General features: G+C 70.1%; 94 protein-coding genes and 7 pseudogenes (2 of these 101 cut by a window edge). 64 read left to right on the plus strand and 37 right to left on the minus strand.

Annotated elements, in window-relative coordinates:
- Positions 1-269: the 5' portion of a glycoside hydrolase family 53 protein gene (locus OG841_RS43680; protein WP_328636289.1), read on the minus strand. Its footprint begins 850 nt before the window's first position; 269 of the gene's 1,119 nt are visible here — the first part of the coding sequence; its start codon is at positions 267-269; the stop codon falls past the left edge of the window.
- A 153-nt stretch (positions 270-422) separates the two neighbouring features.
- Here OG841_RS43680 and OG841_RS43685 point away from each other — a divergent pair.
- The 3 genes and pseudogenes from OG841_RS43685 to OG841_RS43695 form a co-directional block, all read left to right on the plus strand.
- Positions 423-686, plus strand: a pseudogene (locus tag OG841_RS43685) (helix-turn-helix domain-containing protein); the annotation flags it as partial.
- A 194-nt stretch (positions 687-880) separates the two neighbouring features.
- Positions 881-2,425, plus strand: coding sequence for a helicase associated domain-containing protein (locus OG841_RS43690; RefSeq protein WP_328636288.1), 1,545 nt, complete (start codon positions 881-883; stop codon positions 2,423-2,425).
- Positions 2,426-3,073: 648 nt separating this feature from the next.
- A complete protein-coding gene (locus OG841_RS43695) occupies positions 3,074-4,450 on the plus strand; it encodes an IS1380 family transposase (protein ID WP_266697342.1) in 1,377 nt (458 codons plus the stop codon).
- A gap of 222 nt (positions 4,451-4,672) precedes the next feature.
- Here OG841_RS43695 and OG841_RS43700 read toward each other — a convergent pair whose 3' ends face one another.
- Positions 4,673-5,803 (minus strand): hypothetical protein, encoded by a 1,131-nt coding sequence (locus OG841_RS43700; RefSeq protein ID WP_328636287.1) that lies wholly within the window; start codon positions 5,801-5,803, stop codon positions 4,673-4,675.
- Positions 5,804-6,114: 311 nt separating this feature from the next.
- Here OG841_RS43700 and OG841_RS43705 point away from each other — a divergent pair, with 311 nt between their 5' ends.
- The 25 genes and pseudogenes from OG841_RS43705 (at position 6,115) to OG841_RS43825 (ending at position 32,448) form a co-directional block, all read left to right on the plus strand.
- On the plus strand, positions 6,115-6,939 hold the full coding sequence (locus OG841_RS43705; RefSeq protein ID WP_328636286.1) for a hypothetical protein: 825 nt from the start codon (positions 6,115-6,117) through the stop codon (positions 6,937-6,939).
- Between the two features lie 91 nt (positions 6,940-7,030).
- The gene (locus tag OG841_RS43710; protein WP_328636285.1) at positions 7,031-8,332 is read left to right on the plus strand and encodes a hypothetical protein; all 1,302 of its coding nucleotides are present in this window, start codon (positions 7,031-7,033) and stop codon (positions 8,330-8,332) included.
- Between the two features lie 47 nt (positions 8,333-8,379).
- The gene (locus OG841_RS43715; protein ID WP_328636284.1) at positions 8,380-8,781 is read left to right on the plus strand and encodes a hypothetical protein; all 402 of its coding nucleotides are present in this window, start codon (positions 8,380-8,382) and stop codon (positions 8,779-8,781) included.
- 37 nt (positions 8,782-8,818) lie between these two features.
- Positions 8,819-9,076, plus strand: coding sequence for a hypothetical protein (locus OG841_RS43720; RefSeq protein WP_328636283.1), 258 nt, complete (start codon positions 8,819-8,821; stop codon positions 9,074-9,076).
- Positions 9,077-9,113: 37 nt separating this feature from the next.
- Positions 9,114-10,907 (plus strand): hypothetical protein, encoded by a 1,794-nt coding sequence (locus OG841_RS43725; RefSeq protein ID WP_371569915.1) that lies wholly within the window; start codon positions 9,114-9,116, stop codon positions 10,905-10,907.
- The gene (locus OG841_RS43730) at positions 10,904-14,494 is read left to right on the plus strand and encodes an AHH domain-containing protein (protein ID WP_328636281.1); all 3,591 of its coding nucleotides are present in this window, start codon (positions 10,904-10,906) and stop codon (positions 14,492-14,494) included. Before OG841_RS43725 ends, OG841_RS43730 begins: the two co-directional genes overlap by 4 nt.
- 9 nt (positions 14,495-14,503) lie before the next feature.
- The gene (locus tag OG841_RS43735; RefSeq protein WP_328636280.1) at positions 14,504-15,013 is read left to right on the plus strand and encodes a hypothetical protein; all 510 of its coding nucleotides are present in this window, start codon (positions 14,504-14,506) and stop codon (positions 15,011-15,013) included.
- Positions 15,010-15,414, plus strand: coding sequence for a hypothetical protein (locus tag OG841_RS43740; protein WP_328636279.1), 405 nt, complete (start codon positions 15,010-15,012; stop codon positions 15,412-15,414). The genes OG841_RS43735 and OG841_RS43740 overlap by 4 nt, the downstream gene beginning before the upstream one ends.
- Positions 15,405-17,162 (plus strand): hypothetical protein, encoded by a 1,758-nt coding sequence (locus tag OG841_RS43745; protein ID WP_328636278.1) that lies wholly within the window; start codon positions 15,405-15,407, stop codon positions 17,160-17,162. The genes OG841_RS43740 and OG841_RS43745 overlap by 10 nt, the downstream gene beginning before the upstream one ends.
- A complete protein-coding gene (locus tag OG841_RS43750; RefSeq protein WP_371569918.1) occupies positions 17,162-17,539 on the plus strand; it encodes a hypothetical protein in 378 nt (125 codons plus the stop codon). Before OG841_RS43745 ends, OG841_RS43750 begins: the two co-directional genes overlap by 1 nt.
- Entirely contained in the window at positions 17,539-18,102 is a 564-nt protein-coding gene (locus OG841_RS43755; RefSeq protein ID WP_371569920.1) for a DUF2634 domain-containing protein, read from the plus strand. The genes OG841_RS43750 and OG841_RS43755 overlap by 1 nt, the downstream gene beginning before the upstream one ends.
- Positions 18,095-19,426, plus strand: a complete 1,332-nt coding sequence (locus tag OG841_RS43760) for a baseplate J/gp47 family protein (RefSeq protein WP_371569922.1) — start codon at positions 18,095-18,097, stop codon at positions 19,424-19,426. Before OG841_RS43755 ends, OG841_RS43760 begins: the two co-directional genes overlap by 8 nt.
- Positions 19,423-23,535 (plus strand): LamG-like jellyroll fold domain-containing protein, encoded by a 4,113-nt coding sequence (locus OG841_RS43765; RefSeq protein WP_371569924.1) that lies wholly within the window; start codon positions 19,423-19,425, stop codon positions 23,533-23,535. The genes OG841_RS43760 and OG841_RS43765 overlap by 4 nt, the downstream gene beginning before the upstream one ends.
- The gene (locus OG841_RS43770; protein ID WP_328636273.1) at positions 23,532-24,134 is read left to right on the plus strand and encodes a hypothetical protein; all 603 of its coding nucleotides are present in this window, start codon (positions 23,532-23,534) and stop codon (positions 24,132-24,134) included. Before OG841_RS43765 ends, OG841_RS43770 begins: the two co-directional genes overlap by 4 nt.
- Positions 24,135-24,152: 18 nt before the next feature.
- Entirely contained in the window at positions 24,153-25,412 is a 1,260-nt protein-coding gene (locus OG841_RS43775; RefSeq protein ID WP_328636272.1) for a hypothetical protein, read from the plus strand.
- Positions 25,409-26,938: a hypothetical protein gene (locus OG841_RS43780; protein ID WP_365120938.1), complete on the plus strand. Its 1,530-nt coding sequence runs from the start codon at positions 25,409-25,411 to the stop codon at positions 26,936-26,938. Before OG841_RS43775 ends, OG841_RS43780 begins: the two co-directional genes overlap by 4 nt.
- Positions 26,922-27,158 carry a hypothetical protein gene (locus OG841_RS43785; RefSeq protein WP_328636270.1) on the plus strand — a complete coding sequence of 79 codons (237 nt, stop codon included), beginning with the start codon at positions 26,922-26,924 and terminating at the stop codon, positions 27,156-27,158. The genes OG841_RS43780 and OG841_RS43785 overlap by 17 nt, the downstream gene beginning before the upstream one ends.
- 163 nt (positions 27,159-27,321) lie before the next feature.
- Positions 27,322-28,206 (plus strand): peptidoglycan-binding protein, encoded by an 885-nt coding sequence (locus OG841_RS43790; RefSeq protein WP_328636269.1) that lies wholly within the window; start codon positions 27,322-27,324, stop codon positions 28,204-28,206.
- Between the two features lie 131 nt (positions 28,207-28,337).
- A complete protein-coding gene (locus OG841_RS43795) occupies positions 28,338-28,916 on the plus strand; it encodes a peptidoglycan-binding domain-containing protein (RefSeq protein ID WP_328636268.1) in 579 nt (192 codons plus the stop codon).
- Between the two features lie 126 nt (positions 28,917-29,042).
- Positions 29,043-29,285, plus strand: a pseudogene (locus OG841_RS43800) (peptidoglycan-binding protein); the annotation flags it as partial.
- A 129-nt stretch (positions 29,286-29,414) separates the two neighbouring features.
- Positions 29,415-29,699, plus strand: a pseudogene (locus OG841_RS43805) (M23 family metallopeptidase); the annotation flags it as partial.
- Positions 29,700-29,731: 32 nt separating this feature from the next.
- A complete protein-coding gene (locus OG841_RS43810) occupies positions 29,732-30,487 on the plus strand; it encodes a DUF6424 family protein (protein ID WP_328636267.1) in 756 nt (251 codons plus the stop codon).
- 76 nt (positions 30,488-30,563) lie between these two features.
- Positions 30,564-31,292, plus strand: a complete 729-nt coding sequence (locus OG841_RS43815) for a peptidoglycan-binding protein (RefSeq protein WP_328636266.1) — start codon at positions 30,564-30,566, stop codon at positions 31,290-31,292.
- Between the two features lie 2 nt (positions 31,293-31,294).
- Positions 31,295-31,636: pseudogene (locus OG841_RS43820) on the plus strand (transposase); the annotation flags it as partial.
- A gap of 40 nt (positions 31,637-31,676) precedes the next feature.
- Positions 31,677-32,448 (plus strand): annotated as a pseudogene (locus OG841_RS43825) (transposase family protein).
- A 174-nt stretch (positions 32,449-32,622) separates the two neighbouring features.
- On the opposite strand, the gene OG841_RS43830 reads toward OG841_RS43825, so the two are convergent.
- Entirely contained in the window at positions 32,623-32,967 is a 345-nt protein-coding gene (locus OG841_RS43830; RefSeq protein ID WP_328636265.1) for a cupin domain-containing protein, read from the minus strand.
- 678 nt (positions 32,968-33,645) lie between these two features.
- Between OG841_RS43830 and OG841_RS43835 the strand changes: the two genes are divergently transcribed.
- Positions 33,646-34,347, plus strand: coding sequence for a 2-phosphosulfolactate phosphatase (locus OG841_RS43835; RefSeq protein ID WP_328636264.1), 702 nt, complete (start codon positions 33,646-33,648; stop codon positions 34,345-34,347).
- Positions 34,348-34,610: 263 nt separating this feature from the next.
- Positions 34,611-36,593: a S9 family peptidase gene (locus tag OG841_RS43840; RefSeq protein WP_328636263.1), complete on the plus strand. Its 1,983-nt coding sequence runs from the start codon at positions 34,611-34,613 to the stop codon at positions 36,591-36,593.
- Positions 36,594-36,623: 30 nt separating this feature from the next.
- Here OG841_RS43840 and OG841_RS43845 read toward each other — a convergent pair whose 3' ends face one another.
- Positions 36,624-37,418, minus strand: coding sequence for a S1 family peptidase (locus tag OG841_RS43845; RefSeq protein WP_328636262.1), 795 nt, complete (start codon positions 37,416-37,418; stop codon positions 36,624-36,626).
- A gap of 169 nt (positions 37,419-37,587) precedes the next feature.
- Positions 37,588-38,214 (minus strand): TetR/AcrR family transcriptional regulator, encoded by a 627-nt coding sequence (locus OG841_RS43850; RefSeq protein ID WP_328636261.1) that lies wholly within the window; start codon positions 38,212-38,214, stop codon positions 37,588-37,590.
- Between the two features lie 113 nt (positions 38,215-38,327).
- On the opposite strand from OG841_RS43850, the gene OG841_RS43855 reads away from it, so the two are divergent.
- Positions 38,328-39,014 carry an SDR family oxidoreductase gene (locus tag OG841_RS43855; RefSeq protein WP_328636260.1) on the plus strand — a complete coding sequence of 229 codons (687 nt, stop codon included), beginning with the start codon at positions 38,328-38,330 and terminating at the stop codon, positions 39,012-39,014.
- An 18-nt stretch (positions 39,015-39,032) separates the two neighbouring features.
- Here OG841_RS43855 and OG841_RS43860 read toward each other — a convergent pair whose 3' ends face one another.
- The 4 genes from OG841_RS43860 to OG841_RS43875 are packed head-to-tail and all read right to left on the minus strand — an operon-like array spanning position 39,033 to position 45,363.
- Positions 39,033-42,110, minus strand: a complete 3,078-nt coding sequence (locus tag OG841_RS43860; RefSeq protein ID WP_371569931.1) for an alpha-mannosidase — start codon at positions 42,108-42,110, stop codon at positions 39,033-39,035.
- 51 nt (positions 42,111-42,161) lie between these two features.
- Positions 42,162-43,055 (minus strand): carbohydrate ABC transporter permease, encoded by an 894-nt coding sequence (locus OG841_RS43865; RefSeq protein WP_371569933.1) that lies wholly within the window; start codon positions 43,053-43,055, stop codon positions 42,162-42,164.
- A complete protein-coding gene (locus OG841_RS43870; RefSeq protein WP_371569935.1) occupies positions 43,055-43,987 on the minus strand; it encodes a carbohydrate ABC transporter permease in 933 nt (310 codons plus the stop codon). The genes OG841_RS43865 and OG841_RS43870 overlap by 1 nt, the downstream gene beginning before the upstream one ends.
- Complete coding sequence (locus tag OG841_RS43875) at positions 43,984-45,363, minus strand: extracellular solute-binding protein (protein WP_328636257.1); 1,380 nt, start codon at positions 45,361-45,363, stop codon at positions 43,984-43,986. The genes OG841_RS43870 and OG841_RS43875 overlap by 4 nt, the downstream gene beginning before the upstream one ends.
- A 240-nt stretch (positions 45,364-45,603) precedes the next feature.
- Between OG841_RS43875 and OG841_RS43880 the strand changes: the two genes are divergently transcribed.
- On the plus strand, positions 45,604-46,842 hold the full coding sequence (locus OG841_RS43880; protein WP_328643443.1) for an ROK family transcriptional regulator: 1,239 nt from the start codon (positions 45,604-45,606) through the stop codon (positions 46,840-46,842).
- 60 nt (positions 46,843-46,902) lie between these two features.
- Here the strand turns inward: OG841_RS43880 and OG841_RS43885 are convergent, their stop codons facing one another.
- The gene (locus OG841_RS43885) at positions 46,903-47,355 is read right to left on the minus strand and encodes a cytidine deaminase (protein WP_307072430.1); all 453 of its coding nucleotides are present in this window, start codon (positions 47,353-47,355) and stop codon (positions 46,903-46,905) included.
- A 204-nt stretch (positions 47,356-47,559) separates the two neighbouring features.
- Between OG841_RS43885 and OG841_RS43890 the strand changes: the two genes are divergently transcribed.
- The 4 genes and pseudogenes from OG841_RS43890 to OG841_RS43905 all read left to right on the plus strand — a co-directional run.
- Entirely contained in the window at positions 47,560-49,803 is a 2,244-nt protein-coding gene (locus OG841_RS43890) for an MMPL family transporter (RefSeq protein WP_371569938.1), read from the plus strand.
- A gap of 7 nt (positions 49,804-49,810) precedes the next feature.
- Positions 49,811-51,142, plus strand: a complete 1,332-nt coding sequence (locus OG841_RS43895; protein WP_328636255.1) for a sensor histidine kinase — start codon at positions 49,811-49,813, stop codon at positions 51,140-51,142.
- Positions 51,139-51,831 (plus strand): response regulator transcription factor, encoded by a 693-nt coding sequence (locus OG841_RS43900; RefSeq protein ID WP_365120954.1) that lies wholly within the window; start codon positions 51,139-51,141, stop codon positions 51,829-51,831. Before OG841_RS43895 ends, OG841_RS43900 begins: the two co-directional genes overlap by 4 nt.
- Before the next feature lies 1 nt (position 51,832).
- Positions 51,833-52,385 (plus strand): annotated as a pseudogene (locus OG841_RS43905) (FAD-dependent oxidoreductase); the annotation flags it as partial.
- On the opposite strand, the gene OG841_RS43910 reads toward OG841_RS43905, so the two are convergent.
- The 4 genes from OG841_RS43910 to OG841_RS43925 form a co-directional block, all read right to left on the minus strand.
- Positions 52,351-53,091, minus strand: a complete 741-nt coding sequence (locus OG841_RS43910) for an SDR family NAD(P)-dependent oxidoreductase (RefSeq protein ID WP_328636253.1) — start codon at positions 53,089-53,091, stop codon at positions 52,351-52,353. The pseudogene OG841_RS43905 and the gene OG841_RS43910 sit on opposite strands and share 35 nt — an antisense overlap.
- Before the next feature lie 333 nt (positions 53,092-53,424).
- Positions 53,425-54,243, minus strand: coding sequence for an SAM-dependent methyltransferase (locus tag OG841_RS43915; protein WP_328636252.1), 819 nt, complete (start codon positions 54,241-54,243; stop codon positions 53,425-53,427).
- 75 nt (positions 54,244-54,318) lie between these two features.
- Complete coding sequence (locus OG841_RS43920; protein ID WP_371569942.1) at positions 54,319-54,570, minus strand: DUF397 domain-containing protein; 252 nt, start codon at positions 54,568-54,570, stop codon at positions 54,319-54,321.
- Complete coding sequence (locus OG841_RS43925; protein ID WP_328636250.1) at positions 54,567-55,442, minus strand: helix-turn-helix domain-containing protein; 876 nt, start codon at positions 55,440-55,442, stop codon at positions 54,567-54,569. Before OG841_RS43925 ends, OG841_RS43920 begins: the two co-directional genes overlap by 4 nt.
- Before the next feature lie 304 nt (positions 55,443-55,746).
- Here OG841_RS43925 and OG841_RS43930 point away from each other — a divergent pair, with 304 nt between their 5' ends.
- Positions 55,747-56,145 (plus strand): ATP-binding protein, encoded by a 399-nt coding sequence (locus tag OG841_RS43930; protein WP_328636249.1) that lies wholly within the window; start codon positions 55,747-55,749, stop codon positions 56,143-56,145.
- A 95-nt stretch (positions 56,146-56,240) separates the two neighbouring features.
- Here the strand turns inward: OG841_RS43930 and OG841_RS43935 are convergent, their stop codons facing one another.
- The gene (locus OG841_RS43935; protein WP_328636248.1) at positions 56,241-57,548 is read right to left on the minus strand and encodes a PP2C family protein-serine/threonine phosphatase; all 1,308 of its coding nucleotides are present in this window, start codon (positions 57,546-57,548) and stop codon (positions 56,241-56,243) included.
- A gap of 163 nt (positions 57,549-57,711) precedes the next feature.
- Between OG841_RS43935 and OG841_RS43940 the strand changes: the two genes are divergently transcribed.
- Entirely contained in the window at positions 57,712-58,524 is an 813-nt protein-coding gene (locus OG841_RS43940; RefSeq protein WP_365120380.1) for an SAM-dependent methyltransferase, read from the plus strand.
- A gap of 57 nt (positions 58,525-58,581) precedes the next feature.
- Here the strand turns inward: OG841_RS43940 and OG841_RS43945 are convergent, their stop codons facing one another.
- The 3 genes from OG841_RS43945 to OG841_RS43955 form a co-directional block, all read right to left on the minus strand.
- Entirely contained in the window at positions 58,582-59,847 is a 1,266-nt protein-coding gene (locus tag OG841_RS43945) for an alginate lyase family protein (RefSeq protein ID WP_365120383.1), read from the minus strand.
- Positions 59,844-61,496: a glycosyl hydrolase family 28-related protein gene (locus OG841_RS43950; protein WP_365120518.1), complete on the minus strand. Its 1,653-nt coding sequence runs from the start codon at positions 61,494-61,496 to the stop codon at positions 59,844-59,846. The genes OG841_RS43945 and OG841_RS43950 overlap by 4 nt, the downstream gene beginning before the upstream one ends.
- Before the next feature lie 244 nt (positions 61,497-61,740).
- Entirely contained in the window at positions 61,741-66,942 is a 5,202-nt protein-coding gene (locus tag OG841_RS43955) for a family 43 glycosylhydrolase (RefSeq protein ID WP_365120385.1), read from the minus strand.
- Between the two features lie 229 nt (positions 66,943-67,171).
- On the opposite strand from OG841_RS43955, the gene OG841_RS43960 reads away from it, so the two are divergent.
- Positions 67,172-67,354 carry a hypothetical protein gene (locus tag OG841_RS43960; protein WP_057614055.1) on the plus strand — a complete coding sequence of 61 codons (183 nt, stop codon included), beginning with the start codon at positions 67,172-67,174 and terminating at the stop codon, positions 67,352-67,354.
- A 6-nt stretch (positions 67,355-67,360) separates the two neighbouring features.
- On the opposite strand, the gene OG841_RS43965 is transcribed toward OG841_RS43960, so the two are convergent.
- The 4 genes from OG841_RS43965 to OG841_RS43980 all read right to left on the minus strand — a co-directional run bounded on the left by OG841_RS43965 (position 67,361) and on the right by OG841_RS43980 (position 71,716).
- Positions 67,361-69,697, minus strand: a complete 2,337-nt coding sequence (locus tag OG841_RS43965; RefSeq protein ID WP_328636244.1) for a glycosyl hydrolase family 95 catalytic domain-containing protein — start codon at positions 69,695-69,697, stop codon at positions 67,361-67,363.
- Between the two features lie 108 nt (positions 69,698-69,805).
- On the minus strand, positions 69,806-70,702 hold the full coding sequence (locus OG841_RS43970) for a PfkB family carbohydrate kinase (RefSeq protein WP_365120389.1): 897 nt from the start codon (positions 70,700-70,702) through the stop codon (positions 69,806-69,808).
- A gap of 36 nt (positions 70,703-70,738) precedes the next feature.
- On the minus strand, positions 70,739-71,200 hold the full coding sequence (locus OG841_RS43975; protein ID WP_328636242.1) for an iron chaperone: 462 nt from the start codon (positions 71,198-71,200) through the stop codon (positions 70,739-70,741).
- A gap of 60 nt (positions 71,201-71,260) precedes the next feature.
- Positions 71,261-71,716: a carboxymuconolactone decarboxylase family protein gene (locus tag OG841_RS43980; protein ID WP_328643441.1), complete on the minus strand. Its 456-nt coding sequence runs from the start codon at positions 71,714-71,716 to the stop codon at positions 71,261-71,263.
- A 178-nt stretch (positions 71,717-71,894) separates the two neighbouring features.
- Here OG841_RS43980 and OG841_RS43985 point away from each other — a divergent pair, with 178 nt between their 5' ends.
- Positions 71,895-74,420, plus strand: coding sequence for a tetratricopeptide repeat protein (locus OG841_RS43985; protein WP_371569948.1), 2,526 nt, complete (start codon positions 71,895-71,897; stop codon positions 74,418-74,420).
- Between the two features lie 37 nt (positions 74,421-74,457).
- On the opposite strand, the gene OG841_RS43990 is transcribed toward OG841_RS43985, so the two are convergent.
- From OG841_RS43990 to OG841_RS44000, 3 genes are all read right to left on the minus strand, one after another.
- Positions 74,458-75,177, minus strand: a complete 720-nt coding sequence (locus OG841_RS43990; protein WP_371569950.1) for a helix-turn-helix transcriptional regulator — start codon at positions 75,175-75,177, stop codon at positions 74,458-74,460.
- Positions 75,178-75,187: 10 nt separating this feature from the next.
- The gene (locus OG841_RS43995; protein WP_328643440.1) at positions 75,188-76,123 is read right to left on the minus strand and encodes an alpha/beta hydrolase; all 936 of its coding nucleotides are present in this window, start codon (positions 76,121-76,123) and stop codon (positions 75,188-75,190) included.
- A 189-nt stretch (positions 76,124-76,312) separates the two neighbouring features.
- On the minus strand, positions 76,313-76,891 hold the full coding sequence (locus OG841_RS44000) for a TetR/AcrR family transcriptional regulator (RefSeq protein WP_328636239.1): 579 nt from the start codon (positions 76,889-76,891) through the stop codon (positions 76,313-76,315).
- A gap of 160 nt (positions 76,892-77,051) precedes the next feature.
- Between OG841_RS44000 and OG841_RS44005 the strand changes: the two genes are divergently transcribed.
- A complete protein-coding gene (locus OG841_RS44005; RefSeq protein WP_328636238.1) occupies positions 77,052-78,071 on the plus strand; it encodes an aldo/keto reductase in 1,020 nt (339 codons plus the stop codon).
- 40 nt (positions 78,072-78,111) lie between these two features.
- Positions 78,112-78,987 carry an LLM class flavin-dependent oxidoreductase gene (locus OG841_RS44010; RefSeq protein ID WP_371569952.1) on the plus strand — a complete coding sequence of 292 codons (876 nt, stop codon included), beginning with the start codon at positions 78,112-78,114 and terminating at the stop codon, positions 78,985-78,987.
- 4 nt (positions 78,988-78,991) lie between these two features.
- Here the strand turns inward: OG841_RS44010 and OG841_RS44015 are convergent, their stop codons facing one another.
- Both OG841_RS44015 and OG841_RS44020 read right to left on the minus strand, forming a co-directional pair.
- Positions 78,992-79,900 carry a glycoside hydrolase family 16 protein gene (locus tag OG841_RS44015; RefSeq protein ID WP_371569954.1) on the minus strand — a complete coding sequence of 303 codons (909 nt, stop codon included), beginning with the start codon at positions 79,898-79,900 and terminating at the stop codon, positions 78,992-78,994.
- A 175-nt stretch (positions 79,901-80,075) separates the two neighbouring features.
- Positions 80,076-80,393, minus strand: a complete 318-nt coding sequence (locus OG841_RS44020; protein ID WP_328636235.1) for a hypothetical protein — start codon at positions 80,391-80,393, stop codon at positions 80,076-80,078.
- Between the two features lie 373 nt (positions 80,394-80,766).
- Between OG841_RS44020 and OG841_RS44025 the strand changes: the two genes are divergently transcribed.
- The 6 genes and pseudogenes from OG841_RS44025 to OG841_RS44050 all read left to right on the plus strand — a co-directional run bounded on the left by OG841_RS44025 (position 80,767) and on the right by OG841_RS44050 (position 85,964).
- Positions 80,767-81,987 carry a PP2C family protein-serine/threonine phosphatase gene (locus OG841_RS44025; RefSeq protein WP_371569956.1) on the plus strand — a complete coding sequence of 407 codons (1,221 nt, stop codon included), beginning with the start codon at positions 80,767-80,769 and terminating at the stop codon, positions 81,985-81,987.
- Positions 81,988-82,029: 42 nt separating this feature from the next.
- A complete protein-coding gene (locus OG841_RS44030; RefSeq protein ID WP_371571006.1) occupies positions 82,030-83,640 on the plus strand; it encodes a sensor histidine kinase in 1,611 nt (536 codons plus the stop codon).
- Entirely contained in the window at positions 83,637-84,083 is a 447-nt protein-coding gene (locus OG841_RS44035) for a response regulator (protein WP_371569958.1), read from the plus strand. The genes OG841_RS44030 and OG841_RS44035 overlap by 4 nt, the downstream gene beginning before the upstream one ends.
- Positions 83,977-84,474 (plus strand): annotated as a pseudogene (locus OG841_RS44040) (erythromycin esterase family protein); the annotation flags it as partial. The gene OG841_RS44035 and the pseudogene OG841_RS44040, both read left to right, overlap by 107 nt.
- A 199-nt stretch (positions 84,475-84,673) precedes the next feature.
- Positions 84,674-85,447 carry a chitosanase gene (locus OG841_RS44045; protein ID WP_371571008.1) on the plus strand — a complete coding sequence of 258 codons (774 nt, stop codon included), beginning with the start codon at positions 84,674-84,676 and terminating at the stop codon, positions 85,445-85,447.
- 52 nt (positions 85,448-85,499) lie between these two features.
- Complete coding sequence (locus OG841_RS44050; protein ID WP_328636233.1) at positions 85,500-85,964, plus strand: hypothetical protein; 465 nt, start codon at positions 85,500-85,502, stop codon at positions 85,962-85,964.
- Between the two features lie 57 nt (positions 85,965-86,021).
- Here OG841_RS44050 and OG841_RS44055 read toward each other — a convergent pair whose 3' ends face one another.
- Positions 86,022-86,585 carry a hypothetical protein gene (locus OG841_RS44055; RefSeq protein WP_328636232.1) on the minus strand — a complete coding sequence of 188 codons (564 nt, stop codon included), beginning with the start codon at positions 86,583-86,585 and terminating at the stop codon, positions 86,022-86,024.
- A gap of 507 nt (positions 86,586-87,092) precedes the next feature.
- Here OG841_RS44055 and OG841_RS44060 point away from each other — a divergent pair.
- The 12 genes from OG841_RS44060 (at position 87,093) to OG841_RS44115 (ending at position 101,008) form a co-directional block, all read left to right on the plus strand.
- Positions 87,093-88,811: a SpoIIE family protein phosphatase gene (locus OG841_RS44060; RefSeq protein WP_371569960.1), complete on the plus strand. Its 1,719-nt coding sequence runs from the start codon at positions 87,093-87,095 to the stop codon at positions 88,809-88,811.
- 152 nt (positions 88,812-88,963) lie between these two features.
- On the plus strand, positions 88,964-90,085 hold the full coding sequence (locus OG841_RS44065) for a DUF475 domain-containing protein (RefSeq protein ID WP_328636230.1): 1,122 nt from the start codon (positions 88,964-88,966) through the stop codon (positions 90,083-90,085).
- Positions 90,086-90,154: 69 nt separating this feature from the next.
- On the plus strand, positions 90,155-90,919 hold the full coding sequence (locus OG841_RS44070) for a DUF4097 family beta strand repeat-containing protein (protein ID WP_371569963.1): 765 nt from the start codon (positions 90,155-90,157) through the stop codon (positions 90,917-90,919).
- Positions 90,920-91,200: 281 nt separating this feature from the next.
- Positions 91,201-91,431, plus strand: a complete 231-nt coding sequence (locus OG841_RS44075) for a DUF5133 domain-containing protein (RefSeq protein ID WP_328636228.1) — start codon at positions 91,201-91,203, stop codon at positions 91,429-91,431.
- A gap of 111 nt (positions 91,432-91,542) precedes the next feature.
- Positions 91,543-91,695, plus strand: coding sequence for a hypothetical protein (locus OG841_RS44080; protein WP_328643776.1), 153 nt, complete (start codon positions 91,543-91,545; stop codon positions 91,693-91,695).
- 79 nt (positions 91,696-91,774) lie between these two features.
- Positions 91,775-93,124, plus strand: coding sequence for a diacylglycerol/lipid kinase family protein (locus OG841_RS44085; RefSeq protein WP_328636227.1), 1,350 nt, complete (start codon positions 91,775-91,777; stop codon positions 93,122-93,124).
- Positions 93,117-93,731 carry a phosphatase PAP2 family protein gene (locus OG841_RS44090; protein ID WP_328636226.1) on the plus strand — a complete coding sequence of 205 codons (615 nt, stop codon included), beginning with the start codon at positions 93,117-93,119 and terminating at the stop codon, positions 93,729-93,731. Before OG841_RS44085 ends, OG841_RS44090 begins: the two co-directional genes overlap by 8 nt.
- A gap of 357 nt (positions 93,732-94,088) precedes the next feature.
- Positions 94,089-94,814, plus strand: a complete 726-nt coding sequence (locus OG841_RS44095) for a hypothetical protein (RefSeq protein ID WP_371569965.1) — start codon at positions 94,089-94,091, stop codon at positions 94,812-94,814.
- A 93-nt stretch (positions 94,815-94,907) separates the two neighbouring features.
- Positions 94,908-95,201: a hypothetical protein gene (locus OG841_RS44100; RefSeq protein ID WP_328636224.1), complete on the plus strand. Its 294-nt coding sequence runs from the start codon at positions 94,908-94,910 to the stop codon at positions 95,199-95,201.
- Positions 95,202-95,793: 592 nt separating this feature from the next.
- Complete coding sequence (locus OG841_RS44105) at positions 95,794-96,966, plus strand: carboxylate-amine ligase (RefSeq protein ID WP_328636223.1); 1,173 nt, start codon at positions 95,794-95,796, stop codon at positions 96,964-96,966.
- 170 nt (positions 96,967-97,136) lie between these two features.
- On the plus strand, positions 97,137-98,921 hold the full coding sequence (locus tag OG841_RS44110) for an N-acetylglutaminylglutamine amidotransferase (RefSeq protein WP_371569966.1): 1,785 nt from the start codon (positions 97,137-97,139) through the stop codon (positions 98,919-98,921).
- Positions 98,894-101,008: a S9 family peptidase gene (locus OG841_RS44115; RefSeq protein ID WP_365120416.1), complete on the plus strand. Its 2,115-nt coding sequence runs from the start codon at positions 98,894-98,896 to the stop codon at positions 101,006-101,008. The genes OG841_RS44110 and OG841_RS44115 overlap by 28 nt, the downstream gene beginning before the upstream one ends.
- 103 nt (positions 101,009-101,111) lie before the next feature.
- On the opposite strand, the gene OG841_RS44120 is transcribed toward OG841_RS44115, so the two are convergent.
- The 3 genes from OG841_RS44120 to OG841_RS44130 form a co-directional block, all read right to left on the minus strand.
- Positions 101,112-103,526: a SpoIIE family protein phosphatase gene (locus OG841_RS44120; RefSeq protein WP_365120531.1), complete on the minus strand. Its 2,415-nt coding sequence runs from the start codon at positions 103,524-103,526 to the stop codon at positions 101,112-101,114.
- A 100-nt stretch (positions 103,527-103,626) separates the two neighbouring features.
- Entirely contained in the window at positions 103,627-107,904 is a 4,278-nt protein-coding gene (locus OG841_RS44125) for a HAMP domain-containing protein (protein ID WP_365120418.1), read from the minus strand.
- Positions 107,905-108,148: 244 nt separating this feature from the next.
- Positions 108,149-108,529: an STAS domain-containing protein gene (locus OG841_RS44130; protein ID WP_365120419.1), complete on the minus strand. Its 381-nt coding sequence runs from the start codon at positions 108,527-108,529 to the stop codon at positions 108,149-108,151.
- Positions 108,530-108,748: 219 nt separating this feature from the next.
- On the opposite strand from OG841_RS44130, the gene OG841_RS44135 reads away from it, so the two are divergent.
- A complete protein-coding gene (locus tag OG841_RS44135) occupies positions 108,749-109,183 on the plus strand; it encodes an ATP-binding protein (protein ID WP_328636218.1) in 435 nt (144 codons plus the stop codon).
- Between the two features lie 141 nt (positions 109,184-109,324).
- Here OG841_RS44135 and OG841_RS44140 read toward each other — a convergent pair whose 3' ends face one another.
- From OG841_RS44140 to OG841_RS44155, 4 genes are all read right to left on the minus strand, one after another.
- Positions 109,325-109,783, minus strand: a complete 459-nt coding sequence (locus tag OG841_RS44140) for an SRPBCC family protein (RefSeq protein ID WP_371569970.1) — start codon at positions 109,781-109,783, stop codon at positions 109,325-109,327.
- A 78-nt stretch (positions 109,784-109,861) separates the two neighbouring features.
- Positions 109,862-109,993, minus strand: a complete 132-nt coding sequence (locus OG841_RS44145) for a hypothetical protein (protein WP_365120420.1) — start codon at positions 109,991-109,993, stop codon at positions 109,862-109,864.
- Positions 109,994-110,324: 331 nt separating this feature from the next.
- The gene (locus OG841_RS44150; protein ID WP_365120423.1) at positions 110,325-110,948 is read right to left on the minus strand and encodes an NADPH-dependent F420 reductase; all 624 of its coding nucleotides are present in this window, start codon (positions 110,946-110,948) and stop codon (positions 110,325-110,327) included.
- A 44-nt stretch (positions 110,949-110,992) separates the two neighbouring features.
- Positions 110,993-111,727, minus strand: a complete 735-nt coding sequence (locus tag OG841_RS44155) for an SDR family NAD(P)-dependent oxidoreductase (protein ID WP_365120425.1) — start codon at positions 111,725-111,727, stop codon at positions 110,993-110,995.
- Between the two features lie 155 nt (positions 111,728-111,882).
- Here OG841_RS44155 and OG841_RS44160 point away from each other — a divergent pair, with 155 nt between their 5' ends.
- A complete protein-coding gene (locus OG841_RS44160) occupies positions 111,883-112,794 on the plus strand; it encodes a LysR family transcriptional regulator (protein WP_365120427.1) in 912 nt (303 codons plus the stop codon).
- A 130-nt stretch (positions 112,795-112,924) separates the two neighbouring features.
- On the opposite strand, the gene OG841_RS44165 is transcribed toward OG841_RS44160, so the two are convergent.
- Positions 112,925-113,239 (minus strand): hypothetical protein, encoded by a 315-nt coding sequence (locus OG841_RS44165; RefSeq protein WP_365120429.1) that lies wholly within the window; start codon positions 113,237-113,239, stop codon positions 112,925-112,927.
- Positions 113,240-113,276: 37 nt separating this feature from the next.
- On the opposite strand from OG841_RS44165, the gene OG841_RS44170 reads away from it, so the two are divergent.
- Positions 113,277-113,690, plus strand: coding sequence for a hypothetical protein (locus OG841_RS44170; protein ID WP_365120432.1), 414 nt, complete (start codon positions 113,277-113,279; stop codon positions 113,688-113,690).
- A 33-nt stretch (positions 113,691-113,723) separates the two neighbouring features.
- On the opposite strand, the gene OG841_RS44175 is transcribed toward OG841_RS44170, so the two are convergent.
- Entirely contained in the window at positions 113,724-114,629 is a 906-nt protein-coding gene (locus tag OG841_RS44175; protein WP_371569973.1) for a hypothetical protein, read from the minus strand.
- A gap of 306 nt (positions 114,630-114,935) precedes the next feature.
- Here OG841_RS44175 and denD point away from each other — a divergent pair, with 306 nt between their 5' ends.
- Positions 114,936-115,343, plus strand: partial view of a D-erythronate dehydrogenase gene (gene denD, locus OG841_RS44180; protein ID WP_328636209.1) — the 5' end (the start) only. Its footprint extends 609 nt past the window's final position; 408 of the gene's 1,017 nt are visible here — the first part of the coding sequence; the start codon lies at positions 114,936-114,938; the stop codon falls past the right edge of the window.

Genomic DNA, 115,343 nt, shown 5'->3' on the forward strand with positions numbered 1-115,343 from the left:
CCGCTCGCGGGGTTGTTCCAGACCCGCAGGCGGACGTAGTTGACGCCGAGGCCCTTGAGGATGTCCAGCGGGTCCTTGGCGGTGCCGCTCGCGTCGTAGTACTTGGCACCGAGGTCGAGCGCGCGCTGGGCGGTCGACACATCGGCACCGAGCATGGTGAGCGAACCGGCGGCAGAGGCGCTGGGCGTGGTGAGCAGGGATGCGGGCAGGGCGAGGGCTGCCAGGAGCATGGCGGCTCTCACGAGGCGGCGCGGACCTTTGAGGGTCATCCCGACCTCCTTGTCTGACATGACCATGTGGATGAGTTCTGTGATCGTTCACAGTAGGAGGTGCTGATGACGCTGTAAATACACGTGTCGGCAGCATTTCTACGAGCTTAGAGAGGAGTTAGCTGGTGGACTGAAGTGTGTACGTACACAGTTTTGCGTGAAAGTGCTTCACCCGCTGTGCGATCGGCGGTGGCCGCTTCCCTGTGCGCGACCGGCGAGTCGCAGATGGATCTGGCCGCCGCTCTGGGTGTGCGCCAGGGACAGGTGAGCCGCCGTCAGTCCGGAACCGCCGCCTGGAACCTGGCCGACTGCGACGCGCTGGCCGCGCACTACGGCATCGACCCGCTGGACCTTTTGGCCGGGCCCACCCGGGCCCGGGAGACACTGCCCGCGCAGCGCCGCCGCGTCCCCGGCCGTGGTGTGTGTCCTGCGGCAGCTCGCCTCAGCGTCCGCCCCCACGCCTGGTGGTGCCACTGCGGCTCGCCGCGGAGAGCGCCGAATCCCTTGTTCGGCATCGGCCGGGCTCTGGCCTGCCGGTACCCGGACGGGGTCTACCGTACGGACGCCACGTTCTAGCAGGGCTTGCGCAGGTTAAAGCTGTGGGGGATTACTTGATCACGACGAACGCTGACGGTATTCGTGTCTGCTCGGAGGCCGACGACCACCGCTGGCTGGACGACGGCCGGGGCCGGGGCTGCCCGTTCTGCGCCGGCCACCGTATCTCTTCCACCAACCGTTTCTCGGACCTCTACCCGGACGACGTCCCGAGGTTGGACACCGAGCGCTCAACCATCACCGCAGAGCAACTGCGCGTCGGCAGCAGCCAAGAGGCGTGGTGGACGTGCGACATCAACCCCGACCACCCATCGTTCCGGCGGATCGTGAACGCCTTCACCGGGGGCAGGAAAGGTAACGGCAGCAAGACGTGTCCCGAGTGCCGCCTGGTGGGGACCTCGGTACAGGAGCTTCAGCTGAAGGCTGAGCTCGCCACCGTGCTACGCATCGACCAGGACCGCAAACAGGTGCCGGACGCCGACGGACGCAGCGCGGCCGTGGACATTGTTGCCGTCGATGAGCACGACAACCCTTCTCTTGTATTGGAGTTCGACGGAGTCTGGTGGCATGAGGGCAAGGAGGAGAAGGACGCAGCCAAGGCTGCCCGGCTGCGCGCTGCGGGGTTGGCTGTGGTGCGGATCCGCGAGGCGCCCCTGGCACCACTGGATCCGACATTCGATGTAGTCATTGGGTTCATGGCTGCTGCCGAAGACGCCGCCGTCGACGTGCTGGACCACCTGGCCGGGCTGGGCTTGGTAGGAAAGGCCGAGGCCTATCGCTATCGCGAGGATTCCTTCGCCGGTCCACAGAACCGACCTCTTGCCGCGCGGTGGATCCGCGACCGCCTCGGCGAAGCTGCGCTTCGCGTCGAGCGGAACCTGCACAAGGAACGGTGGGCGCGGATGTATGCCGCACTCGTTGACTACGAGGCCATCGAGGGCCATTGCTACCCGAGCGATCGGGAAGTCACGGTCGGCGGCGTCGATCTGGCCCGTTGGGTCCGAAAACAGCGCGCCTTGGCGGCCAGTGGCGGTCTGGACGACGAGCGTGCCCGACGTCTTTCCACCGTCGAATCGTGGTCGACCGAGAATGCCCATGACGCGTCATTCCGCCGACAGCGCGACCTCTACCGATCCGCTGTCCTGAACGAGAGCCGCGCGATGGAAGGGCGCGAGGCGACCGTGTGGGCGAACAACATTCGTATGACCCGCAAGAGGCTGGCCGACCAGGGCGAGGACCTGCCCGCATGGAAGCTCGAAGCCTTGGCGTCGATACCCGGTTGGAGCTGGGACCCGTTCGAGGAGGGATTCCTGACCAAGGTCGTGATCCTTCAGAACTTCACCGCCCAGACCCAGCGCAGTGTCGGCAGCATCAAGCAGAAGGAAGAGTGGAGTGGCCACAGGCTAGGCGTCTGGGTCAACTCCTTCCGGAGCCGGCGGGCCACCTATGACGCGGAACGCAGAGCCGTTCTGGAAGAGTTGCCGGGCTGGGCGTGGACACCACAGGAAGACACCTGGCTGGAACACTACGTTGGCCGAATTGGGTGTCTGGGCGGCGGAACACGGCCGGGTGCCACGAGCACACGCTTCCGACGCCACTGAACGGCGACTTGGGGTGTGGAAGCGGAACAACAAGAGCAAGCGCCAAGGTCGCACTGACGACGAACAAGCTGTCCGGCTACGGGCTCTGCTGGCCGAGTACGACGAGCACATGCCCTGACAACGGCTGACTGCGCAAGCAGCAAGCGGTCGTGAGCGGTCTCGGTGGCAGCTCCGCCAACTCACCCCAGCTGGACTGCTTCCGGCCGGGCGCGGCCTCTGACGCCCACCGCCCAGCCGTCCGCGCGTTCATCCAGTGGCACCGAGATGCCGCCCGCGACCCGAAGGCGCTGCCTAAGCACTTCGAAGACTGGGAGAACAAGACCATGCATGCCGCTCCGCAGCCCGAAGCCCCGCCCAACCAGCCCATCTGCGCTCGTACCGAGCGGACCGGGATGAGGCCAACCACTTGAACGGCACCTCGGTCAGCCCGCAGAACGGCTCGATCCACTTCGGATCATCCGCTGAAATCACCCCACCCATGCTCACCAACACAACATCCGCCCCACTGGTTACGGGACAACCTCTAGCCTCGCGCTTTCACGTGGCAGGGCGTCCGGTAGGTGATCAGAAACGCGGAGAGTGCTCCTGACCTGCAACGATGGGACTTGTCTAGGGTCCAGGTCGTCGCGTGAAAGAAGCACTCTCCAGGTGAAGAAGCGTATCGGGTCCTACCCGTGTGTCCGTACCGAAGGTGGTGGTCGCGGGGTGGTCTCCCAGGCCGGCGGTGTGCTGCTGGTGGAGACGATCCGCAAGACTGGCCTGGACAGGGCGATATCGGCGGCGTTGGCGCCGTGGCGCAAGTCGCGGGCGGTGCATGATCCGGGCAAGGTCCTGCTGGATGTGGCGCTGGCGGTCGCGCTGGGCGGGGACTGCCTGGCAGATGTGGGCATGCTTCGGGCCGAGCCAGCCGTGTTCGGGCCGGTCGCCTCCGACCCGACAGTCTCCCGCCTGATCGACACCCTTGCCGCCTCGGGCGAGAAGGCACTGACCGCAATCCGCACAGCCCGGTCCGAAGTCCGTTGCCGGGTCTGGAAGTTGGCCCGCGACGGGGCTCCGGACGCTGGTGGGCAGGTGACCGTGGATCTGGACGGAGTGCTGGTCATCGCCCACTCGGACAAGCAGGACGCCGCCCCGACCTGGAAGAAGACCTACGGTCACCACCCGCTGATGGGTTTCGTCGATCACGGCTCCGGTGGCACCGGTGAACCTGTCGCGTCCCTTCTCAGGGCGGGCAACGCGGGCTCGAACACGGCCGCCGACCACATCGAGGCCGCCCGCCTCGCCCTCGCTCAGCTGCCCACGAAGTACCGGCGGGGGCGACAGACCTTGATCCGCTGCGATTCCGCGGGCGGCACCCACGAGTTCGTCGCCTGGATCGCCCAGCGCGGGCGCTGGCTGTCCTACTCGGTCGGCATGGTGATCACCGAAGCCATTCACCAGCACGTCCTGAAGATCCCGGCATCGGCATGGACGCCGGCCGTCGAGACCGGCGGCGAGGTCCGCGACGGGGCCTGGGTCGCCGAGCTCACCGGCGACCTGCTTGAGGGCTGGCCGAAGGGCATGCGGCTGATCGTCCGCAAGGAACGGCCGCATCCCGGGGCCCAGTTGAGGATCACCGATGCGGACGGCATGCGGATCACCTGCTTTGCTACCAACACCGCCGGCCGTCCCATCGCCGAACTCGAGCTCCGTCACCGGCTGCGGGCCCGGGCCGAGGACCGTATCCGAGCTGCCCGCGCGACGGGCCTGCGCAATCTGCCCCTGCACGACACCGCGCAGAACAAGGTGTGGCTGGAGATCGTCCAGATCGCACTCGACCTGCTGGCCTGGATGCCCATGCTCGCCCTGACCGGCCAGACCCGTCTCTGGGAACCCCGCCGCCTCCGCTTCCGCCTGTTCTCCGCAGCCGCCCAGCTCGTCACCACCGGCCGGCGCCGCATCCTCCGCCTCGCGGCCCACTGGCCCTGGACCAACGAGATCACAGACGCCCTCGCACGGCTCACACTCCTGCCGAACCCCGGCTGACCAGCAGCTTCCCTACCCCTGCGAGTAGCACCACCCCACCCGGAGCAGTGGAACCCGGCGCCCACCCGACGCGACACTCGGGCCCACGGCCTGCCCGCAATCAGCCACCGAAAGCGAAACGGTCCACCGACTCCCTCGCGGACCGTCAAGAAAGATCGAGGCTAGGGGCATTACGGGCGAACCGCCAGGTCACTCCAGACCAAACCCACCGAAGAATCGATGTTAAGGCTTTACATCCTCACCTGTATGTGGACTGGTCGGGCCATGGACGGAGTCCAGAAGCGCCTGACCCTGCGAGTCGACGAATTTGGTGAACAGCTGCTGGGAGTAGCCGAAGACAATGGCCCACGCGATGATCTGGGCAGAGGAATCGAGTGAGCTGAGACCCGGTACGAATCCGCCGCGCATGAGCAACAGCCCAAGTGGGGCTGTCAGAGCTCCGGTGGGTAGTTTGAGGGCCGAGATGACCAGCGGCACGTTATAAGGAAGCGCGGTTCCCCGGATCCGGCGTAGCGACGCGGCCGAGGCGATGGCGGCAGACACTGTGCCGACAATCTCGATGACGAGGTAGTCCTGGGCTTGAGCGGTATGTGCGATCTGGTTTGTGTGCGGCTTGCCCAAGGTGCTTACGCCGCTGTGCGTGGGGCAGACCACCATGAACCTTCCGGCGTCTTGCGGGGTGAAGCACAACGGGACCATGCCGGGCCAGTTGAAGGCAGCGATCGCGATCCCGATCGCGATGAGCAACATGGCACCTGTCACAGCGGTGACGATCCTAACGAAGCTGCGGACGTGCAGTGTCTCCTTGTGCAGAAGACGACGCGCAAGGCTTGCAGTCTCGGCAAGAAAGGCGCGTTGGCTCAAGCTGAGCTCGCCGGTGCTTTGGACCAGTTTGGCGATTTCCTTGATGCGGACGCGACGCGGGTCTTTGGTGGGAAAATGCTCCTCGGTCAGGGCGACCAACTGGGGGATCATTGCCTTGATGTCTTCGGGGGAAGCCAACCAGATGATGAGGTTCTGGGTGGCATCGAGATGTGACTGAGCGACACCGAGATGTGCCGCACCTCTGACGGCCGGATGGGCATGGTGCGAGAGGGCTTCGTCGGCCTTTCTCAGTTCGTGGCGGGCCTTTGCCAGGTAGGTCGGTGCGACGTCGGATCGGCCGGGGTCCGCAACCGCACGCATTGCCACGGCGTCAAGGATCGCCTCCAGTTCGGCAATCCTCGCGCGGAGTCCCTCTTTCTGCTCCCACGGGCCCAGTTCAGCGGCAGCCCATCTGCGCCTCTTCCACCATCCGCGTTCGATCTTGTCCTTTTCTTCTGATTGGTCAGGTTCTGGCATGTTCTCGGTCACGTGAACGACTATGGCCTGCAAGGAGGTTCTCTTGCTGTGTGACACGCCTTGATGGGCGCACGCCGTGGTGGGTCTGAAACATCTTGATGAACCGATGTCAGGAACCGCCGACGTGCAGGCTTCGCCCGTCCGGCGTAATCTCAATGGTGAACGATCTGGTCCGGAGCGTCGCCCATTCGTGCCCTCCGGACAACCCCGTTACCTGAGTGATGCGCCCGGTACTGCCGTGCGTATCTGCGGCGCGCGGGCAGACCGAACCCGAGAAAGCCGGACCTGAGGCCCGATCGTGAGAGTTCTGCCGCGTGGGAGGCATGATGAAGGCTTTCGTCGACGAACTGATGCTCCGGTATTCACAACCGGAGCAGGTGGCGGGTCTTCTGGTGCCCCGGGGAGATCCCGACCGGCTCCGGGTGCGGTCCCTGCTGGCAGCCGTCTACGAGCCGAGCCTGCTGGAGGTCCGGTTTGTGGACTCGGTCCAGATCACCGGAACGAGCTTCCAGGTACCGGTCAGATCGCCGGTGACGGTCCGCGGGGGCTGGGAAAAGCTGCTGCCGGACGTCGCGCAGGCCAGGGCAACCTTGGAGATCCCAGCGGTCGCACCGCCGCAGTGGATCGACCTGGCGCTGGACACCGTCGTGACGGCCCGGGTGGTGCTGACCGCCGGCGCGCTCGACGCACTGGGCTCGCAGGAAATTTCGGGGCTGTCCGAGCAGGAGTTCTTGGAGAAATTCGACTTCCTCGACCTCGCGGAGCTGATGCGCCGTGCAGAGGTCGCCGACTTCGAGGAGCTCCAGGCGCAGTTCCCGCGGCTGTACCGCATGCACTACGCGGATCCGCCGCCCTTCGACCCGGGCGCGCCCGGTCGAACCTACCGCTTGCGTGTCTCGGTGCTGTTCCTGCCCGACCTGAACCTGGGCGCCGCGCTGCGCCGACTGGTCCAGTGCCGTAGCGCACTGGACGACATGCACCCGAGAGCTGAGGAGTACGACGGCGGGGCTCTGCTCGCCACCAGTGCGTGGCTGGCAGTCTTCCCCGCCGCCGCGCTCGCATCCGAGGCCGCCCCGGGGACCGAGCAGCAGGTGTCCGACCTGCTGGCAGCAGAGGGCTTCGTGGCCGCGTTCGAGGACGTCGCATGAGACCTGGCAGCGCGACCGGTGGAAACCCGGGGCAGCAGCTCGTCCGACGCGGCGGCCGGCCGATAGTCATGCATCACGTAAGGAGCGGATGATGGCGGTCAAGTACATCGATGTCACCGCCAGCAGCGATCTGTTCGCGCCCGCTGTCCGGGCGTTCGGCGACATCGCCATTATCGGGAAGGGCGGGTTCGGCACCACGCATTCGCAGCCGACGGATTTCACCTCGCCGTCGGCTGCGGCTGATGCGTACCCACCCGGAGCGACCACGCTGGTCGCGGACGTGGCCGCCGGTGCGACCGCTGTCACCGTCCCAGTGAGCGTGCCGGCCTCCACCGAGGTGCGGATCGGTACAGGCGCGGCCTCCGAGACTCACACGGTGTCCAACACGACGGCGGCCGGGACGGACTTCACCCTCACGCTGGACTCGGCGCTGGCGGGCGGTCACGCCGCCGGGGCCGATGTGACGGAGGTGGGCGACAACGACCTCGTCCGGGCCATCGGCGCCGCGTTCCGCCAGGTGCCGCCTCCGACCAGGGTCTGGGGCGTCCAAGTGGACTTCGCCGGCGCCCGCCCATGGGAGGACGCGCTGGCCAAGGCGGGAAAGCTCAACGTGCAGATCGTGGTACTTGCCAACACGCCCCTCAACGAGGCGAACGCGGAGACGGTCGGCAAGCTGGCGGACCACGTGTCAGCCATCCAGGGCGACGGCAAGGAACGCATCGGTGTCGCCATGCTGGACGGCTCGCTGTCCGCCAAGGACGCGGTCACCCTGAACACCGGGGCCGTGAAGAAGGAGCGGATGGTGCTCGTCGCCCACCGGTCCGCCGACGATGTGGCAGCGGCCACGGCCGGGGTCATCGCCGGTTGTCGGCCGCACATCTCCATGCTGCTCAAGCCCATCAGCATCGCGATGACGAAGCCGTTCTCCGACGCGGAGATCGACAGGTACGACAGCGCCCTCATCAACTGGATCACCAGTCCGGTACTTCTCCCCGGCCAAGCGCTTTTCCTGGGCGAGGGCTACACCGCCGACGCGAGTCACAACAAGAAGTACATCGATGTCGTCCGGACCCTCGACGACGTCAACTTCCGGATCAAGGCGTCACTGATCGAGTCCATCGGCAATCTGCGGATCTCCAGGGTCGGCCTGCGCTCCGTCGCCACGCTGGTGCAGTCGGTGCTCTCCCCGCTGGTGTCGCAGGAGGTGATCGAGGATTTCACTATCGTCATCCCGCTGCTGACGCTCTTCGACAAGGACCCGGTGGACCTGTCCGCGGCAGAGGCGAAGGAGATCAAGGACGCCCGCAGCGCCCGTCAGGTCGACATGACGATCGCGGTCGTCTATGCCGGCGCCATCCACCGGCTGAAGATCGACCTCGTCTTCACTGGCTGACCGAGCCCGGGATGCGAGAACGAGGGAAACGAGGGAAGTGAGAGACCATGCCCGACGGCCTGAAATGGGACACCCGGCTGGCGGTGGCGGTGAACGGCAGCCCGGTCACCCCCATCGACTCGTTCAATCCGACCTTCAACGTCCCCGTGCAGCCCCTGCATTCGCTGGAGGCCGACAACGTCGCGCATGTCGTCCAGCCGCAAGCGTTCACCTTCACCATGGCGGTCAAGGCGATCGGTACGGCCGTGGCGACGCTCACAGGGCTGGCGCTGGCCAACACCGCCTTCAGCGTTGTCGTCCAGCAGGGCAAGGGGAAGGACTGGACGTTCAAGAGCATCGCCTTCAACGACTGCTACGTCACGTCCGTCGCCAACACGATCGTGATCGATGGTGTGCCCACCACCACGTTCAACTGCATCTGCCTGCAGGCCGTCCCCACCAACGCCTAGCCGGCGCAAGCCGCCCGACGGGCGGATGGAGGCCCCGATGTCGGACTCGAACCAGGACCCTGTCCCGGACCAGGAATACGCCCAATCCGTCGAAGGCCCCGGACTGATCGAGGTGCACCAGGGCGACAAGGTCGTCCCGGCGCCGGGCTCGGAGGCGGCCGTGTCCGCCCGCTCGGGCGCGGAGGTCCACTACTACTTCCCGGTCCACGTGGTGATGGCGGGAGAAGGCACCGACGAGGCCGCAATCTCCCTTGAGACCAGGATCTACGAAGCGCTCTACCAGGCGCTGAGTTGAGCCCGAGAGGCCGGACGAGAAGCCGGAGGAGCCCGGGATGTCGCAGCTGTCGTTTCACTTCCCGATCACGGTGTCGGTCGCCGCAGAGCCGTCGGCAACGGATCTGGAAGAGCTCGGCCGAGTCGTCGAGGAGGCGCTTGCGATACGGCTCCGGCAGGCTCGCCAGCACCTGCAGACCCTGACGGGCGGCGCGCCGGCCGTGCCGGTCCAGGCCCAGGAAGAGATGGACCAGGCCCGGCTGAATCCGGCCGGGCGGGTCTACCGGGTTCCGTCCTACGACGGCGGAGGCGCCCTCAAGCCCGTCCGGCTGGAAGCCGCCGAACCGCAGCCGCGCGACCCCGCCCCGCTGTCCGACGACGAACTGGAAGCCGAGTACGGACACGTACGGCGCTGGCTGCTCGGCCACCAACGGGTGGAGCCGGCCTATGCCGCGGCCAAGGGATACCTGGACGCCCTGGAGGCGGAGCTGCACCGCCGGACACCCGGGACCACCACCGGGTCGCAGACCACATCGGCCTCCGGACCGAAGGTCACCGGCACCGGGCCGCCGCACGGCACGCCGACGACCGCAGCGATCGTCCTGATGTCGGGCGGCCCGGCCCCGCCGCACGACGAACCGTTCCCGGTGACCGCCTCGCACGCCGGCGGAGCCTACGGCGAGCACGATCTTCCCTTCGCGCTGGGTCCGCGCGGTATCCGCATGGTGATCACCTCGTCCGGGCCGGGCGCGCATCACCTCACCGGCCACGGCCTCGACGCCGTCGGTGTCCATCCCGAGAGCGGCAAGCTCTATCTGTACGACAACAAGAGCTCCGGAACCCTCGGGAAGTCCGAGGGCAAGAAGGCCACCGCACTCGGCAAGAACCTCGGCAGCAGCCTGGAGGAGGCGATCAGCCGGATCCGTCCGATGCCGGACTTCCCGGAGAAGGCAGCCGTGCTTCACCAGCTGGAGGGCGCCCACGCCGCTGTTCTGGCCGGAAAGCCCATCCCACCCGAGCTCAATATCGAACTGAAGCTCACGAACGCCGGCGGTTACGCTTCCGGTGCGAGAAACCTGCCGCCCGGGGTGGAGCCGGACGACGTGGTCGGCCCGCAGGTCCGGGCGGCACGCGAGAAGGACATCGCCGACGCCAGGACGAACAAGGTCAGCCCGAGCCGCCCGCGCTCCCACGCCGAGACCGAGGCAATGCGCCGCCGGGTCGGCGGGGCGATGTCCCGGCAGCCGCTGCGGGTGCAATTCTCCAGCCGGGTACGCGCCGCCGGGCTCGGCGTGGCAAGGATCGGGGCGGCGGTGATCTGGAACGCCCTCATGTCCAAGGTGGACCAGGCCATCGAGAACTGGTTCCTGGACGGATGGGCGCAGCCGAAGCTCAAGGCGTTCGAACCGGAGATCCAGGCCCGGCTGGACAACCGGATCGAGGAGCTGGCGGCCCTTCAGCTGCGGCACCCCGGCAAGCAGTTGTACGCCGTCGTCGGCGTTCTCACCACCATCGAGCGGGGTGGAGACGACGACACAGAACTGGAGAGCTGCGAGATCACGCTGGCGTCGGTCTCGGTCGCCGCCGAGCGGATCGAGCACAACGAGGTCGAGTACATCCGAACCCATCCCTGGCACTTGGTACGCGAGGTGCGCGACCTGATCAGGTCGACCTACTCCGTGGAGCTCGAACCGCTGGCCACGGTGGAACTGGCAGCCGTCGTACGGGCCCGGATCGCCGACGAGGAAGCGGCGGCGGGCTCCCGTTCCGCCACCCCCGAGCAGGTACGGGCTTCGCAGCGGCGGCGCGACGAACTTGCCGCGCAGCTCAGCCGGTTGGAGGCGGCGCCATGAGCCCGGGCGGCGACTCCCTGAGTATTCGGCTGCACTTGCCGGAGTCGGTGACCTTGGACGGCGAACCGGCCCAGGACCGGCAACGGGCGCTGGAACAGGTGCTGCTGCGCGCGGTCTCCAAGGCGGTGGCCGGGCTGCGGGAGACCGGCCTGCGGGCCAACGGTATGCCGCAGCCGGCCGGGGCGGCACCTTTCACACCGTTGGCGACAGCGGTCGCCGTCGAGGGGGCCGTGCAGGCCGAGGCAGCCGCCGGGCCGTCGGCCGGCGGCGGCTTCCACCTGGCCTTCGCGCTGTCGGCGGACGCGGTGGGGAATCTGACAGACCAAGCGGCCGGTACCGGGCAGTCGGCGCCGACGACCGCCGAGCCCGCCGCACCCCCGGCCGCCCCTGCGCCGGCCCCGGCCTCGCCGCCGCCCGCTGCCTCGGCCCCGCAGACGGCCCCGCCGCCCGCCGACGCGCCCGAGCCGCCGCCGGGCGGCCAGGACAAGACGCCGACAGCGGCCAAGGCGGACGACGTGGTCGAGGGCCCCAGCGCCCTGGACGGCCACGTGGTGATGCTGCTCCTGGGCGGCCGTACGGTGACCTTGGGCGGGGCCACGCGCTACGTCCGGGCGAGTAATCTCACCCGGGCCATCCAGCTGGGCCTCAACGTGTTCGGCACCACTTCCTTCGCGCTGCTGGAAGGCCCGCTGGGGGCGCAGGGCAGCGGCCTGTGGGCAGTCGCGACCACCCCCACCGTCTCCGACCAGGCGCTCAAGCGGGGCGCCGAGCGATGGTCCGCGGCGGGTGTGCTGGAGATGACCACCGTCGAGGGCGGTGAGGTCAAGGGAAGCATCGTGGACGAGGACGGGCACCGCTACGCCGTCCTGTCGGTGGTGTCCAAGGAAAAGCACCACTTGGTCCCGAACGCCGAGGCTGGCCGGGAGATCATCGCCCGGATGAAGCACGGTGGCCGCGAGCTGCCGGCGGCCGAGACCCACCGACTGGTCTTCGGCGACCTCGACCAGCTGGTGGACCAGGTGCTCGGTGGTGACGAGTCCCGGCTCCAGGCCGTCGCCGACCGCCTGGCCCAGTTCGACATGGTGGCCTTCTGGACCGTCCCGATGACGACAAAGGCCCGCTACCTCCAGGTGCTGATCAGGGCCTGGACGCTGGACGAGCACGAGCGAGCGATCGTCGAGATCATGCGGTCGCTCAAGAGCGTCGCGGAACTGGACTACGTACGGGGCGAACTGGCCAGGGCCGGGATCGCCGAGCAGCTGTTCAGGGACATCGGCGACAACCTGTGGGACCTGCTGGTCACGGTCGGCTCCCGGTTCGGCAGGCACACCGACTTCACCGTACGCGGGGTGGCGAACCTGGTCGCCGAGGCGTTCGACCTGTCACCGGAGGCACGGGAGGAGATCCGACGCAACGTGCTGACGGGCGGGGCCGTCCAGCTCAGCCTTTGGGTGCTGACCGAGATCGAAACCCTCGCGGTGGCTGCGGTGAACCTGCTGATGGGGTTCATCGAAGGGCTGGCGATGATCGTCACGCGCCCGGCGCAGATCATCGAGGGCCTGGGCCAACTCGTACATCTGGTGCTGACGTTCTATCTGGCCGGAGAGGGCTACAAGCCAGCCGAAGCCGAATGCGCCGTGCTGGTGAAGCACATCGGCCGGCAGCTGGGGGACGGCCTGGAGGGCGCTGCGCTGCTGCACGTCGGCGAGCGGGTTCTCGCCAGAATCAAGTGGGCCGTCGTGCTCGAGGTCGCCTCCTGGTTCGTCGGCATCGGCGAGCTCAAGGCGGTGGCCTCCGCCGTCGGCCTCACGGAGAAACTGGCATCGGTGCTGCGGTTCCTGGCCCTCATCGGCAAGGCCGCCGAGGGCGTCGAGGGAAGCCGGATCGCGGCCGGTCTGCCCCGGGTGGCGCGTGCGATGCGGATCGGCAGCGCGGTGCTGAGCGACCTCCGGACGGACGAAGACGTCCTGCGGCTGCTGTCCCATCTGCCGGTCGAGGACCAGCGCAGACTCGGCGAGGTACTCGAGCACGTCGACGTCGCCGAGAACAGCACCCTGGCGGATCTGCTCGCCCACGAGCAGCTCAAGGTGGTCGAGGGGCCGCTTCGCAAGGCCGAGATCCTGCAGACCCTGGCCGCCAAGTCGGGCGGCCTCAGCGAGGAGCTGGCGTACGCGTTCCGCCGGCTGGCCGGCCCGGGCGGCTTCTCCGAGCAGGAACTCGGCCGGCTCGCCAAGGCGCTCAAGCCCGGCGAGGGCAAGCTGTTCCTGGCAGCCCTGGAGCAGATCGGTCTGGCGCGGATCGGTCCGGGCGCGGAGGTCGGGATGGACTTCCTGACCGTGCTGGCCGCAGACACCCGCCGGATGGACGCCGTTCGTTCGGTCGGCTACCAGGTGGTCCAGGTGGCGTTCGACGTGGCCGGCGGCGAGACGGCGGCCTTCGACGCGATCCTGCTGGAGATCGCCCTCTGGCAGCAGGAGGCCCGCCGGACCGACCGGGCCGCCGCGTTCAGCACGATGCTGGAGCGCCTGGAACGCGCCGACCCCGAAGCCTGGCGTCTGGTCGCCGGCGCCCACGCGGCGGCCGGGCCCGCGGTCGAGCACGCGGCCGTCCTCGGCCGCATCCGGTCGATCCGGGCCCGCTACCGGGGGCGGGCCGTGCACCGCGAGGCCATGCTGCGGCAGCTGGAGGCCTTGCGGAGGCTGTCCAAGAAGAACCCTCGACTGGCGATGGACATCATCGAGGAGTTCGAGGCCCGCCGCCTGGACCGCGTGGGCACCTTCGCCGATGATGCCGACCTCGCCCAAGCCTTCGACGACGCGTCCAAGTGGGCGACCCACGACGAGCAGGTCCTGCTCCACGAGGCCGGGGAGGCGCCGCCGGAGGCCCTCGCGCCGTCCGACACGCCGGACAAGCCGTGGGGCGCGGACCGCCCCACGGCCGCGATGGCACGCAATATGCCCGAGCCGCCCCCGCCCGGCCACGATCTTCACCACATCGTGCCGGAGGGCGACCCGCGTGCCGAGATCGCCCGCCGCATCCTGGAAGACGCCGAGATCGACGTGCGCCAGGGCCCGGAGAACGGGATCTACCTGCCCCGCACCTCGACCGACCCGAGGATCGTCGCGGAGGCGGCGACCCGGCACCCCACACTTCACACCAACGCGTACTACAAGGAGCTGACCCTCCGTCTGATCGAGGCCAGGCGCAGCAACACGGTCCACGAGACGCTGGCGGTACTCAAGGAAGAACTCAAGAACGGTCAGTTCTTCCACCTTGAGGACGGCGCGACCAAGGGGGAGCGGTTCGCGGACTGGCTGATGCGGGAAGGTGGAGACCTCGAATGGCTCGAGTCGGACGAGTTGTTGGAGATCGTGGAGGCCACCCGCCGCCGGCCCCGTCCGAGGATCGCCCCCGCCGCTCCCGCCGCCGCACCCCGGCCCACAGCCCCCGGCGGCCCTCGTATCGCCCCCGACCCACCCGCCCCGGAGCCGCCGCCTGCCCCGCCCTCCGGTGAACTCCTCGACGACCCCGTGGAGTCGGCCGATGCCCGCCGGCTCCGGCTGCCCGGAAACAAACCGGAGAGGTAGGACCGTGCCATGGCCGCAGGTGTGAACGTCCCCGTGCTGATCGGTGCGGTGCCTCTGCTCACGGTCACCAGCCTGACCCTCAACGAGGGCTACCAGGTGGCCCGGATCGCGGGCAGCAGGCTCGCTCAGCTGGTGTCGCCGACCGCCCGGACGATCACGGTCGAGGCGGTACTGGTGGGACGTACCCGGCTGATCATCAAGAAGGGGCTGGAGGCGATGGCGCTGACGTCGCGTGCCCTGGCCCCGGCCATCGCACCCGCGATGAACCTCGCCGGGCTTCCCGTGGTCTGCGGTATGACCGTCAGTCTCGACATGCAGATCACGAGCCTGCGCTTCACCCAGTCCAATCAGAAGCGCGACGCCCTCGACGTCAGTATCACGCTGGAGCAGGTACCGCGCTCCAGCCTCACCGCCGTCCTGGGCGAGGCGCTGGACATGGCGCTGGCCGCCGGAATGGCCGCCGTGCCCACCGTGAGCGACATGGTGCCCGCACGGCGCCAGTTGGGAGCCTCGCTGTGAACATGCTCGACTTCCACCAGCTGCCCGTGGAGCCGGACGAGGGCCTGCCGCAGGCGTTCAGCTGCCTGATCGGCGACACCGCGTACGACTTCGGCCTGTACGCCAATCTCGATGTCGGCGCCGACGACCCGCCGCAGACGCTCTACGACCTCGCCGGGCCGAGCCGGACCGCCGCCCCGGCATCGCCGGCCGGCTATCTCGTGCTGCGCGTGGTGCGTCAGGGGCCGGACGGGCCGCGGGTGGAGTTCTTGCGCAAGCTGGTCGCCGAGCCGGCACTGGTCCACCGCACCCAGCGGCTGGCGATCCGGCTGCTGGAGGCCAAGGTGGCCCGCGGCAACCTCAACGGGCGTGGGCACTACGACAGCCGGATCGTGATCGGGGTGGCGCAGCGATGGGCGTGATCCTCTGGTACAGCGTGAATTTCCCGGACCTGAAGCTGCGGGTGTCCAACGATGTCCCGGGCGGCATGATCCTCAGCGACGCCGACATCACCGTCAACTACGGCTTGGGGCAGCCCGGCACCTTCAGCATCCATCTCGCCGCCCTGCCCATGTCGGCTCACCGAAAGCTGACCGAGGCGCTCACCGGCGAGCGCGAGACCAAGGGCGGTGTCGCGGTGGAGATCACGCTCGGCTACCTGGAGTCGCCCGGTTCGCGCAAGCCCGTCCTGACCGGCCGCGTCGACGGGATCACCGTGTCGGAGCGGTTCCCGCCGTTGGGCGTGCTGCTCACCGGCTACGAGGAGACCGCGTTCAAGCTGATCACGACCCACAACGTCGCCGGGAAGAACGGAAAGCCCGGAGCGGCCCATTACAGCAAAGCGAACACCACGCCCGCCGAAGCTGCCCAGGGGATCGTCGGCTTGGCCAAGGCAAAACTGGCCGAAGGCGCCACCCCGAGCGGGCCGCAGCGGTCCGGCATCAACCTGGACGCGCAGAACGCCTTCGGGCTGCTGGAGGAACTGGCCCGCCAGTACGACGCGGAGGTCCTGGTGCAGGAGGGCGTGGTGCAGTTCGGCACAGCCGTCACCCACCCGCCGGCCACTGGTCCCGCCCTGCAGACCGACCCGACCGCCCTGCTGGCGCTGCTCACCGGCGAGGACTGCCTGATCGTGCCGGAGACCAAGGCCACTGCCCGGCTGGCCGAGTTCGAGCCGGTCCGGGTCAGTACCACCAGCAGGCAGAGGGTGGTTACCGACCTGCCGAACCAGGCGTCGGTGCCGGCCTTCGACTTCACCGTGCTCGGCCTGCCCGAACTGCGGGCCGGCCAATTGGTGGCGGCGAGCGTCGAGGGCTACCAGAACCCGTTCCAGGGCTTCCGCATCGTCCAGCTCACCCACTCCTTCTCGCCGCGCACCGGCTACGTTTGCACCGGACGGGCCGCCGCCTTCAAGAAGAACGACAAGAACAACCGGCGCAACACCGAGACGGCGCGCCTGGGTAGTCCGGCGGCGATCGCCGACGCGATCGCCGGCCGGATCCGGGACGCGCGGACGGTCTCGCCCTCCATCGACGTCGGCCAGGTCCGCTCGACCAAGCCCGGCCGTCGGGTGGCGGACATGGTCTACGGACAGGGCAGTGCCGCCGCCGCGGTCTCGCCGAGCGTCGACCTGCCGGTCGAGGCCGACGGCCCTGTGCTGCGCGACAAGCCGCTGGCCTCACCGTTCGCCTGGCACAAGGTCGGCCTGTCCGTCCCGGTGTACGAGGGCATGCGGGCGCTACTGAACGAGGTCCGGGGCTCTCGGGAGGACTCGGTGGTCACCGGCTTCCTGTGGGCCAACGAGGCGGCGATGGACCGCCCGAAGGCACACGCCGGCGACTGGTGGCTCTGCCTCCCGACCAAGCTTTCGGGCGACAACCCGCCCCGTCCCGAGGGCAAGGGCGTCAACGACCTCACCACGGCCGACGGGCGGCGGGTCGTCGAAGCGGTCGGACTCAAGCTGACGGTCGGCACCTCGGGGTGCTCCGACGTCGGCGAGCGGCCCACCGAGGGCGCGGCGGAGGAGTTCCTGTTGAGCCACAGCTCGGGGACCAAGGTACGGATCGACAAGGACGGCAACGTCACGGTCGCGGCAAGCACCGGGGAGGTCACCCTCAGCGCCGGCGGAGCGACCCTGACGATCGGAAAGGGAAAGGTGGCGATCAGCTGATGCCTCTCGTACTGACCCAGGGCGCGGTCCTCCAGTGCTCCCACGGCGGACAGTTGAAGCCGGACTGCCCCGGCGACTCGAATGTCACGGTGAAACAGCGCGGTGTGCTCACCTCGGGGGCGGAGGCCGATCTCACCTTCGGAGCCGCCGAGGCCCCGGTCCCGGGCATGGTCGTGCCCTGTCCGGCCAAGACACCCACCGGCACGCCCCAACCGTGTGTCACCACGCCCACCACACTGGTCGGCCTGGCGGTGAAGTTCACGGTCGGCGGCAAGCCGGCCCTGCTGGCCACAGCGATCGGAATCACCGCCAGCGGTCTCGGACCGGGCACGTGGAGTGTCGCCGATCCCGGGCAGACCCTCCTGGAGGCGATCTGATGACCAACCCCGGCATCGGCACACCCGACAATCCCGGCCTCCCCGGGCTCGGCTTCTCCGGGCTCCCCGGCCTCGGCCTCCCGGGCTCCGGCGCTCCTGGCAGCGGCGCCCCCAGCCTCGGCCGCAGCCTCGCGGTCGAGGCCGGAGACCTGGTCATCGACGAACGCACCGGTGGCCCGGCGATGGTCGAGGGCCAGGAAGCACTGGCCCAGGCTCTGGTGCTGGCTGTCGAGACCCAGCTGGGCAGTGACCGCGTCAACACCGGCTTCGGCTTCGACCGCCTGGCGGTGGGCCGGTATGCCCTCGGCGTCCACGCGCGCAAGGAGTACATCCGTATGGAACTGGTCCGCTGCCTCGGTGCGGACCCCCGTGTCACCGACGTCCGGGAGGTCACCTTCCAGGACGATCCGCGCTTCTTCGAGCTCCGGCCGGACCTGGACGCGGCGGCCCGCGACCGGATCGGCTGGGCGACCCGGGCCGGCCGCGGCTACACGGCTTTCGCGATCATCGACACCGTCGCCGGCTCCACGCTGACCCTGGAATCGGGAGGACGCCTTGAGTGACCTCGCCCCTAAGGGATTCGACCAGTACGGCGTGACTGCGGAGGGCTTCGTGGTCAAGGGCCTGGACCGTATCGTCGCCGACCAGCAGGCCCGCGCCAGAGCGATGTTCGGCAGCGACGTCGATCTCGGCTCCGGCAGCGCCCTGCGCAAGGTGCTGGACGCCGCCGCCGTCCACACCCACGAGCTGTGGCGCGGCCTGGAGAACCAGTACTACGCCAACTTCGCCACCACCGCCCAGGGGGCCGCCCTCGACCTGCTCGGCACCGACCTCGGCATCGACCGGCAGTTCCTGCGGGCCTCGGGGCAGGTCGAGCTGACCTTGGCCGGCGCCGAACTGGATCGCCGGTTCGTCCTGCCGCAGGGGACCGTTGTCGAGACCGCCGCGACGCCGCACACCAGCCTGCGGACCACTGCCACGGCCACCCTGTCGGCCGGCAGGCTTCCGCTGGCCGTCGGTGTCCAGGCCGTCCACCGCGGCCAGGACGGCGACGTGCCCGCCAACCAGGAGCTGCGGCTGGAACCCCACTGGGCGAGGCTCCACCTCAACCTGGGACCCGCCACCGTCACCGTCGCCAACCCCGCGCCGATCACCGGCGGCGAGCTGCTGGAAGGCGACGACGTCTACCGGGCCCGGCTGCTCGGCGTCCCCCGCACACTGTGGACCAAGGACGCCCTGCTCGTCCGGATCCTGGAGCTGCCCGGTGTACGGGACGCGGCGATCTTCGACCCGCTCGGTGGTGTGGACGCGTCCCGAAGCCGCTTCAACACGTACCTCTTCGGCCGACACCCGTTCTCCGCGCAGCGGCAGACCGGCTCGCCGTACTACTTCGACGTAGTCGTCGCGGTCGAGGCGGGGTGGCCCTGGCACCCGACGGACGGTGACATACCCGCCGTTCACGACGCTGTACTGGACACCGTCGAGCAGTGGCGGCCGGTGTCGGTCTTCCCGAACATCACATCGGCCAACCAGGTCGACGTCGGTATCCGGGCCACTCTGGTCGTCCAGCCCGGCCATGACCCGGATGCCATCAAGGGCGAGATCCTGACCGCCGTGCACACCGGCGTGGAGCGGCTCCGCCTGGGCCGGGGCGTCCTGCACTCCGACATCGTGCTGACCGCGCGATCCACCGCCGGAGTGGTGGACGTCCAGAACCTGCGACTGCGCCGCTGCGCCCCCATGTTCGGTGACATCAGCCTCTCGGGCGCCGTGTTCGGCAACGCGCAGGAGTTTTCCGTCGGCGAGAACCTGCCGCTCGCACCCGACGAGATCGCCCGGTTCGCCATCGACAGTCCGCTGATCGACATTCAGGTTTCGAGCCAATGACCACCGACTTCCTCGACATCCTGCGCGGGGGCCTCACCCCCACCTACGACCGGGGCATGGAACGGCTCACCCTTCGTCTCCTGCCGCATGCCGACGGGACACTCCACGCCCGGTACAGCTTCCAGACCTACCTGGACTGCTACGGGCGGCTGCCCGACTCCCCCCGGTACCTCCTGGCGCCGCGGCTGCGGAGCACCGAACCGCTCCTGGTACGGGTCTGGTTCACCCGAGCGCCGGAACTGGCCGAGGAGCCCGTCGACGTCCAGATCCCCGCCGGGTGGCCAGCCGGTCACAGCATGGCGGTGGAACTGCCCGGCCGTGCCGCCGAACTCGGCAACCGGATCACGCTGACCCGGGTCCAACCGCTCGCCCCGGCCTCACAGTCGGCGGCGGACTGGCAGGTCACCGCGCTGCTCGGCAATCTCGCCAAGCTGCTCTGGGTGATCGGACGCGGTCAGGAGGAACTGACCTGGCAGCTCGGCGAGGTGACCTCCCAGCGCTACGCGCACAGCGCTCATGGCGCCAGTCTGGATCTGCTGGGCCAGGACCTCGGTGCACCTCGCTTCCCGCCGCGGCCGTACACCTGGGACGACCGGACGGTCGCGCTGTATCACCTGGACGACCAACGGCCGCCGGAGTCGCAGGCGGACGTGGTCGACGTCGCCGACGCCGGCGCGCAGTTCGGGGCCCCCGGCCACCCGGGAACCAACGCCGGTGCGCGCAGCGGGCGCACCGGCCGGTTCTCGGCGGCCTTCGAGTTCGCCGGCCCCGCTGGCATCACCGTCGACGACAGCCCGGACTTCGGCTTCGGGCCGGACGCCTCGTTCACCGTCGAGGCAGTCGTGCGGCCGGACCGGACCTCCACCCGGTCCGGGGCCGTCATCGCCAAATGCTCACTGCTGAGCTCCGCCGACGCCCCGGGCTGGTCGCTGACCGTCGGCCGCTTCCGCGAACTCGACCGCAACCTGCGGCTGTCAGTCTCCGACGGTGCCACGGCGGTGCAACTGTTCGCCGACCGCGATCTGGGGGACGGAGTCTTCCACCACGTAGCCGGAGTCGTGGAACGGCTGCCCCTCGCCCTCGCCCCCGGCGAGCCGCCCGGCGCGGGCCCGGTCGTGGTAAGGCTCTACCTCGACGGCGTCGACGTGGCCCGTCGGCGGTTGGACCGATTGGGCGCGCTGTCCAACCACGAGCCGATCGTGCTCGGCACGGGCCGGGAGTCACCGGCCGACGCGAGCGCCGCCGCCCAGTACGCGGGCCTGCTGGAGGAGGTCCGGATCTCGCGGACGGCCCGCACCTCCTTCGAGCCGGTGACCGGGGAGGGCGACGATCACTACCGGTCGCGCCTGAAGCTCTTCCAACGCTGGTTGGTGCCCACGCCGGACGCCCTCGAAAGAGTCCTCAACGAGTCAGGTCCGATCGGAACGCAGCATGCTCCGTTCGAGATCGACGAAGCGGCGGACCGGCCAGCGGTGGGCTCCCTCGCACTGCGGGTGTTGCCGCGCGCGCTCACCCTGGGGCAAAGCATCGCGGCCGATGGCGACCAGCAGTGCGGCGAGGCCGAGTCGGTCGGCACACCGCAGGACGAACCCGACTTCGACCCGGGGTGGCTCTGCCGCCACGATGACCGCGGCGGCCTCGACTTCGGCGCGAGCCAGGACAACCGGTTGATGCAGCTCGCCGTCCGCACGGCGCTGGATGCACTGCTGGACCGGCTCCGCGCGCAGCCCGGGACGCTGAGAGTGCTGCGAGCCCATGACCGGGCTGCCGCCGGGCTGCACCGGGTCGGGCGGGCGCTGCTCCTCCGCCACGACACCCTGGGAGCAGCCGAGCTCGCCGTGCACGCCCACGCCGCAGGGTTCGGCTGGGTCCAGCACACCCGCGACGGCCTGGTCCATGCCGCCCAGCCTCCCGGTCCGGCCTTCCGCATCATCGCCAACGCCGCGGTCCATCCGATACGGGCGGGCGACGACCTGACCCTTGACCTGGAGCCGGACCCGGCCCGGCTCGCCGGGGCCGAGGTCCACTGGTCGGTCACCCGCTGCGGGCCGGGCGACGCCGAGGTAAGCCAGGGCGTCCCCGCGGTTCTGCACACCAAGGCCGCCGGGGAGGTGACCGTCCAGGTCGAGGTCACCCGCGCCGGCCACTCCCGGGGCGGCAGCCGTGCGTTCCGGATCGGCCTGGCCGGCGGCGGGCTCGGCGCCGGCGAGTCGATCAGCCGCGCCGGCGTGCCCGCCGTCACCGAGGAACAGGCAGCAGGACCGCGCACCGAGGACTTCGACGACACCTACCTGGAGGTGCGCACCGACGATCTGCTGGGCGCACGCGGAACCATCGACTACGGCGCAGCCGAGGGCAACCGGCGGATGCAGCGTGTCACCGCCCTCGCCCTGGACCGGCTGCTGGACAGGCTCGCCGGCCAGGGCGGCACGGTGTCGGTGGCCGGGGCCTACGATCCGGCCGACACCGGCCTGCGTGGCCAGGGCCGGGCGCTGATGCTGAGGCACTCCGAGCTGGCCGCCGGCGAACTGGCCGCGCTTGCCTTCGACGCCGGGTTCGACTTCGTCAAGGTCGCCCCCGACGGCCCGGTGGCAGCCGAAACCCACGTCCACGTTGCCGTGGCCCCGGGCGAGCAGATCGGGGTCATCGGCCCCTCCGAGATCGCCGTCGACGAGGCCGCGACGTTCACCGCCGTGCCGCACCCCGCGCCTGCCGACGCCTGCTTCGCACCGGACGGCGCTCACGTCTACTTCACCGAGCTCGGCAGCCACCGGGTCACCTCCTTCGCCGTGGCGGCTCCCGCGCACGAGGACTTCCCCCGCCTCACCCTGGCCGCCTCCACCCCGGTGGCCCCGTTCCCCGGCCCGCTCGTTGTGGCCGGCGGCAGGCTCTACGTGGCGCACCGGCTCTCGGACTCGGTCTCTGTACTGGATCCGCACACCCTCGCCCCCGCCGCCCCCGCCGTCACGGGTCCGCAACCCGTCGCCCTGGGCACCGACGGCAGCCGGCTCTTCGTCGCCCATGCGGGCGACCGCACCCTGCGCGCGTACGACCCACTGACACAGCAGCAGACCGGCAGCGTGGCACTGCCCGACGTACCGCGCGCCATCGCGGTGAGCCCCGGCAGTCCCGTGCTGGTCGTGCTGCTCGACGGCGGCCGGTTCTGCTCGGTCACCCGGGACGGTCTCCGGCTCCAGGCCACGGCCATCAGCACCGGCCCCGCCACCCAGGCCCTGTCCGCCGCCATCACGCCGGACGGGACGAAGCTGTACATGGCCCTGCTGTCCGGGGGGCCGGACGGTGGCAACGCGTCGGTCCAGGTCTACCCGACCGGTGCAGCAACGCCGATCGCCACCATCGAGGGCTTCCCGGCCGGGACATCGCCGCAGGCATTGCGCACCGCCCCGGACGGCGTGCACCTGTACGTCGCGACTAGCGGATCCGAGGAGGCGGCCGGGCGCGTGCACGTGATCGACACGACCTCCGACATCATGCTGCCCCTGACGTTCAACCCCGGTGGCGACTGCCGGGCCGTGGCGGTCAGCCCGGCCGCCGCGCCCTACCACCCCTGTGTGCTCGCCGCCCCGCAGAACGGCGCGAGCGTGCTGCTCGCCGACCCGGCACCGCTGGGCCGGACCCCGCCCCTGCCACCGCGGCTCGCCTCCCGCCACCCGCTGAGCCCCGGCGGTGGCCAGGAACTCTCCTGGTCGGTGACCCCCTCCGGGCGCGGCCTGGTGACACCCGCCTCGCTGGACAGCCCCGTCACCCGGATCGAGGGCCGCGCGCCCGGCGTCGTCCCGGTGCGGGCCGTCTACCTCCCCAGCGGCGGGCTGCGGCCCTACCAGTGCGAGGTCCGGCTCCGCGGGGAACTCGACGGCACCGAAGCCAGGATCAGCAAGGATCGCTACGACCTGGTGCTGAACATCCTCAACTGGTTCCACCCCATCGGTGTGGAATTCCGAACGGAACGGCTTCGCCGTCATGTAAAGGAGCTGCTCGACACCTTGGCCGACGCCGACCTGCTCCCGGCGTACACCTTCCCTAACTTCCACACGTCGGACCAGCCTCCCTCCCGATTCATCCGACCGGACAAGGATGACGAACGATGATCCCCATCTACGTTCCCAAGTTTTCCCACAGCGACTGGATCGACAACGAGGACCGCGTCCAGGCCGGTGGGGAGAACGGCTTCAACATCAGGTTCCACAAGCTGGAGGCCGAGTTCGCGGCCCTGGCCATGAACCACCTCAATCCACTGATCGTCTCGCTGTCCAACAGCGAGACGTGTCTTTCCCTGATCCCGATCCTCGCCCCGAGCGATCCCGTGCAGCCCGGGACCCCGGCCCCGCCCCCCAAGCACTGGGAACTGGTCAACGACGTCGCGCAGAAGCCGGCGACGGCCACGGAGGCGCACGGCATCATGAACATCTCGCTCCCGGACGGCGTCGAGATCAAGTCGCTCCTGATGACCGGCAGCCGGCAGCCGGCCGGCCCGATGCCGACGGCTTTCCTGCGCCGCCGCGTGGTCTCGGGCAGGGAGGGCGCGGAAGAGATCGTCAAGGTCAACGCATTCGACACACCGGCGGCCCCCGAGCTAGGGGCGAAGGTCAACAACCGGACCCACCGGCACTTCCTGCAGGTGGACCTCCCGACGGTGGGGGTCGCGGACTCGGTCAAGTTGTTCTGCTTTCAGATCACCTACCAGTGACGAGGAAAGGAGAGAGCGATGTCACCGATCGGACCTCCTCAAGCACAGGACGGCCCCAGTGGCTTCGACCCGGGGCAGGAGACCCCGCCGCTCGGATTCGGCGTCTGGGGGGACAGCGCGGGCGGATCAGGTGTCGTCGGCAGCAGCGGTCGGCCGGGCACCACCGGGCCGGGCGGTACACAGTCCGGCGGTGCGGGCGTCCTCGGCATCAACAACGAAAGCCACGGCATCGGCGTGCTGGGCACCGCCGACGCGGACGGCGGGACGGCCGTCCTGGGCACCAGCAGCCAGGGCACCGGCGTCTGCGGACGCGCCACCGGCCTGAACCCCGCGGTCGCCGGCACGGGAACCCAGGGTCCCGGCGTTTCGGGCACCAGCGAGCAGGGCACCGGTGTCACGGGCACCAGCACGGGCGGTGCCGGCCTGACGGGTGCCAGCACGGCCGGCGCCGGCGTGACGGCCTCCAGCGACGGGGGTAACGGACTCCTGGCCACCAGCGCGACAGGAACGGCGGTTGCCGCCTTCAGCAACGACGGCATCGCCGTCCTCGGCAGGTGCGGCCACAGTGACACGTCGGGATTCGGTTTTGGCTTCGCCCCCAACCAGGCCCCCGGTGTCATGGGCACCAGCTTCAACGGTCCCGGCGTCCAGGGCCTGAGCATCGACGGCACAGGAGTGCGGGCCGACGGACAGACGGGGATCATCGCCCGGGGCACGCTCATGGCGGGCTCGTTCGAGGGTGATGTCAACGTGACCGGAAACCTGACCAAGGGCGGCGGCGGGTTCCGGATCGATCACCCGCTCGACCCCGAGAACCGATACCTGGCCCATTCCTTCGTGGAGTCGCCGGAGATGAAGAACATCTACGACGGCACCACCACCCTTGACGCCGGAGGAACGGCGACCGTTGATCTGCCGGACTGGTTCGAGGCGTTGAACGAGAACTTCCATTACCAGCTCACAGCGTTCGGCGGCCCCGCACCGAACCTGCACATCAGCAGGACGGTCACAGGGAACCGCTTCTCGATCGCGGGCGGCGATCCCCGGCAGAGGGTCTGCTGGCAGGTCACCGGCACCCGCCGGGATGCCTGGGCGCGCGCCAACCCGGTCGTCGAGGAGGCGGAGAAGGCTCCGCAGGAGCGCGGGTACTACCTGCATCCGGGGGCCCACGGCCAGTCGGCGGAGCGGGCGGTCGCCAAGGCCAACCACCCGGAGCCGGTGACGCGCCGCAGGGACGCGACAGAGAACAACCGGCCCGAGACAGGAGAAAAGAGATGACCATCAAACCGCCTCAGTCACAGGATGTGCCCAGCGGGTTCGACCCGGGGCAGCAGGATCCGACGATCAGGTTCGGTGTCTGGGGGGACAACGACGTCGGGCCCGGCGTCGTCGGCAGCAGTGGCAGGCCCGCGGCCTCCGGCCCGGACAGCGTCATCGAGACCGGCACCGGTGTCCTCGGTGTCAACACCGCGATCCAGGGCATTGGCGTGCACGGCACCTGCCGTCGGGGCACCGGCATCTCGGGGACCAGCAGCAGCGGTACCGGCGTCAGCGGATTCAGCCCGGACGGCGTCGGAGTCCATGCGGCGGGGGATACCGGCATCGTCGCGTCGGGCACGCGGTTCGCAGGGCAGTTCACCGGCAACGTGGGTATCGGTACTGCCACGCCCTCGGCGGCGTTGGAGATCGATCGCGGTAGGACCAACGGCGTCGCGCTGCGGTTGGCGTCGTCCGGGGCCGCATGGGGATCAGGGCTTCAGCTGCGCAATACCGCCACCGGCGCCAGGACTTACGGGACGTTCGCCGGGTCCGACGGGAGATGGCACTTCACCGACGTCGATGCCGGCGTCGACCGTTTGGTGATCGACCAGAACGGCCGGATCGGCCTGGGCATCGGCGCCGGCCAGGCGCAGCGGAGCCTGCACGTGGAGGGCACGGAAATTCACAGCGGGGGTTCGGTAGGTGGTCTCTCCTTCTCCGACCGGACGACCGGGGTATTCGTCGAGTCCCCGACCGAGGGACAGCGCTGGGTGTGGTATGCCCAGAACGGAACGGCCCGGCTGTGGTCGGGGCAGGACCGGCTGACGGTCAGTACGACGGGGAACGGGTTCGCCCTGGATGTCCCACGCCGAATGCGGGTCCGCCAGGGAGGCGACCCATCCGCCGGCATCTGGTTCTTGCAGGACACGCCGAATGCCGACCGTGCGTTCGTCGGCATGGCCGACGACACCCATGTCGGGTTCTGGGGCAACACCGGTGCCGGCTGGGGCCTGCAGATGGACACCTCCACGGGCGACGTCGCCATCAGGGGCAGCCTGACGAAGGGCGGTGGCGGATTCAAGATCGATCACCCGTTGCATCCGGCCGAGAAGTACCTCTCGCACTCGTTCGTCGAATCACCGGAGATGGTGAACATCTACAACGGGAATGTCGTCACCGACGACAAGGGAGAAGCGACCGTCGTTCTGCCCGCCTTCTTCGAGGCACTCAACCGCGATTACTGCTACCAGCTCACGCCCGTGGGCGACATGGCGCAGGCTGCGGTGACCCGGACGGTGTGGGACAACAGCTTCGCCATCCGCACCGACAAGCCGGGCGTAACCGTCTCCTGGCAGGTGACCGGTGTGCGTCAGGACCACTGGGCCAACGCCCACCGGATCATCGTGGAGGAGGCCAAACCGGAAGGCGAGCAAAACCGGTACTTGCACCCCGAGCCCAGCGGTCAGCCGGCGGCTCGCGGAGTCGTTCTCGCCCCGAAGGGCGAGCGGACGCGCGAAGGAGACGGCCATGCCCACACCTCATGACATGCGGTCCCGGCTCGCCGAACTCCAACAGGAGTACCAGCGGGGCGAGGAGCAGCTGCGGACCGTGCTCCGGCAGGAGGGGGAACTGCGGGAAACCATGATGCGCATCAGCGGAGCGATCCAGGTGCTCGACGAGCTCCTTGAGCAGGAGGACGGCGCACCTCGGGAGACCCGGACCAACGCCGAGCCGGTGGAGCGGGTGAAGACGGCAGTGCCCTGACCGTGGCACGTCCAACCACTCACAGAGTGAGCCCCCGCATTCGATAGGAGACTAGGACATAACGGCGTCTCAACACCCAACACCCCAAACCGAACCCGGCACCAGGCTGCGGTGGTGATGCTCTGTCGGCAGCTGGTCGTGTACCCGAAGGAAGGAGCCTGTCATGGCCGAACTGTGGATGCCTGGCGCCATCAAAGAGGACCTCGGCAACAGTGCCGCGTGCGACCCGGCGTTTCCGGCGAAGGCGATCGCGCACATTACCGCGGACGTCAAGGCAACCGCCGCCGCGCCCCGGGATCTGGTGCCCTTCACCACTCTGAAGCGATTCTTCACCGGAAGTGGGAAGCGGCTGGCGCCACACATCCTCTGGGATCCGTTCTCCGGATCGTTCGCCCAGTTCTTCCCAGCCACCTCCCGCAGCCTCGCCCTCCTCGATGGACCCGGCGGCACCCGGACCAACCGGGCGGGAAAGGTCGTCATCCAGATCGAAGCCCTGTTCTTCCCGCACTGCCGCGTCGATGGCAGGGTCTTCGCGAGTCTGTCGGAGACCCCGTGCAAGGACTGGAGCAAACTCAACGCCTGGGTGCGCTCGTGGGGTGTTACGGACCACTGGCCCATGGATCACCCGGACGGTTTCACAGCCCATCGCTCCGCGAGCGTGTGGCAGTCACAGGGGGGCTGGTACGCGCACGCCCACGTCCCGGAGAACGACCATGTCGATCCTGGATCGTGGCCGATGTTCGTGGACGGGCACCAGCCGGGCGCCGGGCCGGAGAAGCCGCCGATCGGTACGCCTGAGCAGGAGCCGTTCCCCGGTGCGTCCTTCTTCCACGCCGGCCGCAAATCGCCGGTCATCGCCGCGATGCACCGTCGGCTCGTCGCGGAGGACTGCAACCGGTACCAAGCCGGTGCCGACGCCGATGTGTGGGGCTCGGGCGATGTGAAGTCCTTCGCGGCCTGGCAGCACAAGCTCGGGTTCTCGGGCGGCGAGGCGGACGGCATCCCCGGCAAATCCAGCTGGGACAGGCTGCACGTCCCCAACGTGTGACTGCCAGCCGCGCGTTACTCCGTTTGCGGCAGGCTCCCAGCAGGCGCATGGTGGATACAAGGGGCCACGAAGGCCCGCTTCACGCAGGCAGGTTGCCTCTGAACCGGCCTCTCCCCGCGGGATGAGGAGGCATGATGGTCGCCCTGTCCAACGTTCGGTTCGGTAAGCGCAATGGCGACGTGAAAGTCATTCAGCGCGCCCTGATCGGCCTGGGGTTCACCATCCCGACAGGAGCCACCGGGCTTTTCTGCGACGAGACGAAGTCCGCGTACGCCGCCTGGCAGCACAAACTGGGCTTCGTCGGCGGAGATACTGACGGATTCCCCGGTTGTTCCTCCCTGACAAAGGTCGGCCCCAGCGCTCAGTTCAAAGTGGATTGCCGGCATCCAGGAGGAATCGCCAAGAACTCGGTTCGGTTCTCGAAGAACTCCGGGATTCCCCAGAGCGAGGATGCCGTGCGAGCCGCCGAACAGGCGTGTGTCAAGACGGGTGCGCCGCCGAGCTGGGGCACCGGGGCCGGTGATGGTGCGATCCTGATCACCTTGACACGGCGGGAGTCGTCCTTCAGGTCCAACGCGGTAAATGTAACGGACAGGAATGCGACGGGACCCGTTCGGTCGGACGGCGCCAAGCTCAACTGCTCACGCGCTTACACGCAGGTGATTCCCGAAACCTTCGCCGAGAATCACCAGGAGGGTACCTCTGATTAAATCTATGATCCCGTCGCGAACATAGCGGCGGCGATCAACTACATCTGGGGGAAGTACGGGGACATCTCACGTGTCCAACAGGCAAATCCGCACCTTCCCCCGCATCCCTACTGAGGAGGAGTCATGCCGGCGCTCGAGCCGTTCCCTGGAGCCGAGTTCTTCCACATCGGACAACGCAGTCCGATCGTCAACGCGATGGGGCGGCGACTCGTCGAGGAAGGATGCGGGCGTTATCACTCGGGACCGGGCCCCGAGTGGACGGACGTGGACCGTCAGTCCTTCGCCGCCTGGCAGCACAAGCTCAGTTTCTCGGGCAGCGACGCCGATGGCATCCCCGGAAAGGCGTCCTGGGACCGCCTCCACGTGCCGAAGACTGGTGGCCAGGCCCAGGCCCAGGCCCAGGCCCAGGGCCACGTCGCCTCGCCCGTGCCCGGGCACGGGGTCACGACTGCCTATCACAAGAAGGGACCGCACTGGAGCCTGGGCTACCACACCGGCGCGGACTACGCCGCCGAACGGGGCACGACCTGTGTGGCGGTGGCCAGCGGTTCAGTCCGTTCCGGGGAGGACCGCAGCTTCGGTCACTACCTCGTACTCACTTCCGGAGGATCCGACTACTACTACTGCCACCTCTCCAAGCGGCTCGTCACCCGTGGTTCCGTGCGGGCCGGGCAGAAGATCGCCCAGGTCGGCGAAAGCGGGAATGCCACTGGCCCGCACCTGCACTTCGAGAAGCGCCCGGCAGGTAAAGGCTTCGGCTCCGACGTGACCCCCAAGTGGTAATCGACAGCCAGGTCCCCAGAAGGTGACACAGCATGACAACGCAGAAGGCAGTGGACGGTACTCATCCGCACACCGAAGCGGAGCAGCTCAAGTGGGAGATCAACATTCCCGGGCATGCGCCGCGCGTCGATTCGCCCCAGTACAAGAAGTCACGCAAACGCATGCACGAGGTGCTGGCCACAGTCGAGGAACCGTTCTTCGGCCCCGAGCCCGTGGAGGACCATCACGGCGGCGGGCTGTGGCTGAAGGACAACGACGGATGGTTCATGGTGAGCAACCTCGCCGGCATCGAATGGTCCGCGCAGTTCTGCGCCGACCCGGCCAAGGTCGACCTGCTGCGCCAGAACGCTCGTCGTCTCTACGCGGCGTTCCCGCAGGCCGTCGAGGAACTGGGTATACGGGAACTGCTCGACACCCCCATAACGGACGCCGACGATGTGGCCCGGTGGACCGACTCCATCTGCAACGCCAGCGTCCCGCTGCCCCACCACGAGCACAGCGCCAGGCTGCCCAAGGGCGGGGGCGTGCATCACTATCCGACGCCGATCACCGACATCGACCTGATCAAGTTCACGGACTTCGAACTGTGGGTCACCGACGAGCGCGGTCAGAACGTCGCCGTCGCTCCTGTGGACCGCCGAGGATCCGGGGACGCCCGCGTCCACGTCCTGTACGCCGCGCAGGACTCCACCCTGCGCGCGCCCCTGCTCGACGCACAGGCCGAGGGCCGGCCGCTCCTTCTCGACCCGAGCCACCCGGTCGCGCAAGCGGCCTTCAGAAACCAGTAGTTCTGCGGCGGCGGCCACAGTTGCCCAGGGGCCGTCGGCCAACGCTGACATGTGGAATGGAGAGGAGGCTGAGCACATGATCGCCCTGTCCAAGGTCCGGTTCGGTCAGACCAACGACGACGTTCGTGCCGTTCAGCGTGCCCTGATCGCCCGGGGTCGCAAGATTCCCGACGGGCCCACCGGCTTCTTCGGCGAACAGACCAAGGCGGCGTACCAGGCTGAGCAGCGTGCCCAGGGTTTCAAGGGGGCGGACGCGGACGGCATCCCCGGCTGCAAGTCCCTGACCGAACTCGGACGCCACGGCGGATTCGCCGTGGACTGCCGGGGGGCCGCAGCCGCAACACTCCACCGGCACGCCGGCGGACTCACTCTCGGCGAGGTCACGTACAAGGACCCGCACGACGAGTCCGGACTGGCCGCGATGCGCCGCTACGCCGCAAAGGCCTGCCAACTGACCGGCATGGACCCAAAATTCGGTGTCCCGGCGCTGGTCACTATCTCCCGACGCGAATCCGCCTACAATCACGCGAAGTTCCGGGTGAACCGCACCGACCGCAACGCGCGTGGCCCGATCGCACCCGACGGCAATCAGCGGAACTCCTCCCGGGGCGCCACACAGTGCGTTCCCTCGACGTTCGCCGCCTACCACCAGGCGGGGACGGCCACCACACCGTACGACGTGGTCGCGGACATGTGCGCCACGGTCAACTACGTCCGTGACCGCTATCACGTGAACCAGTCCGGCTCGAACTTCGCCGCCCGCGTCCAGCAGGCCGATCCGCGTCGGTCTCCCCACGGATACTAGAGGATCGCAACAACTGCCGGGCCTTCACCGAATCCGGCGTCGACCGGGCCTGCCGCGGCGCAGCAGCCATCGCCGATGGTGGCTACCAGGGCACCGGCCTGCTCATCCGGCACCGCAAACGACGCGGTCAGACACTCCTCAGCCCACGGCAGGAGGCAGAGAATGCCGTCCATCGCCGGGCCCACGCGCGGGTCGAACACGCCCTGTCCCGGCAGAAGAACTGGAAGATCCTGCGGGACTGCCGCCTCAAGGGCAACGGTGTTCACCAGGCCATGCTCGGCATTGCCCGGCTCCGCAACCTGGCCTCACAAGCCAAGCCACGCCCCATACGGGACAACCTTTAAAGCGTGTTGCAGGAGGCTGCGATCAGGTCATTTTCCTTGTATGTGTGGGGTGTTGAGGGCTGATCCGTTGTGGGTGGAGACGTTCACGGGACTGCGGATGAAGCAGTTCGAGCGGTTGCTGAAGGTGGTGCGGGAGCGGGGTGGCGACGGGGCCCCGGCTCGGGCGGCCGTGGTGTCTGCCGCTTGCCGACCGGGTGCTGGTGGTGGCGGTCTACTACCGGACGAGCCTGACCATGCGGCAGCTCGCGCCGCTGTTCGGAATCTCGCCTGCCACGGTGTGCAGGGTGATCCAGCGGTTGCGGCCCTCCTCGCGCTCGAGCCGGTCTCCCGTCCGGTCGATGCTGCGGACCGGCTGCGGATCGTGGACGGCACGCTTGTCCCGGTGCGCGATCGCACGGTCGGTGCATCGAGGCGCAACTACCGGTTTTCCGCCGAACGTGCAGGTCATCATAGATGCCGACACGCGCCTGGTCGTGGCCGCCGCCCCTCAGGCCCCGGGCAACAAGGCCGACGCCCACGTGTGGCGCAACTCCGGCCTGCCGCAGCAGTGCCAGGGCGTCACCGTGCTCGGCGACGGCGCCTACATCAACACCGGCCTGGTCGTCCCGCACCGCAAACGCCCCGGCCGGCCCCTGCTGGCCGGCGAAGAAGCCGACAACGCGGAGCATCGGCGGGTACGTGCGCGGGTCGAGCATGCGATCGGCCGGCTGAAGAACTACAAGATTCTCCGAGACTGCCGACAGCACGGCGAACGCCTCCACCACGCGGTCCGGGCCGTCGCCCACATGCACAACCTCGCCCTCGCCTCGTGATCAGAACAGCCGTGACCGGCCTTTGACCTGCAAAGTCACGGCCTTCTGCAACACGCCTTAGCCGACCATGACCAATCTCAGCGGCACTTTCTGTACCTCAACTACTCATACCCGGAAAGGGCCGCGGGCTGACGCCACGCCCTGCAGGTCAGCTGAGGATCTCGGCCGCCCTGGTCATCGGCCCCCTGCGTCACCGGTATTGATCGTTCCCGCCGGTTCGAACAACAGGATCGCGGTCTCCTCGTCCGCCAGGGGGCAGTGTTCGACTCCGCGGGGAACCACGAACAACTCGCCTGGTTCCAGCACCACGTCGCCATCCCTGAGCTGGACGGTGAGCCGCCCACTGATGACCAGGAACAGTTCATCGGTGTCCTCGTGGGTGTGCCAGACGAACTCTCCCTTCAGTTTGGCCAGCTTGACCTCGTAGTCGTTGAGCACAGCCACTCTCTTCTGCGACCACAGTTCGCTGAACTGCGCCAGCTTGTCGGCGAGATTGACAGGAACAGCGGACTCGGACATCGGGCATCCCTCCTCAAGGGCCGGGCAACCAGGAGCGACGTCTCAGACCCTCCACCCGGTGTTTCCAGCCTGCCGAGCCGGGCTCGGCCCGTCTTGCACGTTCCTTGCACGGCCTCTGACAGCCCCCCCCCGCACGTGCATCAGTGCCTGGCGGCCGCCGGTCTCTGGGATCGCCGAGGTCTTCCACACACACCTACTGACGGAGTCCCCCCATGACGGTCGGACCGTCACCCGTCCGGCTTCTGCAAGCGCGGGGCGGGGCGAGGCGGGGCGTGAAGGTCGTACCGTCGGACGACGGGTGCAGCCCGCCCACACCCCGGCCCTCGGTCGGCAACTCGGCCCGCTCGCCGCCACGTTCATCACCCCCCGGCGCGGGGCCGGGCCCGGCTGCGCTACCTCACCCGCACCGAACTCGCCCGCGCCACCGCCCGCACCCTGAGGGAATGGCGGCCGGGGGAGCGGCGCAGCCCCTCGAAACGGAGCCTGGTACCTACTCGTACCCGTGCCCCCCGGCCCGCCGGCGCGCGATCGAGTACGGCACCTGAACGTCCGTCACGTGACCGCGATCGGGTTCGCCGCCTGAGGCGTCAGACGTCGGCGCTGATCAAGCCGTTGAGTTCAGCGCGGGGGTACTGCTTTCGGGGGACGTCGACTCTGTGCATGCGCGATCATGGTCAGATGGACGCTCGTTTCCTTGGCATCGCTCAGCTGGTCGACACCCCGTCCGTGGCGGTCGTAGTCGACGTCATGCGCGCCTTCACGGTGGCTGCCTGGGCCCTTGCCCAGGGGGCGGAAAAGATCGTTCTCGCCGAGTCGCTGGACGAGGCCCTGGCACTCAAGGGCCGCCACCCGGACTGGGTGGCGCTGAAGGACGGTCCGCCCGCGCCCGGGTTCGACACCGTCAACTCGCCCGGCCTGCTGCGTTCCCTCGACCTCGGCGGACGGACCGTCGTGCAGAAGACCACGGCCGGGACGGTCGGCGCCCTCGCGGTCAAGGAGGCGTCGCTGGTGCTGTGTGCGAGCTTCGTCGTGGCGGGGGCGACGGCTCGACTCCTGCGGACCGGCGAGTGCGCCGATGTCACGTTCGTGGTGACCGGCGAGGACGGGAAGGCCGATGAGGATCTGGCCTGCGCTCAGTACATCGCCCGGAGTGCCACCGGGGCGGGCACGGACGCAGCCGAGTTCCTCCGCCGCGCCCGCGAGTCGGGCGCCGCCGCCGAGCTGGTGGAGGGCGTGCGTCAAGGAGTCCACCCTGACGACGTCGCGCTCTGTCTTGAGCTCGACCGATTCCCTTTTGCCATGGTGGCGACCCTGGAGGACTCGCTCATGGTGCTGCGTCCACGCGCAGTGCCTTCGCCGACTGCCGAGGCTTCGCTCTGACGGTGCGGTCTGCGTCATGACGTTGCGGATCACGCGCCTGGCTGTATCGGCCCTCGGGTGATCGTAGGCGCTGGGCACACAAGGGAGTTGGGGGCAAGGCGAAACCCCCGAGTACAGGGGACCTCCTTTCCGACAGGCCGACTTGATCGCACCGGTGTGCCCGATCCGTGGGCAACCGACGGCTCCTCTTCGAGGAGCTACTCGGGCCGAAAGTCCGAGAGGAGGAGACTGGAACCCACTCCCTTCTGGGCAGGATGATCATCATGATCAACGCCCCGACCCCCTTCCATCACCACCTCGTCGAACAACCGCGCCTGACCGGCCTGGCCCTCGGTCCCGACGGCACCCGCCTGGTCGCGTCCGTCCAGACCCTCGACGACGAGGGCACGCGCTACGTGTCGGAGTTGTGGGAGGTGGATCCGGCGGGTGAGCGCGAGGCCCGTCTCGTGGCCGGATCCGCCCCGGGTGACTTCGCCCCCGCCTTCACTGCCGACGGCAGCCTCTTGTTCCTCTCCGAACGTGGCCCGCACGAGCCACCGGGAGCCGCGCTGTGGGCGCTGTCCGAGAAAGGTGAGGCCGAGCGGATCGCCCACCACACGGGCGGTATGACCGCGTTCACCGCTGCCCTTCGTGCGCCCACGCTCGCCTGGACGGCCGCCCTTCTGCCGGGTGCTGCGGATGCCGACACCCACGCCGCCCTGCTCCACGAGCGCGATCGGGCCCGTGTCACCGCGGTCCTGTACGAGGCGACCCCCACCCGAGCCGACGGCGTGGACCTCGGCCCCGCCGAACCGCACACCTTCGTCCGTCGGGGCGAAGCCCCGCCGATCGACGCGGGCGGCCAGGGCCTCGCGGGCGCCGGGGACATGGCCCTCTCCCCGGATGGGTCTGTGGTCGCCTACACGCGGGCCCCGACGAGCACCGCCCCGGACACCAACGAGGTGGTGATCGTCGACGCGGCAACCGGCATGGCGCGTCGCACCTTCTCTCTGCCGGGCCACCAGTACTACCGCCCGGTCTTCACCGCCGACGGCACGCGCCTGATCTGCCAACGCCAGCGGGAGGAGACGTACGACACGGAGTGGCGCGTCACCCTCGTCGCCCTCGATCCCGCATCCGGCGAAGAGACGGACCTCCTGCCGGACTTCGACAACTGGCCCTGGCCGGGACGGGCGATACCCTCCCCGGTCGCCGGGGACGCCACGCTGTGGTTCACCGGCGACGAGCGGGGCCACTGCCCGGTCTTCCGGCGTGACCCGGACGGCACCGTCACCCGCCTCACCGCTTCCGGCGCGTACTCCTCCCTCTGCGTGACGCCGGACGGGTCCCTCCTCTACGCCCTGCGCGGCGCGCTCGACAGTCCGCCCCAGGTGGCCCGCCTGGACGCCGCCGAGCCCGACCAGCAGCCCACCGTCCTCAAGGCACCGGGCGACGTCGGCCCCCTCCCCGGCTCGCTGACCGAGGTGCACACGACTGCGGACGACGGCTTCGCACTCCGCGCCTGGCTGATCCTGCCCGAGGGCGCGGGGCCCGACCATCCGTCACCGCTCCTCGTCGAGACGCACGGCGGACCCCAGTCGTCCTGGAGCGGCTGGCCCGGACAATGGAATCCCTGGCCCTTCGTGGCCCGCGGCTACGCCGTCCTCCTGCCCGATCCGGCGCTGTCCACCGGATACGGGCAGCAGATGCAGGCACGCGGACGCGGCCAGTACGGCGGCCGGCCCTACCGCGACGTCATCGCCCTGACCGACGCCGCGCTGGCCCGCGCCGACCTCGACGCGGGCCGAACGGCCCTTGCCGGCTGGTCCTTCGGCGGCTACCTCGCGGGCCGCGCCGCGACCCTGACCGACCGCTTCAGAGCACTCGTCTCACACGCCGGGATGTGGAACCTTGAGGCCTTCCAGAGCGACACCGACATGCACACGTACTTCAGGAAGATCTACGGCGACCCGCGCACCCGGCGCGAACGCTACGAGGCGGATTCACCCCACTTCGACGCGGAGAACCTGACGACACCGATGCTGATCGTGCACGGCGGCAAGGACTACCGGGTGCCGGTAGGTCAGTCCCTGGCCCTCCACCACGATCTCCAACGCCAGGGTGTACCCGCCAAGTTCCTGTACTTCCCGGACGAGAGCCACGGCATCGGCGCCCCGAACCACCTGCGCCTCGTGTACGAGACCGCCCTGAACTTCCTCGACCATCATGTCCTCGGCGAGGAATGGAGGCGGCCCGGGCTCCTGTGACATCGTTCGATCACGAGTCCGGCTCGGGCCTCAGTGGGTGGGGATGCCCAGATCCGTGGCGACCGAGTCCGCGCGGACGAAGACGGACACCGGGAACTGCTCGTCGCAGTACTTGTTGCCGGACGACACGATTCCGACCACCTTGCCGCCGCTGATCAGCGGCCCGCCGGAGTCTCCGGGGCAGATGCTGTCGGTGGTGCCGGGGCGGGGCATGCCGCACAGCATCATGGCGGGGTCGGTCTCGGGGTCGGTGTAGGGCTGACAGTCGGCGACGGGGGAGAGGACCAGCGTGGTCTGCTTGAGCCTGGTCCCGCTGATGCCGGGCCCGGTGCGTCCCCAGCCGAGCGCGGTGGCCTTCCGGCCCTCGGCCACCAGCTTGCCGTCCTTGGGGCCGGCCACCGGAATCGTCCGGTACGGCATCGGCCGGTCCAGGGTGAGGACCGCGGCGTCGTAGGCGTAACCGGGAGAGCCGTAACGCGAGTCCATCCGGGCCGAGGTGACCTCCCGTACCGTGCCGTCGGTGCCGTCCACCTGGGTGCGGCCGCCGATGACCCGCAGTGTGGACACATCGCCGGCGCTCTCGACGCAGTGGCCTGCCGTGAGCACCTTCGTGGGCGCGACGAGCGTGCCACCGCAGAACTGCCTGCCGTTGAACTCGATCAACATGGCGTACGGCCGGGCGTTCGTGGTGGCCGGACCGCCGCCCTTGATCGCGGACGCGGGAGCGGCGGTGGACCAGAGCGCGGCCGCGGCGAGCACGGCGGTGGTGACGACGGCGGCCGTGCGCGTTCCTGGGCGGTTGGATCTGGCTGCGCGGATCTGCATTGCGGTTTCCCCCTGAACTGCTCGGCGCGGGACGTGGATCGGCCCCGCGTGGTGTGGTCGGTGGGGAGGACGAGCGTCAGGGGCGAATTGGTTTCGAAAGGGCTCGCACTCGCGCACCTGCCCGCGGTCGCGACCACCGCGACCAGTCGTCGACCCCTGTCCGGCCGCTTCAGTCGAAGAGGATGTGCCGCAGCATCCGCGTGAGATGTGCGGTGAGCTGTTCCGGCGGCATCGAGGCGAGCGGGTCGGTGCGTGCGATGTACCGGCTGAAAGTGGTCCCGATCATCAGGGACCCCACGAGCGCCACCCGGGCGTCCAGGTCGTCGTCCCGAGCCGCCGCTCCGTCGGGGGAGAGCACGGAACGGTAGACGGCGGCACTGCGCTCCTGCATCGCGGACAGGAGGTCGGCGGCGGCGCGTTCGTCCGATGCGGCACCCCGCACGAGGGCGACGAGCGGGTCGCCCACGGGGTCGGACTCCATCCGCCGTACGAAGGCGTCGGCGATCCGGTCGGGGAGCGTCGTCGGGTCCCCGGCCGCCACCTGCTCCAGATCCCGATTGCCCGGTACCGCCGCCAGGAAGAGCCGTTCCTTCGACGAGAAGTGACGGGTGATCAGACCATGGGTGACCCCGGCCCGGCCGGCGATGTCCCTGAGGGTGGTGCGGGCGTAACCGCGCTCGGCGAAGGCGTGGCGTGCCGCGTCCAGGATGGCCGCCCGGTGCCCCTCGGGGTCCCGCCGACGCCTGCGCGTCGGACTTCCCGGCTCTTCCTGGCCATGCGCGGCGCCCTCTTCCATGTGATCACTGTACTTCTGGTCCGGGCGTCGTGGGCCGGTACCGCTATGGTTAATATCCAAGTGGATATTAAGAGTTGGGTGCGCCCAACCGGCAGCTGAAGGACGGTCACCATATGACCAACACACTCGTCGTAGGCGGCAGCGGCGGACTGGGCGCAGTGATCGCCCGGCACTTCGCCGACCGCGGCGATGACGTCGTCGTCACCAGCAGGGACACGGCGCGGGCGGAGGCCACCGCCGCCCGGATCGGCGCCGGCACGCGAGGGCTGGCCCTCGACCTCGGTCAACCGGAGACGATCGGTGCCGCGTTGGCCGACGTGACCGAGGTCGACCACGTCGTCATCACGGCGGTCGGCCAGGCGGCGAACTCCCTGGCGCAGTTCAACGTCACCGATGCCGTGGCGGCCGTGACCATGAAGCTCGTCGGCTACGCCGAGACCGTCCGTGTGCTGCGCGACCGCTTCAACCCCGGCGCCTCCGTCGTTCTCTTCGGCGGGCTCGCCAAGGAACGCCCGTACCCCGGCTCGACCATCGTCAGTACCTTCAACGCCGGTATCTCCGGCCTGGTGCGGACCCTCGCCGTGGAGATCGCCCCGCATCGCGTGAACGCCCTGCACCCGGGCCTGATCGGCGACAGCCCGAAGTGGCGTGACGTTCCCGACCCGCCGCACTCCGCCCAGACGCCGATCGGGCGGTTGGTGACGATGGCCGAGATCGCCGACGCCACCGAGTTCCTGCTCCGCAACACCGGCGTCAACGCCCACGACCTGCACATGGACGGTGGCCTCCTCGCCACCTGACCCGCGCTCGTGGCAGCCTCAGTCGCGTGACGCGGGCCGCAATCGCAGTGTCAGGATCTGGAACGGCCGCAGCGTCAACCGGACACCGTCCTCCAGCTGTTGATGGCTCGAAGGGTCGTCCAAGGGGCGTTCCAGCAGGTCGGTCACAAGGCAAGAGGCCAGCGGGAAGCCGGTGGTGAGCGTGGCCGCGGCTCGGGTGCCGCGGGATTCGTAGAGCCGTACGACGACGTCCCCGCTGCGGTCGTCGGCGAGCTTGACCGCCTCCACGATCACGCCGTCGTGGTCCACCGACACCAGCGGGGCGACCGTCGCACTGCCCGGCGCCGCACGCTCGGGCAGGTTGAAGCGGTACCCCTCGCGCCTCGCGTCGGTGACATCGGCGCCGATCACCAGCGCGTACCCGAGCCGGTGGGTGCCCTGGTCCTGGTCCGGGTCGGGGAAGCGGGCGGCGCGCAGCAGGGAGAGGCGGACCGTGGTGGTCGTACCGCCGTCGGGGCGCACGTCACGGGTGACGTCGTGGCCGTAGGAGGAGTCGTTGACCAGGGCGGCTCCCCAGTCGGGCTCGCCGACGTGCACGAAACGGTGGGCGCACGTCTCGAACTTGGCCGCGTCCCAACTGGTGTTCGTGTGCGTGGGCCGCTCGACGTGTCCGAAGGGGATCTCGGCGGTCGAGTGGGCGGCCCGTACGTCCAACGGGAAGGCCGCTTTGAGGAACTTCTCGCGCTCGTGCCAGTCGACAACCGTGTCGATCACCGGCCCGCGGGACCCGGCCGGCAACGTGAGGGTCTGCTCGATCCTCGACGCGCCGAAGACGCGGACGACCCGGACACCGTCGGCGATCGCCGTCACGGACTCGGCGTCGGTGAGGTCGCGCACGGTGTTGCGGTAGAAGACGTCGACGTCCCAGGCGTCCCACCGGTTGGGGAAGTCCTGGTGCAACTGGAGCAGGTTGCCGACCGCCCCGGGAGCCAGCGCCTCCCGTCCGGCGGTGTGGTCGTAGGCGGAGGTGATCAGGCCGCGGGCGTCCACGACGATCCGCACCAGACCGTTGTCGAGGACGAATCCGTCCCCGTCCGGGACCGGCGGCACCGGCACGGCGACGGCCTCAAGGCGTGGGACCGCGCCGAACGCCGCGACACCGCCCCGCGAGTGCGGCGCGGAGTTGAAGACCACCACGCCTCCAGCCGCCGTGCCTCCAGGACCCCCGGCCAACGCCCCCTGAGCGGCGCCGATCAGCTCCTCCAGTTCCCGGGCCACAGCCGCGTACGTCTCCTCCGCCTCCCGGTGCACCCAGGCGATCGACGTCCCGGGCAGGATGTCGTGGAACTGGTGCAGCAGCACCGTCTTCCACAGCCGGTCCAGCGCGTCGTACGGATACGGATGCCCGTGCCGTACGGCTGCGGTCGCCGCCCACAACTCCGTCTCGCGCAGCAGGTGTTCGCTGTGCCGGTTGCCCTGCTTGGTGGCGAGCTGGCTGGTCAGCGTGCCGCGATGGAACTCCAGGTAGAGCTCCCCCGACCATACCGGTGCACCGCCGTTGGCCTCGTACTCGTCGTGCGCGCGCCGGAAGAAGTCGACCGGCCCCTCCATCTCGATGCGCGCCGAGCCCTCCAGGTCCCTGAGCCGGTCGGCGCGCGCCAGCATCTCGCGCGTGGGGCCGCCACCGCCGTCGCCGTAGCCGAAGGGGATGAGGGAGTGGTTGGTGCCGGCCTTGTCCTGGAAGTTCCTCACGCTGTGGGCGACGTCGGCGCCGGACAGCTCGCCGTTGTAGCTGTCGACGGGCGGGAAGTGGCTGAAGATCCGGGTGCCGTCGATGCCCTCCCACCAGAACGTGTGGTGCGGGAACTTGTTGGTGGTGTTCCAGGACATCTTCTGGGTCAGGAACCACTTCACCCCGGCCAGCTTCATCAGCTGCGGCAGGGCCGCGTTGTAGCCGAAGGTGTCCGGCAGCCACATCTCCTCGGTCTCGACGCCGAACTCCTCCAGGAAGAACCGCTTTCCGTGGACGAACTGTCGCACCAGGGCCTCGCCGCCGCTGATGTTGGTGTCGGGCTCCACCCACAAGCTGCCGGTCGGCAGGAACTGCCCGGTCTTCGCCTTCTCCTGCGCCCGTGCGTACACCTCGGGGCGGTGCTCCTTCAGCCAGGCGAGTTGCTGCGCCTGGGACATCACGAACTTGAACTCCGGGTTGTCGTCCATGAGGTGGGTGACGTTGGAGACCGTCCGGGCCACCTTGCGCACGGTCTCGCGCAGCGGCCACAGCCAGGCGGTGTCGATGTGGGCGTGCCCCACCGCCGAGATCCGGTGCGCGCTCGCGTGCGCGGGCGAGGCGAGCACGGGGGCGAGGGCGGCTCGCGCGGCGGCCGCGCCGACGCTGATGTCCTGCAAGTCGAGTTCGTTCAGGGCGAGTTCGACGGCACGAAGGATCTGCCAACGGCGCGGGGTGTCGGGGGACAGCTCGGGCATCAGCTGTTCCAACACCTCCAGATCCTGGACGAGTTCGTGGACCTCCCGGTCGAACACGGCGAGGTCCAGACGCCGTAGCCGGTAAAGGGGTTCGCCGGGGTCCGCGGCCGGGTCTCCCAGCCACGGCGCCCGGCCGCCCACCGACGTGGGGCCGAAGGTGAGCTCGCCGGGAGCGGTGTGCATCACGACCGGGTTGGCGGCGGCCTCGACGTAGGCGACGAAGTCCTCACCGCCTGCGGCTCGTTCGGCCACCGGAAGCCAGGTGTTGCGCGGGTTGAGCGCCTTCACCGCGGTGCCGTCCGGCCGGTAGACCAACCCCTCGGCGGAGAAACCCGCTGAGTGGGTGGCGAACCCGAGATCCAGTACGGCCTCGACCGTCTCACCGGCCCAGTCCGCCGGGATCGTTCCGCTCACCTTGAACCAGCTCGTGGACCAGGCAGGACCCCACCAGTCGCCGACCCGGGCCGGGCGGTAAGGCGCGGCCAGGCCCTCGGAGACCGGGACCGGCTCGCCGGGGACGTTCCAGATCTCCACCTGGAGTGGGACGGACCGGGCATGCACGGCGGGCCGTATCCGCTCGTTCAGCACGCGGGCCAGCCGCTGTTCGGTGACTTCACGGTCGTTGTGCATCAGGTGTCCGTCTCCGTGCGAGTACGACGAGGTGGGGGGAACGAGTCCGGGTCAGCCCTTGAGCGCGCCGCCGAGCGCGAAGCCGCCGCCGAGTTTGCGGGCCAGCAGCAGGTAGAGCATCACCACGGGCAGCGAATAGAGGAGCGAGAACGCCGACAACTGCCCGTACTGCGTCTGGTCGTGGGCGGAGAGGAAGGTGAACACGCTGACGGACGCGGGGAGTTTCTCCGGGGACAGCAGCAGGATGAAGGGGACGAAGAAGTTCCCCCACATGCCGATGAACGTGAAGATGGTGACCACGACGACACCCGGCCGCATCAGCGGCAGCACCACCCGCCACAGCACCTGCATGGTGTTCGCTCCGTCGCTCCGGGCGGCCTCCTCCAGGACGATCGGCACGCCGTCCATGAAGTTCTTCATCAGCCAGATCCCGAACGGCAGCGCGGACGCGGCCAGGAACAGGGTCGTGCCCGGCATCGAGTCGATCAGGTTCACCTGCACGAACATGCTGTACACGGGGATCATCACGGCGGTGATGGGCAGCCCGGTGGAGAACAGGATCGTGTAGAGGAACGGTCGGCGCACCCGGGACCGGTAGCGCGAGAGCGGGTAGGCGCACAGGACGGACGCCACCACGGTCACCGCCGTGCCGAAGCCGCACAGCAGCAGGCTGTTGAGCATCGGCCGGTAGGTGGTGTCGACGTTGAGTACCGCGTCGAAGTTGTCGAGCGTCAGCGCCGAGGGCCACGTCAGCCGGAAGGAGTTGGTGTCACTCACCGAGGCGAGCAGCATCCACAGCAGCGGCAGGACGTACAGGACCGACACGGCGATCAGGACGAGGTTGATCGCGAGGCGACCGGGACGCACACGGCGCGGATGCCGGGCGGCGGGTGCCGGGACCGACTTCGAGACGGGCGGAGCAGGGGGAGTGGCGACGGCGGCCATCAGTCGTCCTCCAGTTTCAGCAGCCGGATGTACACGACGGAGAAGAGGGCGCCGACCACCAGCAGGACGAGGGCGATGGCGGTGCCGTAGCCGATCAGGCTGTTCTGGAAGGCCTGTTGGTACATGAAGATCGGCAGTGTCTCGCTCTTGTTGCCGGGGCCGCCGCGGGTCATGGTGTAGATCAGCCCGAAGACGGAGAGCGTCTGGAGCGTGATGAGCATCAGGTTGGTCAGGATCGAGGGCCTGATGACCGGCAGCACGACCCGCCACAACCGCTGCCAGGGTCCCGCCCCGTCCATCTCGGCGGCCTCCACCAGCTCCTGCGGTACGTCGTTGATGGCGGCGGTGAAGACCATCAGCGAGAAGGCGGTGCCGCGCCACACGTTGGCCAGGCACACCGCGAGGATCGGCATCGTGTAGAGCCAGTTCTGGTCCGGCAGATGCACCGCGTCCAGCAGCGAGTTGAGTGAGCCCTGGTCGTAGAAGAAGGCGTACATCAGATAGCCGGCGACCACCTCGGGCAGCACCCACGCGGCGATGACCACGCCGTTGACGAGGGCCCGTACCGGCTGGGTGGCCTTCTGCATCAGGACCGCGAGCGCGAGTCCGAGGGTGTTCTGCCCGATGACCGCGGAGCCGACCACGAACAGCAGGGTCAGCCACATCGCGTTCAGGAAGTCGGTGTCCTTGAACGCCCTGGTGAAGTTGTCGACACCGACGAAGTGGGTGCCGGCGGCCCCGGTGAGCTGCATGTCGGTGAACGCGTAGTACACGCAGTACGCGATCGGGCCGGCCAGGAACACCGCCAGCAGGACCACGGCAGGAACCGTCGGCAAACCGCGCAGGAGCGAGCGGACGGCGGGGGCGGGCGCCCCGCGGGACCGGCGGGGGTGACCGCCGGTCCCGGGAGGCGCCGGAGCGAGGGTGGTCACGAAGTGCCCTCCGCGGTCTTGTCGTCGCCCACCGCCGCCTTGACATCGTTATCGAAGGTCGAGGCGGCCTTGTCGACGGAGGCCTGACCGGTCGTCACGGACTCCATCGCCTTCTGGATCGCGGTCGAGACCTGGTTGTACTCGGGCAGCCCGGGCCGGTAGTGGGTGTCGGCGACCAGCTCCGTGAAGAACTTGTTGGTCGGCACCGAGTTCAGGTACGTCGGGTCGGACGCGACGTCCGTGCGCACCGCGATGTTCGCGTTGGTCGCGTTCCACTTGGCGGCGTTGGTCTTCGTCTGGAGTGTGGTCGAAAGGAACTTCCAGGCCAGATCGGGGTTCTTGGCCTTCGCCGGGATCGACCAGGCCCAGCCGCCCGACATGCTCGTACTGCCGGGCGCCTGACCGTTCTGCGTCGGCATCGCCGCGGTGCCCATCACCGACTGCCACTCGGTCCACGGTTTGGCCGCCGCCGAACTCCAGTTGTTGGGCATCCAGGAGCCGTCGATGTCGATCGCCAGCTTGCCCTCGGGGATGAGCTCGGTGCCCACGGCGGTCCCGAAGTTGGCGCCGAGCGCCTGTTCCTTGGCCGGGCCGAGCCCCTGGCTGTAGAGGGTGTGCACGAAGTCCAGCGCGTCCTTGAAGCCCTGGCTGCCCACGACCCACTTCTTCTGCGAGGCGTCGTAGAGCGACTTGTCGCCGGCCGGGGTGCCGTACAGGAGCATCTCGAAGCCCTGCATGGAGGAGGCCTCGCCGCCCGCCTGGCCGGTGTAGAGGTTCAGCGGGGTGACGCCGGGCAGCTTCGCCTTGATCTTCTTGGCGGCGGCGATCACGTCGGCCCAGGTCTTCGGCTGCCAGGGCACGGCGATCCCGGCCTTCTGGAGGAGCTGCTTGTTGTACCAGATCCCGCGGGTGTCGGTGTCGTCCGGTACGGCGTAGGTCTTGCCGTCGGAGGCTCCGGTCACCGCGCCCTTGGCGGCCTTGGCGTACTGCGACCAGTCGGCCCACTTGGCGGTGTAGGTGTCCAGCGGCTTGAGGTAGCCGCCCGCGATGTCGGAGTTGATGAGCGCGGTGTCCTCGTAGACCAGGTCGGGCGCGGTCGCGGGGGAGCGCATCATGAGCTGGAGCTTGGTGTAGTAGTCGTTCTCGGACGCGGTCACCGGCACGAGGGTCACCTTGGTGCCCGGGTTGGCCTTGGTGAACTCCTTCACCATCGAGGCGAGGAAGTTGGCCTGGAGCTTGTTGGTGCTGTCCAGGTTCTGCCAGTAGACGACCTTGATGGACTTGGCCGAGCTGCCTGACGAGCCCGAACCGCAGCCGGTGGCGGCCAGGGCGGTGGCGGCGGTGAAGGCCGCGGCGGTGACGATTCTCGAGCGCACAGTGGTTCCTCCGGGACGCGAAACCTGAGGGAAAGCCGCGAGTTTTACGGCCTGGAGGCCAGCCAGGACGACGCGCCGTACTCTGCGCCACCCTGCGCTGATCGGCCTCGATGGCCGGAATTTGATGGGCGTCAGCTAAATCCATTTGATGGATGAAGTCAATGCTTCGAGTATGTAAACTTTCGCCGTGGAAGGCCGGGGGCGGCGGATGTGAGGGGATCAGGTGACCGACAGGTGACGATGCTCAGCGGGACGAACCTGCCGCGGGTCGGCGGCTACAACCAGGCCGTCGTCCTGGACGCCATCCGCACCACGGGACAGGTCAGCCGGGTCGAGCTGGCCGCCCTCACCGGCCTGACCAACCAGACCGTCTCCAACGTCGTCCGCAAGCTCCTCGAAGCGGGTCTCGTGGCCGAGTCCGGCCAGGCCCCCTCCAGCGGAGGCAAGCGCCGCACCCTGCTGACCCTCCGGGCCGACGGGGCGTGCGCGGTCGGCGTCCACCTCGACCCCGAGGCCGCAGTCATCGTGGTGGTCGACCTGGCCGGCGAGGTGATCGGCAGCCGGCGGCTGCGGCTCACCGACCCGGGCGACCCGGCCGACGTGGTGGACCGCATCGCGCGCACCACCGGGCGTCTCCTCGACCGCAGCGCCGTGGACCGCACCCGCCTGCTCGGCCTGGGCGTCGCCGCGCCCGGGCCCCTCGACGGAAGCACCGGAGCCGTGGTCTCCCCGCCGAACTTCCCCGGCTGGGGCCGCGTCCCCCTCGCGGACATGTTCGCCGACGCCACCGGCCTGCCCGTCGCCCTCGACAACGACGCCACCGCCGCGGCCATCGGTGAGCGCTGGATCGGCGGCGCGGACCGGGCGGGCAGCTTCCTGTTCCTCTACCTCGGCACGGGCGTCGGCGCCGGCATCGTCCTCAACAACACGGTCCTGCACGGCGATTCGAGCAACGCCGGCGAGTTCGGCCACATGGCCGTGGAGCCGGGCGACCGTATCTGCCACTGCGGTGCGATGGACTGCCTCGGCCCGTATGTCAGCCCGGCCGCGATCATCGACGACCTGCTGCGCCTGCACGGCCGAACCGCCGCCGACCGCATCGGCCTCACCGGTACGCCCGACTCCGTGCACCACGACTGGAAGGCCCTGCGCCGAGCGGCCCGCGCGGACGATCCCGACGCCTGCGACGTCGTACGGCGTGCCGCGCGCCGTATCGGCGAGGCCGCGCGCGGCGCTGCCAGCCTCCTCGACGTCAGCCGGGTCGTCCTCGGCGGCGAGGCGCTGCGCGGCATCGAGCCGATCATCCGCGAGGAGGTCGAGGCCGCCGTCAACCGCACCTCCGTCGCCCGTACGATCCGCGCGGTCGCCGTTGAGCAGAGCGTGATCGGCGAGACCGTGGGCGCGGTGGGGGCGGCGTCGCTGGTGCTGCACGGGAACTATGCGCCGGGGTGGCGGATGCTGACGGATGTGCCGGGCTGAAGTGGGGGCGGGGCGCGTCGAGTGGGAGGGTGCGCTGACGTCCCGTGTCCGACGTCCGGGTCAGTTCCGGGATTCCGGGTCCTGGGCTTCGTAGGGCCAGACATCGTCCGGGAAGACTCGCGCGAACCAATGGGGCTGGACGTCCCGAAGCTGCAGCGTTCGCCAGCGGCGTGGGTCGGCAGGTTCCGGGACCGCGACCTCGACGTCCGGGCCGTAGGCGAAGAGCCGCTCTTGGCAGACACCACAGGGCGCCAGGATCCAGTACCCGCGATCCTTGTCGGCGGCGGTCACGCACACGGACGCCACCACGCGCCGCCCCAGCTTGAAGGCCTCACAGATGGCGCCCGTCTCGTGGCAAAGGCCCACGGCACTGTTCGGTGCGTCCGGGGCGGTGCTCGTGAGGATTGCTCCGTCGTCGAGACGCAGCGCAGCGGCCCCGGACCAGTCCTGTCCGGGGAAGCGGTGGCGGGCCAGCCCGATGGCGGCGTCCACGAGTTCCTGATCAACGGCCATGGAGAAAACGTACATCCGGCGGACACCGTCGAGGCTCAAGTCGGCCTGGTGCGTGGGCACCAGGGCATGTGAGGGGCTGGTCCGGGTGCACCAGGGGAAGACGGCGGCGGAGGACGATGCCCGGCGGGACGCCGGAAGGAAGGGTTGGGGGCGTGCGAATCCCGCGCATTCCCCCTGCCTGACGGTGTCTGGAGTGATCAACAGGTGGCTACGTTTCTTTACCGGATCGGACGGTGGGCCTTCCGGCGGCGCCGTCTCGTGGGCGGGCTGTGGCTGGGTGCCCTGCTGCTGGCCGTCGCCGCCGCCGCCCTGGCGCCGGCCGGGGAGGAAGAGGACCTCTCCATGCCCGGCACCGAGTCGCAGAAGGCGTTCGACCTGCTGGACGAGCGCTTCCCGCAGAGCAACGCCCAGGGGGCCGAGGCCCGCTTGGTGTTCCGGGCCCCTGACGGGCAGCGGGTGACGGCCAGGGAGAACAAGGCGGCCGTCGAGGACGCGCTCGGCTCGCTGGACGGGGGCGGTCAGGTCGCGTCGACCACCGACCCCTATACGACCCACGCCGTCAGCGAGGACGGCACCGTCGCCTACTCCACGATCACCTACACCGCGGACGCCGTCGACCTGACCGAACCGACGAAGAGCGCCCTCGGGGACGCCGCGAGCCGGGCCCGGGACGCGGGGCTGACCGTGGAGATCGGCGGCTCGGCCCTGGACGCGGAAGAGGAACTGGGCGGTACGACGGAGCTCATCGGCGTGGCGGTGGCGGCGGTGGTGCTGGTCCTCGCCCTCGGGTCGCTGGTCGCGGCCGGACTGTCACTGCTGACCGCGTTCACGGGCGTGGCCATCGCCTTCGGTCTGGTCTCCGCGCTGGCCGTTCCGCTGGGTCTGACGTCCACCGTCGCCATCCTGGCGCTGATGCTGGGCCTGGCGGTCGGCATCGACTACGCCCTCTTCATCACCTCCCGCTTCCGGGACGAACGCGCCCAGGGCAGCGAGCCGGAGGAGGCCGCCGGCCGGGCGGTGGGCACCGCCGGATCCGCGGTCGTCTTCGCCGGCGCGACCGTCATCATCGCCCTGGCCGGGCTGGGGGTCGTCGGAATCCCCGAACTCACCAAGATGGGCATGGGCGGCGCGGGCGCCGTGGCCCTGGCCGTACTCGTCGCCCTGACCCTGGTCCCCGCGCTGTTCGGCTTCTTCGGTCGGCGGGTGCTGTCCCGCCGTATCCGGAAGGCCACCCGGCCGGGAAGCGAGCGCCCATACCCGGTGCCCACCCCTGCCGGCCGGCCCGGGCTCGGCACCCGCTGGGCGCGGTTCGTGCTGCGCCGGCCGGTGGCCGTGCTGATGATCACCGGACTCGGACTCGGCACCGTCGCCCTCCCGGCGCTGAGCCTCGAACTCGGGCTGCCCGGCGACGAGTCCAAGTCGGTGCAGACCACCCAGCGCCGTGCCTACGATCTGCTGTCGGAAGGCTTCGGCCCCGGCTTCAACGGCCCGTTGACCGTGGTCGTGGACATGTCGGCGTCCGAGGACACCCGGGCCACCACGGGCCTGGTCGTCAAGACCGTTGGGGGAGTGGACGGGGTCGCGTCGGTCGGTGATCCGGTGCTCAGCCGGAGCAAGGACACGGCCGTCCTCACCGCCGTGCCGCGGACCGCGCCGAACAGCGGCGCGACCAAGGACCTGGTGCACGCGATCCGGGGCGCGGTCCCGGGCGTCGAGGCCGACACGGGCGCCGCCGTCCTGGTGACCGGCACCACCGCGATGAACATCGACATCTCCGAAGCCATGTCCGACGCCCTCGTCCCCTATCTGACCGTGGTCATCGGCTTGGCGGTGCTCCTTCTGATGGTGGTCTTCCGCTCGGTGCTGGTCCCGGTCAAGGCCGCGCTCGGCTTCCTGCTGTCGGTGGGTGCCGCATTCGGCGTCCTCGTCGCCGTCTTCCAGTGGGGCTGGGCGGCGGACCTGCTCGGTATCGAACAGACCGGACCGGTCATGTCGTTGATGCCGATTCTCATCATCGGCATAGTGTTCGGCCTCGCCATGGACTACGAGGTCTTCCTCCTCACCCGGATGCGGGAGGCCTACGTCCATGGCGCGTCTCCCGGCGAGGCGGTCGTCAGCGGGTTCCGGCACAGCGGCCGTGTGGTGGCCGCGGCGGCGATCATCATGATCAGTGTGTTCGCCGGATTCGTCGGGATGCACAGCCCGACCATCCAGACGATGGGGGTCGGCCTGGCCGCCGCCGTCGCCTTCGACGCCTTCGTGGTCCGGATGGCGATCGCACCGGCGGTCCTGGCACTGCTCGGCCACCGGGCCTGGTGGCTGCCTCGTATCCTGAACCGGATGCTGCCGAATGTGGATATCGAGGGTGAGGCACTGAGCGGGCATGTCCCGGCCGCCACGGCCGAGTCGGACGCACCGGTGCGGCGGCTCCCCGTCGGGCGGGACTGAGCCGGCCATGACCAACACAGGGCGCAGTGGCCCGCGACCACGCGGCACGTGGTGGCGGGAGGGAGCGATCACGGCGACGGCGTTCGCGCTCTGTCTGCTGGGCGGCGTGGTGAAGGACGACGGCAGCACGCTGTCACCGCCGTCCGCCGTCGCCTACTTCATCGCCGTGGTGTCCTGTGCCGTACTGCCGGTGCGGCACCGGGCGCCCCTGGCCGCCATGGCCGTCACCACCGCGAGCGGCGTGCTGGCGCCGTTCCTGGGCCTCCTGCTCAGCCCGCTCATCGCGGCTCCCGCCGTGATCACCGCCTACTCCTACGCGCTCACCGCGCGCACCGAACGGCGTGCCGGGAGCGCGGTGGCGCTCATCTCCGCGGCGCTGCTGGTCGCCTCGACCCCCCTGTTCGGGGCCCTGTCCTGGAAGGACGCGAGCCGGGTGGGAGCGGTGGCGGCGTTCCCGCTGGTGGCCGGCGTACTCGGTCACTCGGTGCGGAACCGGCGGGCCTACCTGGCGGCCGTGGAGGAGCGGGCCCTGCGGGCCGAGCAGAGCCGGGACAGCGAGGCGAGGCGCAGAGTGGCCGAGGAACGGCTGCGTATCGCCCGTGAATTGCACGACCTCGTGGCCCATCAGATCACCCTGGCCAACGCGCAGGCCACGGTCGCAGCCCACCTCTTCGACACCCGCCCGGAGCAGACCCGCAAGAGCCTCAAGGAGCTCGTCGAGACCACCGGCGACGCGCTCGACGAACTGCGGGCCACGGTCGGTCTGCTGCGTCAGTCCGGGGACGCGGCCACGCCCGCCGAACCGGCGCCCGGCCTCTCCCGGCTTCCCACGCTCCTCGAGTCCTTCCGCCGCGCGGGTCTGGAGGTGTCGGCGCACCAGGAGGGCACGGCCAGGCCGCTGCCGCCGGGCGTGGACCTCACCGCCTACCGCATCGTCCAGGAGGCCCTGACCAACGTGACCAAGCATGCCGGTACCCGAAGCGCCCGGGTGCGCCTCGTCTGGAACCGCGACCGCGTGACCATCACGGTCGCCGACGACGGAGGGGGCGCCCGGACGGCATCGACCGCCGCCGCGGGGCCGAGTGCGCCCACGGCGGGGGACCGTCCGCCCGGTTACGGTCTGATCGGGATGCGTGAGCGTGCCACCGCGGTCGGGGGGCACCTCTCCGCGGCCAGGCGCCCGGAGGGCGGGTTTCTCGTCTCCGCCCACCTGCCCCTCCCGCCCGCCAAGGACGCGACGCACGGGACGGACGGAGCGACAGCCGTCGAGAACCGGATGGCCGACGCGGCGACAGGCGACGGACGGACGGGCGACGCAGAGGCCGGGGATGCGCTGTGACGCTCCGCGTGCTGCTCGCCGACGATCAGGCCCTGCTGCGGGGTGCCTTCCGGCTGCTTCTCGACTCCGCCGACGACATCACCGTGGTCGGTGAGGCCGCCGACGGCAGGGAGGCGGTGAGACTCACCCGGCAACTGCGCCCGGACGTCGTGGTCATGGACATCCGGATGCCCGAGGTGGACGGTCTCACCGCCACGTCGGAGATCTGCGCGGACCCCGAACTACGCGCCAGCCGCATCCTGATCCTCACCACGTACGAGACCGACGAGTACGTCGCCCAGGCGCTGCGCGCCGGCGCCGGCGGATTCATCGGCAAGGGCATCGGCGCCGAGGATCTGCTGGACGCCGTGCGGACGATCGCCGACGGCGACACCCTTCTGTCCCCCGCCGCGACCCGTTCCCTGGTCGCCCGTTTCCTGGCCACGCCGGACGACGTCCCGTCGCATCACCCCGAACAGCTCGCCGTGCTCACCCCGCGTGAACGCGAGATGGTGGCTCTGGTCGCGACCGGCCTGTCCAACCAGGAGATCGCCGAGCGGATGTTCCTCAGCCCCTTCACCGTCCGCGCCCACGTGCAGCGCGCCATGACGAAGCTGGACGCCCGCGACCGGGCACAACTCGTCGTCATCGCCTACCGGACGGGCCTGGCCCAGGCCGCCCCCGACGGCGGCACCGACCGCCTGTCGTAGTACTCGCGAGCTCATGCTGTGGAACTCCCGGGAAAGGCCGCGGCCCTCTACGCCGTCGGGGAGAACGGCGAACTGCACGCCTTCCTGAATTTTCACCGGCCGGAACCGTCGTTCGACGGCCTCCGGAACCCCGACGCCCAGCGGGACCTGGTCGCCGAGGCCTTCGCAGGCGCGGGATGGGAGGTCCCCGGCATGGTCGAGGCCATGCGCGACGCGGACGACCTGCTCTTCGACACAGCCGGTCGGATCCGCCTGCCCCACTGGTCCAGCGGCCACGTCGTTCTGGTCGGTGACGCCGGGTACGCCCCTTCGTTCCTGACCGGACAGGGCTCGAGCCTTGCGCTGGTCGGTGCCAACATGCTCGCCCACGCTCTGGCCACCCACCGGGACCACGCCGCTGCCTTCGCCGCCCCACCACACCGCGGGCCCTGGAGCGACGGAACACCATGCTGCGTGACCTCGTCGCCCTGCCCTCCGCGTCGTCCCAACCGGCCCACTCAGCCCTGACGCTGCCCGAGTTCAGGTCAGGTTCAGGCCGCCGTCGAGCACGATGACCTCCCCGGTCAGATAGTCGCTGCCGATCACCGAAGCCACCAGGTCGGCCACGTCGGCAGGGCGGGCCGGGCGGTGCATCGGTGCGCGGTCCCGCCACAGTTCGTGCGCCTGCACCCAGTCCTTCGTCATCGGCGTGTCCACGAGACCCGGTGCCACCGCGTTCACCCGTACGTCGGGCCCGAGCGCGGCCGCGAGCAGCCGGGTGACGTGGTTCAGCGCGGCCTTGCTCGCCGCGTACGGCACCGAGGAACCCTTGGGCCGTACGCCGGCATGGCTGGTGATGTTGACGATGCTGCCGCCGCCGGGGGACTGCCGTAGCGCGGGAAGGGCCGCGGTGCACAGTACCCAGGGCGCGATGAGGTTGACCTCCAGCAGGCGCCGCCAGTCCTCCGGGGTCGCCGCCGCGAGGTCCGCGTGCGGGATGGGCCGGCTGATGCCCGCGTTGTTCACCAGCACATCCAGGCGCCCGAAGCGACCCAGTGCCGTCTCGACCAGCCCCCGGGCCTCCTCCTCCACTGCGAGATCAGCCCGCACGTAGGCGCCGCCGAGTTCCGCAGCCAGCGCCTGCCCGGCCTCCGTGCTGCGCCGCGAGTGCACGACGACCCGCGTCCCGTCCGCCGCGAGGCGCCGTGCGACGGCCTCGCCGATCCCCGACGTGGACCCGGTGACCAGGGCGACGGGCCCGTCGCCTTGTTGGATGCTCATGGCATTGGATCTTGTCATGGCCTTCGCGGGACGTGGTCACCCGTTTCCAGCCCGCCCGCTCCTTCGCCCCCTGAGCAGCGGCAGTCCGCCCGCGTCCCCAGGCGGCCAGAGGCCGGAGCGCGTCGTTGAGACGCTCGTTGTCCTCGGTTCGGTGAGTACCAGCAGGGCGCCAGACCCGAACTGCCCAGCCAGTGCTTCGCGTTGATGCACCGCCGACTGGCCGAGGGCAGCGGGGGAAGACCTGACGGGTGCGATCGACCGGCTCATCCGCTGACGGCCGTTGACCGCCCGGGCCGCCCTGCGGGCACCTGCTCCCGCACGGCCGACGCCGTGTCACGGCTTGATGCCCACCCCGGCCCACGCGCTGACCTCGGCGTCCGTGGGCTCAGGGCCGGAGCCCTGAGGATCGTCCGGGCGCCACCGGTGGGTCAGGGAGACACCGGGGTCGAGCAGGTCGAGGCCCTTGAAGAAGCGGGTGACCTCCTGCTGGCTGCGGACCTGGGCCCGGGTGCCCGCGGCGGCGTAGATGCCGACGAGCTTCTCCCACAGCTCCGGGGCGAAGTCACCCGTGCAGTGACTCACGGCCAGCGCGCTGCCCGAGGGCAGGGCGTCCAGGAGGCGGGCGACGATGCCGTACGGGTCCCAGTCGTCCGGGACGAAGTGCAGGATGGCGTTGAGGGACAGGGCCACGGGCCGGTTCAGGTCCAGGGTCCTGGCCAGCTCGGGGGAGCTGAGGATCGCCTCGGGGTCGGTGAAGTCGCCCTGGACGTAAGCCGTCCGTCCCTCGGGTGTGTTGCGCATCAGGCGCTCGGCGTACTTGAGGACCAGGGGGTCGTTGTCGGCGTAGACCACGCGAGCCTCGGGAGCCACGGACTGCGCGACTTGGTGCACGTTCGGCTCGGTGGGGATGCCGGTGCCGATGTCCAGCCACTGGCGCACGCCGTACTCCCGCGCGAGGACACGGGTGGCGCGGTGCATGAAGGAGCGGATCTCGCGGGCGCACGTGAAGATGCCGGGGTAGGTGGCCGCGACGGCCTCGGCCGCCTTCGCATCGACGTCGAAGTGGTCCTTGCCGCCGAGGTAGTAGTCGTACATCCGGGCCGAGTGGGGCCGACTGGTGTCGATCTCCCGCGCGGCGTGCGAGTCGGTCATCCTGTCCCTTTCAGGCGGTGTGCGTGGGGGTGTCGGGCAGGTCGCTGCCGGGGCAGGTCCGGCTCGGGTCGTGGTTCAGCCGGCCATGAGGTGGTCGGCGAGGCCTTGTTTGATGCCTGTGACGAATGCGGCGATCTCCTGCGGGGTGTAGATCAGCGCGGGTCCGGCCGGATCGGTCGACTGGCGCAGCGCCACCCGGCCGTCGGCCAGCAGCTTCGTCTGGACGCACTGGCCGCCGTTGGGCCCGCTCCACGGGGACTCCCAGCCCTGCTCGCCCAGGTCGGTGGCCGGCATCCCGTTGTAGACATGAGAGTCGGTGGTGGTCATGAGTACTCCTTGCGCATGCGGTTCAGCAGCGCCTTGCTGTCCGCGTCCGAGCTCAGCAGGGACATGCGGTTGTGCGCCTCCAGATGCGCCGACACGTCCGCCCGCTGGTCCAGGTACATCGCGCCCGAGAGGACCTCGGTGTACACGATGTCCGGCAGCTCCCGCTCCTCGAAACGGAAGTAGGTGAACGGGGCGCACGCTCCCACGTGGGCGCCCGCGGTGAACGGCACCACATCGACACTGACGTGCTCCAGCTCCGAGACCTCCAGGAGCCGGTCGATCTGCTCCCGCATGACCTCCGGGCCGCCGACCACCCGGTGCAGTACGGCCTCCTCCATCACCACCCACAGCGTGGGCGCGCCGGGTCTGTCCAGCAGGCTCTGGCGGCGCAGCCGCAGGTCCACACGCCGCCCCAGGTCCTCCTCGGACTCGCCCGGGAACCCGCCGCGCAGGACGGCGCGCGCGTAGGCGTGGGTCTGGAGCAGCCCCGTGACGTAGTGGGGCTCGTAGGCGCGCAGGGTCCTGGCCCCGGCCTCCAGGCTGACGTAGGCGCTGAACCAGTTCGGCAGGACGTCCCGGTAGGTGTGCCACCAGCCGGGCTCGTTGGCCCGCTCGGCGAGCTCGACGAACTCCTCGATCTCCTGCCCGTCCGCCCCGTAGGTCTCCAGCAGCTTCTCCACGTAGAGCGGCTTGAGGGCGACCTCCGCCTTCTCCAGACGGCGGATCGTCAGGGACGTCACCCTCAGGGCCCTGGCCGCGTCCTCCAGCGAGGCCCCCGCGCCCTGGCGCCGCTCCTGCAGACGCCGGCCCAGGATCATGCGCAGCACGGTGGGAGCACTGGTGCCACCGGCGCTCGTACGGCCTTCGCTCACGTCCCGACCTCCTGAGGGGCTGTCACCGACTCGAGTCTGACAGCGACTTGATGACGCCACCAGACGGATATCGGCTTTCTGAAATTATCAGGGAGCTGGTTGCAGGTTGAACTTGGGTGCGAGCATGATGACTTGTGTAAACCGTGCCGCCGAACGCGAGCACGGTGACGTCAACCGTCCCCACCCTGTGGCGTGTTGTCATCCCCCGCCCCCGATGCTGCTCGCCCGGCCGCGCCCGCCGCCCCCACGGAAGGCCAACACCGTGTCCCCCCACACGACCTCGTCCCCGCAGCTGTTAGACGCCGTGGACCAGGAACGAACCCACTGGATCGAACTTCCCGCCCACCGCTCCAGCGTCGGTGTCGCCCGGCGCTCCGTCGGCACCCGGCTCAAGGCCTGGAGCCTGCCGGGCGAGCTCTGCTCGGACGCGGTGCTGCTCCTGTCCGAACTGGCCACCAACGCCGTGTGCCACACCCTCAGCGCGCGCATCCTGTGCGGCATCGGGCTGGTCACCGACGGGATCCTCCGGCTGGAGGTGCACGACCACGACCACTCGGGCCCCACGTTGCGCCGGTGCCGGGCGGGGCTCGACGACGAGGGCGGGCGCGGACTGTTCCTCGTGGAGCAGCTCGCGGACACCTGGGGGGTGGACCGCTCGAGACTCACCGGCGGCAACGCGGTATGGGCGAATCTGACGGCCTGAACCAGGGCCTGTCCGGCCGATCAGGCCGGCTGAAAGAAACAGTGCCTACCGGCCGAGCCGGGCCCGCGACGCCGGGATGATCCGCCGGACGGGCCCTAGCCCTTGGTGGGTGTGAGTTCGGCGAGGAGCAGGGTGCGGTCGTCCGCGCCGGCCGGATCGGAGGGGGCGTTGAGCAGCCGTCTGCACAGGGAGTGCAGCGGGTCGTGGTCGACGGCGGCCGCGTCGACAGCCCGGGCGAGGCGGGCGATCTCGTGGTCTATGTCGGCGTCCCGCGACTCGACCAGACCGTCGCTGTAGAGCACGAGCAGCGCGGGCTCGTCGATGCTCAGCACGGTGGGCTCGTAGGCGCCCGCACCGAGACCGAGCGGCAGGCCCGCGCCGACCAGCGTGACCGGAGCGGTCCGGCCGTCCGGGCCGCGCAGCAGTGGCGGAGGGTGACCGGCACCGACGAGGGTGCAGGTGCCGCGCCGGGCGTCCCACTCGGCGTAGATGCAGGTGGCGAAGGACGCGCCCGGGGTGTCGCTGGCGAGCGCGTCGAGCCGTCGTACGAGATCGACGGCGGGGATGTCGAGACCGGCCAGCGTGCGTACCGCGGTGCGCAGTTGGATCATCGCCACGGCCGATTCCGGCCCGTGCCCCATGGCGTCCCCGACGATCAGGCTGACCCGGTCGTCCGGCCGTCTCAGCACATCGAACCAGTCACCGCCGATGATCGAGCCCTGTCCGGCGGGCAGGGAGCCGTGGGCGATGCGGCAGCCCTCGACCTCCTGGATCGTGCCCGGCAGCAGGCTGCCCCGGATGGCCAGGGCGGTGCGCCGCTCGTGCTCGTAGCGGCGCGCGTTGTCCAGGGCGACCGAGGCCCGCGCGGCCAGCGATTCCACGGCCGCGATCTCCGCGGTCAGGAACGGCCCGCGGTCCGGTCCGCGGGAGCAGGCGACGAAGCCGATCGCGCCGCCGCGCAGCCGCAGCGGCACCACGAGGAAGGAGCGCGTCTTGAGGAGTTCGCCGATGCGCGCGTCCTCATCGACGGAGGCGGCGAGCCGCTCGGCCGTGTGGTCGTCGACCGAGTCGAGCAACTGCGCGTGTCCGTCGACCAGGGCGCGGGCGTACGGGGTCTCGCGGGGGAAGACGAGCACCTCGCCGACCGGCAGGGTGCGCTCCCAGGACTCGGGCGCGTCCGTGCCCACGCGCAGGGCCAGTCTGCGGGCCTCGATCTGGGCGGGGTCCGCGCCGGCGTACGTGGTCTCCTCGCGCCGCCACCGCTCCAGCAGATAGAGGGACGCCGCGTCGCAGAAGCCGGGCGTCAGCGCGTGCACGACATGGCTGCCGGTCAGCCCCAGGTCGAGTTCCGAGCCGATGACGTCGGCCGCGGGGGAGAAGGCCGACCGACGGGGCGGGGGCACGGCGGCGGGGGTGTCGTCGGAGCGGCTGTGCGGTTCGTTCCGCAGGGTCGTGGTGCCTTTCCGGGTGGGGGTCCGGGCGCCCGGCGCGGGACAACTGATCGCCAGGCGTCGACGGCAACTATATGATGAGTCGTCAAGTGCCTTGTTGGGAAAGGACGTTCTGGTGACCGACACGGATGCTCTGCCGCCAGGGACCGATCCGGACAAGGCGAGCGTAGCCCGGATGTACGACGCGATGCTGGGCGGGGAGCACAACTTCGCCATCGACCGGGAGGCGGTGGCGGCCGTCACGGCCATCGACCCCCAGGTGCGCACGCTGGCCCGTGCCAACCGCGCCTTCCTGGGGCGGGCGGTGCGCTTCCTGGCCCGGTCCGGTGTCCGGCAGTTCATCGACCTCGGCTCGGGGATCCCGACGCAGGGCAACGTCCACGAGGTGGCCCAGGCGGCGAGCCCGCAGGCCCGGGTGGTCTACGTCGACAAGGACCCGGTGGCCGTCGCCCACAGCACCACCCTGCTCGCCGACAACCCGTACGCCGACATCGTCGACGCCGACATCCGGCGGCCGGCCGACGTCCTGGCCTCGCCGCAGGTGCGCAAGCTGATCGACTTCGACCAGCCGGTCGCCGTTCTCATGGTCGCGATCCTGCACTTCGTCGCGCCCGAGGAGAACCCGGCCGGCATCGTCGCCGCCTTCCGGGACGCCCTGCCCGAGGGCAGCTGGCTGGCCCTGTCCCACGCCACCAACCAGGACCGCCCCGCCACGGCCGCCGCGGTCACCCAGCTGTACCGCTCCCGGGCCACCTCACCGGTCACCGTCCGCTCCCACCAGGAGATCCAGGACCTCTTCACCGGCTTCGAGCTGACCGAACCGGGCCTGGTCCACGTACCCCTGTGGCGTCCGGACGAGAACGAGGACATCCCGGAGAACCCGTCGGAGTACTGGGTGTACGCGGGGGTCGGCCGCAAGATCGGGTGACCCCCGCGACGGTCCCGCCCCATAGGGGGCACCCAGGTTTGTGCCTGAAGGGGGCTCTCACCCCGCGATGGAGTCCAGCTGTTCCGCCGCCGGACGCAGCGCCCACAGGTCGCCGCCCGGTGGTGCCTCCAGCAGCGGAACAGCTCTGCGCGCCCGTGTGTCGTCCGCGTCGGCGGCCGCGTGCACGACGTCGGTCGCCGCGTACCGGCGGAACTCCAGCTCCGGATGGGGCCACGCGGCGGCTGCGGTCGCGGCGGGCAACAGATAGTCCACCGCCTTGAACAGGCTCTGGCCGTCCGGGCCTCGGTACGCCCACAGATCGACCCCGACATGCCGGCCGATGGCCGCCAGCCGGGTGTAGGCGACCAGGTCGAAGGTCGAGTAGTGCCAGCTCCGGGTGCGGGTCAGCTCCTGGGGCTGGCTGCCGTCGGCCGCGATCTGCGGCGCGATGCGCTTGCCGCGGGCGTCCAGGACCGTGCGGCGGGCCAGGGCCTTGTCGCCGGTCGCGTAGGCGAGGCCGGCGAGCAGCATGTCGTAGAAGGTCCCGTGGTTGTTCGCGGCGGCCGCCTCCTGCTTGCCGAAGTCACTGTCCTTGAGCCAGCCGAGGAAGGCGGTGTTCCACTCCGTCATGCCGGTGCGGTCCTTCCCGCTCCAGCCCGGAGCGCCGGTGTCCAGCAGGGCGAGCGCGTCGAGGACGCTGGTGTAGGACTGCGAGAAGTCGATGATGCCGATGGCCCGCCCGTCGTACTTGCAGGGGATGAACTGCGCGTGGTCCAGATGGGGGTTCATCCTGGTGGCCGGGTCGAGGAACCAGGTGCGCAGCACCTGCCCGGCCTTCCGTGCGTACCGCTTCTCCCCGGTGTAGTACCAGGCGAGGGTGAGGTCGTAGGCGGAGTCGAAGGTCTTCTCGACGTCCTGACGGTCGGTGCCGGAGTCGACCTCGGGATTGCGCTCGCCGTCACGCTGGACGTACGGGCAGCCCCATGGGTTGTCGGCGGTCGGGGTCTGGGAGGGCCACCAGTACGGGGCCTGGCTGAGGTAGTCGTGGACGTCGCCGCCGGGAGCGGGCCTGGGCTTGTCGACGACCGTCCAGGGGCCCTGGTCCAGCCACTTGTCGGCGCGGACCGTCAACGCCTTGACCGCGCGCCGCAGTTGCGGATCACCACGATGGAGCCGGGCCTTCGTCTGCTGCAGACGCGCACCGTCCAGGACCGCGGTGTGCGGCGGGGGCGCGGTCTGTGCCGCCACCGGTCCGCAGAGCCCAGTCGTGAGCGCGGCCAGGGCTGTCGGAAGGACGACCCACCAGCGGGACCGCGCGCTCATCGACCCGCTCCGTTCAGCCGGCGCTGGGCCTCGTACAGGTTCCGTGGCCGCACCGATCCCGAACTGCCGTACAGCTCAAGGCGGGTGTGCAGATCACCCGTGAAGTCGGGGACGTCGATCTGGTCGAACTCCCTGACCTCGTCGATGCCGACGGTCGCGGAGTACGGCGCCAGACCGTCGATCTTCACCAGCCCGGCGCGGCCGTTGGTGACGCGGATGTTCCAGTGCGTGAACCGGGCGCCGAAGAGGGGACCCGCGCTCGCGTCACCGCCGTGGCGGCCGTTGTTGTTCAGGGTGATGTCGGTGCGGACATTGGCGAAGGGCAGGCCGCGATGGCTGTCGAAGGTACCCATGCGCATGTCGCCGCGCGACCAGACGTTGTACGACGACAGCCCCTCGACGTTGATGCCGTGCAGTTGGGTGCCCGCGGGCGCGGGGCTGGTGCGCTCCTCGATCGTGAAGTCCTCGACGAGGTTGTCGTGCGACCCCTCGCGGCAGAAGTAGGGGTGATGGGAGCCGCGGCCCGCCACGCGCGTCTGGCGCAGAGTGCAGCCGGAGGCGGCCACCAGGCCGAAGCCGTTGTCGACATGGCGGACCGTCACGTCGTCCAGCCAGCAGTCGTACGCGCACTGCAGCACGACGCCGTTGTGCCCCTTGTCCAGCAGGTGCGGCTGCTGTGGGGTGTCGGGCGCCTCCAGGGTCAGGCCCTCGACGCCCGATCCGCTCAACTCGGTCACGTGTGTGGTCAGTTGCGGGGACCACTCGGGGCGCAGGTCGAGCGGGAGTGGCCGTTCGAGGGTGACCTTGCGGCCGTGGACGCGGGCGATGCGGACGGGCCATTCGTAGGGGACGTACGACGTCAGTTTCGTCTTGTCGTCCCAGACGTAGGTCTCGGGGCCGGGCCCGCCGCCGCACATGTGCTCCAGGAGGGTGTGGTCCGCGTCGTCCGCGAGCCGGAGGAGGACCAGGGCACCGGGACGCAGTGAGGAGGTGTCGGCGGCCGTCACCGTCCAGGAGCCCTGTCGTGCCGGGGCGAGCGCGGTGAGCGTCCGCCACTCGTCGCGCCGGTTGCCCGTCCAGCCCTCGAAGGGCCACGCCTTGGCCCTGATCGCGGCGACGAGCGATTCCCAGCGGGTCCGGGGCGCCAGCCAGATCAGTCCGCCCGCCCATGACCAGGACGACTTGTCCCCTCCGTAGCGGGAGCCGTAGGTCCCGATCAGCTCGGTGAGGTTCTTCGTCGCGTACAGCGTCGTACGACCGCTGCCGGCGCCCTTGAGCACCACGTTCGAGCGGTTCACGCGGATCACGTCGTCGATGCGGAACGTGCCCGGCGGAATGGTGACCGTGCCACCGCCGGCCCTTCCGGCCGCGGCGATGGCACGGTTGATCGCGGGGGCGGAGTCGGTCGTCCCGTCCGCCACGGCGCCGAAGTCGCGTACGTCGGCGACGACTCGGTGGCGCGGAAGGCGTGTCGCCCCGCCGCGGCATCCGGCGCGGCCGACGAACGGGATCTGTGGATGGGTGAGAGGAGTCCTGCTGAATTCCCGCCACAGTGCCGGGACTTCGGCGGCTTGCGCGGTCGGCGCGCTGACGGCGCAGGCCGCTACGGCGACCGCGCTTCCCAGCAGGGTTCGCCTGGTCATGCCCATGACATGCCCAGGACCCATGGGGCTCGTGTGCGCATTGCTCATGTCCGTTCGCCCTTCCCATGTGCGTTTCATGGATGTGAACGACGTTCATAACTGCGTTGGGCGGTGAGCATGCCACGAGGTTCCTCCGCGCGAAAGAGGTTGCGCAGGGGTTAATGGGCCATGTCCGTGAACAGATGTCCATGCCGAACCCCGCCGACGAAGTGTCTGTCGGCGGGGCTCGGCATGGTGGCGGGGCCGGGTTCTACCGGTGACTCCAGCCGACGGCGATGATGCCGGTGATCTTCGATCCGGTGACGTTGTCGTAGACGACCTCACCGCCGGACTTCTTCCAGATCCTGAGGTGGAAGGTGTCCGGGGCATCGGTGGCGGTGATCCGGAAGCCGTATCCGCTCTTGCCGTCGACCGTGCCGGACCCCTGGTAGACAGCCCGGGAGCCGGTGATGACGAGCCAGTCGGAGCTGGCCGAACGGAACTTCAGCCTGGCCGGGCCGAAGTCGAAGGAGGCCTCGCCGACGGGCGCCGAGGCTCCCGGCAGGTAGGCCGCGGCGAACGAGAAGGCGGCCTTGCCCGTCAGGGCCGGCTTGGCGGGGTAGGCGCCGGCCGGGGAGCCGAGGGCTCCGGTGCCGAGCGCGGGACCGGCGGAGCGGTCGTAGGCGATCAGCTCGGGGAACGTCCTGCTGTCCGAGGCGCCGTCGTCGTCGGTGACGGTGATCACCGGACGGCGGATCCCGGCCTTGGTGTAAGGGTGTTCGGCGCGGCAGCCGGACGCGGTGACCGTGCCAGTCTGCGGCGCGCTCCCGTCCTTCCAGTCGACCACGCAGGTGTGGGTGTCACTCGTGCCCGGGTCGGTGAACTCGGCCGTGACGACTGTGCGCTTGCCGACCGGCACGGCGGACTGCGGACCGGTGGCGGAGACGACGGCGGGCGCCGCGTTGGCCACCTCGACCGTCGCCGTGTCCTTGCTGCGCCCGCCCGTGAGGGTGACCGTGTAGGTGCCGTTGTCGGTGCACGTGAGCGTCGTCGCGGCCGAGCCGGGGTCGGCGAAGGAGCAGGGCGCCCCCTCCTCGACGGCCCACTTCGGGCTGCCCGCACCGGAGATCGTGCCGTGCAGCGCGATCGCGTCGCCCTCCGTCCCGCCGACGTCCTCGCCGGCGTGCACGATGCTCACCGGGTCGATGCTCGTCAGGGTGGGCACGACCTTCTTGATCAGGCCGTCGGAGTCGAACTCCAGCTTGTCGACGGTCGTTTCGCGGTGCATGCCGTCACCGCCGGGGATGGCGAACCGGTGATAGGCGATGTACCAGTCGTCAGTGCCCGGCACGTGGACGACCGAATGGTGACCGGGGCCCTTGATGCCGAGCGAGAGGTCCTTCTCCAGGATCACGCCCCGCTTGGTCCAGGGGCCGGTGGGGGAGGGGCCGGTGGCGTAGGCGACACGGTAGTTCTCGTCGCGGGTGTCGTTCTCCGACCACGTGAGGTAGTAGGTGCCCTTGCGCTTGATGACGAAGGAGCCCTCGTTGTAGCCGCTGGGCGTGATGTCCTTCATCTTCGTGAGGTCGAGGGACGTCATGTCGGCGTTCAGCGGGGCCACATAGGCGTGCCCGTTGCCCCAGTAGAGGTACGACCGACCGTCGTCGTCGGTGAACACGGCCGGGTCGATCATCTGGCCGCTGAACTGGCCCGCCTTGAGCAGCGGTCGGCCCAGTGCGTCCTTGAAGGGTCCGGTCGGCGAGTCGGACACCGCGACACCGATGTTGGCGTCGGCGCAGAAGTAGAAGTAGTACTTCCCGTCCTTCTCGGCGATCGTCGGCGCCCAGGCCCTGCTGTCCGCCCACGAGATGTCGGGACCGAGGTCGAGGATGACGCCGTGGTCCTTCCAGTGGACCAGGTCGGTGGAGGAGTACGCCTTGAACTGCGTGCCGCTCCAGCCCTCGAAGCCGTCGGTCGTCGGATAGATGTAGAAGGTGTCGCCGAACCGCACGATGTTCGGGTCGGCGTTGAGCCCCGGCAGGACCGGGCTCTTCATCACGAGCGCGGAGACCGTCCAGGTGCGCTTCTTGCCGTCGGAGCCGGTCACCTCATACGTCACCGGCTTGCTGAAGTCGTGCACGCTGCCGGAGGCGGGGCTGATCGCCGCACCGTGGGCCAGGGTGAACCCCGGTGCCAGCGCGGTGAGATCGGTGCCCTCCTTCATCGGCAGGGTGACCTTGCTGTCCGCGTTGTCGACGATCGCGTCGACCTTGAGCGCAGGGTGCGTGGCCTTGGCGATGCCCGCGGTGTTGCCGCTGAGCTCCATCACCTCTGCGGCCGTCAGGGCCCGGTCGTAGATGCGGAAGTCGTCGACCTCGCCGCCGAAGGCCGGGTCGCCCGCGTACAGGGACCTGCCGATGTAGCCGCTGTAGTCCTTGTTCGCGTCGTACAGTTCGGACGGCTTGATGGTCGTCGTCGTACGGGCCGCCTCGACGCCGTCGACGTAGAGGACCATCGTGCCGGTCGCCCCGTCCAGGGTGACGGTGACGTGCCGCCACTCGCCCGGTGTGAGCTGTGAGCCGGCCGTCAGCTTCGACTCCGCCGACCAACTCGCCTTCGTGATGGCCGAGTAGAGGCTGTTGCCGCCGTTGGAGGGGGTCGCGAACAGGTACTTGTCGCTGTCCGGACCGAGCCCGAACAGCCACTGGAAGCTGCTGCCACCCTTCCACTTGGCGTACGTCGACACGGTCACACTGTCGGCGTTCTTCAGCACACCGTTCGGGATCCTGACGTACGGCGACCCGGTCGCGTCTCCCGACATCTTGAAGGAGCCGCCCTGCACGCCCGTGCCGAAGGCGGGCGTACCGGCATAGGTGCCGTGGTAGCCGTGGCCGCTGGAGTCGACCGCGATGTTGCCGCTCGACTCGTCGAAGCCGTAGTGCAGGAGCAGGTCGGCCGGGACGTCGGGTCCCTCCTCGGAGACGGTGACGTTGGCCTGGAGCGGGATCGCCGCGCCGTCGGGCAGACTGCCGGTGACGATGAAGGTGCCCGCCTGGGCGTACGTCGACGCCGGGACGTCCTCCCAGGTGACCGCGACGGGGCGCTTGACTCCGTCGGCGTACGTGGCGATCACGGTGGCCGGCAGGACCGGAGCCTCGCCGATCCGCGTCTTCACGGCAGTGTTCTCGACGCTCTCGACGAGTTGGTCCGGCTGGTAGGAGCGCAGGAGGCGGTCGTACTCGGCCTGGGTGACCGGCAGGACGGTGCCGTGACGCGGTTTGGCCGGCAGGTCGTAGTCCGCGACCGGGGTCCAGTTGCCGGAGTCGAGGTCGGTCGTCTCGAAGGGAATGTATCCGCGACCGCCGAACTCGTCGAGGAAGGCGTACCACTTCTCCTCGGTGTTCGACTTGAACACCAGCGGCCCCTCGGCGGCGTTCATCGCGCCCTTGCCGATGCCCTCCGCGACCGCGGTCCAGGACGGGTTCAGGATCGAGTCGCTCTTCTCCTCGAAGATGAACTTGCTGTTGGGCGTGGAGGAGCTGTTGTTCCGCTCGTCCTTCGACAGACGGTAGTAGGTGCCGTCGTTCTGGATCATCGTGGAGTCGATGACCGAGTAGCCGCGGTCGATCCAGACCTTGGGCTCGCTGAACGAGTAGAAGTCCCGGGTGGTCGCGTACATCATGCGGTTGTACGTGTCGCCGGAGTGCGCCTCGTTGTCGTACAGCTTCGACGCCCAGAAGACCACGTACTCGCCGAGCTTCGCGTCGTAGAACGCCTCCGGCGCCCAGGTGTTGCCCGCGCTGTCGGGGGAGACCTTGACCAGCCGCTGGTTCGTCCAGTGGACCAGGTCGGTGGACTCCCAGACCATGACGGACTTGCTGCCGGTGCGCTGGGAGGCGTCCCAGTCGCCGTTGCCGTAGATCCTGAGGTCGGTGGCGATCTGGTAGAACTTGTCGCCCTCGGGGGAGCGGATGATGAACGGGTCGCGCAGGCCCTTCTCGCCGAGCGTGGAGGTCAGGACCGGCTTGCCGTCGTTCAACTCCCGCCACTTCATGGGGTTGTCGCCCTTGCTGAGCGCGGCGTAGAGCTGCTCGCCGTCCGAGGTGCCCTCACCCGTGAAGTAGCTGAACATGTAGCCCTTGAGGGCTTGTTTCGCGGGGAGCTCGGGGACCTTGGCGGTGAGGACGCGGGTGGTCCTCGCGTCGCCCTTGAAAACGGTGGCGGTCAGCTCGACGGTCGTGGCGCCGTCGCCGTGCGCGGGGCGGTGGACCACGCCGTCGGCCCCGATGACGTCCTCGTCGGCGGAGGTCCAGGAGACGGTGGTGCCGTAGGCACCCGCGGCCGGGAGGGTGAGGTTGCCGCGCACGTCGTCGAGGTTGTGGACGCTGAGCGCCTCGGCGGCCTGCCGAGTGGCCGTCGCGTCGTCGAAGTCCGGCAGGACCGTGACGTCGAAGCCCTTGGTGTCGGTCACGGGACCCCTCTTGAGGGTGGCCGTGAGCGTGGCGTGGCCGTCCGGTTCACCGGCGGCGGGGCGGGTCACCTTGCCGGAGCCGCTCACCACGTCCGGGTTGTCGCTGGCCCAGGTGATGGTGGAGCCGCCGGCCGTGCCGGTCTTCGGCAGGTCCAGGTCGGCCGTGACAGCGCTGGTGTCGCCGAGGCTCAGTGCGGCCTTGTCGTCGGAGACACCCTGGCCGGCGACGGGCAGGGAGAGCTGCTCGACCTCGGAGGCCGCGAGGGCCCGGTCGTATACCCGGAAATCACGGATCCGGCCCTTGAAGAGCTTGTCGCCGGAGTAGACCGACTTGCCGATGTAGTTGGCGGTGGTGGTTCCCGAGCCGATGGCACCGGGCGTGATGGTGACCGCGGTGTTGCGGCCGACCTCGACGCCGTCCTCGTACAGGACACCGGTGGTGCCGGTCTGGGTGTAGGTGAGCTGCTTCCACACCGCGCGCGTGAGGTTGTGCGAGTCGGAGGGCTTCGTGGTCTGCTCGGTCGACCAGTTGCCGGTCGCGATCGAGGTGCGCAGGGAGTTGCCGGTGGCGAACAGGTACCCGTTGCCGGTGCCGCCGCTGGAGTTGCCGAAGCCGTAGATGAAGTACGGCGTGGTCTGTGCGGAGTCGATCAGCACGTCCGTGGAGACGGTGATCGAGTCCATGCCTTTCATGACGTCGTCCGGCACCTTGATGGAGGTGTCGGAGCCGTTGAAGGCGAGCCCCTGAGCGGGGTCCGACCAGTCGGCGGTCCCGTTCAGCCTGCCGTCGCGGCCGTGGCCGGAGGCGTCGGTGACGGTAGTGCCCGAGGCGCCGTCCAGCTTGTACCAGAGGGCCAGGCCGTCCGTGACGTCCGCGGTGTCCGCCGCCTGGGCGGGGACCATGGGTGCGGCGAGGCCCAGGAGCAGTGAGGCGGCGGTCAGACCGGCGAGGCGGTCGGCCCAGCGTCTCGCGCGGGTGCGCGGACGTGCGAAGTACGTCATGTGGGGTTCCCTGCTGAGGCGTGGCGGGGCCTCGGCGGGGGCACCCTGCCGTTTCGGCTGTGTGACGTCGTGTTGCGAGAGTGTCAATCGCGTTGTACGGAGACGTCAAGAGGTTTCGAACGATGTCCGACTGGTCGAACGTTACGTTCTCCCCACATGTACCGGGGAGTTGGGGGCATGCGGGTTGTACCCAGCGTGACTACCTCAGACAATCGAAGGGACGGGCACCATGCTCGCCATCATCTCCGCGGTCCTGTTCTTCATATCCTTTCTGATCAACGCTGCGGACATCTCGACCAACGACACCTTCACCTCGACCAACATCATGCTGCTCGGTCTCATGGTGCTCGCCCTGCATGTGGCCGGCATCGGAAGCGGCTGGTCCGTGAGCGGCCGGGGCCGCAGGCGGTGAGACCCGTCAGACGCGGGGCAGCCCCCAGCGGGGCGCGTCCTCGTTCGGGCGCACGGGCGCGACCGTCAGGTCGGGACGGTCGCCCCTGGCGGTGATGAGGGCCGACTCACCCTTGCGCAGGGCGACTTGGACGGCACCGTCGCCGACGTCGATGTGAGGGAGGGGGCGTCCCCGTCCGTCGCGTACGTCGACGGGACCCGCGATCCCGTGCCGTACGACGCAGGGCGCACCCGCCTCGCTCAGCAGCCGCACCCAGCGCGTGGCGCCGTCCTCACGCCGCGCGCCGAGCAGGAAGGCGCCCTGCGTACGGAAGTCGTGCACGACCAGGTCCGTCCAGGCGGCGGGCAGCGCGGGAAACACCCTGATGACCCCGCCCCACGACTGACACACCATGTCGTGCAGTGACTGGGCCGCCGACAGGGGTGTCTCGATGACCGGCCCGGACTCCTGGTACATGGTGTTGGGCTGGATGAAACGGGTCATCAGCTCGCCGAGGTACCCCAACGCGTCCTCGCCCTTGCCGAGCAGCGCCGACATGGAGGCGGCGCCGGTGAAGGTGTAGCCCTGCAGGGCACCTTCGAAGCCCACCCAGTGCGCCAACGACCGCTCGATCAGGGCGCGTTCGTCGGGCGTGCGGCCGGTGACCTCGTACAGCGGGTACACCGCGAGCAGGTGGGAGTAGTGGCGGTGCGACTTCGCGAAGGGGATGTCCGCACCGATCATGAAGCCGTTGGCATCCGTCGGATACGGCACCCGTTTCGCCAGCACCTCGCGCCAGCGGGGCACCAACGGGTCGTCGATGCCGAGGAGTTCGGCGGACTCGAGAAGGGTGCGGCAGCCCCAGGTCAGGAGCATCAGGTCGTAGTTGCAGTCGCGCGAGTCGCCGCCGTACTCGGGGGAGAAGGTGGCGGGCAGGTGCAGCTTGCCGTCCGGACCGGACTCGAGGAAGTGCAGGTAGTAGTTGATCGCCTTGCGCAGCAGGGGGAACAGGACGTCCTGGAGGATCGACCTGTCCATCGTGTGCCGGTAGCTGAGCCAGACGTTGTGCAACGCCCAGGTCAGATTGCCGACTTCGGGGGTGGGAGGGTCCTGGCCCGGGACGCCGACGCCGTAGCCCATGAGGGTGCTGGCCGCGCCGTTGACCAGGTGGGGATCGGTGGTGCGCGGGATGCCCAGCGAGTCGGCGCGGTAGGGCGTCGGCGTCTCCTGGGCGAGGTTGTCCCGGAACTCGCTCAACGCCCGTGTGATGGCGTCCAGTTCGAGATGGTTGGAGCCGTGGATGAGCCAGTACTCCAGTTGGGCGTTCAGGTTCCACCAGGTGTTGGGCCAGGGCGTGGGCTCCAGCCAGGGTCCGCTCGTCGCCATCACGGGGGCGTCGCGTCGGGCGGCGGAGGCGGTCTTGTACAGCTGGATCCAGTAGAAGCGCTGGATACGGGCGTCGGGGAGGGACAGGAAACTCTTGCGGTAGTAGGCGTGCCACCAGGCGCGATGGTCCACCGCCAGGGCGGAGTAGGGGAGTTGTTCCGTTCGGCGGAGCGCTGTGAGGGCCCGGCCCAGCGCCGTGGTCCTGGGGTGCGAGTGCGCGACGTGCGCGTACAGCGTCCGGGTCCGGCCCCTGGTCCGCTCCCGCCACGCGGTGACGTGCTGCCCGCCCGCCAGCAGCGGCTGCACGGCGGCGGTGATCCCGTCGTGGTCGGCGACCTGGGCGGGCGGATTGCCCTGGTAGCCGTCCGGCAGCGGCTTGAAGGCGGCCCGCGGGCTGATCGCGTCCGCCGGATGGAACACCCACCGGAAGCCGCGCTCACCCTCGCTCGCGGTCACCTCCACGGCCAGGACCGAGCGGTCGTTGTGGATCAGGGCGCGCAGGGCCAAGGTGCCCTTGTCGGTGGTGAGCGTGCCGGTCAACTCTGCGTCGCGCAGCGACAGCCGCCAGTCGAGCCCGGTGATCGCACCCACCGGCTCCAGTGTGAAGTGCCCGATCGGCAGCCGGGCGAGACCGAAAAGTGAGCCGAACTCGGGGCGGTGGTCCTGCACTTCGGAGTGCTGGATGGTGAAACGCACCGCGGTCGAGGCGGCTCCCGGTTCGGCGTAGATCCCGGAGCCGAGGAGGCCGTTGCCGAGGAAGGGACCTTCGTACCAGGCGGCCGGCATCCGCTGCCAGACGAGGTCGGCGTCGTCGAGAACGGTGCGCCAGGGGTCGCCGGCCGGCGGGGCGGTGTCGGGCCGGTCGGCCGCCGTCGCCTGCGTGAGAGGCAGGCCCGACGCCAGGAGTGTGCCGCCGAGGGCGGATCCGGTGGCGAGCACGGTGCGTCTGGACGGCTCGGGTGCGGAGGGGCTGGACACGGTGCCTCCAAGCGGGCTTAGCAAGGGCGAATCATCGGAGCTATCCCGCGTTGCAACATAGAGATGGGGTTGCTGTGCGTCAATGGAACGGGATAGATCCGATGTCCCTCATCGCCCGTGCATCCAGGCCCGGGTGCCGAACGAGGCGCACGCCCGTGCGGCCACCACCGCTGCGGTGCGCAGGGGTTCGCCGAAGCCGTACGGGGTCAAGTCCCCCTGAGTGGCGAGGTGATGGGTGAGCGCCCCGTGGAGGACGTCACCGGCGCCCAGCGTGTCCGCGACCCGGACGGCGGGTACGTCCACGGTGCCACCCCCTTCGGGGCTCACCCACTCGATGGGCCGCGCTCCGCGGCTCACCGCCGACCAGACAACCCCGTGTTCCCTCAGGAACCGCAGGACGTCCGCGGGGGTGTGCGTGCCGGGAGGACGGAAGTCGTCCGAGCAGACGGCCACGTCGATCGACGGCAGCAGCTCCTCCGTACCGGCCTTCCAACTGCCCCCGTCCAGAACGGTCCTCCGGCCGACAGCACGCGCGGCGCGGGCGATCGCCTTTGCCAGCTGCATGTGGTGGCCGTCGAACTCGACGATGTCGCAGGCGGCCACCAGCGCGTCGAGATCGCCGGGCGGTGTGAGCCGGCACCCGGTCGCGTTGGTCGACGCCACCGCGCGGTCCCCGCTCGACTCGGTGACCAGAATGGACGACACGGCGGGCGGGTCGACCGAATCGGCGGCCAGGTCCGACACGCTCACCCCCAGCTTCCGCAGGTCCGCCGCTGCCGCGACTCCCAGCGGATGGGAACCGATCCCGGTGAGCAGCCTGGCCCCGCCACCCAGATGGCGGAAGGTCACGGCCGCGTTCGCGGCAGGTCCGCCCGCGGCCACCACCTGCTCACGCGCCGTCAGTTTCTCGTCGGATGCCGGCACATGGTCCACGAGCTGAATGACGTCCACCGTGCACAGGCCGACGAACAGCCCTTGAGGTCGTCGGCTGTTCGTCGGCTCCACCTTGTGACACCTCTTCCTGTTCGCGGCCCCCGGGCCTCAGCCCGCCGCCCTCTTCACGAGTTCCCCGATCCGCGCCTCGTCGGCCGCGGTCAGCTTCGTGAGCGCGAAGGCGGTCGGCCACATCGTGCCCTCGTCGAGGTTCGCCTTGTCGTTGAAGCCGAAGGTCGCGTACCGCGCGTTGAACTTCTGCGCGCTCTGGAAGAAACAGACGACCTTGCCGTCCTTGGCGTACGCGGGCATCCCGTACCACAGCTTCGGCGCCAGACCGGGCGCGCTCGCCTTGACGACGGCGTGGATCCGTTCGGCCATGGCCCGGTCCCCGTCCGCCATCTCGGCGATCTTCGCGACCACGGCTGCCTCGTCCTCCGCCGCCTTGTCGGCACGCGAGCCGCGGCGCGCCGACGCCTTCACCTCCTGGGCGCGCTCCTTCATGGCGGCGCGCTCCTCGTCGGTGAACGTCTCGGTCTTCCTGGTCGTCTTCCTCGTACTGGCCGCCATGACGGTTCCTCCCGGTCTACGGATGGTCGGGGACATCTTCACGCCGGACTGCCGCGCCGTTCACCCCCACGCGCCGGCGATCTGCCGGGTCGTGGCGTTGAGCCGGTTGAACAGGTTCGTCACGCCGATCATCAGGACGATCGCGGCGAGCTCCTTCTCGTCGAAGTAGGTGGCGGCCGTGTCCCAGACGTCGTCGCTCACCGCGTCGGGACGGTCGGCGAGACGCGTCGCCGCCTCGGCCAGCGCGAGCGCAGCCCGCTCCTCCTCGGTGAAGTAGGGGGCCTCCCTCCATGCGGCGACCGTGGCCAGCCGCTCGTCGCTCACTCCCGCCTTACGGGCCGTCTTGGCGCCGCCGTCGACACAGGCGCTGCAGCCGTTGATCTGACTGACCCGCAGATGCACCAGCTCCAGCGTCTGCCCGTCCACTCCACCGGAGTGCACGGCCTTGAAGAGCTGCTGGATGGGCTGCATCGCGTCGGACAGGACGACGGCGGGGTTCTGCATACGGGACTGCATCACGAATCTCTCCTCTGTCGGGCTGTGCCCCGTCCGTCGGGGCGTGATTCCATCTCAGCCGAGAGGGCTTGTCAGGACGACGGCCGTGGGACACCGTGGGACAGCCGAAGCAGCCTTGAACAGGCACGATCCGGCCTGAACGAGTTCGGCCGGGGCGGGACAGGGGAGCGGGGGAGCAGTGGTTGAGCACGACAGGACGGTGGGCGGCGACCCGCAGGAGGAGCTGGCTGCCCGGCTGCGCCTGCTCCAGGAGCTGTCGAAACGGGGCGTACGGGCCCTCGCGCGGGACGCGGGTATCAGCTCGTCGTCACTGTCCCGCTACCTCAGCGGCCAGACCGTTCCGCCCTGGCCCGCGGTGATCGCCCTGTGCCGCCTCGTCCAGCGCGACCCCCGCCCGCTGCGCCCGCTGTGGGAGCGGGCTTCCAGCCCTCTGCCGGCACCGCCGAAGACCAGTCGCCAGGTTCACCCCCCGTCACCGCCCGCCGGTGCCCCGCGCCCGCCCCGCAACGACCTCCCGCGGGACGTGCCCGACTTCACCGGCCGCGAGGCTCAGCTCACGGCCGTGCTCGACGGGCTGGGCGGCAGCCGGGTGATCGCCGTCGACGGCATGGCGGGCGTCGGCAAGACCTGCCTGGCCGTGCACGCCGCCCACCGGCTCACCGCCGACTACCCGGACGCCCAGCTCTACCTGGACCTGCACGGCTTCACCGAGGGCCGCAAGCCGCTCGACCCCGACCGCGCCCTGCGCACCCTGCTCGCCGCCCTCGACGTGCCCTCCGAGAAGGTGCCGCAGGACGGCGGAGTCGAGGAGCTGGCAGCCTGCTGGCGCTCCGAACTGGCCCACCGGCGGGCCGTCGTGGTCCTCGACAACGCCGCCGACGCCGAACAGGTCCGCCCGCTGCTGCCCGGCGCCGGCTCCTCCGTCGCCCTCATCACCAGCCGCAACCGGCTGCTCGGCCTGGACGAGGTCCCTCCGGTGTCGCTGGACGTGCTGACCGACCTGGAGAGCGCCGAGCTGCTGGCCCGCGCCAGCGGCGAGGCCGACGGCCGCGAAGGGCGCCTGGCCCGTGACCCCGAGTCCACGGCCGAGGTCCTGCGCCTGTGCGGTCGTCTGCCGTTGGCCCTGAGGCTGGCCGCGGCCCGGCTGCGGCACCGGCCGGGCTGGACCGTCGGCATCCTCGTCGAGCGGATGGCGGAGGGGGCGAGCGAGTTCGACACCGCGTTCGCCATGTCCGTACGGCAGTTGGACCGTGCCAAGGCCCGGCTGTTCCGTCTTCTGGGTCTGCTGCCGGGGTCGTCGTTCGACGAGCACGTGGCCGCCGCCCTGGCCGACGTGCCGCTGCGCAGCGCCCGCGAGATGCTGGAGGACCTGCTGGACGCGCACCTCGTCCAGCAGCCGGCGGCCGGCCGCTACCGCCTGCACGACCTGGTCCACCAGCACGCCCGCCACGCCACCATGGAGCAGGACACCGGGGCGGCACGGGACCGGGCGCTGACCAGGGTGCTCGACTACTACGTGCACGCGGCGGCAGCGGCGGATGCCGCGATGCCGTTCCTGTCCCTGAGCCGCGAGGCCACCGTGGACCGCCCACCGGCCGAACCGCCGCACTTCGACGACAAGATCGCGGCCCTGATCTGGTTCGGCACCGAGTACCTCAACCTGCTGGCCGCCTTCGAGGCGGCGGAGGAGGCCGGGGCCGACCGGCACATGTGCGAACTCCCGCGCTTCATGCGGGCGTACTTCGCCCGGCGCTGCGGCACCACGATGCTCAACGGCCTCTTCGAACGGTCCCTGGCCGCCGCGCAACGCCTCGACGACCCTCTGCAACTGGCCGAGGCACACAGCGACTTGGGATTCGCCCGCTACAACGCGGGCCGTATGGCGGAGGCGAGTGCCGCGTACGAGGCGGCGGCACCGCTGGTGTCGCGGGCCGGTGACACCCGCTCGGAGGCCGAACTGACCATGCGGCGCGGCTACTTGGCGTGGGACCAGGGATACGTCGAGGAGCCGCTGGGCCTGTTCCGGCTGGCGGGGAAGCTGTACGCGGACGCCGACTGCTCGATGGGCACGGCCCACGCGACCGCGTACGAGGCCTGGGCGCTGCTGCAACTGGGACACCGCGAGGAGGCGGCACGGTTGGCCCGAACCGCGCTGGAGGCCCCACCCGCCGACGGAGCATGGCCGCCCACCCTGACGGCCCTGATCACGCTGGGCGTGGCCATCGCCCACGAGGACCCCGACGAGGCCGTCGGCCACCTCCACCGGGCGCTCGCGCTGGCCCGTGAGGACGGCCACCAGCACAACGAGGCCTGGTGCCTGAACTGCCTCGGCGTCGCCCTGCGCCGGATGGGCCGCTACGAGGAGGCCCTGACCCGTCACGAGCAGGCGTTCGCGCTGCTGGACGAACTGTTCGAGGACCACTGGAAGATCCACTTCCTCAGCGCCTACGGCGAGACCTGCCGCCTGGCAGGCCTGCCCGACCAGGCCCTCCGCCTGCACCACCAGGCTCTGGAACTGGCCCCGAAACTGGGCCACCGCCACGCCGAGGCCCTGGCCCACGAGGGCATCGCGGCGATCCTCGACGAGACGGACCCGGCAGCGGCGGCGGAACACCGGGCGGCGGGGCGGGCCGTATTGCCGGATCCACACGTTACTGATGTGTTCCGGAACGGCAGGATGGTGTGGGCTGACGGGCGGAGTTGAAGAACGGGGTGCCGCAGGCAGGCCACCACCACGTCTCTCAAGGCGGAGGCATCAGTGAGGCCAACGTGGCCGGCGGCGCGGCGTCCGCCGCAGCCGAGCCCCGCAGCAGCGCGGACAGGTCGTGCGGCTTGGCCTGCTCATCAGTGGGGGCCGCCGCTGTGATGCGGTCCAGCCGGAAGCCCCGGCCCGCCTGTCGTGTGCGGCACCAGGCGATGAGATACCACCGTCCGTCCGCCGTGAGCAGCCCGGCCGGCTCCACCGCGCGGTCGCTTCGGCGTCCTGCGGCGTCGACGTAGGACAGGCGTAGGACCGTCTGGGTGGTGAGGGCTTGTTCCACCGCGGCGCGGACCGCAGAGTCGGCAGGCGTCGGCAACGACACGATCCGTGCGGCCAGTTGTTGTGCCGCCGCCGAGGCTCGGCCGGCCATCGAGGCCGCGATTTTCAGGCCTGCCGTGCGGGCCGCCCCGGCGTACGGGGTGGAGACGTCGACTGCGGCCAGCGCGACCGCCAGCGCCGAGGCCTCCTCGGCGGTGAAGTGGATCGGGGGCAGGGTCATCCCCGGGTCGATCGCCCAGCCCCCGCCCCGCCCGACCGTGGCGTGTACCGGGACACCTGCCTCCATCAGCGCCTGGAGGTCACGCTGCACCGTACGCGTGCTCACTTCGAAACGTACCGCGAGCGCGGCGACCGTCAGCGGCCGCGGCGCCGCCGCGCGCAACTCTTCCACCAGCGCATAGAGCCGGGCAGTGCGATTCACGTGGGCGACGCTACCGTCCCGTCGTGGACAAGAAGTCCCGCTCGCGCCGTAGTTCCCGCTCGGTGACGGTCAGCGGGAACAGTGTGAAACCGTGCATGGCTCCGGCAACGACCTCAAGCTGCACCGACGCCCCCGCCGCCTGCCACCGCCGGGCCAGGAACAACGAGTCGTCCAGCAGAGGATCTTCGGTGCCTACGACGATCCGGGCCGTCGGCAGGCCGGCAAGGTCGGCGAACAGCGGGGAAACCTCGGGGTCACGGCGCTGCTCCGCCCCGATGCCCGGTGTGAACAGCTCGTACGTACGCCGCAGGGTGTCGGTGTTGCTCAACAGCCGCCTGGAGCCGAACGACCGCTGGCTCGGTGTCATCGACAGGTCGTAGGGCCCGAAGAGCAGGTGGGCCGCCCGAAACGCGCCGATGACGCCGTGCCGGTCTCGAAGTCGCAGCAGCGTTACCACGCTCAGGTGGGCTCCGGCCGACTCACCGCCGATCAGTAGCCGTTCGGTCCCGAACTCGGCCGCGGCGTGCTTCACCAGCCACCGGGCAGCCGCTTCGCAGTCGTCGGGCCCTGCCGGGAAGGGGTGTTCCGGCGCGAGTCGGTAGTCCACGCTCACCACCGCCAGCCGAGCCCGCTCGGCGAGCAGCCACAGCCTCTCGTCCTGCCCGTCCGCAGAACCGAAGGCCCAGCCGCCTCCGTGGAAGTGCAGATACACGCCGTCGACGCGATCCGGCACGAAGACCCGCACCTTGACATCGCCCTCAACGACACGGTCTTGGCCGTACGGCAGTCTCGTCGGCGGCGTGTCGCCACCAAGTCGGTTACGCCGCAACGTGGCCAGCAGGTCCGCGCCCGGTGTTCCTTCGCGCGCCGGTCGGCTCGCTGCGGTCGCCTCGAACTGTGCGTTGAAGGCCAGGGTCTCGGCGAGGCAGTCCTCATCGGTGATCATCACGCACCCACGGTCACACCCGTCCGCGACAACCCCCTGTCACCTTTTCCTGGTGAGCCGCGTCACACCCTGGCGCCCGGGGTGCCGACGCCCCTCGGCTGCGGCTCACGCGCAGGGTGCCGAGACGGCTCCGGGCTCGGCGACGAGGAGCGCGGCCCGACCGACGCGAACTCGCCCCGCCGGGCAGCGTCAGCCCCGCAGACGCAGACCCGTGATGAGGATCCCGACCAGCCGCCGCGGGTCGTAGTCGGGATCGCTGTCCGCACCGATGCAGAGGTTGCCGACCCCGCGCATCAGCTCGTACGCCCGGACGCCGGAGCGGATCTCGCCGGCCGCGGCCGCGGCGTCGAGCAACTGGGTGCACACGGGCACGAGGCGGTCGAGGAAGTAGGCGTGCAGCGTGTCGAAGCCGGAGTTGTCGGACTGCAGGACGCCCGCGAGCCCGTGCTTGGTGACCAGGAAGTCGACGAAGAGGCTGATCCACTGCTCCAGCGCGGCATGCGCCGTCGTGCTGCTCGCCAGCAGGGCGGGACCGGCCTCGGCGCAGGCGTCGACCTGGTGCCGGTAGACGGCGATGATCAGGTCCGACCGGGTGGGGAAGTGCCGGTAGATCGTGCCCAGCCCGACACCGGCCTCGGCGGCGATGTCACGCACCGGTGCCTCCACGCCCTTGGTGACGAACACCGCGGCGGCCGCGTCGAGCAGGGTCTCCTTGTTGCGCCGGGCGTCTTTCCGGCGTGGGGCCGCACGCTCCGAGTCGTCGTTCACCGTGCCGTTTCCTCCGTCTCCTTGCAAAAACGGAACCGTGTTCCGTATTGTTTCCGGAACGAGGTTCCGTTTGCTCATGATGGCAGAGCGGAGCCCCGGCGACCAAGCCGTGCCCTGCCATCCCATGCCGCACGGCTGCACCCGTCACGGAGGAACATTCATGCAGTACCGCACATTGGGCCGCACCGGTGTCCAGGTCAGCGCCCTCGCGCTCGGCGCGATGAACTTCGGCAGCATCGGCCGCACCACCCAGGACGAGGCCACCGCGATCGTCGACGCCGCTCTCGAGGCCGGCATCAACGTCATCGACACCGCCGACAGGTACGGCGACGGCGAGTCGGAGGAAATGGTCGGCAAGGCCGTCGCCGGCCGCCGCGACGACATCGTGCTGGCCACCAAGGCCGGCATGCCCATCGGGGACGAGCGCAACCACCAGGGCAGTTCACGCCGCTGGCTGGTCACCGAACTGGACGCGAGCCTGCGCCGCCTCGGCGTCGACCACGTCGACCTGTACCAGATCCACCGCTGGGACCCGACCACCGGTGACGAGGAGACCCTGTCGGCCCTCACCGACCTGCAACGCGCCGGAAAGATCCGCTACTTCGGCTCCTCCACCTTCCCCGCCCACCGCATCGTGCAGGCCCAGTGGGCCGCCCACGAACACCGCCTGAGCCGTTACGTCACCGAACAGCCCAGCTACTCCATCCTCCAGCGCGGCATAGAGACCCACGTCCTGCCCGTCACCCAGGAGTACGGGCTCGGCGTGCTGGTATGGAGCCCGCTGGCCTCGGGCTGGCTGTCGGGCGCGATCCGCGCGGGCCGCGACATCACCACCCACCGCTCGGCATTCCTGCCCGCGCGATTCGACACCGCGATCCCCGCCAACCGGGCCCGGCTCGACGCCGTCGAGCGACTCGCCGCGGTCGCCGACGAGGCGGGCCTCACGCTCATCCAGCTCGCACTCGGCTTCGTGACCGCGCACCCCGGCGTGACCAGCGCCCTCGTCGGCCCCCGTACGGTCGACCACCTGCGCGCCCAACTCGCCGCCGCGGACACCGTCCTGACCGACGACGTGCTCGACGCGATCGACGAGATCGTCGCCCCCGGCACCGACCTGGCCCCGGACGAGAAGCACGACGCCCCGCCCGCGCTCCTCGACCCGTCACTGCGTCGCCGCTGACCGCCGGGGGAGACCCCAGGACGAAAGGAACCCACCGTCCATGCCGCACCGACCCCCGCCCAGCTTCGGGATCATGACCGCGCCCATGCAGGTCGACTACCACGACATCCTGCGCGTCTGGCGCGAGGCGGACACCATCCCCGCCATCGAGCACGCCTGGCTCTTCGACCACCTCATGCCGATCGGCGGCGATCCGGACGGCCCGGCCTACGAAGGCTGGACCCTCCTCGCGGCCCTGGCCGCCCAGACCCGACGCCTACGGCTCGGAGTCATGGTGACCAGCAACCGCTTCCGGCCGCCCGCGATGCTGGCCAAGATCGCCACCACCGTCGACGTGGTCTCCGGCGGCCGGCTCGACTTCGGCATCGGCGTCGGCTCCCGCCCCGACCATCCCCTGGCCCGGCGCGAGTACGAAGCCCACGGCCTGCCCTTCCACGACTCCGCGCACGCGGTCAGCAGCCTCGCCGAAGCCTGCACGCTGATCAAGCGCCTGTGGACCGAGGAGAAACCCTTCGACCACCACGGCACCCACCACCACCTCACCGGAGCCTTCGGCAACCCCCAACCGGTCCAGCGCCCCCACCCGCCGATCCTCATCGGCGGACGCTCGGCCGCGACCCTGCGCATCGCGGCCGAACACGCCGACCTGTGGAACATCCCCGGCGGCGACATCGAGGACGTCAGTCGCCGCAGTGCCCTGCTCGACCGCTACTGCGGGGAGATCGGCCGGGACCCGGCCGAGATCACCCGCTCGATCCACGTACCGGTCTCCTACGACCGCCCGGGCGCCACCCGTGACGCGATCACCGAAGCGATCGACGCGGGCTTCACCCACCTGGTCCTCGGCCTGCCGTCGCCCTACCCCGCGCGCGTCGCCCGGTGGGTCACCGAAGAACTCATCAACCCATCGACCTGACCCGTCACTTCCAGCCGTACGCATACGCCGCGACCCACGTGATGTCGAGCTGTGCGCTGCTTCCCGGTGCCGCCCCCGGGCCCTCCAGAGCGCTTTCGTTCTGGAGCACCCAGGACAGGGGCCGGTCCGGCACGTCACGGGTGTCATGACCCGTCTGCCGGCCGTCGACGAAGAACCGGACGTGGCCCGGAGTCCACTCGGTGGACACGGTGTGCCACCGCGTCCAGTCGTCGCTTCCCGGGAAGTAGCCCTGCTCACCGCCACCGCAGGGATGGTGGAAGGAGCTGAGGGAGCCGGTCCACTCGCCTTCGGGGTGGTCCATTTCGCAGCCTCCGCCGTAGTGCAGCCACGCGGACTTGTAGCCGGGCGCGAGTTTCGTGACCTTGATGCGCGCGCTGTACTTGCCGTACTTCATCTGCATCACCGCGCGCGGCACCAGCGCCGCTGCATGCACAGGTCCGCCGTCGGCGGGTCGCCACATCCGGACGGACATCCTTCCGTCGCCGTTCGCCGCGGGACCGACGCTCACGGTGTCCTCCGGGTGGTAGACCCCCACCACATCCCGTCCCCGGCCGGCGGCCGTGTCGGGCCAACCGGTCGGATACGCCCACCAGTTGTCGCGGTACGTCCCCTTCAGGCCTGCGCAGTAGGCCGCGGAGGTGTCGACGTCGTGCTCGCAGTCGCTGAAGGAGCCCAGTGGCACCCGGTCGCCGTTGAAGTCCTCGGCGAGGACCTGCCAGAAGGGCCCGCAGTCCCCGCGGGGCAGGTGCGCGGCGGTGGTGCCGCAGGCGTCGGCCGGAGCGGGTGCCCCATCGGCCCGGGGAAGGCCCAGCAGGCCGCCTCCCACGAGCAGGAGGCTCGAGACCATCACCAGGATGCGCTTGTGGTGGTGCGGCGCTGCGTGTGAACCCATCCCGAGGCTCCTTCAGGCGGCCGACGTCGTCCGCCCTCGCCCCGCGGGGTACCGAAGAGGCCATGGACCGCGGTGGGCGGACCGCACTGACGCGAAGGAACATCCTCGCCCGCCGGACTCCACGGCGCCATCCCCCGGACAGGCCGCGAACCGGACGGCCGCTCCGGCGCCTGACTCAGAACTCGCTGTCGATGCCGGTCACGACCGCCGGGCCCAACGGCGAGTCCTCCTCGGCCAGGCCGCTGTCACGCAGGGCCCGGGAAACCAGCCGTACCGCTTCGGCCTCGGCATGCGACCGGTCGGCGGCCTCGACCTCGACCCGGGCGGCGAACATGCCGTCCTCCTCCACGGTCAGCACATTCAGCTCCTCGCTCTCCCCGAGATCCGTGTTCCTGGGGTCCTGAGGCCGGAGCCTTCGCCCGATGTCGGAGCAGACGCTGTCGGGGACTCCTCGCAGGAACGTGCCGGGGACGGTGATGACGTAGGTGGTCACGGCGACTCCTTTCTGCCGTCCTACCCGGTTCCCCGTGAGGCCGATCGGAACCGAAGGCCCGGGGAAGGGCCGCAGATGTGGAGAAGGTGTGTCGCGGAAGGTCGCTTTCCGGAACTGCCCCTGCATGGTGACGCCGGTCGGGGGTACACGCGGCCAGGACGACTGCAATCTCGGGATGGGCGGACGATGACGTCGGTGAAGGCTGACACAGGCAGGGCACTGCCACAGGCGGAGGACCCCGCGCGGTGCAGCGATCGGCTCTGTTGCCTTCTCCGCGACGTGTGAAGATCGGATCGTCGCTCTGACTACGCTCCCATCGTTGTACTGGACAACGTCTGGAGGCACACGACACGTATGGGAGGTCGGGACCGCAGTGATCTCGGGGACTGGGGCTGCCGAGTTGGTATCGGCGACGGCAGCCGGTGCCGAGACGGCGTGGGAGCACTGGGAGCCTTCGGTTCTCCTCGTGGAGGACGATCCCGGCGACGCGCTGCTCGTGGAGGAACTGGTCGCCGACGGTGCCGTGAAGATGCGGCTGCGCTGGGTGCGGTCGATGACCGAGGCAGCCGAGGTGCTCGCCACCGAGACGCCCGACTGTGTCCTGCTCGACCTGCACCTGCCGGACGCTCATGGACTTGAACTGGTCTCCTTGGTCCAGGGACTGGCCGAGCAGGTCGCCATCGTGGTCCTCACCGGGCTCGCCGAGGAGCAGACCGGCCTCGCCGCGGTCGCGGCCGGCGCACAGGACTACCTGGTCAAGGGCCGGGTGGAGCCCGAGCTGTTCGGGCGGGCGGTGCGCTACGCGATCCAGCGCAAGCAGACCGAGCAGGCGGCGGTGGCCCTGCAGGCCGGCGCGCTCCAGGCACAGGAGAACGCCCGCCTGGAACGGGGACTGCTGCCCCGCCCCCTCCTGCGCGCCGAGGGCGTCCAGGTCGTGGCCCGCTATCGGCCCGGACGCGCGCAGACACTGCTGGGCGGTGACTTCTACGACATCGTCCAGAGCGCCGACGGCACCCTCCACGCCCTCATCGGGGACGTCTCCGGGCACGGCCCGGACGAAGCGGCCCTGGGAGTCGCCCTGCGGATCGCCTGGCGCACCCTCGTCCTCAGCGGCATCACCGGCGCGCAGCAGATGGCCCGGCTCGAGGAGCTGCTGATGGCCGAACGGGCGCGGGACGAGGTCTTCGCGACCCTCGTCACGCTGGCCGCCGTCCCGGGAGAGCAGCAGGCCCACGTCGTACGAGCCGGTCATCACGGCCTGCTCCAGCGCACCGGAACGGATGTGGAGTGGGTGGAGGTGCCCGGCGGACCGGCCCTGGGCATGGTCCCCGGCGGCGCGAGATGGCCGACCGCACAACTGCCGGTTCCGGCGGGAGCGTCGGTGGTGCTCTTCACCGACGGCCTCTTCGAGGGGCATGTGAGCCGTGGCCCGGAACGCCTCGGCGAGGAGGGGCTGCTGGCCCTCGCCCGAGAGGGCGCCGCGCTGGACGCCGAGGCGTTCGTGGACCGGCTGATCGAGAAGGCCGAGAGCCTCGCCGAGGCGCGGGGCGGCCTCGCCGACGATGTGGCCGTCGTCCATCTGAACTGGAACTGAGTGAGCGGGAGCGTGGTGTCGGAGCACATGGCGAGGCGAGGAATGGGCGCGGCGTGGATCGGACGCCGGCTCACGGTGCAGGGCTGGTTCTTCCTGGTTCTGGCCGTCATGACGCTGCTGGTGGTGGTCGGCAGCGTGGTCGGCGCCACCCTGCTCGGCCGGACGGCAGAGGTCGGCGACCAGCTGCTGCGCCGCATCCAGCCCGCCCAGACCGAGGCGTACCGGCTGCAGGCGGCGCAGGTCAACCAGGAGACGGGCATCCGCGGCTACGCGATCGCCGCCGACCGGCAGTTCCTCGACCCGTACACCCAGGGCAAACAGGACGAGGCGGCCTCGGCCGCCCGGCTGCACGAGTTCATCGGCGACCGGCCCGGACTGGTGGCGGACCTCAAGGCGATCGAAAGCCAGGCGGCCGACTGGCGCCGCACCTACGCCGAACCCCTCGCGGTCTCGGTCACCCCCGGCCGGCCGAAGCCGCTGGACCAGCTGAAGGCCGATCAGGGCAAGAAGGAGTTCGACCGGCTGCGCACCTTGTGGAACAAGCAGAACACCGACCTGGCGAAGGCGGTGGAGGACGGCCGCTCCCACCTCGCCCATGAGCGGAAGGTGCGTGACTCGGTCCTGGCCGGCATGGTCGCGGCCTTCCTGTTCTCCGGTGTCGCCTGCGCCGTCCTGGTCCGGGTCCTGGTGACCCGTCCCCTGGAGGCGCTGGGCACGGCGTCGAGGCGGGTGGCGGGTGGCGACTTCGCGTACGTCATCACCGGCGGCGGCCCGGCCGATCTGATCGCGGTGGCCAACGCGGTCGAGGGCATGCGCTGGCATGTCGTGGCCGAACTCGAGGCCTCCCGTGAGCAGGAGCAGGAGCTGAGCAGGCAGGCCGCCGACCTGGACGCCCAGGCCGAGGAACTGCGCCGCTCCAACGCCGAACTGGAGCAGTTCGCCTACGTCGCCTCCCACGATCTGCAGGAGCCGCTGCGCAAGGTCGCCTCCTTCTGCCAGCTGCTGGAGAAGCGTTACGGCGACACGCTCGACGATCGCGGCCGGCAGTACGTGGACTTCGCGGTCGACGGGGCCCGGCGCATGCAGGTCCTCATCAACGACCTGCTCACCTTCTCCCGGGTCGGACGCGTCAACGACGCCCGGGTGCCGGTCGGGCTCGACCAGGCCCTGGACAAGGCGCTGGCCAACCTCGGGACGGCCGTCGAGGAGTCCGGCGCCCGCGTCGACCGCCCGGAACAGCTGCCCGAGGTCGTCGGGGACCCCACCCTGCTGGCCATGCTCTGGCAGAACCTGGTCGGCAACGCCCTCAAGTTCCGCGACCCCGACCGCCCTCCGCACGTGTCCATCACCTGCGGAACCGATCCTGACGACCCCGGCAGCCTGCTGATTGCCGTCACGGACAACGGCATCGGCATTCCGGAGCCGTTCAGGGAGAAGGTCTTCATCATCTTTCAGCGGCTGCACGGACGGGACGCCTACGGTGGCACCGGAATCGGTCTGGCACTGTGCAAGAAGATCGTGGAACAACATGGAGGCAGGATCTGGATCGACACCGTCCACACGGACGGCACCCGCTTCTGCTTCACTCTCCCGTCCATCACCGAAAGCCCGGAGGCATCCGGTATCGGCACCGAGGAAAAGGCCCTGACATGACCAGCCCCGCCGCCAACCCCATCGACGTGCTCCTCGTCGAGGACGACCCCGGGGACGAGTTGATGACGCGTGAGGCCTTCGAGGACAACAAGATCGGCAACACGCTCCATGTGGTCCGGGACGGCGAGGAAGCACTGGACTTCCTCTACCGACGCGGCGACCACACGGACGCACCGCAGCCCGACCTGATCCTCCTCGACCTCAACCTCCCCAAGTACGACGGCCGTCAGGTCCTGGAGGAGATCAAGTCCGACCCGGAGCTGTCCCACATCCCCGTCGTCGTCCTCACCACCTCCTCGGCCGAGGAGGACATCCTGCGCAGCTACAAGCTCCACGCGAACGCCTATGTCACCAAGCCGGTGGACCTGGACCAGTTCATCGCGGCGGTCCGCCAGATCGACGACTTCTTCGTCCAGGTCGTCCGACTGCCACGCCACTTCTGAGTCCACGGCCGGGGTCTCATCCGCGTTCGCGGAGGTGATGGCCCACAACCTCCTCGCCGTCGCCGCCCGGGGCCCGGCACTCGTCCACGCCCACAACTCCCCTCTCCAGCGGGAGAAGAGCTCGATGCGGACGTGGGAGGGGCGGGTGGGGTGGTGGAGCGCCGGTGCGCTGGTGAGCGCCCGGCTCGGCGCGGAGTACGCCTTCGCGGCCACGGCTCTCGGCACGATCCGGCACCGGGGAGTGGACACACCGCCCGCGCCCCGTGAGTCCCCCTGGTTCGGCTACGCCCCGCTCGATCCGGTCCACTTGGCCGCCGGTGACGGCCTGGTGTTCGTCAAGGACGTTCTGCGGAGCCAGCTGGTCCCACCTTCGACCGGCTGCTCGAACTGACGTCTTACCGAGCATCATTCGTTCGAACCTACGAAGTTCCGCGCAGTGGGTTACTGATCGCGCCTCGCACTGGTAGGAAACATTCCTAACAATCAGGTCTGGACCAACTCTCCACCCCCCACCTCCACTTGGAGCCTCCGTGGAACCTGACACAGTGCCCCCGGCCGCCCACACCTCGCGCCGCACCCTCCTCGCTCTGATGGGAGCGGCGACCTGCGGCGCCCTGTTCGGCCCCTCGCGCGCCGCGGCAGCACCCGCGGCCGCGGCGGGCCTCGACGACCCCGCGAAGAAGGAGATCGCCATGAAGCTGGTGTCGAGCGCGGAGAACTCCTCGCTCGACTGGAAGGCGCAGTACAAGTACATAGAGGACATAGGTGACGGCCGCGGCTACACCGCCGGCATCATCGGCTTCTGCTCCGGCACCGGAGACATGCTCGACCTCGTCGAGCTGTACACCGACCGCAAACCCGGCAACGTCCTCGCCAGGTATCTGCCGGCACTGCGCCGCGTCGACGGCAGCGACTCGCACGACGGCCTGGACCCGAACTTCCCCGGCGACTGGCGCAAGGCCGCCCGGGACGCGGCGTTCCAGCAGGCGCAGAACGACGAACGCGACCGCGTCTACTTCAACCCCGCCGTCAGGCAGGGCAAGGCGGACGGCCTGCGCGTGCTCGGTCAGTTCGCCTACTACGACGCCATCGTCATGCACGGGGACGGCGGCGACGCGACCAGCTTCAGCAGCATCCGCCGCCGGGCCCTGCGCCAGGCCAAGCCCCCGGCGCAGGGCGGCGACGAAACGACGTACCTGAACGCCTTCCTCGACGCACGCGTCTGGGCGATGAAGCAGGAGGAGGCGCACAGCGACACGAGCCGGGTCGACACCGCCCAACGCGTCTTCCTGCGTCAGGGCAACTTCGACCTGAACCCGCCACTGGACTGGAAGGTCTACGGGGACAGCTACCACATCGGCTGAGACAGGTGAGGTGACGGCCCGGTGTCACAGCACCGGGCCGTTTCGGCAGAGCGTGTTTGCCGTCGAAGCGAGCGGTAACGCGTTGTCCATGAGTGAATCGAACGAGAAGACGAACCAAGATTCCGTGAGCACGCAGGCCACGGCGGCGAAGGCCCGCCGTACCACGGCGAAGGCCACCGCCCCGGCGTCCAAGGCGGCGAAGAAGACGGCCGCCAAGACGGATGACGCTGCGTCAGCGGGCAAGGAGGCGGCGCAGCGGACGGCCAGGACGGCGAGTGGGGCCGCGCACACCGCCGCCAAGAGCGTCGAGTCCGGTCGCCAGACCGTCATCGCCGCCTCGGGGCAGGCCGCGGCCGTCGCCAAGACGGCCTGGACGGTGATAGCCCAGCGAAAGCTCATCGCCGCGGGTGTGGGTGCCGGCCTGACCGCGCTGACCGCGACGTCGTACGCAGCCGGCCGACGCGCCGGGCGGCACGTGCACGGTCCGATCACCCGCTTGACCGGCGGACGGATCTGACGGGTCACAGGCAGACGCGGAGACGTCCCTTCGCGGCAGGGGCGTACCGACTGATGGTCACGGCCTCTGCGACAGCAGGTCGTTGAGACGTGCGCCCGCCGCCCACCGTCGCAGAGCGGACCCGTCGAGCAGGCGGATCGTCTCCTCCCTCCGAGCCCATCGGATGTCCCGGGCGGTGAAGACACCGCGATGGATGACCAGGCGCAGGGGTGATTCCCGGTCCCCGCGGTGCGGGTGAGGATGCGGCGCGTCCTCGTCGGGGAGGGGTTCCGCCACCGGCCGGAAGGCCACGTCGATCCGACGGCCGGCCGCGTCCCGGGCGCACAGACGCGGCCGGTCCGGTGCGGGCATCAGCCGCACCCGCCACCCGTCCCGGCGCAGCATCCGCGCCACCGCCAACGCGAGTCCCTGGGTGTCGAGTTCGAGCAGCTCGTCCGCGGTGTAGTAGCCGATCCGCCGACGAGCGCCAGGGCGTCCGTGCCGTATCACGGCCGTGACCACCAGGACCAGGAACGCCACACCGACGACAGGGGCGACGATCCCGGCAACGCGGTATCCCGCGGCGAGCACGGCGGCCACCGCGCACACGGCTGCCACGACACCGGCGAAAGCGGGCAGCACGTCGCGGAACCTGGGCCCGTAGCGCCCCTGAGCCCGCAGCGCGCGCACCACATGGTGCCTCTGTGATCGGCGTGACGGGACGAGGCCGGACGTCCACGATAGGCGTGCCACAGCCCAGCCCTCCCCATGCCGCCTGTCTCCACCCGTGACTTCACGGATACCCAGTGCGCGGCCAAGTGCCTTGAAAGCAGGGGGGATTCGGCCACGCGTACCCGGCGCACGGAAGCGTCAGGGGGCGCGAAGGTGTCGTGACTCCCCCTTCTCCACACTTGTCGCGAGCGCACACGCGCCGGGCGCACGCCAGGCAGACGCCACCGGTCACGTGGAGGATCCCGGCGGTGACACAGGTCGCTTCCGCCCGCCCGGCCCTGCCGACCCGGTTGCGAGGTCTCGCTCACAGACGAGGCTGGATACATGGGTGCCGGGGCACACGGGAAGGGCAGTACCGCCGAACGAAATGCCACCGACGGGCAAAGGGCGGCGGGCGACCAGCGAGGAGAGGAAGACATGACAGGCGCGGAGGACGCGGCGACCCCCGGGAGACGAGCCACGGCCATGCCCGCGGCGGGGCTCACCGGGGCCCTGGAGGCCATCGGGACCGCGGCGTACGTCGTGGACGAGGAAGGCCGCGTCATCGCCGTCAACGCCCACGCCGAACGCCTGCTGGTCCGGCCCGCCGAGGAGTTCCTCGGCCGCGACGCGCACGACCTGCTGCACCGGGACGCCCACGGCCACCCCCTGCCGAGGAGCCGGTGCGATATGCGGCAGGCCTTCCACGCCGGGCGCACGGCCCAAACCGAGGGGGACCACTTCGAGCGCGGGGACGGCTCCTTGCTGCCCGTGTCATGGCTGATCACGCCGTACGTCGTGGACGGCCGGAAAGCCGGCACGCTCGTGCTCGTCCACGCCCAGCGCCCGCCGGAGCCCGCCAGACGACCGGAGACGGCGGCCAACGCGCTGCCGGAACTCGAGCGGCTCGCACTGCTGGCCGAGACCACCACCCGCCTCACGTCCACGCTCGACATCGAGGAGACGCTCCGCCGGCTGCTGGACCTGGTGGTGCCCAGGCTGGCGGACTGGGCCGTCGTCGATCTGATCACCGAGCGCGACGAGGTGTGGCGCACCGCCGTCGTCCACGCGGAGAACGACACCCTGGTGCACCACGAGGACCTCCAGGGACCGATGCCGCCGGTCCCGGAGGATTCGCCGATGCCCCTGTCCAGAGCCCTGCGCGGGGTCGCCTCGACGCTGGCCGGCCCGCAGACCTACCAGCAGGAACCGGATTCCGGTATCGCGGTGGAACAGCACCGGCTGTTCGAGGCCACCGGCATCCGCTCCGCCGCCATCGCCCCCATCCGCAGCACACGCGCGGTCCTGGGCGCACTGACCCTGGGCCGCGCCAAGGATCCGGTGAACTTCACCACCGCCGATCTCCCCCTGATAGAGGACATCGCCCGCCGTGCCGGACTGGCCCTGGACAACGCGCGTCTGTACCAGCGTCAGCGCAAGGTCGCCGAGACCATGCAGAACCACCTGCTGCCCCAGATGCCGCGGGTGCCCGGACTGCAGATGACGGCCCGCTACCTGCCCGCCCCCGATGCCTCACAGGTCGGCGGCGACTGGTACGACGCCTTCTCCCTCTCCGACGGCGCCACCGCACTGGCGGTCGGAGACGTCGTCGGCCACGACCTGGAGGCAGCGGCCGGCATGGCACAACTGCGCAACATGCTCCGCGCCTACGCCTGGGCCCACCAGGAACCGCCGAGCCGGATCGTCGCCCGGCTCGACGAGGCGGTCATGCACATCACCGACGTCACCATGGCCACCACGATCTTCGCCCGGATCGAGGAGCGGGACGACGGCCACTGGGAGCTGTCCTGGACCAACGCCGGCCACCCGCCACCCCTCCTGATCAGCCACGACGGCCTGGCCCGCTACCTGACCGACGGGCACGGCATCCTCCTGGGCACCGGAGTCCGTACACCCCGTACCGACGCGACCGCCCCGCTGCCGCCCGGCTCCACCCTGCTGCTGTACACCGACGGCCTGATCGAGGCGCCCGGCCAAACCCTCGACGAGGGCCTGCAGCGCCTGCGCAGACACGCCGCCGCCCTCGCCCACCGCCCGCTGGCCTCCTTCACCGACCAGGTGCTGCGCCGGGTCCGGCACGTCACCAACGACGACGACGTCGCCCTCCTCGCCGTACGAGCACCCAGCCGAACATGATCGGGGCAGCCGGTCCGACACCCGCCAGGGAGCCCGCGCCGGCACCCCGCGCCACCGCGGTGACGGACGACCGTGATAGACAACGCCCGTGACCCCACGGGCCATTTGCGCCCGCCACCCGGGCGACCGCCCGATGACAGGACTTGGTGCCAGTGATTTTGAAGACCTTTCGGTGGGCGTTCGCGGTCACCGCGCTCGGCCTGGCCGCAGGAGTGCTGTACGACGGCTGGGCCGCGTTCGGCATCGTGGCGATCCTGGCCGTGCTGGAGATCTCGCTGTCGTTCGACAACGCGGTGGTCAACGCCGGAATCCTGAAGAAGATGAACGCCTTCTGGCAGCGCATCTTCCTCACGGTCGGCGTACTGATCGCCGTGTTCGGCATGCGGCTGGTCTTCCCGGTCGTGATCGTCGCCATCACAGCGAAGCTCAATCCGTACGACGCGGTCCAGCTGGCCGTGACCGACAAGGACCGTTACCAGCAGCTGGTGACCGACGCGCATCCGGCGATCGCCGCGTTCGGTGGCATGTTCCTGCTGATGATCTTCCTGGACTTCATCTTCGAGGACCGGGACATCAAGTGGCTGGCCTGGCTGGAGCGGCCGCTCGCCAAGCTCGGCAAGGTCGACATGCTGTCGGTCTGCATCGCGCTGGTCGTCCTGCTGGTCACCGCGTTCACCTTCGCGACCCACGCCCACCAGCACGGCGGTGCACACGCCGACAAGGCCCAGACCGTCCTGATCTCCGGCATCGCGGGTCTGATCACCTACATGGTCGTCGGCGGTCTCTCCGGCTACTTCGAGAACAAACTCGAAGAGGAGGAGGAACGCGAGGAAGAAGCCGAACGCTCCGGCGGGACCCGATCGCCGGTCAAGCTGGCAGGTCAGGCGGCGTTCTTCATGTTCCTCTATCTCGAGGTTCTCGACGCCTCGTTCTCCTTCGACGGCGTGATCGGCGCGTTCGCCATCACCAACGACATCGTCCTGATGGCGCTGGGCCTCGGCATCGGCGCGATGTACGTCCGGTCCCTGACCGTGTACCTGGTCCGCCAGGGCACCCTCGACGACTACGTCTACCTGGAGCACGGCGCCCACTACGCGATCGGCGCCCTCGCGGTGATCCTCATGGTCACCATCCAGTACCAGATCAACGAGATCATCACCGGTCTCGTCGGTGTCCTCCTGATCGGCTGGTCCTTCTGGTCCTCCGTGCGCCGCAACAAGGCGCTCTCGGCGGCCGAGGGGGAGACGGAGACGGACTCGGTCCCGGTGCCGTAGGCCCGGACGGTCCGGCCCCCGCCGTCCGCCTCTGCCATGGCTGGGGTGAACCGGGGCATCCGAGGCTGTATGAAGGCGATGCCGACACGGCGCCTGACGCGCCTGATGGTGGTACTGGCGCTGCTGCCCCTCGCCGGGGCGTGCAGCGACGATGACGGCGGGGAATCCGGCGGCCCGCCGGCGGCGGGAACCTTCCGCGCGGCGGGCTCCGGAGACCACGTGGTGATCGCCACCGACAACGGCCTGCGGCTGCGCCCGGCCGACGGCCGCGGCGTCACCGTCGACGACCGCGTCGACGAGCACTGGTCCCACCGCGGGAAGGTGTGGACGCTCGACCTGTCGTGCGCCGACCGGACCACGGGCGACGAGGGCTGCCCCAGGATGCCGTACGTGGAAGTCCCCGACGGTGTGAGGGTCACGGCCACCGCCCGCAACGCCGGCGTCGACGTGGCGGGCGTCGCCGCCGCGCTGGACATCACGACCGTCAACGGCGATGTGACGGTGACCCGTTCCGGACGCGCCGACGCCGACCTGCGGCTGTCCACCCGCAACGGCTCGGTGCGCGCGACGAGCGTGGCAGCGGAGCGGGTGCACGCGGCAACCACGAACGGCGACGTGGTGGTGGGATGTGCCGCGGTCCCGTCGGGCGTCAGCGCCGCGACCGTCAACGGCTCGGTCGACGTCACCGTGCCCCACGACAGCCCGGCCTACCGGGTCACCGCCTCCACCGACAACGGCCGCGCCGCGGTGGCCGTCCCAGTACAACGCGCCGACCGCAACCACACCATGACGCTGACCACGGTCAACGGCGACGTCGACGCCCGCCGGGACTGATCCGGGCCGGAGAGCAGCGTCCGTGCGGTGACGACCGGCGGTCTCGGTCTCCCGTCCTGGAAGCCCGACGTGTGCCGAGAGAAGAGCTGAACGGGAGGCGGGTTTGGGCCGGGGCGGCCCGGGCAGACGGGCGGCAGGTGCTTGGGATCACAGGCCCACCGCGGAAGCGGCCGAATGCGGCTCTCCTTGGTGTGTCCGCCGAGGCCTCTCCCGCGACAGTCCGAGTGACGCGGCGGATGGGACCGCCCTCACTCCCCCCTGCGCAGATGGAGGAGCGAATCATGCTCATGGCCCACCCCGCCCTTCTGACCGACCTGCTCGAGCGCTACGAGGCGCTGCGTGTTCTGCACGCGGAGGAGGGCAGCGTCGGGGCCCGTCAGCGCCTCGAGGATGTGTCCTACACCCTGTGCATCGCCACCGGCACCCGTGACATCGACTCCGCCCTGGCAGCTGCCCGCCGTCAGCTGTCCGGCGCCCGCCCCGACGACGACGCGCTGATGGCGGACGCGTGACGTGAGTGGCGCGAGCCGACCGGATACTCGGGTGATCCGCCGAACACCGGTCGGCGGCTGCCCGCCGTACCGAGGGCTGTCATCTGCCGAGAACCCAAGGAGCCACAGATCATGACGGACGTGTCCGGTACCGGTCCCGCTCCGGCGGACGACCGCAAGGTGCTCACCAACCGCCAGGGCCACCCGGTCCACGACAACCAGAACCAGCGCACCGTCGGCGCCCGCGGGCCCGCCACGCTGGAGAACTACGTCGTGACCCGCTGATCCACAGTGAACGGGGGCGGCACCGATACCGACAACATGAGATCGTTGGGCCACCGATCCGTGAGAGGCGACCCGGACGATGAACGAGGTGGAGCCGGACGGCTCCGGTACCGCGGCGCGGACGCTGGCCAGGCTGGCTCTGCTCTGCCTGGCGGGCGTGGTGGCGGCGGTCGTGGCCGCGGGCCAGTGGCTGCTCCTGCTGCTGGGTCTGGTGGGGCTCTGCCTGGCCGGCGCGGGCATCTGGTGGGCTGTGGCACATCGGGGTGTGGCGCGGCTGTGCGGCGCCCTGCTGGCCGTCGCCGCGCCCGTCGCCGTCCTGGTCCTGTACGCGGTGTCCGGCCTGTGGCCGTTCGCGGCGGCGGCGCTGGGCCTGTGGACGGCGGCACTGGCCTGCGCGAGAAGCGCGCTGCGCCGACTGCGGACACCCCGTGGCATGCACTCGCATCCGGTCCGGCCGCCCCGCAGACCGGTGCTGATCATGAACCCGCTGTCGGGCGGCGGGAAGGTCGCCGAGCACGGCCTTGTGGAGCGGGCTGAGGCGTTGGGTGCCCGAGTGATCCTGCTCGACGTGGACAACGACCCCGATCCGGCGGCTCTGGCTCGCCAGGCCGTCGCGGAGGGCGCGGATCTGCTCGGCGTGGCCGGTGGTGACGGCACCCAGGCCCTGGTGGCGGCGGTGGCCGCCGAACACGATGTGCCGTTCGTGGTCCTCGCCGCCGGAACCCGCAACCACTTCGCGATGGACCTGGGCCTGGACCGCGACGATCCGGCAAGCGGGCTCAAGGCTCTCTCGCACGGTGTGGAGATCCGTGTCGATCTGGGCGACGTGGCGGGTCGGCCCTTCGTGAACACGGTCTCGTTCGGGACGTACGCGGAGATCGTGCAGAGGCCCGAATACCGCGAGGCCAAGGCGTCCACCACTCTCGACGTGCTGCCGGACCTGCTGGCCGGCGAGGCCGGAGCACAGCTGACCGCCACGGCGGACGACCAGCGCCTCGAAGCCCCGCACGCGCTGCTGGTGAGCAACAACCCCTACGTGCAGGCCGGCCCGATGGGCGTCGGACGACGATCCCACCTGGACGGAGGCCGACTCGGCGTGATCAGCCTGCGGATCGAGGGCGCCGCACAGGCCGCCGAAGTCGCGCTGCGGGGCGAACGCGCCAGCGGGATCACCTCCTCGACCTCGCGCCGGGTGGTCGTCGAGGCCGACGCGGAGACCATCCCGGTGGCCGTGGACGGCGAAGCGCTGCTGCTGCCCCAGCCGGTCGTGTGCACCGTACGCCCCAAGGCCCTGCGGGTTCGGGTACCGAGAAACCGTCCCGGCGCGCCGTACACTGCCCCGTCCGTCGACTGGCGCCGTGTCGTCCGACTGGCCCTCAAACGGACTCCCTTCCCGGCCGTCAAGAACCAGGAGCAGAGCGATGCTTGACCGACCGCAGCGCCAACAGCGAACCTCCCGCGAGCTGTTGCGGGATCTCGCCGCCCTCGACCAGGCGCTGTACGAGGCCGTGACGGTCACCAGGACACCGGCCCTGGACTACGCCCTGCGGCGGCTGTCGGCCGCGGCGGACCACTCCAAGATCTCGTTCACGATCGCCGGACTGCTCGCCCTGTGCCCCGGACGGCCCCGGCGCGCCGCCGCCCTCGGGGTCGCGGCCATCGGTGTCGCCTCGGCGAGCGCGAACATGCTCGGCAAGCGCCTGGTCCGGCGACCGCGTCCGCACCGGGCCGAGGACTCGCCGTTTCCGGGGCGGCACGTGCCGATGCCGGAGTCCGCGTCCTTCCCCTCGGGGCACACGGCGTCCGCGGTCGCGTTCGCGGCGGCGGTAGGGCCCGCGCTTCCCGTCGCCACGGTGCCGCTGGGCCTGTTGGCCTGCGCGGTGGGCTACTCACGGATCCACACCGGGGTGCACTATCCGGGCGACGTGGTCGCCGGTGCCGTACTGGGCACCGGAGCGGCCGCCGCGGTCCTCGCGGCCGCCGGATGGCAGGGGCGGGGCGGGGGCGGTTTCCGTCTCTCGCGGCCGACCCGCTGAATGACCCTCGACATGAGCCGCGGCGCGGCGTTCGTCAGTTGGCCGCTCTGCGGCGCGACCACGCGGTCCTGGGGCCTCGGCCCGCAGTGCGCGCGCCCGCGGCCTCCGCGACATCCGATGGGCGTGCTGTCTCGCCTGCTTCCGTTGGTGCGGCGTCAGTTGCTGCCGCACGCCGCTGTCGTAGTGATAGGACGCAGGACACGTGTCCTGTTCCGTACTTGTGCCGCACCGGCAGGCCGTCCGGTGCGGCACACGAGCGTCGGCGACCGCGTATATCGGGCTGTGGGTGGGGCAAGCGGGGCCGGCAGCGAGGACCGGTCCGCCTCGTAGGGGCAGCCACAGTCCTCGCCCGCTCAGGTGGTCCAGGCGACCAACAAGAAGACCGCGCAGGCGAAGACGGCCCGCATCAAGCCGGCGACCACCGTCGCCGCGGGCGGCAACAGCGAGACGACCACCGGTTCCGGCGTGCTGGACCTGCACGACGGTACGAGCCGTATGCGGCTGGGCCAGGGCGGGCAGCAGCTCGAACAGCGGATCGTGAACCAGGTTCTGTACCAGAAGCCCCCTGCGGCAAGCGGCCAACTGCCCGAGGGCAAGAGCTGGATGAAGGTGGACCTGCAGCGACTGAATCGCTCGCAGGGCGCCGGTGGCCCCACGATGAGCGACCCGGCGAATTCCTTCGCCTACACCAAGTCCCTGTCCGAGAAGGACGTGCGGAAGGTGGGCGAGGAGACCGTGAACGGCGTGTCCACCACGCACTACCGGGTCGATCTCGACCTGTCGAAGCCGGCCGAGGGCGATTCGGCCCAAGAGCGGAAGCTGCGCGCGCAGTTGGGCGACGACGTGCCCGTCGATCTCTGGATCGACGAGGACGGGCTCACCCGCCGTCAGCAGATCCGGATGATCGTCAAGGACACTGCGCAGACCGGCGGGACCGGCGCCCGGCAGGCGCAGGCGAAGGTCGTCATGGACTTCAGCGGCTTCGCCACCGACGTCGAGGTTGCCGCGCCTCCGGCCGCCGACACCGTCGACATGACCGACAAGGTGTCGGGGCGGAGCGGAACGAGCTCGCAGACGAACTGACCCGCTCGTCAGGCAGGCATACCGCAACTGCGTGACGGTACGCGGTGCCCGGTCCGGCGGCTGGTGGATGTCGATCGGGGTACACGGGTCGGCATGACACACACCGACGACACCACGGCGGCCAGGGCCGCAAGGCAGCTGCGCCGCATCCGGGCCTTCTACGCGGCCGGCGTCGTCCTGTGGACGGCATCGTCAGCCTGGACGATGGGGGATTCTCCCGGCAGCCGGCCCATGTGGACCTCCTTGCTGCTCCTGGCCGTGTTCACGGGGCTGCTGGCCATGGCCTGCCGGTGGCTGCGGCGCCTCGGGTCCACCGGGTCGGCCCGGCCTTCTCGCCACGTCGCACTTTCCGGGAGGGCCGGGCGTCACGCGATGTCCAAGCCCTGATCACTTCGATAGCGGGGTACTGGCCCGCTCCGGCGCTCACCACGGGGCCCCGGCAGAAGTGCCGCGCCGCACGACTCGCCGGAGCGGCCGTCCCCGCACGGAGGGCACGGACACCCCGGCCGGTGCCCAGCAGCACGGACTGCGACCGGTGGGCTCACGGGCCAGGAGGACGGCGAACGCAGCAGCTGCGGATCCAGCGCACCTGGCGACGAGGCGCCGCGGGCGTACGACATGTTCAAGCGGAAGCCCGGCCATACCTCGACCGTGGAGCCGAACCCTTCGCAGACGCGCGTCGGGCTGCCGCGTTCGGCGTGTACACGGCGGGCTGGCCCGTGGCGGTACGGCTTCGCGGGCGCCCGCTGCTCGACCGGCCAGCCCCCTGGGACGTGCTTGGCCGGGGCTGACGCACCGCAGCTGGCGTACGGCGTGCTGGTCGACAGGACCATCGACGGCTGCCCCAGAATCACGCTCATCTGTGGATGATCTGCCTCAAACGCGCATTTCTACGCGTATCGGTCGATCTCCTGGGCACTTGGGGGTCACCATGAGACAGGCGGGACCTTCGGCGACACCTCAAGGAGCGACTGTGGTCATGCGCATCGGAGTCGAGGAGGAATTCCACATCCTGCAAGTGGAAAGCGGACTGCTGGTGCCGCGGGCCGATGCGGTCCTGCGTCGGCTTCCCCGGCGCACCTTCACCAAGGAACTGCACCAGTCCACCGTGGAGTCGAACAGCAGGGTGCACGCGACACTGGGCGGCCTGTACGCCGACCTCACCAGAACCAGACGGCGGCTCGACGCGGCCGCCTCCTCACTGGGCCTCGCGGTCGTGGCCGCGGGCACGGCACCGCTTGCCCCGGCCGCCTCCGGACACCCCACCGCCGGCGCGCGCTATCGCCACATGGTCGAGGAGTACCGCCAGGTGGCCGACGAACAGCTCATCTGCGGCGCTCAGATCCACGTGGACATACCCGACCGCGAGACGGCCGTGGGGGTGATGTGCGCGGTCTCTCCCTGGCTGCCCGTGCTGTTGGCGCTGTCCGCCAGTTCGCCGTTCTGGCAGGGAGCCGACACCGGCTATGCCAGCTGGCGCACCCTGCTCTGGCAGCGCTGGCCCACCGCGGGTCCCGTCGGCTGCTTCCCCAGCGTGGCCGACTACGACGCCGTGGTACGCGACCTCGTCCGGGCCGGGGTCATCAGCGACCCGGGGATGATCTACTACGACGTCCGTCCCTCCGCGCACCTGCGGACGCTGGAACTGCGTATCTGCGACGCCTGCCCGCGGGCGGAGACCGTCGTGCTGGTGGCCGGCCTGTTCCGTGCCCTGGTGACCGAGGCCATCGAGCTGCACGCGTCCGGCGCGGTGGTGTGCGACGGCCGCCACGAATGGCTGCGCGGCGCGTCCTGGCGGGCTGCCCGGTCCGGCCTGGAGGGTGCGCTGGTGGATCCGAGGACCCACCGGGAGGCGCCTGCCGCCGACGTCGTACGCGGGCTGCTGGCCCGGTCGCGTCCCACGCTGGAGGCCCACGGCGACTGGCGGACCGTGAGAGATCTGACCGAGGCGGCCCTGGCGGACGGGAGCGCCGCCGAGCGCATGCGCCGCAAGGCTCGCGAAGAGGACCTGCTGGCCTGCACGGACCTGCTGATCGCGGACACCCGCGGCGAGCGGCGACACCGCAGGCCGGCCTCCGTCGGCCGCAGGAGAGTCGCGCGCTCCACCGCGGGTGCGGCAGGTTCCGGGGCACCGAAGGTCCTGGGCAGCTGACCCGGTTGCGCGCGATGCGTCCCCCTGCCCGTCCGCCCTTCACCCGACACAACCCGAGGAGAGGTTTCGTTCATGTCCAGCAATACCGCCCGGGTCGCGACCGGCAGGCGCGACCCGGGCTTCCCGTCCAGGCTCGTGTCCGACGGCCCCAGGGAAGGGGGCGGAGCGTCATGTGCGGTCTGAGCGGCGAGATCCGCTTCGACGGCAGGCGACCCGGCCTCGCGGCCGTCGAGCGCATGGCCGACCGGCTCGCCGCCCGCGGGCCCGACGGCCGCGGCATCTGGACACAGGGCGCGGTGGCGCTGGGGCACCGACGACTGAAGATCATCGATCTGTCCGACCTCGGCGCCCAGCCGATGACCGACGCCGACGGCGAGATCACCGGCGTCTTCAACGGCTGCGTCTACAACTACCGGGAGCTGCGCGAAGAGCTCGGACGGCTCGGGCACCGCTTCGAGTCGACGTCCGACACGGAGGTCGTGCTCCATGCCTACCGGCAGTGGGGAACCGCCTGCGTGGAGCGCTTCCACGGGATGTTCGCCTTCGCGCTCGCCGAGCACCGCACCGGTCGTGTCGTGCTCGGCCGTGACCGGCTGGGGATCAAGCCGCTGTATCTGGCGCCGACGCCGGACCGGTTGCGATTCGCCTCCTCCCTGCCCGCTCTCCTGGCTGCCGGCGACGTGGACACCTCCGTCGATCCGGTGGCCGTCCACCAGTACCTGAGCTGGCACGCCACGGTCGCCCCGCCGCGCACCGTCCTGAACGGCGTGCGCAAACTGCCGCCGGCCACGGTACGGGTGGTCGAACCGGACGGCAGCCACCGCGACCACCGCTACTGGCAGCCGTCCTACACGCGTCGCGCCGAGTACGCGGGCATGGGGCCCGACGAGTGGCGTGACGTGGTGCTGGAGGCGCTGCGTACGGCCGTACGCCGCCGGATGGTCTCCGACGTGCCCGTCGGCGTCCTGCTGTCCGGCGGCCTGGACTCCAGCCTCATCGTCGCCCTGCTCGCCGAGGAGGGGCAGCGAGGCCTCAAGACGTTCAGCGTGGGATTCGAGGCCGAAGGCGGGGAGCAGGGAGACGAGTTCCGCTACTCGGACCTGGTCGCCCGGGAGTTCGGCACGGACCACCGCCGGATGACGGTGCCCTCCGAGCGGGTCTCGGCCGGCCTGGACGACGCCGTCTCCGCGATGAGCGAGCCGATGATCAGCCACGACGTGGTCGCCTTCCACCTGCTGTCGGAGCAGGTCTCCAAGGAGGTGAAGGTCGTACAGAGCGGGCAGGGCGCCGACGAGGTGTTCGCCGGGTACCACTGGTACCCGGAGCTGGCCGCGGTCGCGCGCGAGGAGGAGCCGCAGAGGTACGCCGAGACGTACTTCGACCGTCCCCACGCCGACCTGGCGAGGATCCTCCAGCCGCACATGCTGCTCCCGGACGACGTGTCGGGCCGCTTCGTCAGGGACCACATGGCACGTCCCGGCGCGCAGACCGCCCTGGACGCGGCCCTGCGACTGGACACCCACGTCATGCTCGTCGACGACCCGGTGAAGCGGGTCGACAACATGACCATGGCCTGGGGGCTGGAGGCCCGCGTGCCCTTCCTCGACCACGAGCTGGTGGAGCTGGCCGCGGCTTGCCCGCCGGAGCTCAAACTCGCCGACGGCGGCAAGGGCGTCCTGAAGGAGGCGGGACGCAAGCTCCTGCCGCGGGAGATCGTCGACCGGCCCAAGGGCTACTTCCCCGTCCCGGCCATCCGGCACATGGCCGGCCCCGTCCTGGACCGGGTGCGCGAGGTCCTCTCGGCACCCGAGGCGAAGAAGCGGGGGATCTTCCAGGAGTCGTACGTGGCCGAGCTCCTGGCGGCGCCCGACGAGCACCGGACCAAACGCGGCGCCAACGCCCTGTGGCAGGTGGCACTGCTGGAGACATGGCTGCAGACACACGGAATCACGTGACCGGCGAGTACGGCCCCCGACCTGTGCAGACACCGGCGCCCGCCCCGGCGCAGGGGCCCGCCCGCGCCGCGGCCCCCGCCTCGATGCCGTTGCCCGAGGCAGAGGGCCCGCGGGACGCCGTGACCCGGCTGCACGCGCACGGCTGCTGGTATCCCTCCGCCGCTCCCGACGGCACCGAGGTGGCCTTCATCTGCGACCGGGGCGGCGTCCCCCAGCTGTGGGCCGGGCCCGTGCACGGGGAGGGGATCCGGCTGCTCGACTCCTCCCCGGATCCCGTGAAGGAGGTGTCCTGGTCACCCGACGGCCGCTGGATCGCGTACACCACCGCGCCGGGCGGCGGTGAGCACTCACGGGTGCTGTGCGTGCGCCCCGACGGCACCGGTCGTCGCCTGCTGGCCGGTGCCGACCCCGACAGCTCCGCCTACCTCGGCTGCTGGGCCCACGACGGCTCGGCCGTCGCCGTCACCCTCGCCGCACCACCCACCGCCCGCGCCCAGGCAGACGGTCTGTGGCAGTCGACGGACGCCGTCCTGGCCCACTGGACGGCCTGGGACGGCCGAGCGACCCTCCTCGGCACCGCCGCGTACGCCGTGGGACCGGGCGGGACACCGGCGACCCGGCCGGGCGGAGGTCTGTCCGCCTACCTGATCGACCCCGACGGTCTGGCCTCCCCCGTGCTGCTCGCCTCGGAACCGCACGCCCCCACTCTCCGGGTGTGCGACCTCAGCCGCGACGGCCGGCTCGCGCTGCTGCGCCGGGGACCGCGCGGACGGCGGGAGGCGGTCATCCGGCGCACCTCCGACGCGGCGACCACTTTCACCCTGGCAGTCGCCGACGGTGACCAGTGGATCGGCCGGTTCTCGCCCGACAGGCGGACGCTGTGGCTGCGCAGCGACGCCGACCGGGAGTACGCGGCCCTGTTCGCCGTCGCTCTCGGCGCCGACGGCACGCCGCGCGGCAGGACCGTCGTGGCGGAACGCGAGGACAGCGACCTCGAACTGCTGACGATGGCACACGACGGCCGGACGGCCGTGCTGGCCTGGAACGTGCGGGGCGCGAACGAACTCGAGGTCGTCGAGACCTCCCCGGGGCACGGAGCCTTGGACGCCGCCGGACCGGCGCGGCCGGTACCGCTGCCCCACGAGGTCGTCACGCGGGTCGCTGCCGCCGGGCCGGGGCGGCTGCTGCTGGCGCTGTCCGGTTCACAACGCCGCCCCGGCGTGTGGTGGGCCCACGAAGGAGTGTCCCTGCTGCGCACCCCGTGGTCATCCCGGGACGAGGACGCCGTCCCGCCGGGCCGCCCGCCGGTACGTCCTGTCCTCTCGCGCCTCGCCGCCAGGGACGGACTGCCCCTCAGCGGCTGGTACTACCGTGCTCCGGGACGTGCCCCGAACGAGCCGGCGCCCTGCGTGATCCACCTGCACGGCGGCCCCGAGGACCAGGAACGCCCCGTGTTCGACCCGCTGTACCACGAGCTGGTCGGGCGCGGCCTGGACGTTTTCGCCCCCGACGTCCGCGGCTCCGGCGGACACGGCCGGTCCTTCGTCGACGCGGACCTGGGCACCGGCCGCTTCGCCGCGCTCGACGACGTCGCGGACTGCGCGGCGCACGCGGTCACGGCCGGCCCCGCGGACCCGACCCGGCTGGCGGTGATGGGGCGCTCGTACGGTGGCTACCTCACCTTCGCCTCCCTCGTCTGGCACCCGGACCTCTTCCGCACCGGCGTCGCCGTCTGCGGCATGTCCGACCTGCTGACCTTCTTCGCCGGCACCGAGCCCTGGATCGCGGAATCGGCGGCGCACAAGTACGGCCACCCCGAGCGCGACCGCGAACTGCTGCACGCCCTGTCGCCGATGAGCCGTATCGACGCGCTGCGGACCCCGCTGCTCGCCGTCCACGGCGAGCACGACACCAACGTGCCGCCGGGGGAGTCGGAACAGTTCGTGCGGGCCGCCCGTGAGCGCGGTGTCCCCGCCGAGCTCCTCGTCCTGCGTGACGAGGGGCACGACTTCCTGCGCGCGGACAACCGGCGCCTGTTCCGCCGGACCGCGGCGGACTGGATGGAGCGGCACCTGCACCCCTTCTGAGGCTCCGGGGGACCGGACGGCTGTGCCGAGCGCCGGCCCACAACACGGTGTTCGGACTCGAGGGTGCCCGTGCTGGAGGAGGGGCTCGCCGCCGACCCCTCGGTCAAGACGCTGCGGGCGGTGGCGCGGCACTGAGGCCGACCGCGCCTCCTGCCACCCGGATTCCCACGATGCAGGTGTCGTCGTCCGTGTCGGACCTGCTGTGGGTGAGCAGACGGTCCAACTGCTGGTCCAGTGTGGGCGGGACGGCCCGTGCGATCGTCAGGAACTGAGCCAGGGACTCCTCCACGGACCGGTCCCGGCGTTCGATCAGACCGTCCGTGTACATCAGCAGCGTGTCGTCGACGGCGAGCTGAACCTCGTGCTCCTCATATGTGGCCTCCGGTACGGCACCCAGCAGCAGCCCCTTGACCAGCGGCAGCGGTGCCGCATCCGAGCCGCGCACGAGGACCGGCGGCAGATGCCCGGCCCGCGCCCAGCGCAGGGTGTTGTTCTCGGGGTCGTACAGGCCGCAGACCGCGGTGGCGGTGACGGCGCCGGTCAGATGGTGGGCCACCATGTTGAGCCAGGACAGCAGCTGGCCGGGCCCGGCGCCGGTCACGGCGAGCCCGCGCAGCGCGTTGCGCAGGACGACCATGCTGGTGGCCGCCTCGATGCCGTGCCCGGCGACGTCGCCCACGCACACCAGCACCAGCCGGGACGGCAGCACGACCGCGTCGTACCAGTCACCGCCGACCAGATGCTGGGTCTCCGCGGGCCGGTAGCGCACCGCCACGTCCAGCCCCGGAACCTCCAGCGGCGCCCGCGTCGGGGGCATGATGGCGTGCTGCAACTGCAGGGTCAGCCGGTTGCGTTCGCTGGCCTGCTGCTCGCTGTGGGCGAGCTGGTCCCGGGTGGCGGCGAGGGCGACCTCCGTCCAGTGGTGGGCGGAGATGTCCTGGTAGGCGCCGCGCACGACATACAGCTGACCGGCGGAGTCGAGAACGGGCTCCGCCACGATCCGGATGTGGCGGGTGACCCCGTCGGGGCGTTGCAGACGGAACGCGGTGGACGCGGGACGGCGCTGGTGGAGCAGGGTGCGCAGAAACCGTCCGATGGCGATGGCGTCGTCGGGGTGGGCGTGGGCGGGCAGGTCCTCCAGCGGCACGGCGGCGTCGGAGACGGGCCTGCCGTAGAGGTGGTAGAGCTGACCGTTCCAGGTGATCTCGCCCGTCAGCAGGTTCTCCTCGAAACCGCCGATGCGACCCAGGCGCTGGGCGTGCTGGAGCAGGCTCGCCAGGCGCGCCGTCTCGTCCTCGATGCGCCAGATGAGCAGGACGCTGCCGCCGTGCCGGCTGATGTTGATGTCGGCGACGGCCGCGAGCGGGACGTCGTCCACCAGGGCGGTGAGCCGCATGCGGTGGGCGCGGAAGGGCTCACCGGTGGCGTAGACGCGCTCCATCCGTTCGAACAGCTCGCTCTGACCGGCGGCCATCGGGTACGCCTCCAGCAGCAGCGCGCCGCTCACGACGCCCCGCGGCCGGCCCGCCGGGTCGAGGAAGCGGCTGTTGACGTGGTGGATGCGGAAGTCGACGAGGTGCCCGTCGGAGTCCAGGTGCGGCACCAGCACCAGCGCCGGGTCGTGGAGGCCGTCGGCCAGATCCATCAGCTCGGAGACGTCCGGCAGGACGCGCGGGTGCGGGGCGCCGTCGGGATGGTGGAGGGCGTACGTCTCCAGGGTGTGCGCGCACAACTCGGCCAGCGCCTCGACCTGGCGGACGATCTGCGGGGGAGGGGGCTCCAGCGGCGCGGCCCAGGCGATCTCCAGGACGCCGTGGATACGCCCGCCGGTCTCCGCCGGTACGGCGACCCGGCCGCCGTCGGAGTGGTGGTGCTGGCCGATGGACGGCAGCCCGATCTCGGACAGGCTGCGGATCCACTGCCCGGTGCGCTCGGCGAGCCCACGGCGCGCCACGGTCGTCACGCCCGGCGGCACATGCCGCCAGCGTCCGGCCTCGGCCGTGGAGAACCCGGCGCTGCCCGCCAGGGCGAGGGACCCGTCGGCACCCAGGGCCCAGATGGCCACCGCCTCCGCGCCCAGCGGGGTCAGCGCGTGTTCCAGCAGGGAGTCGGCGACGGCCTGGGTGTCCTGGGCGGCGAGCGCACCACTCTCGGCGGTGCGCAGCCGTACGGCGGAGGAGTGCCCGTCCGGTGGGTCGGCGGTCGCGGCGAGGAAGGCACTGGACACCTCCGACACCCGGTCGCGCGAGGCCTGGTTGATCACCTCGACCGCGAACTCCAACGGCGTCACACCCGCCTGCGCCGTGAGCTCGGCGAGCTGCCGCGAGGCCTGCGCCGGACCGCAGCCCAGCCGCTCGACCAGGATGCCCTTGGCCAGTTCGATCAGGGCCCGCCCGTCCGCCTCGGCCTGCGCGGTTCGTACCTCCCGGCGCAGCCGCTCCACGGTCGCCGCCAGTCTGCCGACGGGAGAGGACTGCCCGTCACTGTCGTTTCCGTGGACGGTGGCCCGGTTGTCCACGGCGGGACTCCGGGGCTCGGGCGGCTGACGTAGATCACTCACGGTGGGCCTGTTCCTGGGCTGGGACGTCACGCGGTCGGCTGCTGGTCTGGGCGTGGGTTCAGGCGGGCAGCCACCGCCGGACCCGGGCGATGAGGTCGCCGGTGTCGACGGGTTTGGTGACGTAGTCGTTGGCACCCGACGCGAGGCTCTTCTCCTGGTCGCCGGGCATGGCCTTCGCGGTGACCGCGATGATCGGCAGCTCCGCGTACTGCGGCATCGAGCGGATCTCCGTGGTGGCGGCGTAACCGTCCATCTCCGGCATCATCACGTCCATCAGGACCAGCGAGATGTCCGGGTGAGCGAGCAGCATCTCGATGCCCTTGCGGCCGTTGTCCGCGTGCAGGACGTGGAAGCCGTGCAGTTCCAGCACCCCGCTGAGCGCGAAGAGGTTGCGGGCGTCGTCGTCGACCACGAGGACCGTCCGGCCGACGAAGGAGTCGTCCACCACCTGCGCCACGGGTCGTTGCGGCTCCTCGGAACGCACCAGCGACAGCACGTCGCCCGGCTGCTCGGCCGACAGGTGCAGGGTGATGCGCTCGCGCAGATCGTCCAGGCTGGCCAGGAAGTCCAGCGGCCGGTCGCCCGCCAGAGCCCGCAGCCCCTGCTCCTGGCCGAGGTTCACGCGGTGTCCGGTATGGATCAGGACCGGCACGCTGGCCAGCGCCGAGTCGCCGCGCATGGCCGCCAGGAAGTCGGCGCCCTCGTCGTGCCGCATGCCGAGTTCGAGGACGACGCAGTGGCAGGGGTCGGCCGCCAGCGTGCTCGCCGCCTCCTGCGCCCCCACCGCCGTGATGATGTCGATCCCCCCGTGCGGATCGTCGGAGTCGTACGCGAGGTCGGCGACGGCCCGCTCGGCGACGAGCGTGAGCAGACCGCGCGGGCGCTCCTCGATGACCAGAAGACGGCGTCTGCGGTGCTCGGGGGAAGGCGCGGGAGCGGCGAGCTGCCGGGGCTCGGCCGCCTCCTCCTCGGAAGCGGAGGTGTCGTACGGCTGTTCCGCCGGCCGTCCGCCGCCCTCCATCAGTTCCTCGAAGTCGGCGCGAGCGACAGGCAGGTACAGCGTGAAGGTGCTGCCCTGGCCGGGGATGCTGTCGACGGTGACCGCGCCGCCCAGCAGATGGGCGATTTCCCGGGTGATGGACAGACCGAGCCCTGTGCCGCCGTACTTGCGACTGGTCGTCCCGTCGGCCTGCTGGAACGCCCCGAAGATCGTCTCCAGTTGCTGCTGCGGGATGCCGATACCGGTGTCCTTGACCCGGAACGCCACGACCGGGCCGCCCCGGTGCACGCCCGGCGGGACCTCCCGGTCGGCGGCGGGCTCGATCCGCAGCTCCACACTGCCCTGTTCGGTGAACTTCACCGCGTTCGAGAGCAGGTTGCGCAGGATCTGGCGCAGCCGGGAGTCGTCGGTGAGCAGGTCGGCCGGGGTGCCGGGCGCGGTGGCCACGGTGAAGTCCAGGCTCTTCTGCGTCGTCATCGGGCGGAACGTCGCCTCGACGTACTCCAGGAGCTGGCGCAGCGGGACCCGCTCGGGGGCGACGTCCATCTTGCCCGCCTCGACCTTGGACAGGTCGAGGATGTCGTTGATCAGCTGGAGCAGGTCGGAGCCCGCCGAGTGGATGATGCCCGCGTACTCGACCTGCTTCGGGGTGAGGTTGCGCGAGGGGTTCTGCGCCAGCAACTGGGCCAGGATCAGCAGGCTGTTGAGCGGGGTGCGCAGCTCGTGGCTCATGTTGGCCAGGAACTCCGACTTGTACTTGGAGGCCAGCGACAACTGCTGCGCGCGGGTCTCCAGTTCCTGCCGGGCCTGCTCGATCTGGAGGTTCTTGGCCTCGATGTCGCGGTTCTGCGAGGCCAGCAGGGAGGCCTTCTCCTCCAGTTCGGCGTTGGAGCGCTGGAGTTCGTCCTGCTGGACCTGCAACTCCTCGGAGCGGGCCTGGAGTTCGGCGGTCAGCCGCTGGGACTCGTCCAGCAGCTCGTCGGTACGGACGTTGGCGACGATGGTGTTGAGGTTGACACCGATGGTCGGCATCAGCTGCGCCAGGAAGTCCTGGTGGATCTGGGTGAAGCGGGTGACGGACGCCAGCTCGATCACGCCGAGGACCTGCTCCTCGACCACGATGGGCAGCACCACCAGTGCGGTGGGCAGGGCGTGCCCGAGGCCCGAGGAGATGACGACGTACCCGGCGGGCAGCTCCTCCACGGTGACGGTACGGCGGTTGCGCGCGGCCTGCCCGACCAGCGAGCGCCCGACCGGGATACGGGTGGGCCGCTCGTCGTCGTCCGGATAGCCGTACGAACCCACGAGCCGCAGCTCGGGCCCGCGCACGGTGTCCTCCGCCAGGTAGAAGGCGCCGTACTGGGCCGAGACCAACGGCGTGAGCTCGTCCATGATCAGCTCGGCGACCACGGGCAGATCGCGGTGGCCCTGCATCAGGCTGGAGATCCGGGCCAGGTTGGTCTTGAGCCAGTCCTGCTCCTGGTTGGCCCGGGTGGTCTCGCGCAGGGACTCCACCATGGAGTTGATGTTGTCCTTGAGCTCGGCGACCTCGCCGGAGGCCTCCACGTTGATGGAGCGGGTCAGATCGCCCTCGGCGACGGCGCTGGCGACCTCGGCGATCGCGCGGACCTGCCGGGTGAGGTTCCCGGCCAGTTCGTTGACGTTTTCCGTCAGCCGCTTCCAGGTGCCCTCGACGCCCTCCACCTCGGCCTGTCCGCCGAGCCGGCCCTCGCTGCCGACCTCGCGGGCGACACGGGTGACCTCGGCGGCGAACGACGACAGCTGGTCGACCATCGTGTTGATGGTGGTCTTCAGCTCCAGGATCTCGCCCCGGGCGTCGACGTCGATCTTCTTCGACAGATCGCCGTTGGCCACCGCCGTCGTCACCAGGGCGATGTTGCGCACCTGCCCGGTGAGGTTGTTGGCCATCGAGTTGACGTTGTCCGTGAGGTCCTTCCAGGTGCCGGCCACGTTCGGCACGTGCGCCTGACCGCCCAGGCGGCCCTCCGTGCCGACCTCGCGGGCGACGCGGGTCACCTCGTCGGCGAACGCCGAGAGCGTGTCGACCATGGTGTTGATGACGTCCGCCAGGGCGGCGACCTCGCCCTTGGCCTCCACCGTGATCTTCTGGGAGAGATCGCCGCGCGCCACGGCGGTGGCCACCTGGGCGATGGAACGGACCTGCCCGGTCAGGTTCGACGCCATCACGTTGACGTTGTCCGTCAGGTCCTTCCAGGTCCCCGACACGCCCCGTACGATCGCCTGCCCGCCGAGGTTGCCCTCGGTACCGACCTCGCGGGCGACGCGGGTGACTTCGTCGGCGAAGGCGGAGAGCTGGTCGACCATCGTGTTGATGGTGTTCTTGAGTTCGAGGATCTCGCCGCGGGCGTCGACGGTGATCTTCTGGGAGAGGTCGCCCTGCGCCACCGCCGTCGCCACCTGGGCGACGTTGCGGACCTGCGCGGTGAGATTGCCGCCCATGAAGTTCACGGAGTCCGTGAGATCGCGCCAGGTGCCCTTGACGCCCTTGACGTCGGCCTGCCCGCCGAGGCGGCCCTCGGTGCCGACTTCTCGGGCGACGCGGGTGACTTCGTCGGCGAAGGCGGAGAGTTGGTCGACCATCGTGTTGATGGTGTTCTTGAGTTCGAGGATCTCGCCGCGGGCGTCGACGGTGATCTTCTGGGAGAGGTCGCCCTGTGCCACCGCCGTCGTCACCTGGGCGACGTTGCGGACCTGGGAGGTGAGGTTTCCCGCCATGAAGTTGACCGAATCGGTCAGGTCCCGCCACACACCGCCCACTCCGGGCACCTGGGCCTGACCGCCGAGGCGGCCCTCGCTGCCGACTTCTCGGGCGACGCGGGTGACCTCGTCGGCGAAGGCGGAGAGCTGGTCGACCATCGTGTTGACGGTCTCCTTCAGCTGAAGGATCTCCCCGCGCGCGGGCACGTCGATCTTCTGCGAGAGGTCGCCCTTGGCCACCGCCGTCGCCACCTGGGCGATGTCCCGGACCTGGGTGGTCAGGTTGCCCGCCATCGCGTTGACCGACTCGGTCAGATCCGCCCAGGTGCCGGAGACTCCCGGCACCTCGGCCTGGCCGCCCAGCGTGCCCTCGGTGCCCACCTCGCGAGCCACCCGAGTGACTTCCGAGGTGAACACGGACAGCTGGTCGACCATGCCGTTGAAGACCGTGGCGATGTCACCCAGCAGGCCCTGTCCGTCGGACGGCAGCCGGGTACCGAAGTCGCCGTCGCGCACGGCGGTCAGCCCGGCCAGCAACTGCCGTAGCTCCTGCTCGCCCGGAGCCTTCTCCCGGTCCTGAGTCGACGTGTTGCTCATGCCCACCCTCGTTCCGCTCCCCAAGAGCCCCCGCACCGAGGACTCGGAACCGTGCCGGGCTCGTCAAGGGCCCGTTCACCAGCGACAATTCCGCACCCCACGGAACTGCCCGATGAGAAATCCGTCGAAGATTAACCCAGGTGCGCAGCGGCGACAAAAGCCTGGTGGAAGCGTTGTGTCAGGCCGAAAATAGACGGTGTGAAGTCGGCATGGGGGGAGTGATCCCGGGTACCCGGCCCGATTTTCACGCGCCTGGGTGTGCCGACGCGAGGGCTTCCTCCAGGGTGGGGTGACAGGGGACGACGGTGTCGAGTCCCACGAGCTGCAAGGTGCGCAGCACGGCGCCCCGCACCACCACGAGGCGCAGCCATCCCTGCGCGGCCTGAGCGGACTGGAAGGCGGCGATCAGAGCGTTGACACCGCTGGAGTCCATGAAGGTGACCCCGCTCAGATCGATGACCACCCGGTGCCCTCCTGGGGCGTCGGCCAGAGACAGGGCCCGCGTCAGGCCGCCCACGCTCTGATGGTCGATCTCTCCGTCGAGGCCGAGCACGGTGATGTCGTCGGCGTCGGTCCGGACCACGGACAGTCTGCCGTGTCCCACTGCTTCCCGGTTGTCTGCCACTGGGTCCTCTGCGCACTCGATGGGGGCTGTCACGTCCTTGGTGCCACCGTTGCCCAGGAAGCCCGAGCACGATGCATGAGACGGCGCTCTGGTTCCTGGACGACACAAGAACAGCGCGGCACAGGAGTAAGGCGGGTATGACGGGGTATCCGCGCGCCCATGAACGGGGTATTGGAGATGGTCGGCAGGCTGCGGGTCCTGCCTGAGGAGTGTGCGTGGATGCCGGAAGCCGCACCTGCCGAGGTGACCGTGGCTCTGGACGGAGCGGACGGCTGTATCGCCGACGCTCGGGCCCAGACGTCGAAGTTCCTGACGCGGGTGCAGGGCGAGTACGGGCTGCCGGTGTCGGCCCGCGCCATGGACCTGGGGCAGCTGGTGGTCAGCGAGTTGGTCACCAACGCGCTGAAATACGCGCCCGGGCCGGTGCTGCTGATGCTGCGCATCGCCGACGCCGTGCTGGAGATCGAGGTGTGGGACACCGATCCGACGCTTCCGCTGGCCCGCGCCGCCGACGCCGGTCGGGTGGGCCAGCACGGTCTGGAGATCGTGATGGCGGTGGTACAGGGAATCGAGGTACGCAGAGAGCCCGTCGGTAAGCGGATCACGGCTCTTCTCGCGTTGTTCGACGACCCACAGCAGGACTTTTCTGGCTGAACGGGCCTCGCGGCCGACGACCGTGGACATCAGAAGGTCGTGTCTCGGGTCGTGTGCCGGCCCTGTCCCGTCCTGGAGGCCCGGCGGCGCAGCCGGCCGCCGCCGGTCACCAAGGGCGGTCTTGGGCTGCCCTTGGAGGCATCAGCCGGCAACGATCGCCTTCTCGGCGGCCGTCTTGATCCGGGTGCCGAAGGCAGGGGCGTCCTTGCGGGCCGCGGCGAGCGCCAGACCGACCAGCAGTTTGCCCAGACCATGGCCCTCGAGATGGTTGAAGATACGGACGCGAGTCCTGCCGTCGGCCAGGGCTTCCAGGTCGTAGCCACCTTCGCGCACCGTCACGCTGTTTTTGGACACCTCGGCCCAGCGAAGCTTCACCGGCGCTTCGAGTTCGGTGATGCGGAACTCCCGGGCGGTCTTCATGCCCGCGTCCTTGACGGCGCTGCGGAAGACCGTGCCCACAGCGGTCGGGGTGTCCGGGATCCTCTCGATGGTGAGGACCCGGGGGCTGAACTGAGGATCGTTGCGCCCGTCGGCGAGGTAGGCGAACACCTCCTCCACGGGCCGATCGACCTCGACCACCGCTTCGAACTGTCCAGACATGGGCACTCCTCATCTCCGCGGCTCGGCCGACGTGCGACCCGGGCCGTAGGCCCCTTCTGCCGTGGCGGCACCGTGACCCTACGGGAGGACCCGACCTCGCGCGAGACGAGCGGTGACCGCGGCGGCGTACTGACCGAGCGCTCCGCCGGAAGTGAAGCCGCGCCACACGCTGCCGTCGCCGAGGTCGACCTTCGGGGCGGGGACGGTCACGGTCCGGGTGTCGATCCGGATGGTGCCGACCTGGGTGGTGCCCGCACCGAGCGCCGTGCGGGGGGCTTCGCCCCGGGCAGGCCCTACCTGACCCAGGGCGCCCAGTGCCGTTCTCGAAGGCAGTTCGACGAGGTCCTCCCGATGAACGAGGACGAGTACGCGAGCAGGAACTGCGGGAGAAGTAGTGCTCCGGCCCGGAACGCGAACGCTCCCCGACAGGCGCAGCGGACACGATCATTCGCCGACCTTGATATCCGACATCAGCGAGTCGGCGATCCACCAACCAGGGTCAGGGCGTACGGCGTGGTCGCCGACTGCTCGGCCCCGGGGCTCAGCCGGTGAATTCGTTGACGCCGAGGGCGAAGTCCCAGTGGCCAACCCCGTTGCCGGCGAGGGCCACCGTGACCAGGCCCATTCCTTCCAGCCAGTGCGCCATGCTCAGGCCGCCGACGTCCAGCGGGCGCAGCCCGAGGCTCTCGATGAATGCCGCCACGCCCGCCTTGGCCTGCGCATCGTCGCCGGCCATGAAGACGGTGGGCCGACCCTTCTCCAGGACATTACGGAAGATGGTGTTGAACGCCTTCACCACGCCGGCGCCGGCCGGGGCCACCTTGGCGACTTCCTGCGCGACCGAGGTCTCCTCGCTGTGGGCCAGTCCGTCGAACGTGGCGTTGAAGGGGTTGCTGATGTCGACGATGACCTTGCCCGCGAGGGCGTCTCCGTACTCCGCGACGACCGGAACGACACCGTCGTACAACAGGGCCGTGATGACGATGTCCCCGGCCGGGACCGCGCCCCACTTGCCCGTCGTCGCGCCGCCGCCCAGAGCCTTGGCCAGGGCATCGGCCTTGGACTGATCGCGTCCCATGACCTCGACGGTATTGCCTCCCGCCACTGCGAGCGTGCCGATGGCACGGGCCATGTTTCCCGTACCGATGAGGGTGATGCCGCTCATGAGGTGTGCTCTCTTCCCGTTCGATTCGTTGCTGCGACTGTGGTTCAGATGGCGGTGGTGCCGCCGTCGGTCACCAGTTCCAGGCCGTTGACGTAGCTGGAGTCGTCGGAGGCGAGGAACAGGGCGACGGTGGCGATCTCTTCGGGGCGGCCCATCTTTCCGCGGGGGATGAGGGACTCGAATGCGGCCTTGGTCGCCTCGTCGAACAGTTCTTCCTGTTTGGCGGTGGCGACCTGGCCGGGGGTCAGGACATTGACGCGGATCTTGCGGTCGCGCAGTTCGTTGAGCCAGACGCGGGCCCAGGCCTGCTGGACGGCCTTGCTTCCCGCGTAGAGGCTCCAGCCGGGGAAGGCGCCGAGGGAGGCGTTGGATCCGGTCATGAAGATCGAGCCGTTGTCGTTGATCAGCGGCAGTGCCTTCTGCACCGTGAACAGGGTGCCGCGCGCGTTGAGCCAGAAGGCGCGGTGGAACTGTTCCTCGGTGATCTCGCCGAGGGTGGCGGATTCGCCCATCCCGGCGCTGGCCCACAGCACGTCGATCGATCCCTTTTCCCGCTTGACGGTGTCGTACAAGCGGTCCAGGTCGTCCAGTTCGGCCGCGTCACCCTGGACGGCGGTGACGTTGCGGCCGATCAGCTTGACGGCGTCGTCCAGTGCCTCCTGCCGCCGGGCCTGGATGAAGACGTGCGCTCCTTCCTCGACGAAAAGTTTGGCGCCGGCCAGTGCCATGCCGGTGGATCCGCCGGTGATCACCGCTACCTTGCCATCGAGCTTTCCCACGATCACTCCGTTGAATTGATGGGTATCCGAAACAGTGCCGAATTGGCTTCGGTCTCAATAGGTACCTATTCAGGCTGCCATTGGCCTGAGCGGGTGTCCAAGACTTCTTTTAGTCGTGGTGATACCCTGAAGGCATCACCGGATTGGGAGGCGCCATGGAGGATATGGACCTGCGCAAACTGCGCTACTTCGCTGCCGTGGCCGATCAGTTGCACTTCGGCCGCGCCGCTGATGAGCTGCATATCGCGCAGCCGGTGCTCAGCCGGCAGATCCGCGCGCTCGAGCAGGATCTCGGCGCCTCGCTGTTCACCAGGGATCGCCACGGCGTGGCGCTGACCGACGCGGGCCGACAATTGCTGGCCGATGCCGGTCCGCTGCTCGCCTCCGCGCACGCGGTCCGCCGCCGCGTGTCCGCGGCCGCCCGCGGCAGCCGACGGCTGATGGTCGGTTTCCGGGCCGGCATCCCGGTCATCCCGGCAGCGCGGGCGTTCGAGGTCCGGCACCCGGACGTGGTCGTGGACGTGCAGCGGATCGAAGGGGACGACCAGGCTCCGATGCTGCTCGACGGCCGCATCGACGTCGCCTATGTGCGGCTGCCCATCGACGAGACCGGCCTGCGCGTCAGCCCGCTGTACACCGAGCCGCGGGTGGCGGTGCTGCCCGCCGGTCACCGGTTGGCCGGCAAGGAGGAGGTCACCGAGGCCGACCTGGCCGGCGAACCGTTGGTCTGGCATGCCGACCCGAGTACGCAGCCCACCAGGCGCCCGCACCCCAACGCCGGGTACCAGGTGCGCGGGGTGGACGAGACGCTCGAGCATGTCGCGGCCGGCCGGGGCATCTCCTTCCTGGCCCGTTCCGCGTCCGTGTTCTCCTCGCATCCGGACGTCATCTATGTGCCCATCCCGGATCTGGCGCCCGAGCAGGTGTGCCTCGCGGCGGCGGCGCGCACCTCGTCCGTGGTGGATGACTTCTTCGCCGCGGCTCAGGCGACGGCCGAGATCACGGCAGAATGTGGGAATTATGAAATGTGGCAGCGTGGAAGCGATGCCGTTTCAAAGCGCGGTTGAGCAGTCCGAATGACAACAGACGGTGTCGATTCTCGCTGGGCGTCTACATGGCATTCGCCCCCGAGCTCAATGCCCGTCAAAGGCATTCTCGATCAATTCCGCGAGACGCTTCCACTCCTCGATCTCCGTCTCAATTCTCCATCTCTCCGAGCATGCGAAGAATCCGCGCGGACGGTGTGATCTGCAGGAGCCTGATGTGGCGGATTTCCTTGCGGTGGTGTGTGTAGGCGATGGGCAGGGCGCCGTCCGGTGTCTGCGCTGTCGAGGGATAGGACAGTTCGCGGCCGTCGCGGGAGTTGTTGGTGAGGCAGTAGCCGTCGCCGGTCACGAGGTCGGCGCGCCGCGGCCAGGTCAGACCGCCGTCGGACGAGAGGGCGAGGCTGAGCGGCGCGCGCGGGGCGCCCCAGAACGCGGTCGAGGGGGTCTGCCGTACCGCCGTCGTCACCGAATCGTCCGGGGCCTCGCCGTCGGCGAGTGAGTCCGTGTCGGTGGCCCGAACCTACGGCGGCGCGATGGCGCTGACCGCCCACCCGGAGGCGTCGCTCCGGCAGCGTACGGGCGAGGCGTTCGAGGAGAGGCGCGCCAGCGCACGCCGGGCCGCCGGCGAGGTGCGCGCCGGCGAGACCGTGCTGCTGGACGCCGGATCGACCGTGGGCGCCCTCGCCCACGAACTGCGCTCCGCGAAGGAACTCACGGTCGCGACCCCGGGGCTGACGGCCCGGCAGGAACTCTCCGACGTCGAGACGGTGCACGTCGAGTGTCTCGGCGGCACGCCCGGAGGGCGGTCTGGGCGACGCGGACTGGAGCACTCCCAGCATGGCGACCACAACGTTTCGCCCCAGGCCTTGTCCCGGCCGACCGGGTGTCCTGGTGCCCGGGGCGAAACTGCCGGATGACTCACCGCGTGGCGGTGCCGGCTGCGGTCCCGGTCAGGAGCGCCGTGTGCGGCGGGTGCCGTAGAGGGCGGCCGCCCCAAGGGCGATCACCGCGGCGGCGCCGCCGGCTATCAGGCCGACCGGTGCGCTCGAACCGGTCTCGGCCAGCGGCGGGGTGCTGTCGCTGGGCGAGGGCGCCGGGGCGGTGGGGGGCGTCGACTCCAGCGGAGGGACGTCCGGGGTGGTGGGCGGAGTGGAGGAGGTGGGGGGCGGAGTCGTCTGGTCCGCGGGCGGCTGGCTGGCGGGCGGGCTGCTCGGGCTGTCCGGAGTGGACGGGGAGGCAGGGGGCGTGGGGGAGTTCGGCTGCTCGGGGGTGCACGACTTGTCGCCGCCGTTCCACGCCGCGATCAGGTGGTAGGGCGTGACGACGTTGTCGGGCTGGTAGGGCGCGGGCCCATGACCCTTGCCCGACCCGCCGTCGTAGATGACGTCGTCGCCGTACAGGTCGATCTGTCCATAGCAGTCCGGCGTCTTCACCTTGAGCTTCTGCCAGGTCCGCTTGGCGTCGTCGGCGCCGGGGAGGTCCTCGGCGCCGAGATAGACCGTGGCGTGATCGGTGAGAGTCTGGAGACCGGAGGTGTACCAGTTGGGACCCTCGGTGGTGTATTCGGCCAGCGAGACCGGGTACTTGCAGCCCTCGCCGACCGTCTGCCCCGGAGCCAGCCGCACCTCGACGGTGCCGGGGGCGGCGGACCACTGGTGGAAGCCGCCCTGAGAGGTCCAGTCGGCATCGACCGGCTTTCCGGCGGCGTCGACGAGGCGGTACTGAACCGTGGCCGTCTGGCAGCCGCCGGCGGGTGTGGCACTGGCGGCAGCGGCCCCGAACAGGGGAGTGGCCGTGGCGATGAAGGCGGTTGCGGCAACAGCGGCCGACGTTCTGGAGCGTGAAAGGCGCGTCAAAATGTGTCCTGGCGGATTCGTGAGTGTGGGAGGTGGCAGGACGCGAGCAGCCGCGACAGGCGGAGAGTGGGAACGCAACCCGTGTCTGAGCCACTCGCGTCACTTCGCCCGCTTCAGTGACAGCGAGCGAGCCGCATTCTTGTCGCTCTTCACAAGTCCCGTCAATCTTTCACGAGTTCGGCACGCACTGGAGTCCTGGCTTGCGAGTTCTGCCCTGGTATCCGCAGGTGGCCACGACGGGATGCCGGTACGTTCGGGAAGCGTCGGGCGCGAGTGTCGGGGCCGACCATTGGAGGAGATGTACGGGTGAGAATCGTCGTGACGGGTGCGTCCGGGTTCCTCGGACGACTGCTGGTCGGCGCGTTGTTGCGGGCGGGGGCCTTCGACGGTGAGCCGATCAGTCGTCTGGTGCTGATCGACCGCGTGGCCTGGCCCGACGACTCGCAAGGTGGCCACACTCCGGTGCAGGTGGTGAACGGGGAACTGCTTGAGCACCTGGACACGATCTTCGCCGAGCCGGTGGACGTGCTGTTCCATCTCGCCGCCGCGGTATCGGCCGAGTGCGAGGCCGACTTCGATCTCGGGATGCGCGCCAATGTGGACGCCACGCGTGCGCTGCTGGAGGCGGCGCGGGCGCAGTCCCGGTCGGGCGGGCCGGTGGTACGGATGCTGTTCGCCAGCAGTATCGCCGTCTACGGCTCCCACCCGGCCCTG

This window comes from Streptomyces canus (genome assembly GCF_041435015.1).
Lineage (GTDB): Bacteria > Actinomycetota > Actinomycetes > Streptomycetales > Streptomycetaceae > Streptomyces > Streptomyces canus_G.

Excerpts from the sequence above, each read along its gene's own strand:
- OG841_RS44010 (WP_371569952.1), top strand. The coding sequence starts at position 78,112 with ATGCCGCACCGACCCCCGCCCAGCTTCGGGATCATGACCGCGCCCATG.
- OG841_RS44015 (WP_371569954.1), bottom strand. The coding sequence starts at position 79,900 with ATGGGTTCACACGCAGCGCCGCACCACCACAAGCGCATCCTGGTGATG.
- OG841_RS43815 (WP_328636266.1), top strand. The coding sequence starts at position 30,564 with ATGATCGCCCTGTCCAAGGTCCGGTTCGGTCAGACCAACGACGACGTT.
- OG841_RS43765 (WP_371569924.1), top strand. The coding sequence starts at position 19,423 with ATGACCACCGACTTCCTCGACATCCTGCGCGGGGGCCTCACCCCCACC.
- OG841_RS44045 (WP_371571008.1), top strand. The coding sequence starts at position 84,674 with ATGGGAGCGGCGACCTGCGGCGCCCTGTTCGGCCCCTCGCGCGCCGCG.
- OG841_RS44110 (WP_371569966.1), top strand. The coding sequence starts at position 97,137 with ATGTGCGGTCTGAGCGGCGAGATCCGCTTCGACGGCAGGCGACCCGGC.
- OG841_RS43895 (WP_328636255.1), top strand. The coding sequence starts at position 49,811 with ATGACCAACACAGGGCGCAGTGGCCCGCGACCACGCGGCACGTGGTGG.
- OG841_RS44030 (WP_371571006.1), top strand. The coding sequence starts at position 82,030 with ATGGGCGCGGCGTGGATCGGACGCCGGCTCACGGTGCAGGGCTGGTTC.
- OG841_RS43995 (WP_328643440.1), bottom strand. The coding sequence starts at position 76,123 with ATGATCACCGATGAGGACTGCCTCGCCGAGACCCTGGCCTTCAACGCA.
- OG841_RS44100 (WP_328636224.1), top strand. The coding sequence starts at position 94,908 with ATGACACACACCGACGACACCACGGCGGCCAGGGCCGCAAGGCAGCTG.
- OG841_RS43720 (WP_328636283.1), top strand. The coding sequence starts at position 8,819 with ATGTCGGACTCGAACCAGGACCCTGTCCCGGACCAGGAATACGCCCAA.
- OG841_RS44160 (WP_365120427.1), top strand. The coding sequence starts at position 111,883 with ATGGAGGATATGGACCTGCGCAAACTGCGCTACTTCGCTGCCGTGGCC.
- OG841_RS43840 (WP_328636263.1), top strand. The coding sequence starts at position 34,611 with ATGATCAACGCCCCGACCCCCTTCCATCACCACCTCGTCGAACAACCG.
- OG841_RS43735 (WP_328636280.1), top strand. The coding sequence starts at position 14,504 with ATGGCCGCAGGTGTGAACGTCCCCGTGCTGATCGGTGCGGTGCCTCTG.
- OG841_RS43830 (WP_328636265.1), bottom strand. The coding sequence starts at position 32,967 with ATGTCCGAGTCCGCTGTTCCTGTCAATCTCGCCGACAAGCTGGCGCAG.
- OG841_RS43910 (WP_328636253.1), bottom strand. The coding sequence starts at position 53,091 with ATGAGCATCCAACAAGGCGACGGGCCCGTCGCCCTGGTCACCGGGTCC.
- OG841_RS44115 (WP_365120416.1), top strand. The coding sequence starts at position 98,894 with ATGGCTGCAGACACACGGAATCACGTGACCGGCGAGTACGGCCCCCGA.
- OG841_RS43835 (WP_328636264.1), top strand. The coding sequence starts at position 33,646 with ATGGACGCTCGTTTCCTTGGCATCGCTCAGCTGGTCGACACCCCGTCC.
- OG841_RS43945 (WP_365120383.1), bottom strand. The coding sequence starts at position 59,847 with ATGAGCGCGCGGTCCCGCTGGTGGGTCGTCCTTCCGACAGCCCTGGCC.
- OG841_RS44075 (WP_328636228.1), top strand. The coding sequence starts at position 91,201 with ATGCTCATGGCCCACCCCGCCCTTCTGACCGACCTGCTCGAGCGCTAC.
- OG841_RS44105 (WP_328636223.1), top strand. The coding sequence starts at position 95,794 with ATGCGCATCGGAGTCGAGGAGGAATTCCACATCCTGCAAGTGGAAAGC.
- OG841_RS43950 (WP_365120518.1), bottom strand. The coding sequence starts at position 61,496 with ATGGGCATGACCAGGCGAACCCTGCTGGGAAGCGCGGTCGCCGTAGCG.
- OG841_RS43750 (WP_371569918.1), top strand. The coding sequence starts at position 17,162 with ATGCCTCTCGTACTGACCCAGGGCGCGGTCCTCCAGTGCTCCCACGGC.
- OG841_RS43865 (WP_371569933.1), bottom strand. The coding sequence starts at position 43,055 with ATGGCCGCCGTCGCCACTCCCCCTGCTCCGCCCGTCTCGAAGTCGGTC.
- OG841_RS44085 (WP_328636227.1), top strand. The coding sequence starts at position 91,775 with ATGAACGAGGTGGAGCCGGACGGCTCCGGTACCGCGGCGCGGACGCTG.
- OG841_RS44035 (WP_371569958.1), top strand. The coding sequence starts at position 83,637 with ATGACCAGCCCCGCCGCCAACCCCATCGACGTGCTCCTCGTCGAGGAC.
- OG841_RS43920 (WP_371569942.1), bottom strand. The coding sequence starts at position 54,570 with ATGACCACCACCGACTCTCATGTCTACAACGGGATGCCGGCCACCGAC.
- OG841_RS43710 (WP_328636285.1), top strand. The coding sequence starts at position 7,031 with ATGGCGGTCAAGTACATCGATGTCACCGCCAGCAGCGATCTGTTCGCG.
- OG841_RS44150 (WP_365120423.1), bottom strand. The coding sequence starts at position 110,948 with ATGAGCGGCATCACCCTCATCGGTACGGGAAACATGGCCCGTGCCATC.
- OG841_RS43915 (WP_328636252.1), bottom strand. The coding sequence starts at position 54,243 with ATGACCGACTCGCACGCCGCGCGGGAGATCGACACCAGTCGGCCCCAC.
- OG841_RS43795 (WP_328636268.1), top strand. The coding sequence starts at position 28,338 with ATGATGGTCGCCCTGTCCAACGTTCGGTTCGGTAAGCGCAATGGCGAC.
- OG841_RS43860 (WP_371569931.1), bottom strand. The coding sequence starts at position 42,110 with ATGCACAACGACCGTGAAGTCACCGAACAGCGGCTGGCCCGCGTGCTG.
- OG841_RS44125 (WP_365120418.1), bottom strand. The coding sequence starts at position 107,904 with ATGAGCAACACGTCGACTCAGGACCGGGAGAAGGCTCCGGGCGAGCAG.
- OG841_RS43785 (WP_328636270.1), top strand. The coding sequence starts at position 26,922 with ATGCCCACACCTCATGACATGCGGTCCCGGCTCGCCGAACTCCAACAG.
- OG841_RS43855 (WP_328636260.1), top strand. The coding sequence starts at position 38,328 with ATGACCAACACACTCGTCGTAGGCGGCAGCGGCGGACTGGGCGCAGTG.
- OG841_RS44005 (WP_328636238.1), top strand. The coding sequence starts at position 77,052 with ATGCAGTACCGCACATTGGGCCGCACCGGTGTCCAGGTCAGCGCCCTC.
- OG841_RS43745 (WP_328636278.1), top strand. The coding sequence starts at position 15,405 with ATGGGCGTGATCCTCTGGTACAGCGTGAATTTCCCGGACCTGAAGCTG.
- OG841_RS43980 (WP_328643441.1), bottom strand. The coding sequence starts at position 71,716 with ATGCAGTCCCGTATGCAGAACCCCGCCGTCGTCCTGTCCGACGCGATG.
- OG841_RS43880 (WP_328643443.1), top strand. The coding sequence starts at position 45,604 with ATGCTCAGCGGGACGAACCTGCCGCGGGTCGGCGGCTACAACCAGGCC.
- OG841_RS43885 (WP_307072430.1), bottom strand. The coding sequence starts at position 47,355 with ATGGCCGTTGATCAGGAACTCGTGGACGCCGCCATCGGGCTGGCCCGC.
- OG841_RS44070 (WP_371569963.1), top strand. The coding sequence starts at position 90,155 with ATGAAGGCGATGCCGACACGGCGCCTGACGCGCCTGATGGTGGTACTG.
- OG841_RS43790 (WP_328636269.1), top strand. The coding sequence starts at position 27,322 with ATGGCCGAACTGTGGATGCCTGGCGCCATCAAAGAGGACCTCGGCAAC.
- OG841_RS43810 (WP_328636267.1), top strand. The coding sequence starts at position 29,732 with ATGACAACGCAGAAGGCAGTGGACGGTACTCATCCGCACACCGAAGCG.
- OG841_RS43770 (WP_328636273.1), top strand. The coding sequence starts at position 23,532 with ATGATCCCCATCTACGTTCCCAAGTTTTCCCACAGCGACTGGATCGAC.
- OG841_RS43845 (WP_328636262.1), bottom strand. The coding sequence starts at position 37,418 with ATGCAGATCCGCGCAGCCAGATCCAACCGCCCAGGAACGCGCACGGCC.
- OG841_RS44060 (WP_371569960.1), top strand. The coding sequence starts at position 87,093 with ATGACAGGCGCGGAGGACGCGGCGACCCCCGGGAGACGAGCCACGGCC.
- OG841_RS43975 (WP_328636242.1), bottom strand. The coding sequence starts at position 71,200 with ATGGCGGCCAGTACGAGGAAGACGACCAGGAAGACCGAGACGTTCACC.
- OG841_RS43755 (WP_371569920.1), top strand. The coding sequence starts at position 17,539 with ATGACCAACCCCGGCATCGGCACACCCGACAATCCCGGCCTCCCCGGG.
- OG841_RS43955 (WP_365120385.1), bottom strand. The coding sequence starts at position 66,942 with ATGACGTACTTCGCACGTCCGCGCACCCGCGCGAGACGCTGGGCCGAC.
- OG841_RS43730 (WP_328636281.1), top strand. The coding sequence starts at position 10,904 with ATGAGCCCGGGCGGCGACTCCCTGAGTATTCGGCTGCACTTGCCGGAG.
- OG841_RS43775 (WP_328636272.1), top strand. The coding sequence starts at position 24,153 with ATGTCACCGATCGGACCTCCTCAAGCACAGGACGGCCCCAGTGGCTTC.
- OG841_RS43725 (WP_371569915.1), top strand. The coding sequence starts at position 9,114 with ATGTCGCAGCTGTCGTTTCACTTCCCGATCACGGTGTCGGTCGCCGCA.
- OG841_RS43715 (WP_328636284.1), top strand. The coding sequence starts at position 8,380 with ATGCCCGACGGCCTGAAATGGGACACCCGGCTGGCGGTGGCGGTGAAC.
- OG841_RS44080 (WP_328643776.1), top strand. The coding sequence starts at position 91,543 with ATGACGGACGTGTCCGGTACCGGTCCCGCTCCGGCGGACGACCGCAAG.
- OG841_RS43705 (WP_328636286.1), top strand. The coding sequence starts at position 6,115 with ATGATGAAGGCTTTCGTCGACGAACTGATGCTCCGGTATTCACAACCG.
- OG841_RS43960 (WP_057614055.1), top strand. The coding sequence starts at position 67,172 with ATGCTCGCCATCATCTCCGCGGTCCTGTTCTTCATATCCTTTCTGATC.
- OG841_RS43850 (WP_328636261.1), bottom strand. The coding sequence starts at position 38,214 with ATGGAAGAGGGCGCCGCGCATGGCCAGGAAGAGCCGGGAAGTCCGACG.
- OG841_RS44090 (WP_328636226.1), top strand. The coding sequence starts at position 93,117 with ATGCTTGACCGACCGCAGCGCCAACAGCGAACCTCCCGCGAGCTGTTG.
- OG841_RS44140 (WP_371569970.1), bottom strand. The coding sequence starts at position 109,783 with ATGTCTGGACAGTTCGAAGCGGTGGTCGAGGTCGATCGGCCCGTGGAG.
- OG841_RS44135 (WP_328636218.1), top strand. The coding sequence starts at position 108,749 with ATGCCGGAAGCCGCACCTGCCGAGGTGACCGTGGCTCTGGACGGAGCG.
- OG841_RS43780 (WP_365120938.1), top strand. The coding sequence starts at position 25,409 with ATGACCATCAAACCGCCTCAGTCACAGGATGTGCCCAGCGGGTTCGAC.